The sequence below is a fragment of the Litchfieldia alkalitelluris genome, from assembly GCF_002153425.1.
GTDB lineage: Bacteria > Bacillota > Bacilli > Bacillales > Salisediminibacteriaceae > Evansella > Evansella alkalicola.
In genome coordinates, this window is sequence record NZ_KZ119600.1 from 905,714 (window position 1) to 1,021,056 (window position 115,343).

The 115,343-nt window shown below is 38.9% G+C and carries 103 protein-coding genes and 3 pseudogenes (1 of these 106 cut by a window edge); 71 read left to right on the plus strand and 35 right to left on the minus strand.

The genetic code is table 11. The features are described 5' to 3' along the window. On the minus strand, positions 1 to 1,461 hold a 1,461-nt coding region (locus BW724_RS04230; RefSeq protein WP_205160360.1), incomplete at its 3' end, for an IS1182 family transposase. Positions 1,462 to 1,850: 389 nt separating this feature from the next. Here BW724_RS04230 and BW724_RS04235 point away from each other — a divergent pair. From BW724_RS04235 to BW724_RS04250, 4 genes are all read left to right on the plus strand, one after another. Then, positions 1,851 to 2,585: a restriction endonuclease gene (locus BW724_RS04235; RefSeq protein ID WP_235848892.1), complete on the plus strand. Its 735-nt coding sequence runs from the start codon at positions 1,851 to 1,853 to the stop codon at positions 2,583 to 2,585. Between the two features lie 155 nt (positions 2,586 to 2,740). Continuing rightward, complete coding sequence (locus tag BW724_RS04240; RefSeq protein ID WP_088073871.1) at positions 2,741 to 5,275, plus strand: NB-ARC domain-containing protein; 2,535 nt, start codon at positions 2,741 to 2,743, stop codon at positions 5,273 to 5,275. A gap of 558 nt (positions 5,276 to 5,833) precedes the next feature. Beyond that, positions 5,834 to 6,799, plus strand: coding sequence for a conserved phage C-terminal domain-containing protein (locus tag BW724_RS04245; RefSeq protein ID WP_088073873.1), 966 nt, complete (start codon positions 5,834 to 5,836; stop codon positions 6,797 to 6,799). A gap of 215 nt (positions 6,800 to 7,014) precedes the next feature. Then, a complete protein-coding gene (locus BW724_RS04250) occupies positions 7,015 to 8,016 on the plus strand; it encodes a phosphotransferase (protein WP_088073875.1) in 1,002 nt (333 codons plus the stop codon). A 255-nt stretch (positions 8,017 to 8,271) separates the two neighbouring features. Here BW724_RS04250 and BW724_RS04255 read toward each other — a convergent pair whose 3' ends face one another. Together BW724_RS04255 and BW724_RS04260 are read right to left on the minus strand one after the other, a co-directional pair. Next, the gene (locus tag BW724_RS04255) at positions 8,272 to 9,474 is read right to left on the minus strand and encodes a hypothetical protein (protein ID WP_088073877.1); all 1,203 of its coding nucleotides are present in this window, start codon (positions 9,472 to 9,474) and stop codon (positions 8,272 to 8,274) included. Further along, complete coding sequence (locus BW724_RS04260; protein WP_088073879.1) at positions 9,455 to 9,970, minus strand: RNA polymerase sigma factor; 516 nt, start codon at positions 9,968 to 9,970, stop codon at positions 9,455 to 9,457. The genes BW724_RS04255 and BW724_RS04260 overlap by 20 nt, the downstream gene beginning before the upstream one ends. 750 nt (positions 9,971 to 10,720) lie before the next feature. Between BW724_RS04260 and BW724_RS04270 the strand changes: the two genes are divergently transcribed. The 9 genes and pseudogenes from BW724_RS04270 (at position 10,721) to BW724_RS04310 (ending at position 18,968) form a co-directional block, all read left to right on the plus strand. Next, positions 10,721 to 10,951, plus strand: coding sequence for a superinfection immunity protein (locus BW724_RS04270; RefSeq protein ID WP_088073882.1), 231 nt, complete (start codon positions 10,721 to 10,723; stop codon positions 10,949 to 10,951). 15 nt (positions 10,952 to 10,966) lie between these two features. After that, positions 10,967 to 12,829 (plus strand): T7SS effector LXG polymorphic toxin, encoded by a 1,863-nt coding sequence (locus tag BW724_RS04275; protein WP_088073884.1) that lies wholly within the window; start codon positions 10,967 to 10,969, stop codon positions 12,827 to 12,829. 5 nt (positions 12,830 to 12,834) lie between these two features. Continuing rightward, positions 12,835 to 13,251: a hypothetical protein gene (locus BW724_RS04280; protein ID WP_088073886.1), complete on the plus strand. Its 417-nt coding sequence runs from the start codon at positions 12,835 to 12,837 to the stop codon at positions 13,249 to 13,251. A gap of 472 nt (positions 13,252 to 13,723) precedes the next feature. Further along, positions 13,724 to 15,184: pseudogene (locus BW724_RS04285) on the plus strand (IS1182 family transposase); the annotation flags it as partial. Between the two features lie 270 nt (positions 15,185 to 15,454). After that, positions 15,455 to 15,982, plus strand: a pseudogene (locus tag BW724_RS04290) (N-acyl homoserine lactonase family protein); the annotation flags it as partial. A gap of 16 nt (positions 15,983 to 15,998) precedes the next feature. Then, entirely contained in the window at positions 15,999 to 17,198 is a 1,200-nt protein-coding gene (locus BW724_RS04295) for an iron-containing alcohol dehydrogenase (RefSeq protein ID WP_088073890.1), read from the plus strand. Between the two features lie 517 nt (positions 17,199 to 17,715). After that, the gene (locus tag BW724_RS04300; RefSeq protein ID WP_088073892.1) at positions 17,716 to 18,162 is read left to right on the plus strand and encodes a hypothetical protein; all 447 of its coding nucleotides are present in this window, start codon (positions 17,716 to 17,718) and stop codon (positions 18,160 to 18,162) included. Between the two features lie 87 nt (positions 18,163 to 18,249). Next, a complete protein-coding gene (locus BW724_RS04305) occupies positions 18,250 to 18,636 on the plus strand; it encodes a hypothetical protein (RefSeq protein WP_088073894.1) in 387 nt (128 codons plus the stop codon). After that, a complete protein-coding gene (locus BW724_RS04310) occupies positions 18,633 to 18,968 on the plus strand; it encodes a hypothetical protein (RefSeq protein WP_088073895.1) in 336 nt (111 codons plus the stop codon). Before BW724_RS04305 ends, BW724_RS04310 begins: the two co-directional genes overlap by 4 nt. 156 nt (positions 18,969 to 19,124) lie before the next feature. Here BW724_RS04310 and BW724_RS04315 read toward each other — a convergent pair whose 3' ends face one another. Continuing rightward, the gene (locus BW724_RS04315; RefSeq protein ID WP_088073896.1) at positions 19,125 to 20,336 is read right to left on the minus strand and encodes a DUF5050 domain-containing protein; all 1,212 of its coding nucleotides are present in this window, start codon (positions 20,334 to 20,336) and stop codon (positions 19,125 to 19,127) included. 211 nt (positions 20,337 to 20,547) lie between these two features. Here BW724_RS04315 and BW724_RS04320 point away from each other — a divergent pair, with 211 nt between their 5' ends. Continuing rightward, entirely contained in the window at positions 20,548 to 20,829 is a 282-nt protein-coding gene (locus BW724_RS04320) for a TIGR04104 family putative zinc finger protein (RefSeq protein WP_088073897.1), read from the plus strand. A gap of 108 nt (positions 20,830 to 20,937) precedes the next feature. Beyond that, entirely contained in the window at positions 20,938 to 21,189 is a 252-nt protein-coding gene (locus BW724_RS04325; RefSeq protein ID WP_088073899.1) for a hypothetical protein, read from the plus strand. A 242-nt stretch (positions 21,190 to 21,431) separates the two neighbouring features. On the opposite strand, the gene BW724_RS04330 is transcribed toward BW724_RS04325, so the two are convergent. Beyond that, positions 21,432 to 21,722 carry an HPr family phosphocarrier protein gene (locus tag BW724_RS04330; RefSeq protein ID WP_176371289.1) on the minus strand — a complete coding sequence of 97 codons (291 nt, stop codon included), beginning with the start codon at positions 21,720 to 21,722 and terminating at the stop codon, positions 21,432 to 21,434. Positions 21,723 to 22,317: 595 nt separating this feature from the next. Here BW724_RS04330 and BW724_RS04335 point away from each other — a divergent pair. The 7 genes from BW724_RS04335 to BW724_RS04365 all read left to right on the plus strand — a co-directional run bounded on the left by BW724_RS04335 (position 22,318) and on the right by BW724_RS04365 (position 29,131). Next, the gene (locus BW724_RS04335; RefSeq protein ID WP_088073902.1) at positions 22,318 to 24,075 is read left to right on the plus strand and encodes a DEAD/DEAH box helicase; all 1,758 of its coding nucleotides are present in this window, start codon (positions 22,318 to 22,320) and stop codon (positions 24,073 to 24,075) included. A 438-nt stretch (positions 24,076 to 24,513) separates the two neighbouring features. Then, positions 24,514 to 25,224 (plus strand): hypothetical protein, encoded by a 711-nt coding sequence (locus tag BW724_RS04340; RefSeq protein WP_088073904.1) that lies wholly within the window; start codon positions 24,514 to 24,516, stop codon positions 25,222 to 25,224. Next, a complete protein-coding gene (locus BW724_RS04345) occupies positions 25,217 to 25,600 on the plus strand; it encodes a hypothetical protein (RefSeq protein WP_088073906.1) in 384 nt (127 codons plus the stop codon). Before BW724_RS04340 ends, BW724_RS04345 begins: the two co-directional genes overlap by 8 nt. A gap of 32 nt (positions 25,601 to 25,632) precedes the next feature. Next, complete coding sequence (locus BW724_RS04350) at positions 25,633 to 26,628, plus strand: helix-turn-helix transcriptional regulator (protein WP_088073908.1); 996 nt, start codon at positions 25,633 to 25,635, stop codon at positions 26,626 to 26,628. Between the two features lie 137 nt (positions 26,629 to 26,765). Then, complete coding sequence (locus BW724_RS04355; protein WP_088073909.1) at positions 26,766 to 28,010, plus strand: vWA domain-containing protein; 1,245 nt, start codon at positions 26,766 to 26,768, stop codon at positions 28,008 to 28,010. A 35-nt stretch (positions 28,011 to 28,045) separates the two neighbouring features. Further along, positions 28,046 to 28,543, plus strand: coding sequence for a hypothetical protein (locus BW724_RS04360; protein WP_088073911.1), 498 nt, complete (start codon positions 28,046 to 28,048; stop codon positions 28,541 to 28,543). Positions 28,544 to 28,621: 78 nt separating this feature from the next. Beyond that, a complete protein-coding gene (locus BW724_RS04365; RefSeq protein WP_176371290.1) occupies positions 28,622 to 29,131 on the plus strand; it encodes a DUF1643 domain-containing protein in 510 nt (169 codons plus the stop codon). 235 nt (positions 29,132 to 29,366) lie between these two features. Here BW724_RS04365 and BW724_RS04370 read toward each other — a convergent pair whose 3' ends face one another. Continuing rightward, entirely contained in the window at positions 29,367 to 29,690 is a 324-nt protein-coding gene (locus BW724_RS04370) for a hypothetical protein (RefSeq protein ID WP_088073915.1), read from the minus strand. A 338-nt stretch (positions 29,691 to 30,028) separates the two neighbouring features. Between BW724_RS04370 and BW724_RS04375 the strand changes: the two genes are divergently transcribed. The 3 genes from BW724_RS04375 (at position 30,029) to BW724_RS04385 (ending at position 32,004) form a co-directional block, all read left to right on the plus strand. Beyond that, positions 30,029 to 30,403: a HEAT repeat domain-containing protein gene (locus BW724_RS04375; RefSeq protein ID WP_235849065.1), complete on the plus strand. Its 375-nt coding sequence runs from the start codon at positions 30,029 to 30,031 to the stop codon at positions 30,401 to 30,403. A gap of 351 nt (positions 30,404 to 30,754) precedes the next feature. Then, entirely contained in the window at positions 30,755 to 31,105 is a 351-nt protein-coding gene (locus tag BW724_RS04380; RefSeq protein WP_088073919.1) for a DUF2200 domain-containing protein, read from the plus strand. 92 nt (positions 31,106 to 31,197) lie between these two features. After that, positions 31,198 to 32,004 carry a histidinol-phosphatase gene (locus BW724_RS04385; RefSeq protein ID WP_088073921.1) on the plus strand — a complete coding sequence of 269 codons (807 nt, stop codon included), beginning with the start codon at positions 31,198 to 31,200 and terminating at the stop codon, positions 32,002 to 32,004. A gap of 324 nt (positions 32,005 to 32,328) precedes the next feature. Here BW724_RS04385 and BW724_RS04390 read toward each other — a convergent pair whose 3' ends face one another. Next, entirely contained in the window at positions 32,329 to 33,219 is an 891-nt protein-coding gene (locus tag BW724_RS04390; RefSeq protein ID WP_088073923.1) for an AraC family transcriptional regulator, read from the minus strand. Between the two features lie 109 nt (positions 33,220 to 33,328). Between BW724_RS04390 and BW724_RS04395 the strand changes: the two genes are divergently transcribed. The 10 genes from BW724_RS04395 to BW724_RS04435 all read left to right on the plus strand — a co-directional run bounded on the left by BW724_RS04395 (position 33,329) and on the right by BW724_RS04435 (position 45,689). Continuing rightward, the gene (locus BW724_RS04395) at positions 33,329 to 34,630 is read left to right on the plus strand and encodes an alpha-glucosidase/alpha-galactosidase (RefSeq protein WP_088073924.1); all 1,302 of its coding nucleotides are present in this window, start codon (positions 33,329 to 33,331) and stop codon (positions 34,628 to 34,630) included. 418 nt (positions 34,631 to 35,048) lie between these two features. Then, the gene (locus BW724_RS04400) at positions 35,049 to 36,476 is read left to right on the plus strand and encodes a family 43 glycosylhydrolase (protein ID WP_088073926.1); all 1,428 of its coding nucleotides are present in this window, start codon (positions 35,049 to 35,051) and stop codon (positions 36,474 to 36,476) included. A gap of 268 nt (positions 36,477 to 36,744) precedes the next feature. Continuing rightward, complete coding sequence (locus tag BW724_RS04405) at positions 36,745 to 39,060, plus strand: glycoside hydrolase family 95 protein (RefSeq protein WP_088073928.1); 2,316 nt, start codon at positions 36,745 to 36,747, stop codon at positions 39,058 to 39,060. A 76-nt stretch (positions 39,061 to 39,136) separates the two neighbouring features. Next, complete coding sequence (locus tag BW724_RS04410) at positions 39,137 to 40,306, plus strand: serine hydrolase domain-containing protein (protein ID WP_088073930.1); 1,170 nt, start codon at positions 39,137 to 39,139, stop codon at positions 40,304 to 40,306. 1,726 nt (positions 40,307 to 42,032) lie between these two features. Further along, entirely contained in the window at positions 42,033 to 42,245 is a 213-nt protein-coding gene (locus BW724_RS04415) for a hypothetical protein (RefSeq protein ID WP_088073932.1), read from the plus strand. A gap of 82 nt (positions 42,246 to 42,327) precedes the next feature. Further along, positions 42,328 to 42,765 carry a DUF1801 domain-containing protein gene (locus tag BW724_RS04420; protein WP_088073933.1) on the plus strand — a complete coding sequence of 146 codons (438 nt, stop codon included), beginning with the start codon at positions 42,328 to 42,330 and terminating at the stop codon, positions 42,763 to 42,765. Positions 42,766 to 42,990: 225 nt separating this feature from the next. After that, a complete protein-coding gene (locus tag BW724_RS04425; RefSeq protein WP_088073935.1) occupies positions 42,991 to 43,308 on the plus strand; it encodes an ArsR/SmtB family transcription factor in 318 nt (105 codons plus the stop codon). Between the two features lie 93 nt (positions 43,309 to 43,401). Further along, entirely contained in the window at positions 43,402 to 44,265 is an 864-nt protein-coding gene (locus tag BW724_RS04430) for a permease (protein WP_088073936.1), read from the plus strand. Positions 44,266 to 44,752: 487 nt separating this feature from the next. After that, positions 44,753 to 44,929, plus strand: a complete 177-nt coding sequence (locus BW724_RS23480) for a hypothetical protein (protein WP_176371233.1) — start codon at positions 44,753 to 44,755, stop codon at positions 44,927 to 44,929. A gap of 172 nt (positions 44,930 to 45,101) precedes the next feature. Further along, the gene (locus BW724_RS04435; RefSeq protein WP_235848894.1) at positions 45,102 to 45,689 is read left to right on the plus strand and encodes a GNAT family N-acetyltransferase; all 588 of its coding nucleotides are present in this window, start codon (positions 45,102 to 45,104) and stop codon (positions 45,687 to 45,689) included. Between the two features lie 158 nt (positions 45,690 to 45,847). Here the strand turns inward: BW724_RS04435 and BW724_RS04440 are convergent, their stop codons facing one another. Further along, positions 45,848 to 46,336, minus strand: coding sequence for a hypothetical protein (locus tag BW724_RS04440; protein ID WP_088073938.1), 489 nt, complete (start codon positions 46,334 to 46,336; stop codon positions 45,848 to 45,850). Continuing rightward, positions 46,333 to 47,919: a GGDEF domain-containing protein gene (locus BW724_RS04445; RefSeq protein WP_176371291.1), complete on the minus strand. Its 1,587-nt coding sequence runs from the start codon at positions 47,917 to 47,919 to the stop codon at positions 46,333 to 46,335. The genes BW724_RS04440 and BW724_RS04445 overlap by 4 nt, the downstream gene beginning before the upstream one ends. Positions 47,920 to 48,168: 249 nt before the next feature. On the opposite strand from BW724_RS04445, the gene BW724_RS04450 reads away from it, so the two are divergent. Both BW724_RS04450 and BW724_RS04455 read left to right on the plus strand, forming a co-directional pair. Continuing rightward, positions 48,169 to 49,053, plus strand: coding sequence for an Rpn family recombination-promoting nuclease/putative transposase (locus BW724_RS04450; protein WP_088073942.1), 885 nt, complete (start codon positions 48,169 to 48,171; stop codon positions 49,051 to 49,053). Positions 49,054 to 49,189: 136 nt separating this feature from the next. Next, on the plus strand, positions 49,190 to 49,756 hold the full coding sequence (locus BW724_RS04455; protein ID WP_088077686.1) for a Uma2 family endonuclease: 567 nt from the start codon (positions 49,190 to 49,192) through the stop codon (positions 49,754 to 49,756). Between the two features lie 64 nt (positions 49,757 to 49,820). On the opposite strand, the gene BW724_RS04460 is transcribed toward BW724_RS04455, so the two are convergent. After that, entirely contained in the window at positions 49,821 to 50,330 is a 510-nt protein-coding gene (locus BW724_RS04460; RefSeq protein WP_088073944.1) for an NUDIX hydrolase, read from the minus strand. Positions 50,331 to 50,510: 180 nt separating this feature from the next. Between BW724_RS04460 and BW724_RS04465 the strand changes: the two genes are divergently transcribed. Beyond that, positions 50,511 to 51,218: a response regulator transcription factor gene (locus tag BW724_RS04465; protein ID WP_176371292.1), complete on the plus strand. Its 708-nt coding sequence runs from the start codon at positions 50,511 to 50,513 to the stop codon at positions 51,216 to 51,218. Further along, complete coding sequence (locus BW724_RS04470) at positions 51,211 to 52,638, plus strand: HAMP domain-containing sensor histidine kinase (RefSeq protein ID WP_088073945.1); 1,428 nt, start codon at positions 51,211 to 51,213, stop codon at positions 52,636 to 52,638. Before BW724_RS04465 ends, BW724_RS04470 begins: the two co-directional genes overlap by 8 nt. 2,024 nt (positions 52,639 to 54,662) lie before the next feature. Here the strand turns inward: BW724_RS04470 and BW724_RS04475 are convergent. Then, a complete protein-coding gene (locus BW724_RS04475; protein ID WP_088073947.1) occupies positions 54,663 to 55,088 on the minus strand; it encodes an RDD family protein in 426 nt (141 codons plus the stop codon). Between the two features lie 81 nt (positions 55,089 to 55,169). Beyond that, positions 55,170 to 56,903, minus strand: a complete 1,734-nt coding sequence (locus BW724_RS04480; RefSeq protein ID WP_088073948.1) for a DUF2207 domain-containing protein — start codon at positions 56,901 to 56,903, stop codon at positions 55,170 to 55,172. A gap of 175 nt (positions 56,904 to 57,078) precedes the next feature. On the opposite strand from BW724_RS04480, the gene BW724_RS04485 reads away from it, so the two are divergent. From BW724_RS04485 to BW724_RS04505, 5 genes are all read left to right on the plus strand, one after another. Further along, complete coding sequence (locus BW724_RS04485; protein WP_088073950.1) at positions 57,079 to 59,337, plus strand: MMPL family transporter; 2,259 nt, start codon at positions 57,079 to 57,081, stop codon at positions 59,335 to 59,337. A 23-nt stretch (positions 59,338 to 59,360) separates the two neighbouring features. Further along, positions 59,361 to 59,819, plus strand: a complete 459-nt coding sequence (locus BW724_RS04490; RefSeq protein WP_088073951.1) for a hypothetical protein — start codon at positions 59,361 to 59,363, stop codon at positions 59,817 to 59,819. A 95-nt stretch (positions 59,820 to 59,914) separates the two neighbouring features. Beyond that, positions 59,915 to 60,829: a D-alanyl-D-alanine dipeptidase gene (gene ddpX / locus BW724_RS04495; RefSeq protein WP_176371293.1), complete on the plus strand. Its 915-nt coding sequence runs from the start codon at positions 59,915 to 59,917 to the stop codon at positions 60,827 to 60,829. A gap of 167 nt (positions 60,830 to 60,996) precedes the next feature. Then, on the plus strand, positions 60,997 to 61,917 hold the full coding sequence (locus BW724_RS04500; RefSeq protein ID WP_088073955.1) for an Rpn family recombination-promoting nuclease/putative transposase: 921 nt from the start codon (positions 60,997 to 60,999) through the stop codon (positions 61,915 to 61,917). Positions 61,918 to 62,042: 125 nt separating this feature from the next. Continuing rightward, positions 62,043 to 62,273 carry an RpnC/YadD family protein gene (locus tag BW724_RS04505; protein WP_235848895.1) on the plus strand — a complete coding sequence of 77 codons (231 nt, stop codon included), beginning with the start codon at positions 62,043 to 62,045 and terminating at the stop codon, positions 62,271 to 62,273. Positions 62,274 to 62,292: 19 nt separating this feature from the next. On the opposite strand, the gene BW724_RS04510 is transcribed toward BW724_RS04505, so the two are convergent. Both BW724_RS04510 and BW724_RS04515 read right to left on the minus strand, forming a co-directional pair. Beyond that, positions 62,293 to 63,057: a hypothetical protein gene (locus BW724_RS04510; RefSeq protein ID WP_088073958.1), complete on the minus strand. Its 765-nt coding sequence runs from the start codon at positions 63,055 to 63,057 to the stop codon at positions 62,293 to 62,295. Between the two features lie 325 nt (positions 63,058 to 63,382). Then, positions 63,383 to 64,285 (minus strand): oxidoreductase, encoded by a 903-nt coding sequence (locus BW724_RS04515; RefSeq protein ID WP_176371294.1) that lies wholly within the window; start codon positions 64,283 to 64,285, stop codon positions 63,383 to 63,385. Positions 64,286 to 64,558: 273 nt separating this feature from the next. Between BW724_RS04515 and BW724_RS04520 the strand changes: the two genes are divergently transcribed. Continuing rightward, positions 64,559 to 64,927 carry a hypothetical protein gene (locus BW724_RS04520; protein WP_088073962.1) on the plus strand — a complete coding sequence of 123 codons (369 nt, stop codon included), beginning with the start codon at positions 64,559 to 64,561 and terminating at the stop codon, positions 64,925 to 64,927. Positions 64,928 to 65,035: 108 nt separating this feature from the next. Beyond that, entirely contained in the window at positions 65,036 to 66,598 is a 1,563-nt protein-coding gene (locus BW724_RS04525) for a plasmid pRiA4b ORF-3 family protein (protein WP_088073964.1), read from the plus strand. A 108-nt stretch (positions 66,599 to 66,706) separates the two neighbouring features. Here the strand turns inward: BW724_RS04525 and BW724_RS04530 are convergent, their stop codons facing one another. Then, the gene (locus BW724_RS04530; RefSeq protein WP_088073966.1) at positions 66,707 to 67,588 is read right to left on the minus strand and encodes a LysR family transcriptional regulator; all 882 of its coding nucleotides are present in this window, start codon (positions 67,586 to 67,588) and stop codon (positions 66,707 to 66,709) included. Between the two features lie 109 nt (positions 67,589 to 67,697). Between BW724_RS04530 and BW724_RS04535 the strand changes: the two genes are divergently transcribed. Then, positions 67,698 to 68,270 (plus strand): class I SAM-dependent methyltransferase, encoded by a 573-nt coding sequence (locus BW724_RS04535; RefSeq protein WP_088073967.1) that lies wholly within the window; start codon positions 67,698 to 67,700, stop codon positions 68,268 to 68,270. 67 nt (positions 68,271 to 68,337) lie between these two features. Here BW724_RS04535 and BW724_RS04540 read toward each other — a convergent pair whose 3' ends face one another. Next, complete coding sequence (locus tag BW724_RS04540; protein ID WP_088073969.1) at positions 68,338 to 69,714, minus strand: amidase; 1,377 nt, start codon at positions 69,712 to 69,714, stop codon at positions 68,338 to 68,340. Then, on the minus strand, positions 69,707 to 69,895 hold the full coding sequence (locus BW724_RS04545; protein WP_088073971.1) for a hypothetical protein: 189 nt from the start codon (positions 69,893 to 69,895) through the stop codon (positions 69,707 to 69,709). The genes BW724_RS04540 and BW724_RS04545 overlap by 8 nt, the downstream gene beginning before the upstream one ends. 325 nt (positions 69,896 to 70,220) lie before the next feature. Here BW724_RS04545 and BW724_RS04550 point away from each other — a divergent pair, with 325 nt between their 5' ends. From BW724_RS04550 to BW724_RS04565, 4 genes are all read left to right on the plus strand, one after another. Continuing rightward, positions 70,221 to 70,799, plus strand: coding sequence for a TetR/AcrR family transcriptional regulator (locus tag BW724_RS04550; RefSeq protein WP_088073973.1), 579 nt, complete (start codon positions 70,221 to 70,223; stop codon positions 70,797 to 70,799). Positions 70,800 to 70,817: 18 nt separating this feature from the next. Then, the gene (locus BW724_RS04555) at positions 70,818 to 71,702 is read left to right on the plus strand and encodes an aminoglycoside phosphotransferase family protein (protein WP_088073975.1); all 885 of its coding nucleotides are present in this window, start codon (positions 70,818 to 70,820) and stop codon (positions 71,700 to 71,702) included. Between the two features lie 195 nt (positions 71,703 to 71,897). Then, positions 71,898 to 72,587, plus strand: coding sequence for a hypothetical protein (locus tag BW724_RS04560; protein ID WP_088073977.1), 690 nt, complete (start codon positions 71,898 to 71,900; stop codon positions 72,585 to 72,587). A gap of 116 nt (positions 72,588 to 72,703) precedes the next feature. After that, positions 72,704 to 73,699 (plus strand): effector binding domain-containing protein, encoded by a 996-nt coding sequence (locus BW724_RS04565; RefSeq protein WP_088073979.1) that lies wholly within the window; start codon positions 72,704 to 72,706, stop codon positions 73,697 to 73,699. A 100-nt stretch (positions 73,700 to 73,799) separates the two neighbouring features. Here BW724_RS04565 and BW724_RS04570 read toward each other — a convergent pair whose 3' ends face one another. Beyond that, complete coding sequence (locus BW724_RS04570) at positions 73,800 to 75,368, minus strand: glycoside hydrolase family 43 protein (RefSeq protein WP_088073982.1); 1,569 nt, start codon at positions 75,366 to 75,368, stop codon at positions 73,800 to 73,802. A gap of 171 nt (positions 75,369 to 75,539) precedes the next feature. Between BW724_RS04570 and BW724_RS04575 the strand changes: the two genes are divergently transcribed. From BW724_RS04575 to BW724_RS23940, 3 genes are read left to right on the plus strand one after another with little or no spacing between them, the layout of a single operon-like run. Further along, positions 75,540 to 75,794, plus strand: a complete 255-nt coding sequence (locus BW724_RS04575) for a hypothetical protein (RefSeq protein ID WP_088073984.1) — start codon at positions 75,540 to 75,542, stop codon at positions 75,792 to 75,794. Position 75,795: 1 nt separating this feature from the next. Further along, on the plus strand, positions 75,796 to 75,918 hold the full coding sequence (locus tag BW724_RS24245) for a hypothetical protein (RefSeq protein WP_268876141.1): 123 nt from the start codon (positions 75,796 to 75,798) through the stop codon (positions 75,916 to 75,918). 30 nt (positions 75,919 to 75,948) lie between these two features. Beyond that, positions 75,949 to 76,092, plus strand: a complete 144-nt coding sequence (locus BW724_RS23940) for a hypothetical protein (RefSeq protein WP_205160361.1) — start codon at positions 75,949 to 75,951, stop codon at positions 76,090 to 76,092. Between the two features lie 140 nt (positions 76,093 to 76,232). Here the strand turns inward: BW724_RS23940 and BW724_RS23485 are convergent, their stop codons facing one another. The 3 genes from BW724_RS23485 to BW724_RS04585 all read right to left on the minus strand — a co-directional run bounded on the left by BW724_RS23485 (position 76,233) and on the right by BW724_RS04585 (position 78,136). Next, positions 76,233 to 76,388, minus strand: coding sequence for a hypothetical protein (locus tag BW724_RS23485; protein WP_176371295.1), 156 nt, complete (start codon positions 76,386 to 76,388; stop codon positions 76,233 to 76,235). 17 nt (positions 76,389 to 76,405) lie between these two features. Beyond that, positions 76,406 to 77,788, minus strand: coding sequence for a YeiH family protein (locus BW724_RS04580; RefSeq protein ID WP_088073986.1), 1,383 nt, complete (start codon positions 77,786 to 77,788; stop codon positions 76,406 to 76,408). Between the two features lie 189 nt (positions 77,789 to 77,977). After that, a complete protein-coding gene (locus tag BW724_RS04585) occupies positions 77,978 to 78,136 on the minus strand; it encodes a YezD family protein (RefSeq protein WP_088073988.1) in 159 nt (52 codons plus the stop codon). Between the two features lie 438 nt (positions 78,137 to 78,574). Between BW724_RS04585 and BW724_RS04590 the strand changes: the two genes are divergently transcribed. Together BW724_RS04590 and BW724_RS04595 are read left to right on the plus strand one after the other, a co-directional pair. Further along, the gene (locus BW724_RS04590; RefSeq protein ID WP_088073990.1) at positions 78,575 to 79,399 is read left to right on the plus strand and encodes a hypothetical protein; all 825 of its coding nucleotides are present in this window, start codon (positions 78,575 to 78,577) and stop codon (positions 79,397 to 79,399) included. Positions 79,400 to 79,553: 154 nt separating this feature from the next. Continuing rightward, entirely contained in the window at positions 79,554 to 80,843 is a 1,290-nt protein-coding gene (locus BW724_RS04595; RefSeq protein WP_088073992.1) for an endo-1,4-beta-xylanase, read from the plus strand. Positions 80,844 to 81,049: 206 nt separating this feature from the next. Here BW724_RS04595 and BW724_RS04600 read toward each other — a convergent pair whose 3' ends face one another. Then, positions 81,050 to 81,664 carry a hypothetical protein gene (locus BW724_RS04600; RefSeq protein WP_088073993.1) on the minus strand — a complete coding sequence of 205 codons (615 nt, stop codon included), beginning with the start codon at positions 81,662 to 81,664 and terminating at the stop codon, positions 81,050 to 81,052. 349 nt (positions 81,665 to 82,013) lie between these two features. Between BW724_RS04600 and BW724_RS04605 the strand changes: the two genes are divergently transcribed. Further along, complete coding sequence (locus tag BW724_RS04605) at positions 82,014 to 83,339, plus strand: glycoside-pentoside-hexuronide (GPH):cation symporter (RefSeq protein ID WP_088077690.1); 1,326 nt, start codon at positions 82,014 to 82,016, stop codon at positions 83,337 to 83,339. A gap of 550 nt (positions 83,340 to 83,889) precedes the next feature. Here BW724_RS04605 and BW724_RS04610 read toward each other — a convergent pair. After that, positions 83,890 to 84,252: a hypothetical protein gene (locus BW724_RS04610; protein WP_088073995.1), complete on the minus strand. Its 363-nt coding sequence runs from the start codon at positions 84,250 to 84,252 to the stop codon at positions 83,890 to 83,892. Positions 84,253 to 84,446: 194 nt separating this feature from the next. Between BW724_RS04610 and BW724_RS04615 the strand changes: the two genes are divergently transcribed. The 3 genes from BW724_RS04615 to BW724_RS04625 are packed head-to-tail and all read left to right on the plus strand — an operon-like array spanning position 84,447 to position 86,801. Further along, complete coding sequence (locus BW724_RS04615; RefSeq protein WP_088073997.1) at positions 84,447 to 84,974, plus strand: RNA polymerase sigma factor; 528 nt, start codon at positions 84,447 to 84,449, stop codon at positions 84,972 to 84,974. Next, positions 84,958 to 86,301 (plus strand): hypothetical protein, encoded by a 1,344-nt coding sequence (locus BW724_RS04620; protein WP_088073999.1) that lies wholly within the window; start codon positions 84,958 to 84,960, stop codon positions 86,299 to 86,301. The genes BW724_RS04615 and BW724_RS04620 overlap by 17 nt, the downstream gene beginning before the upstream one ends. A 53-nt stretch (positions 86,302 to 86,354) precedes the next feature. Beyond that, positions 86,355 to 86,801 carry a hypothetical protein gene (locus BW724_RS04625; protein ID WP_088074001.1) on the plus strand — a complete coding sequence of 149 codons (447 nt, stop codon included), beginning with the start codon at positions 86,355 to 86,357 and terminating at the stop codon, positions 86,799 to 86,801. On the opposite strand, the gene cysK is transcribed toward BW724_RS04625, so the two are convergent. The 7 genes and pseudogenes from cysK to BW724_RS04660 all read right to left on the minus strand — a co-directional run bounded on the left by cysK (position 86,782) and on the right by BW724_RS04660 (position 93,585). Further along, entirely contained in the window at positions 86,782 to 87,735 is a 954-nt protein-coding gene (cysK, locus tag BW724_RS04630) for a cysteine synthase A (protein ID WP_088074003.1), read from the minus strand. The genes BW724_RS04625 and cysK overlap by 20 nt on opposite strands. A 21-nt stretch (positions 87,736 to 87,756) precedes the next feature. After that, entirely contained in the window at positions 87,757 to 88,419 is a 663-nt protein-coding gene (locus BW724_RS04635; protein ID WP_176371296.1) for a precorrin-2 dehydrogenase/sirohydrochlorin ferrochelatase family protein, read from the minus strand. Further along, positions 88,410 to 89,210 (minus strand): sirohydrochlorin chelatase, encoded by an 801-nt coding sequence (locus BW724_RS04640; RefSeq protein WP_088074007.1) that lies wholly within the window; start codon positions 89,208 to 89,210, stop codon positions 88,410 to 88,412. Before BW724_RS04640 ends, BW724_RS04635 begins: the two co-directional genes overlap by 10 nt. A gap of 15 nt (positions 89,211 to 89,225) precedes the next feature. Further along, positions 89,226 to 90,020 carry a uroporphyrinogen-III C-methyltransferase gene (gene cobA / locus BW724_RS04645; RefSeq protein ID WP_088074009.1) on the minus strand — a complete coding sequence of 265 codons (795 nt, stop codon included), beginning with the start codon at positions 90,018 to 90,020 and terminating at the stop codon, positions 89,226 to 89,228. Positions 90,021 to 90,048: 28 nt separating this feature from the next. After that, on the minus strand, positions 90,049 to 90,264 hold the full coding sequence (locus BW724_RS04650; RefSeq protein ID WP_088074011.1) for a DUF3906 family protein: 216 nt from the start codon (positions 90,262 to 90,264) through the stop codon (positions 90,049 to 90,051). A gap of 50 nt (positions 90,265 to 90,314) precedes the next feature. Continuing rightward, positions 90,315 to 91,939: pseudogene (locus tag BW724_RS04655) on the minus strand (nitrite/sulfite reductase). Positions 91,940 to 92,394: 455 nt separating this feature from the next. Further along, positions 92,395 to 93,585 (minus strand): SH3 domain-containing protein, encoded by a 1,191-nt coding sequence (locus BW724_RS04660; RefSeq protein WP_176371297.1) that lies wholly within the window; start codon positions 93,583 to 93,585, stop codon positions 92,395 to 92,397. A 550-nt stretch (positions 93,586 to 94,135) separates the two neighbouring features. Here BW724_RS04660 and BW724_RS04665 point away from each other — a divergent pair. The 4 genes from BW724_RS04665 to uxaC all read left to right on the plus strand — a co-directional run bounded on the left by BW724_RS04665 (position 94,136) and on the right by uxaC (position 100,029). Next, complete coding sequence (locus BW724_RS04665; protein WP_088074015.1) at positions 94,136 to 95,026, plus strand: glycoside hydrolase family 43 protein; 891 nt, start codon at positions 94,136 to 94,138, stop codon at positions 95,024 to 95,026. A 6-nt stretch (positions 95,027 to 95,032) separates the two neighbouring features. Next, positions 95,033 to 97,123: a glycoside hydrolase family 65 gene (locus BW724_RS04670; RefSeq protein ID WP_235848896.1), complete on the plus strand. Its 2,091-nt coding sequence runs from the start codon at positions 95,033 to 95,035 to the stop codon at positions 97,121 to 97,123. Positions 97,124 to 97,160: 37 nt separating this feature from the next. Continuing rightward, positions 97,161 to 98,447: a Gfo/Idh/MocA family protein gene (locus BW724_RS04675; RefSeq protein WP_088074017.1), complete on the plus strand. Its 1,287-nt coding sequence runs from the start codon at positions 97,161 to 97,163 to the stop codon at positions 98,445 to 98,447. 181 nt (positions 98,448 to 98,628) lie between these two features. After that, entirely contained in the window at positions 98,629 to 100,029 is a 1,401-nt protein-coding gene (gene uxaC / locus BW724_RS04680) for a glucuronate isomerase (RefSeq protein ID WP_088074019.1), read from the plus strand. A 77-nt stretch (positions 100,030 to 100,106) separates the two neighbouring features. Here the strand turns inward: uxaC and BW724_RS04685 are convergent, their stop codons facing one another. Then, positions 100,107 to 101,093: a LacI family DNA-binding transcriptional regulator gene (locus tag BW724_RS04685; protein ID WP_088074021.1), complete on the minus strand. Its 987-nt coding sequence runs from the start codon at positions 101,091 to 101,093 to the stop codon at positions 100,107 to 100,109. 134 nt (positions 101,094 to 101,227) lie between these two features. On the opposite strand from BW724_RS04685, the gene BW724_RS04690 reads away from it, so the two are divergent. The 4 genes from BW724_RS04690 to BW724_RS04705 all read left to right on the plus strand — a co-directional run bounded on the left by BW724_RS04690 (position 101,228) and on the right by BW724_RS04705 (position 105,680). Then, positions 101,228 to 102,736 carry a UxaA family hydrolase gene (locus tag BW724_RS04690; protein ID WP_088074023.1) on the plus strand — a complete coding sequence of 503 codons (1,509 nt, stop codon included), beginning with the start codon at positions 101,228 to 101,230 and terminating at the stop codon, positions 102,734 to 102,736. Positions 102,737 to 102,825: 89 nt separating this feature from the next. Further along, positions 102,826 to 104,352 carry a tagaturonate reductase gene (locus BW724_RS04695; protein WP_088074025.1) on the plus strand — a complete coding sequence of 509 codons (1,527 nt, stop codon included), beginning with the start codon at positions 102,826 to 102,828 and terminating at the stop codon, positions 104,350 to 104,352. A gap of 45 nt (positions 104,353 to 104,397) precedes the next feature. After that, positions 104,398 to 105,336 carry a bile acid:sodium symporter family protein gene (locus BW724_RS04700; protein WP_088074027.1) on the plus strand — a complete coding sequence of 313 codons (939 nt, stop codon included), beginning with the start codon at positions 104,398 to 104,400 and terminating at the stop codon, positions 105,334 to 105,336. A 146-nt stretch (positions 105,337 to 105,482) separates the two neighbouring features. Continuing rightward, on the plus strand, positions 105,483 to 105,680 hold the full coding sequence (locus tag BW724_RS04705) for a hypothetical protein (protein ID WP_088074029.1): 198 nt from the start codon (positions 105,483 to 105,485) through the stop codon (positions 105,678 to 105,680). Between the two features lie 1,202 nt (positions 105,681 to 106,882). Here BW724_RS04705 and BW724_RS04710 read toward each other — a convergent pair. The 4 genes from BW724_RS04710 to BW724_RS04725 are packed head-to-tail and all read right to left on the minus strand — an operon-like array spanning position 106,883 to position 110,806. Continuing rightward, positions 106,883 to 107,920 carry an ABC transporter ATP-binding protein gene (locus tag BW724_RS04710; protein WP_088074030.1) on the minus strand — a complete coding sequence of 346 codons (1,038 nt, stop codon included), beginning with the start codon at positions 107,918 to 107,920 and terminating at the stop codon, positions 106,883 to 106,885. Next, positions 107,904 to 108,926, minus strand: coding sequence for an ABC transporter ATP-binding protein (locus BW724_RS04715; RefSeq protein WP_088074032.1), 1,023 nt, complete (start codon positions 108,924 to 108,926; stop codon positions 107,904 to 107,906). Before BW724_RS04715 ends, BW724_RS04710 begins: the two co-directional genes overlap by 17 nt. 20 nt (positions 108,927 to 108,946) lie before the next feature. Further along, positions 108,947 to 109,867, minus strand: coding sequence for an ABC transporter permease (locus BW724_RS04720; protein WP_088074034.1), 921 nt, complete (start codon positions 109,865 to 109,867; stop codon positions 108,947 to 108,949). A gap of 18 nt (positions 109,868 to 109,885) precedes the next feature. After that, positions 109,886 to 110,806 (minus strand): ABC transporter permease, encoded by a 921-nt coding sequence (locus tag BW724_RS04725; RefSeq protein WP_088074036.1) that lies wholly within the window; start codon positions 110,804 to 110,806, stop codon positions 109,886 to 109,888. Positions 110,807 to 111,417: 611 nt separating this feature from the next. On the opposite strand from BW724_RS04725, the gene BW724_RS04730 reads away from it, so the two are divergent. The 3 genes from BW724_RS04730 to BW724_RS04740 form a co-directional block, all read left to right on the plus strand. Beyond that, complete coding sequence (locus tag BW724_RS04730) at positions 111,418 to 113,160, plus strand: glutathione ABC transporter substrate-binding protein (protein ID WP_088074038.1); 1,743 nt, start codon at positions 111,418 to 111,420, stop codon at positions 113,158 to 113,160. Between the two features lie 183 nt (positions 113,161 to 113,343). Beyond that, positions 113,344 to 115,251 (plus strand): MotA/TolQ/ExbB proton channel family protein, encoded by a 1,908-nt coding sequence (locus BW724_RS04735; RefSeq protein WP_088074040.1) that lies wholly within the window; start codon positions 113,344 to 113,346, stop codon positions 115,249 to 115,251. Next, positions 115,244 to 115,343, plus strand: partial view of an OmpA family protein gene (locus tag BW724_RS04740; RefSeq protein ID WP_088074042.1) — the beginning only. The gene runs 593 nt beyond the window's last position; only the first 100 of its 693 coding nucleotides appear in the window; it begins with the start codon at positions 115,244 to 115,246; its stop codon lies beyond the right edge, outside the window. Before BW724_RS04735 ends, BW724_RS04740 begins: the two co-directional genes overlap by 8 nt.

Below are 115,343 nucleotides of genomic sequence, written 5' to 3' on the forward strand. Positions count from 1 at the left end.
TACTAGTGCTGCTATTCGCTTTATATTAGCTGCTATTGCAGTTAATTTTGATTGTTTGGACACACTTAATCGCCCATATCCTCTAGCTCGGTATAGGCCATTGAATCTCTTTACTTCTCCAATCTTCCCTTCAATTGAAGCTCTCTCTTTATATTTCTCTATGAATTCTTCCGTCTTTTGATACTGAGAAATATCGTAAAACTCAGCTGTATTTTTACCGAGTTTCAGAATTTTTCTTGCTGCTTTCCCAGCACACTCATCATGTAAAGGACAAGTCTTGCATTGATTGATTTCAAAATAATATTTGTATCCTTCAAATGTCCCATTCTTATTGCTAGTCTTGAAATATTTCTTTTTTTCAGTTGCATTTCCATAAGAACATTGCCACTCATCTGCATCTTTATTATAGGTATACTTGCTTTCATCAATTCTGTAAATAAGAGGGCTGACAGGTATGTATGGTGTTATTTTTAGTTCTTCCAGTTCATCTAAGAGAGGTTTTCTAAAATAAGCTTTATCTGCGAATACTTCTTTTATGTTAATACCTGACTTCTTTGTTGCTTTTAGCATACTGCTTAAATGATTACCATCCATATAAGAACCACTTTCTGTTCGAACGGAAGTAATGATTCTTTCTTTAGTTGTCATTGTAAACTCTGTTTTAAACCCATAAAAACTCTGTGTTCTACTTTTACGACCAACTCTCGCATCTTCATCAATTAGGGAACGAAGACCTTTTTGGTTTAAAAACTTTGGATCATCTAAAATCTCCTTTGCTTTTTTTATTGAGTCTGATGTTTTACTAATTTGAGTTTGAGCTGAGTCCTCAACCATGTCTATCACTGATACTAAGTAGTCTTTCATCACCATTTTTGCTTCATTGTGGTCTTCTATTTCTTTATAATCTGGCACCTCAGGTGCCCCTTCTAACACTTCCCCTGCTTCTTCCTCGTAATTTTTTATAATTTTTCTTGCTAAATGTTTCATAATTCGTTCAGGTGTTTTCTTAATCGTGTTTGCCTCAATATGAGTTACATCTACACTTACTCCATCACTTTCAATTAGACCGTGTTCTACACACTGTCTAACAGTCTCTTCTAATATTTCGTCCAAAGTTTCTTCGCCAACACGACGAGTCCGAAACTTTGAATACAGACTTTTATCTGGTAATTTATCTTCTGGATTTAATCCTAGAAAATATAAAAATACTAGATTATGATTCCCCTCTGTCTCCATTCTTTCATCAGAAAGGTTATAAAGATGTTGTAGAAAAAGGATTTTACACATCATTTCTGGTTCTTTAGCGGGACGGCCAAAGTTCTTACAATACGAATCAGCTAGTAAATCATTGATAAAACTAAAATCGACTACTTTCGAAGCCTTTTTTAACATATGATTTTCAGGTATTTTATTGTATAATTCAGAGTGAAAGCTTAATTGTTTTGGCTCATGTCGAAGCATAGTAAAAACCCCCTTTGGTTTGTGTTTGGTCACACTTATTATACCATTTAGGGGGTTTTTATTGTTCATAATTCCTATTATTTCGATCGTTTTAGTAAGAATATTTCGTTTTGTATATATTTAGGTCAAAAACTTCTTGTTTCTCCATTATTACTAGACTTTTTCACTGGTTCCGGACGGTTCCTATTGACCCTGTATTGTACTTAGGCATGGTTTTTCGTAACAGTGTGCATTGACTCTAAGTCATAAACACACTCTTTTTTGTGTGTTTTTTACTAGAACAGGCTTTTGAATAATTGCATTTTTGATTCCAAAATATTGAAGGATTGGATCATATTGTGTCGAATTTATAGTATAAATCTATAATTTAGAAAGAGAGGTGCAAATTTGTGGCTAAAAGAAAAAGTGCAGCTAAGAGAGAAGAAGAGTTTGTCGATGCTGTTGTGAAGGTCTCTAGTGTTGGCTTATTTATCGTTGCATATTTGATTACAAGTGACGTTAAACTATCATTAATTATTGGTGGAGTTGGTTTTGTTAGTGCATTTATATTTTTATTTTATAGAAAAGCAAAATATAAACAGAGCGTAAAACGATCAAAAATAGAAGAAATAGACCAAATGACTGGTATTCAATTTGAGTATTATTTAAAACTATTTTTCCAGCAACAAGGATATAGAGTAGATGAAACTAAGACCACAGGTGATTTCGGAGCGGATTTAGTCTTATCAAAGAAAGAATCAAGAATTATTGTTCAAGCCAAACGTTATAAAAATAGGGTTGGAATAAAGGCTATACAAGAAGCGGTATCGGCAGTAGCACATTATAGAGCTAAAGAAGCTTGGGTGGTTACTAATAGTGAGTTTACAGCTGCTGCAATGGAACTAGCTCGATCAAACAAAGTAAAACTTATTGAAAGAGAAGAATTAATGAAAATGATACTGGAATTAAACGGTGAGGAACCTACTCATTTGGTTGCATCAACAAAGGAAGCGGAAGACGTTGGTGAAATAAAGCTTATATGTAAACGATGTGGTGATGTATTAATCAAGAGGAAAAGTAGTAGAGGTGAGTTTTATGGTTGTAAGAGTTTTCCTAAATGCAGGTATAAGGAAAATATAAGTTAGGTGTTAGTATGTTTTTTATGAAAAAACCTGAAATGATACTTGTCCCAAATACGAACGGGTTCAGGCACTTGTGGCTGAAGTTAATTAGAGGGATATAATGTTTAGGAGGAAGAAGCAAGGCAGTATTAAAATTAAGAAAAGTAGGGGTGTTGGAAATGATTTTGAATGTTGATGGGTACAAACTCATTTTCTTCTTAGAAAATTTACTGAGGAAATATGTCAATGATTATGGAATGATAGAATCACTCAATAATTCGTTAAGAAATAACTTAGTACAATCTGCAAGTAATAACGATGAAAGTCAAATTGATAACCTTGAAGTTTTACTTAAATACTCTCACTTAGGAGAGTTGATTGATATCATTAAAAGTAAAAACTTTAAAAAGAAGAAGTATAATGAAATTGAAAAGATTAACGTAACCCCTCTTATTAAATATCGTAATAGTATCATGCACTCCAGAACTATTAATACAATTGATGTACAAGATATTAAATTAATGTGTGATGAGATTGTATCTTCATTGGATGAAAATTCTTTAACAAATAGTTGGAATAGATTTAAATCTGAAGATATTAATAATTTTACAGTGCCAAGTGTACATATAGAATATCCAATAGGGAAAAATTTTGAAAAGTTAATAGGAAGGAATCCCGAACTTAGAAAGCTTAAAAATGAATTGAAAATTCCAATGCCAGTGTCCATTGTAGGTCATGGTGGTCTTGGAAAAACAGCATTAGTATTACAGTTAATTGAAGATTATGTTTTTTCTCCGGAGCAGCCTTTTGAAAGGATTTATTTTATGAGCTTTAAAAATACTGTTTTTGAACATGGGACAATTAGAAGATTTGAAAAAGTTATAAGTAATCATAATGATTTGATATATAAGTTAGCAAATTGCATGGGGATGGAGATAGAAGATCTTGAATTTAATCAAGTAGAAAAAAAAGTGTGGAACGAAATGTTTTCAAAAAAGTCATTATTAATACTAGATAATTTAGAGACTGAAATAGTAAAAAGTAACTTGTCAGAATTCGCTACAATTTCACAGATTTTTACTAGTAATTTTACCAAACCATCAAGGTTAATAATAACTAGTAGATATGGTCTTGGTGATAGAGAAGTAAAATTTCCACTAAACCAATTTGACTTAGTTAAGACTAAGGCATTGATTAATGAACATATAGGAAGTGAAATAATTAAGGAAAAACAAGTTAAAGACATTGATTGGGAATGGATCCAAAGCTATACCAATGGGAACCCAGGACTAATAATTACTTTCTGTAATACTTTAAAGTCAACGAGGAAAAAAGCAATGGATTTAAGAGTCGAATTTCAAACACAATATACATATGAATCTCAAGCATTGCATAATCAATTAGATGAATTTGTAGAGTTTTGTTTTGAAAATACAATTGAGAGTTTAAGTGCATCGTCTCAAATCTTTCTTTCAATCATATGCTACTTATGTTCAGAAACTAATTTGAGTGAAGTAAATGAAGAATTTTTAACGTATCTAAGGGAAGAATTAGAATTAAACTCTCTAGGAGATGAGAACTTAAGGGCAACTATATTGGTTAATATTGGATTTTTACAATCTATACCTGATACAGATCGTTATTATGCCAATGAATTATTTATTAATTATTTAGATGGGAATTTTTCTGAAGATATTTTCAATGTTTTTAAATTGAAAAAATCCGCATGGAATGAGAGAGTTGTGAAATTAAAAAATCATATAAATGAACTACAGTTTCAAGAAGAGATTTCTTTAGGAAAATTATTATCCCAATTATATATATCTAAATATAAAAATAGCTCTGATAAGAAGTATTTACTTCAAGCTTTTTTCTGCCTCCCTACATTAAGAAATTTAATAAATTATTATAGGAGAGCTTCTGATATTGAAGTGTTAAATAGTTTTTCCTTGTTAGATAAGCTTAGTAATGAATTAAAAGATAATAGGTTTAAAAGTGATCAAAATCAAATAGTTAAAATTATGTTAGATTCATTATTAAAGATTAATAAAAAAATTATTGAAAGAAAAGAAACTAATATTAGGCAAACTGATTTATATAACTTTTTTGAACAATTAGAGATTAGAATTCTTTTATTAAAAAATAACGATGTTAATGTTTCGAATAGAAGACTTGCTATTAGACTACTTACCTATTTACAAAAATTTGAACGTGCGGAAAAACTATTAATAGAGGACGAAGAGCTAATTGTAGAAAAATTTAAACTATACGTAAAGCAATTAGGAGAACTATCTGGAAGATCAAGTATAAAATGTATAACTTATATTAATGAATGTAAAAAAATTGCACAATTATACCCAGCAAAAGTAAATAACTTTTCAAAAGCGCAATTAAAGTTATATACATCAAGATATTTGAAAATAGATAGTCCAGAAGAAGCATTAAAAACCCTAGAGAATTTTGAAGAATATTTTATCAGTACCAATATTAGATTATTTATATTTTATTTAGAATCTCTTTTAATTAGAATGGAATGTCACCTTAAAACTAACGGAGATATAGAGATTATTTTAGCTCTTAAAGAAAGGTTCAAAAAACAAATAATTTCACCTAGTTATTCAAAAGTATTTAGGCAAAAAAGAGAAAGTATTGAACAAAATATGCGTAGAATTGATAGAGATATTTCGCAATATAGACAGATTATAAGAAAGTAGAATAAACTATAAATTCTTTCAAGTTTTCATGACTATTATTATGCTGCTTCCTAGTTCTAAATTACAATTAATAAGACTAAGGTCTAGTTTTTTTACCTAGAATGTGTCATATGTCAGTTTTTTATGGTTTGGTAGAGAAGAGGGAGCTTTGTCTTGTCTATTTTAATGGAGCAGGGCACATTATTTTCTAATTCCAACTGAGGGTCAGATGATTGCTTTTTAGAAGTGCAGATTTCTCATCAAGCACCTTTACTCATTTATTCTAGAATTAATATAATCACCATCTTTTAATATAAGATCAAGTTGTAATCCTCTGCATTATCATATAATGTTGCGAACACTACTAACCAAGTTGTAACAAATAATTTTTTATAAATTTTACCATATGTGTCTATTTGTTCAGTAATTAACCTAACCTACCATCCACCCTTAAACTTAACAAACTGTCAAAAAGTGTTCGATTTTGGGAATGAAATCGAACACTTTTTTTCGTCTAAAGCTATATATTCAAATTAGTAGGGAATACATTAAAAATACACACAAGTGAGGTTGGGTGCGATGCTGAAGCGGGCTGTGGTGAAGGAAGAGTTGGTGGCCTTGACTGGTGATTATCGTTTGGCCTTGCCATTAAATCAAATGATTTATTGGTCAGAGCGAGTGAATGATTATCATACATTCATTAAAGAGGAAAAGGGAAGGTGGCAAGACATCAACTCACCAACGGACCATGGGTGGATCTATAAGAAAGGGGAACAGCTTTCGGAGGAAACCCTCATGAATTGCGACGCTAGAACGATGCGCACTTATTTACGTAAACTAGTAGCTGGAGGTTGGCTGCAAGAGAGAGATAATCCTATCCACAACAGGGATAATACGAAACAATATAGGGTGAATCTCGTGAAAATTCATCATGATCTAGGGAAGCTTGGCTTTGAATTGGCTGGATACAAGGTGAATCTGACTCAATTTTTTTCTAAGCCTGAACCTCATTCTAAGCCATTGATTGATGAAGGGGAGAATGGCATTGTAGGGAAAAATCAGTTTGCTAATGCTGAAACGAAACACACGAGTTTTCCCAAAGAGGTTGGAAAAAATGTAAATTCCACGGACAAATTGGTCGCTCTCACGGATAATATGGTCGGTGTCAGTGACAAAACGGTCGGCACAATACCAGAGAATATAACAAATATTACAACAGAGAAAAAAGAAGATATAGATGAGATCAATGTAATCATCTCTTATTTAAATAAAAGGACATTCAAGAACTTCCTACCAACATCTAAAACAACACAAGACCTTATTCGAAGCAGATGGAAGGAAGGGTATCGTCGTCATGACTTTTTTACGGTTATTGATAGAAAGGCTGCAGATTGGTTATTCGACGATTACATGAATAAATATCTCCGCCCAAGTACTTTATTTGGAGATAACTTTGAAAACTATTTAAATGAATCGAAGCGACCGGCGAAAACATCGTTTGATGCATACATAGCAGGTTTAGGTGATGGCGGGGGACAGGGGTGAGGTGTATAAGGCCATCATTTAGTTATTTAGACAAAGGATAATTCCTTAGCAAGCGTTACTAGCCCCTTACTAAACAACTATCTTTCTCTATCCGAATTAGTTTTCATTCTATCTCTATTTGCCACAAAGTTATTTCAGAGTAGAATGATATAAGATACTCCATACTGATAAGTATTACACATACTTTTTATGATAAAAAAGAAGGGGAAGTTGTCATGAATCGGAATAGGGATAATGAAATTCAAGAACTGCTACATTATTTTTTCGATGATAAGCAGTTTGGCCAGATCTATGAGGGAAAGAGTGGTTACAACAATACAACCTGTTACCTGAAAAGGGAAGAGAAAAAATACATAGTACGTATCTATGAAACACATAGGGACGAAGGAAAAGTAAAATTAGAGCATGATTTTTTACTAAAGTTGCAGGATGTTCCAGACATGCCTTTTAAAGTGCCATTACCTGTTGTTCGAGATGGGGAAACTTTATATCGTTTGTCTTCTGGAAAAATTGGTTGTGTTTATCATCATATTGAAGGAGAGAATCCTGACTTTGAAACATCAGAGGAGCTAGTTTCCTTTGGAGCAAGTACTGGGAATTTAATGCATGCCCTTAGTAAAATTGAAGTGGATCAGCCATTTATTTATCAACCCTATTATGAGATCGAGCATGCCCATCCTAATTGTCCTCTAACTGAGGTTGTGAGTTGGTGCAACAACCCACCAGAAGCATTTGCGGAGTGGAAAAAGGAGCTTCATTGGATTGCAGAACAAGTAATGAGTTTTCATAAATACGTTCCCCATCTTAAGGCATTGCTACATCAAATAATACATGGAGATTTAAATGCCTCCAATGTACTAGTTGGACATGATAAGAGGATCACTGCCATCCTTGATTTTGAATTTACGACTTGGGATTTGCGGGTGATGGAAGTGGCTGTATGTGTGTCTGACATTTTATTTAATGGAGATAAAAGAGAATTTAATTTGGAGAAAGTCCAACATTTTTTCAAGGGCTTATCCTCAACCATAAAATTAACGGATGCTGAATTAAAGTCTTTACCCATCCTTGTTCAATTAAGAAGATTGGATGTGTTTCTCCACTTTTTAGGAAGATATCTTGATGGTATTGATGATGCTGCAGTGTTGAAAGAGCAAATTGAAAAAGCGGCTGGTACGGAAGAAGTGTTACATCAATTGACAGACTTCCTTCAGTAAACTCGGGGACGGTTCTTTTGTTTCCAAAAACACAAGAACCGTGAGTTCGGAAATTACAAAATTGAAGTATTGATAGGCATAATGATGGGGAATAAACTATTAAATTATCGATCTGATTGAGTACCCCGATTCCTGCAATCAAGTGGTTAACTAGATTGCAGGAAATGAGGGGTTCTATTTTTATTTGGTGACAAAACTGGCGACCTTCTATTGTATTATCACTCTATTTTTAACCAAAAGGAAATTCTCACACTATCACCAATTCAGTAAATCAGGCAGAACATCATTCTCCAATATATGGATTAATTCTTCTATGCTGTGCTGTTCCTTCCAATCCGTCACTGCAACTTTATATTCCACACCATCTTCAAGTTCTCCCCTCACAATGATTTCATAACCTTTTTCTGCATGAGAGTCCTTCGCTGAAGTGATTGTGTAATCATTAGTCGTTTTAATGACTTCAATAAACTTACCCCGTCCAATTGACCTGTCAGTTACGCCAATATCAATACTTAATCCCAGTAGCGCGGCATACCCATCTCTTACCATTTCAAAATAAGAAATATCCATTTCATCTTTTGGATTACGGTAAAGGGAAACGGTAGAATCCTCGAAAATTGGCTGGATACATGGGAATGGAAGGGTGGTATCTTTCCGATCCATCGTAATCAAATATTCTCTATTAGGATGATCCCAAACACAAGCTTCTATTAAAATCTGATCAGCCATCATTTTCTGTTCACGTTCCTGTTCTAGAACCATGCCAGCTGTCCGGAAAATTTCCTCTGCATCGTGAGCTTTCACTTTATAAATATCCGTATTATGATCATAGCTGTCCTCTATGATTATTTCCTGCTCACCCACTAAGAAGAATACAGTTGAAAATACCCTTTCTTCACCAACGAAACGGTCAAAATAAAGATAATAGTTTTCTTGATTTTGATTGAATTCATTACGGAAATACTCCATTTCCAACTTTAATATTAAATCAACCTCTTCTTTTTCAGCCAGTTCAATCTGTTGAATCAATTGATCTACCTGCTCGTCATTCCTATCGAGATCAGCCCCTTGTATATATATATTTCCCGGTTCGTTGTACCATTGCATCCCAATATATTCATCATCGTTAGTTGCTACTAATTCATCTTGGTTAATCTCGGCATCTACACCTTCGCCACTGTCATCAATTAATTCTTCAGTTTCAGACATTCCCGTGGCATTTGTGTTTTGATTTCCGTCCCCACCAATGATCCCCCACTGCGGAATGAATAATAAGAATAGAATCGCTGCAACCGCCGCTGTTGCAATATAATATGGATATGTGATCACTTTATTTTCCTTCTCTGTTACCTTTAATTTTTCCAGCGTTCGCCGTTTTTGTTCTGGGGATCGGCTTGTTTCTTTTAGTCCAGAAAAATCAATACTACTAAACGAATGATTACGAGAATTTTTCTTCACTATTCATCACCCTCTCCGTTTCTAAAACTCCCTTTAAAGCTTTCATGGCTCGAAATGTCGTAGACTTCACTTTACTTTCAGAACAGTTCAGCACCTCTGCCGTCTCCTTAACGGAAAGCTCCTGAATCATCCTTAATACCAACACCTCTTGATAGCTTACCTTCAATTTTTTTATCCCATCATATAACTCTTTGACGCTCTCGCCCCGTTGGTAGATCTCTTCAGGTGTGTCCATGTCGTGTAATGATGGTGATTCTGTGATTGGCAAAAAGCGAATTTTTTGTTTCCGACGCCAGTAATCGTATAAGACATTCCTAGCAATGGAGATCACCCATGTATAATAGGAGGCATCTCCGCGAAAACCTTTCAGTGATTGCTTCACCCTAAGAAACGTATCATGCGTTAAATCTTCCGCTACCTCCACATTTCCGACCATCAATAAAAGATAATGATAAACTCCGTCACTGTACTTTAAATATAATTCCTCCCACGTCATTCCCTCACCTCTCTCTCTTGTCACTAAAATAGTCGAACGACCTGAAAAACGGTTGCATTATATGTATTAAAAATTTTTGAAGGGCAGGGGGCTTGTTAAGGGAGTCGGTCAATGGGGACGGTTCTGATTTGCATAACGGCGACGGGCGAAAATATCATTTGATGCATATATAGAAGGTTTGGAGTGATGGCGGGGGAGAGAAAGGCAAAACGTTCCTCTTCCAGGTACCCATCTTCTCTTTGTACGAGAAGTTTGTTGTGTTGCAATCTCTTTTTTAGGGTTTCGATTGTTTGCATATAAACCATTCCTTTACCTTCATATTGCTAGATTGTATTGTTAATCGTTCTTGTAGGCCCTGACCTTCGAAATAGATTCTTCTGTTTCTCTCGATTATAAATGACAAAGCATATTTATGACGAGGTTTAACTCGTCCTTAGACAGTAATTACCTTAGAAGGGAGTTACGCAGAAATAGAATGGAAGAAGGAGTAATGGAAGCAGGTTCTGGCTTGCTGAACATACGGATACTGTGGTGAATGATGGGGTGGTTCTTGCGATGTTGTAAATGCAAGAACCACCCCTGTGTTTACTAGAAAAATAGTCAAAAACTACTAGTGGTAATTAGTACCAAATTACGCTGTTTTTTCCTCGTAGAAATCTTATTATTAATGAAATGGAAATAATTGATAGTTTTCTGGTGTTTCAGTGCCATTCATAGGTCAATTTAATTATATATTGAGGAGATGAGTAGGTGGATAACTATAGTTTTTACGAGATTCTGTTTGGGTTGGCGTTATTTACTATTGGAGTAATTGCTTATTGGTTACCTACAATAATCGCATTTAGGAATCAAAAGTCCAGTCGCGTAATCATTGCTATATTAAACTTTCTATTTGCTGGGACTGGTATTGGGTGGGTGATCTTGTTGTTCTGGGCATTAAGAAAAGATCATGGCATTAATCAATTGAAAGCTTTGCGATAGGAGGGAGGGCACGGTTTGGGTAATAGGGTGGACATTTCTGAGGTGAAGTCATTTTATGACATGCAGAAGCGTGAAACGGATCAAATCATAGAGGGAATCCATGCGATAAGGAAAAACATTAGTCAAATTAGTAAGATGAAGGACTTTCAAGGGAAAACGGCGGAAGCTGCTAAACTTTATTTTTCCCAATATCATGGGGTGATCTTGGATGAGTTTGAAACACTCTTCCGAACCCTAGAACAAAATCTCCAGCAACACCTAAACGCTTTTTCTGAAAGTGTAGATGCTAGTTCATCGGCGAGGCTTGAAAGCAATTATTTGATGGACCAGGAGCTAGAGTTGGAGAAGCGGTATGAACAATTAGAGGGACAGGCAGATGAGATCAACCGAATCATTCGTAGTATTTCGGACATCAGTTCCGTCAGCGCGCCAAGTCTTACGCCTGTGCCAGAACGTGCGAATGACGCTCAAGGGGGCGTTGTCAAAACGAGGAAGAGGCTAGATTCGTTTACGAGTGTCGGGAAGAGGGATATTTCAAGTGCGCAATCGTCTATTGCAAAAATTGAGTCGCTGTTGAAAAAGAGTGGCGGCCGAAGTAAAGTTAGAAGTAGCGACTGGTTTGAAAAGCAGCTCATGGTTTTAATGAAAGAGTTGATGAAGGGGAAAAATCTCTCCTCTAGCAAAATTGATTTAGCGAGATTTAGAGAATTATCGAGATGGCTAATCGACGATAAATTTTCGATCTTGCCGATTCAGATCATGAACGGGCAAAAAATAGGAAGTGTGGCAAATGTCCTAAGTACTGGGGTATTGATGAGGGTATTTCTCTACATAAAGGGGTTAGTGATTAAGGCTCCAATTCCGTGGATGCTAAAGGGATTAGCTTTAGCAGATGCATCGAAACCTGCGAAACTGCCTTTTAACAGCTTGGATGGTGCGTATTTAGAGGGGAAATACTATTCCACTGAAGAGTCATTAGTCTCGTTAAATCAAAATGGATTTGGAAATGCATACCACGTTTTAAACACAGATATTTTAAACTTAGTATTTAAGCAGGCGTTGGATCAGACGATAATGAAACCGGTTCACTGGTTTCAGGAGAAACAACAGGAAAATCGAGTACGCAAACAACAAGAAGCTAAACAATTGCTTTTTAATTTTCTAAGTGATGAATATCTACTTGGGCAGGCGAAGACAGTCATTGAAACTATGAAAGATCCCGATTTAAAATGGTACGAGAAATCTTGGCGATATGTGAAGATTTTCGGGCCTGTGGCCGCTACTCAAGCGAAGTCAGAGGTCCTGAGTAAATACGACTTTTTGGAGAATCCAAGACAAGTTCTCTCAACTGCAATGGATTTTGTGCCATTAATTGGTAATTTTAAGGGCGGGGCTGAAGCTATCACTGGTAAGGACTACATTACTGGTTATGAGCTTGAAAACTGGGAAAGGGGTGTAGCTGGACTAGCGATAATTGGTGGTGGATTAGTCAAAGCTGGATCAAAAGGATATAAATTAGCGAGAAATTCCCTATTTGGTTCGAAATCTCATACTGCTACGAGAGACTTGACGAAGGTTGATAGTCCTACGGGGAGGACGACTAAGGGTAAAACTGTAGATGATATATTAAAGGAGGCTACTCCAGGTAGAGCAACTAAAGGAAGAGCAACACAATATGATAAATCAGGTGGGTATAATCAAGCAATGGATGATTTTAATAATATGGGTGTTACTAATATTAGAGAGATACCTAATGGTAGGGTTGGCACATTACCAGATGGAAGAACAGTTAATGTGAGAAATAAGAGTTCAGATGGTAGACCAACACTAGAGATATTCGATGGTAAAAATTCAATTAAAATACGTTACGGGGAGTGAATAAATTGAATGAAAGATGGGAGAGATATGAACCTACTAAGGGTTTATCTAGAAAATATTATATTAACTCTATCACAGATAGTATTAATTGTTTTCAAATTATTCTTTCTGATGATAATGATGAGAATAATAAGGTTGAAGTGTTATTTAAAGACTCAGTACATGCATATAGAAGTACTGATGAGAGCTTTAATCTAAAGATGATGAATAGTATAGATGAGAGTTATGGCACAGAATTTTATTCAAACTGGACATTTTTTAAAGTGAAAAATTCTGAATATATTCAATGGATTTCTGAACAGTCGTATGGTATATCAGACTCGCAACAGTTATTGCATTTTTGCTTTATTGCAAGTGACTCAATATTAGATGTAATTGCTGCTTACGAACCAAGAGTACAAAAAATTACAGAAAATAGATAACTAAAAAAAAGCTGACTTTGAAGGAAACCTTGATGCGCACGCTCTAAGGTTTCTTTTCTAAACGCAGGTAAACGCAGGGACGGTTCTTGTGTTTACAAAGGACCGAAGGTCCGTTCAAGTGTTAACCAAATAAGCTATCTAAACCATCAAGTTTTATCCTATATTTTGTAAACGTATGGGCGATTCTTACGTTCACAAAGAAGTTATAAACGCAGGGACGGTTCTTGCGTTTACAAAGGACTGAATATTCAAATTAGGTTTGAACGGTAGAAAGAGTTTCAGTCAAAAGGGACAGTCCGGAACCAGTGAAAAAGTCTAGTAATAATGGAGAAATAAGAAGTTTTTGACCTAAATATATACAAAACGAAAAATTCTTACTAAAACGATATAAATAATAGGAATTATGAACAATAAAAACCCCCTAAATGGTATAATAAGTGTGACCAAACACAAACCAAAGGGGGTTTTTACTATGCTTCGACATGAGCCAAAACAATTAAGCTTTCACTCTGAATTATACAATAAAATACCTGAAAATCATATGTTAAAAAAGGCATCAAAAGTAGTCGATTTTAGTTTTATCAATGATTTACTAGCTGATTCGTATTGTAAGAACTTTGGCCGTCCCGCTAAAGAACCAGAAATGATGTGTAAAATCCTTTTTCTACAACATCTTTATAACCTTTCTGATGAAAGAATGGAGACAGAGGGGAATCTTAATCTAGTATTTTTATATTTTCTAGGATTAAATCCAGAAGATAAATTACCAGATAAAAGTCTGTATTCAAAGTTTCGGACTCGTCGTGTTGGCGAAGAAACTTTGGACGAAATATTAGAAGAGACTGTTAGACAGTGTGTAGAACACGGTCTAATTGAAAGTGATGGAGTAAGTGTAGATGTAACTCATATTGAGGCAAACACGATTAAGAAAACACCTGAACGGATTATGAAACATTTAGCAAGAAAAATTATGAAAAATTACGAGGAAGAAGCAGGAGAAGTGTTAGAAGGGGCACCTGAGGTGCCAGATTATAAAGAAATAGAAGACCACAATGAAGCAAAAATGGTGATGAAAGACTACTTATTATCAGTGATAGACAAGGTTGAGGACTCAGCACAAACTCAAATTAGTAAAACATCAGACTCAATAAAAAAAGCAAAGGAGATTTTAGATGATCCAAAGTTTTTAAACCAAAAAGGTCTTCGTTCCCTAATTGATGAAGATGCGAGAGTTGGTCGTAAAAGTAGAACACAGAGTTTTTATGGGTATAAAACAGAGTTTACAATGACAACTAAAGAAAGAATCATCACTTCCGTTCGAACAGAAAGTGGTTCTTATATGGATGGTAATCATTTAAGCAGTATGCTAAAAGCAACAAAGAAGTCAGGTATTAACATAAAAGAAGTATTCGCAGATAAAGCTTATTTTAGAAAACCTCTCTTAGATGAACTGGAAGAACTAAAAATAACACCATACATACCTGTCAGCCCTCTTATTTACAGAATTGATGAAAGCAAGTATACCTATAATAAAGATGCAGATGAGTGGCAATGTTCTTATGGAAATGCAACTGAAAAAAAGAAATATTTCAAGACTAGCAATAAGAATGGGACATTTGAAGGATACAAATATTATTTTGAAATCAATCAATGCAAGACTTGTCCTTTACATGATGAGTGTGCTGGGAAAGCAGCAAGAAAAATTCTGAAACTCGGTAAAAATACAGCTGAGTTTTACGATATTTCTCAGTATCAAAAGACGGAAGAATTCATAGAGAAATATAAAGAGAGAGCTTCAATTGAAGGGAAGATTGGAGAAGTAAAGAGATTCAATGGCCTATACCGAGCTAGAGGATATGGGCGATTAAGTGTGTCCAAACAATCAAAATTAACTGCAATAGCAGCTAATATAAAGCGAATAGCAGCACTAGTACCCTAATAAAAGAGAGGAATACTAGTGCAAATACCCTCTGCACTACCATATATATGGTAAATTGAAGAGGAATTCTCTTTCTGGCTCTAAAAAAAGAGAAAAAAGCTTAAATTGGTGAAAAATATAGTGACTTTATCACTGGTTCCGACAGTCCCTGTTTGCCCTATTATAGCTCAGAATGAAATAGCATTTCGACAAATACAGAATGTTCTGAGTACAGATGCGTTGAATAAGGCGTGCCACAGAAGTAAAATAGAGGTAACAGAGGAAAAGGATATTAAGTTTGTCGTGGCTTCCCATCTTCATCTTGATCATGCGGGTTGTTTGGAGATGTTTACGAACGCGACGATTATTGTTCATGAGGATGAGTTAAATGGTACCCTTCAGTCCTATGCAAGAAACCAAAAAGAAGGAGCTTATGTGTGGGCGGATATCGATGCGTGGATAAAAAATAATTTACAGTGGCAAACAGTCAAGCGGAGTGAAGATAAATTAGAGCTTGCTGAAGGAATTTCCGTATTAAATTTTGGGAGTGGTCATGCATGGGGAATGCTAGGTCTCCATGTCCAGATGCCTGAAACAGGTGGAATTATCTTAGCTTCTGATGCCATCTATACTGCAGAGAGTTTTGGACCGCCAATTAAACCTCCTGGAATTATCTATGATTCTATTGGATATTCCAACACTGTTGAGAGAATACGTAAATTAGCAAAAGAGACGAACTCTCAGGTGTGGTTTGGACATGATTCTGAACAATTTAAGAATTTCCGAAAATCAACGGAGGGATATTACGAATAATCAGGAGGGTCTATATATGGCGTTTTCGAAACTTGTTTTTACTCCATTAAGTTATGTTGGCTGGGGGGCTTTAAATCAGTTATTACCTGAAGTAGAGAAGCATCAACCGGAGAAGATCCTTGTGGTTACTGATCCCGTTCTAGCAGAGTTAGGGATAGTTAAGAACATTATATCTCCGTTAGAGGAAGCGGGCTTTTCCGTATCTATCTATGATGATATCGAACCTGAACCACCTCTTGCAGTCGGGGAAAAACTTGTTGCTTATACAAGGATAAATAAGTTTGACCTGATTATTGGGATTGGAGGGGGAAGCGCATTAGATTTAGCCAAACTTACAGCGGTTCTTTCTGTTCATGATGGGAGTGTTTCAACATATCTTAATCTCACGGGAACAGAACCTCTCCTGCATAAAGGTCTTCCGAAAATCCTGATTCCAACGACAGCGGGTACAGGTTCAGAAGTAACGAATATATCAGTCTTATCATTAGAAAGCACAAAGGATGTTGTCACACATGATTTCCTTCTAGCTGATACGGCCATTGTTGACCCTGAGCTTACGGTTACTGTTCCGGCGAAGGTTACAGCTGCAACAGGTGTCGATGCCTTAACTCATGCTGTTGAGGCATATGTTTCCGTCAATGCTAGTCCAACCTCGGACGCGTTGGCGCTGCAAGCAATCCGTTTAATAGGGAAGTCGTTAAGACGTGCAGTCGAAAATGGCAGTGATAAGCAGGCACGTATTGAGATGATGGAAGGGAGTTATATCGCAGGTTTAGCTTTCTTTAATGCAGGGGTTGCAGGTGTCCATGCCTTAGCATATCCACTTGGAGGACAATTTCATGTCTCTCATGGAGAATCGAATGCCGTTCTTCTACCTTATGTCATGGGATATATTCGCAGGAGCTGTGAAAAACGAATGGCTGATATTTTAGAGGCATTGGGTGGAAATAAGGCCTTCTTATCTGATGAAGATGCTTCCTATAAATGTGTGGAAGAGCTTCAGCGGTTAGTGAAAGATGTAGGAATTCCTAATACACTCCAAGGCTTTGATATTCCTGAGAGGGCGATCGATCGTCTAACAGAGGATGGAGTTAAGCAAAAAAGGCTCTTAGCTCGAAGTCCGATGCCCTTAGAAAAGGATGATATCTATCGCATATATGAAGCAGCGTTTACAGGAGAAGTAGTAGAAAAACACAAGAAGATAGTAAAGAGTTAATATAAATGGAGGTAGATTTTAGATTACTGAATAAACGGAATATACGGAGACTGTGGTGAATAATGGGGCGGTTCTTGCGATGGTGTAAACGCAAGAACCGTCCCTGCGTTTACCTGTGTTTATTCTTTTAAAACAACTTGACTGGAAGTGTAGTGAAGAATATAATTCAGGTAGTTAGTATCTGACAAACTTCTACGTTATCATCATTTTTTTCACCTCTCTCTATAACATCTATTTCCTAATTAATACCCATACTTCCTTTCCATTTATTGAATTTAAAGAGATTACATTTTATACATCATCCATCCATATATCACTCCGTTTTTGTTCTTGTTGATTTTCCCACTTAAGTATCCTATCGTCCATGACAAATCAACTGATAATCATCAATGTTCCGTAACATAGCATATGTAAAAATACAATTGTACTGTGAGGTGATTGTTATATGAAAGAAATTGTATGTCTACTTTTCTAATAACATCTTAACTTAAATGATCTTAATAAGGAGGATTGGAGAATGGTTATTAATTTCACCAAAAAGCAATATAAACATTTACTAGATCTGGTTTTTTTAGGAGAATGGACAGCAAATGCAATAGCAACAGGTATTAATGTGAACAAAGAGTATAAAGCAATGCTTGAATATATTAGTTTACGCGCTGAGGAGTTTGGTCATGGAGAATTATTTGATAACGAGTTTCATCCAGGTGAAGCCTCTCCTACGTTCGAATATGAACAAGAAATGTTTGCAATAATTGATCGATATGAAAATGAAGTTTTTTGGGATGAGTTGGCTGATAGATTAGCGAAAAGGGATTTAATTAACCACGATGAGTACGATAATCATGAAGAATATCTTCGTGAGATGTCTGATATATCAGCAAAATATTATGAGGAATTTGATAAGAATGGAATCAATAATTTAATTTTAAAAAAGGGATATTATTTAAAGTTGATTAAGTAAAAGTAAATTATCTTTGAAACTACTTTAAAACTATTTAATGTTTATTCAAATACTGAGTCGCAAATGAATACTTAGGATGGGATGTCAATGGATCCTTCTTTAAAAAGTATTATTCAAATTATTTTATACGAATATAATCAAACAGGTGTAGTGTGGAAGAAGAATTATTTTCGCCATTGGGGGGAAAGTCATTTAAGCAAGAGGAAAAGTAGAAAAGAGATTCCAAGTGATTGGACCATATATGATTATAATAAACTAATAATGAATATAATGTTTAATATCAATAATGATGTACATTTATATGTCTTAAGTAATTATAGAAAAAGATATTTTACATTTGATGATGGGAAATGGATTGTTATTGTTAGTGAAGATGGTATTATGGAGACAGCAATGGTAGGAAATCCACAGAATTATTTTAAAAATAATCCAGGTTATACTTATCTTGGTAAAGTGAAGGATGTGTTGACGTGAGTGAATTTAAACAAGACATTCTTAATTATGGTAATGACGTTATTGACGTGGATTCCAGTCCCTTTGAAAGCCTCCGTATGCTTCATGATAGGAGTAGGATTCATACTATACAAGATCAATTAGATTTTAATGAAAAGGTTTTGCTTGGTGAGTATGACTTAAAATTAATTTCAAATGCAAAAGATATTGTTGAACACATGAGTGAAGTATATGACTTTAGTTTATCTGATAAAAATGGTATTCCACATGAGCAATGGTGGTGGCACCTTGATAAGATTGCAAAAGGTAATATGAATTTTGGAGTTTCATCGGAAAAAGGGAATGTAATGTAGCAGAAGCGGACAGTGCCTTGTACTGTTCGCTTCTTCATTTTCCAAGGGTACTATTTTGGCAAGCCTGCCCCTACGCCAGGCCTTGCCCTAGATCGGTAAATGAAAAAGGCAGGGGCGGTTCTTGCGATGGTGTAAACGCAAGAACCGTCCCTGTGTTTACTGTGTCACTTCGATTTCGGTTATTTCGCCTGTTCTCTTGTTAGTGAAATAAAGGGAATAGTAGCCTTGCCTCATGAATTCTCCCATAATGTAGTTATCAAATATATTAATGGAATTGGTCACGTAGCTCATTTTGACGTTATTATTTCCATTGCGATCAGTTCGGCGGTTTTCCCTTGTCGCTTCCGATTCGGCAGTGGAGTAATAGACATAACTCGTATCCACATTAAAGTAATCAATGAAATCGTCTATGATGATAAAGGGCTCGCCCCCATCCACATTCAGTTTAAATAATCCTTCCTCTCCATTTCCGCGTGTAAAAAATAGAGCATTCCCTACTAATGTATAGTAACCGTTCCCTTCCGGGTGAATCATTTCACCTGGTGTCCCGTGAATATCTCCCAAGAAGTATCCTTCTAAATCATTGACGTCATCATATCCGTAATACACAATTCTTTCCTCTGAAATGCTCATATCAGATGCTAAATAAGGTAAAGTTGTCATCTCACCATCTTGGGTCATACGGGTTATTTGATTATTGTAAACAAAGTAGATGTCATCACTAGAGCTATGCACCTGTGTAACCGCATTGGCTTCTGGTATGATAGTCTCTATGCTGCTGCCATCCTTTGTAATTTTATTAAAGGATTTAATGTCTATATGGTCTGTTGCATTACTTAGCTCTAAATAATAAATCCAATCTCCTAAAACATTGATGTTACGGACTGCATGATCCGTTAACTGCGTCAACCCACTGCCATCCATTTTAATTTTATACAAATAATTGTTATGTTCGCGGTTCGCAAAATAAACCCAGTTATCTACGAGGTCGTGCAAACCTCCCTGAGTACTTATATTCCCGCTTTTTCCCCTGTCATCAACAAACGAAAAATTACCTGCTTCATTTGATGGGTCGTACCCAGCTTCTCCTTCTTGTTCCGTATCTTCCTCACCATTTTCCTCTACATTGACTTCTTCACTTTCTAGTTCTGAAGCTTCCTCCTCTTCTGCTTCCACGTCCATTTCAACTTCTGTTTCAGTTTCCGGTTCTGGAGAAGCAACGTTTGAGGTTTCATTTTCCTGTTCGTCCTCCTCAGCTAACTGTTCGAGATCACCAAGTAATCCACGCAGCTCCTTAATGGCATCTGCACACCCTGCGACGAATAACATGCTACCTATCATTATGGATATTAATACAATCCTTTTCACATTTTCACCCCAAAAAATGTATTTAGTTTTTACACTCTGAGTTTAATTTTATGTTATTTTTTGCAGTCCACCTATTATCCAAAAGGATTATATTTGCTTTGAGGCAAGGAGTTAAGGGTGGGAAATACTGTGATATAATTTAACTGGTGTAAAATTCAGATTTTACAAGTGTAATATTGTTGTGTTTTGCAAAAGAAATAAGGGGGATTATATGAAGCAATGCAAGAATTGTAGTACGGGATTTAACTATATTGATATGTTAAAAAGCGTTTGGTTCAAAAATAAAAATGCCCAATGTAGTAATTGTGCGTATAGTTACACTATTACAGTTGATTCAAAGTTTATAACAACTGCTTTAATTATTGTTCCTGCAGCTTTATTCATGGCAATTTCCACTATGGGTTCATTTCTTCTTAAAGCATCATTTGGATTAATCATCGCTATAATTGCTTCGCTATTCGCACCTATTTTATCTAATTTTGAGGAAGAATAAAACAGAGGTTTAACATAAATGGATAAGCTTTATGGAACAAGCAATTGCGATTGTCTTCGCAGCATTGTCGGACGTATTAGTTATAGTTTGGAGTGAGGAGATGTGAAAATGAGAAAATACTTTGGGATTTTGTCCATTATTATTCTGATCCTGACAATTTTAATTATGCAATTCTTCGTGGCAGGAAAAGTATCGGGACCAACAGACATGCTAATTTTAATGATCGGTGTAGGGCTTGCGATTTTAACAGCTTTACTCAGTGAGAAAGGGCGACTGAAAACAATCGTTTTAAGTCTGTATGCAGTATTAGCTGTCGTCTTCATCAGTGTATCTATCATCTTTGCAGTTGCACATATGTGATGTGTCATCTCTGAAGGAGTGGGTTTTCAAGTTCGGGAAATTCTGTAATTATTGCAGTCTATTTGAGCAATGAAGGTGAATCATTAAACAAAAAACAAATTATTTAAATAAAAATTACTAGTCCAATTAGCCAGGAATTTGGACTAGTAATTTTGCGTCTGTTTTTCCTCACGAACGGAATTTCTCAGATCCTTTCAGTGGTCACTGATCATGGGTAAAACGCTGATTTGTATATGTTTCCTTTAACCCATAAACAGGGTTGAGGTTACGCTCATATGTTTTTCAAAGAATTTCGTGATTTGCTTCTCGGCATATTCCGCATCTTCTCCATTGAGAATCATCGTAAACTCTTCGCCAGATCTTAAATAAATGAACAGATTCATGGTTCCTAAGATGCTCTTGGCGTTTATGAGTTTATCTAATTTTTTTACATAAACTTCGCAATCAAAGGAACTATTTAACTGGATTAATTCTAATATGTTCTGTACATTAAAATTCCCTTCACGGACGCAAAAACTTTTCTGGATTTCCACTTTACATACCTCCTTGTTTTCTAGATGTTCAAATGGAATGGTTCATATGAAGGTCAAGGTTCTTTAATTAATGAATTGCATGACCTTTGTTATCGTTATTCATACACGACAGATTGGTGCGGGTGTATGTATCAATTTTGTTTTTAAATATACCGATATAGCGGTTTAAATAACCAAACTATGTGTTTTTAAAACGCTTTCATAAACTCGTAAAAAATTTTGCCAAGTCTATTTGATCTAGTTTTTGAAGCGCTTTCATTCCCTATCTTCATTTTATCGAACTGAACAATATTATGCCCCATACAAAACTAAAGTTTTTGCTTTAAAAAGTATTGAAAGTGAACGCAGGGACGGTTCTCCCGTTTACGGTAAGGTTGGCAAATAAGCTTCTGTCCACATTTTTGCAATACCAACATCAATTTTTCTATTAAACTACTAAAGTAATTGGGCAGTTTCCAATTTACTAACGCATTTACAATCAGTATTTCCACATGTAAATAATCCCATACTCGTTTTTCCCATACTTACGAATTTGTTTTTACTAGAGTTTCATCTACAATAGATGAGATAGAAAGATTTGCGGGGAGGAAGGGGAATGAATGCATTTCCAACAGAGCATGATATTAAGCTAGCAGTCACGCTGCTAGTGGATCATTACAAGGTTCCAGAGGCTATGATAGAAGGGATCTTTGGGGCATACAATTATGAGAGATTGAATCAATTGCTAGATAACCTTGGGGAAAACCAAGTTGATATACGAGAATTAACGAGAATGCTTGTTGTGGAAAAGGGGGCTCAATTGTTTGCGGGCAGTAGTGTGGAGGTCAGGAAGTTGCGTGAGCATATGCTGCGCCAATTACCGGAGCAGGAACTAATAGATTTATATAATCGAAATCCGGCAACGGGGCGGGTGATCACCACTCCTTCCTATATGTACCGACCTTTGTATGAAAAAATGTGGAGAAGTGGCGGACCATGGCCAAGGGATTTCGTGAGAACGTTGGGGTTCCCCATCGTTTTTTCCGGAATATCGTTACAAAATACTGCCACAACGGAGCCGGTGATAGATATAGAAGCAAGAAAAAGTGTTCCACCACTCGTGGACTTCCAATTACAGCTAAAAGAGAGAATGCTAGAGGTGCTGAATCTAGAAGGGGAAAAAACGAGATGCGTGGTGACTCTCCCAACTGGTGGCGGGAAAACGCGGGTAGCGGTGGAGAGTTTTATTGAGTGGATGCACCAACGGTTTTCAGAAGGAAAATATATGCTATGGATTGCCCAAAGTGAAGAGCTTTGCGAGCAGGCGATCGCCTGTATTACGGACATGTGGCAGGAGAAGGAGTTCCCTGAATCTCTGCGCGTGTACCGTTATTTTGCTGGGAAAACGATCAAAGAGGAGCAATTAATTGGTGGGGCTGTGGTGGCAAGTATTCAGCAAATCTATTCTCGAATAGTTGGGGAGGATCCTGTCCTGGAAGACATTTTGCGGAACTGCGGAGCGATGATCATTGATGAAGCGCATCATGCGGCGGCCGATAGCTATGGGGCTTTGTTGGAAAAAGCAGAGGAACTTTGTGGACCAGATTTATTCCCTATTTGTGGTTTAACTGCTACACCAGGACGAAATAATGGGGAAACGACCTCACTCGTGAAACGATTCCAAGCTTATTTGATTCAGCCAGATTTGCCAAAGGAACGAAAATATGAAGAAAATCCTTTACTTTATTTCAGAGAAAAGGGCTATCTGGCCAAGCCAAAGCACCTTGTTTTTCAATCAGGAAGGGTGTATGAAGTTAATGAGAATGAAGTCGAGAAGGGTGCCGAAGACCTCCTAACGCCTGAGCTATTGGAGGTTCTCGCAAATGATGAGGTTCGAAACTATCGGATTGTGGAGCGATTGCTAGAGATCCCACGGGGAAAACAAACGCTAGTGTACACCTGCACAGTGGAGCATGCGGAATATTTAACCTCCGTTCTCAATGCAATTGGGAGAAAGTCGGCGAGTATCTCCGCCAATACGCCTAAGGTTGCGAGACGAATGTATATTGATGCGTTTAAAAATGGAGAGTTGGAGTTTCTATTTAACTATGGGGTCTTGACGACGGGCTTCGACGCGCCAAATACGGAATATATCGTGATTTGTCGCCCAACAACGAGTGAATTGCTGTATGAGCAAATTGTTGGAAGGGGACTAAGGGGACCGAAGTTTGGCGGTACTTCCGAGTGTACCATCATCGATTTCGCCGATAACCTCCTCAGGCTAGGCAAGCCCCTCGCCTACCAACGATTCCATCAGTTTTGGGAGGCAGGAGGGACATTGGGGACAGGTTCCTTGTCCCAGTCAGAACAGTGATCGTGGTGTGAGGGTTCTGCCGTTTGTGAACATGGCTGTGAACATGGCTGTGAACATGGGGACGGTTCTGTCGTTTACAAAGAGGCTACTTTCTTTGAAAACAGATGGGTAAGTTTGAAGTAAACCTGGATAAAAACTTTAAATATATTAAAGTCTATATAATTCGCATCTCGTTTAGTGTTAATGAAATTTGTTGCAAAAATGACATATTTTGTATCGTGGTATGCCGCTTTTGGTATACCTTATATTAATGATAAATAGTTAAGAGGCCTTCTCAATCAGGGAGCAATTCCTAGGAGAAGGTTTTTTTGTTCTATTCTCCGTTCTAGTTAGTGAACTAAAAAGGTGATTTTATTCTTTATAAAGAATAAAAATAGTTATTAGAGAGTTAAGGGGAGTATTGTATCGTTCAATCTAAAACGGTAAGGGGGACTTTTTGTGGAGTATTTACGTAAGCAGGAGTTAATGGATCTATTTGAGGTCGATGGTAGCTTTTATAAGATTAAGGTTGGAGGTCAAATTTTTACTTGTCGTAGTGTTGCAGAGGTAAAGAGAAAAAATGTATCTATTACTGAGTATGATGCTATTTTTATTTTAACGAACCCTGGTATGTGTGAGCCGTATTTCAAAGATTACAAAATTCCTGTGCTAGACCCAAGATTGGATGCCATTCCAGTTACCAAGGCAAACTCCGATCAGACACAAGAACAATTGATGAGGATTATGCTGTTAGAGGAATGGAACTCTGTTGCGATAATCAATCTTTCAGATATTAAATCAGGTAATATGGACGTTTTTAGAAGAAATTTAAAGATACTTGATAATCTTAGTTATTATTCCCATTCAATTTTTTCTGGAGATAGAGACGAAGAGCTAAGAAACATTCTCGGAAAAAATAAGGGTCCAGTTATTGCAGGTTGGGGGACCAATTCATGCATAAAAAAGCTAGCTATGGAAGCTTTACATCACAAAAATATCAGAAGTTTAATAGGCTTAAAGTATCACAAATCTCCATATTATTATCATCCGAAACCAATGTTGATTGAAGTTCAGAAAAGCTACTTAAGAAAGATTCAACATGAAATAGATGCTTACAATCAAAAAAACTTACAAAAGCAAAATAGCAAGGAAGGTGAGAAAGTTGAATGATGTTAAATCATGGGAAGAAGTCAGGCAAATGATTGAAACCTTCAATAAGCCAAATGAAAGAAAAATAGCTTATGAGATATTCAATTATGCAAATAGTTTAGCCGATGTAACTTATTATATTACTGATGGAATTATGTTTAAGCGAGATAACAGGAAATACAAGTTTTTATCCATCAGCACGAAAGGTAGTAGAGTATTATTTCATGTGCCAGTTACGGAGAGGGATAGTGTATTTGAGGAATTTAGAAATTTCGCGCCTATATACTTAGCAGTAGATAAAAGAGATAAAAATCAAATTGATATCTTATTAAGGGATATAAATTCCTTCAATGATATAAAGCCATTAATAGATTACGCATATTCCCACAGAGAATAAGAATCTATGTCATATTAATTGGAGCGATTATAATGACAAAATTAACTAATAGGGACAGGATGTTAAAAGTAATTGAAATCTTATATCGAGAAACAGATGTAAATCATCAGCTAAAACTCCATGAACTAAAGGAAGCCATTGAGCTTGAAACAAACCTTGATGTAGGAGGGGATAAAGGGTTAAGGAGTGACCTTGACACTTTAGTTCAATCAAAGACTTTTAGTGTAGTTATGAATCATGACGGAGAAGGATTACCTATGTTTTATAGCTATCAGGAAAGACTGTTCGAAGTAAATGAGCTTCGTCTCCTCTTAGATGCTGTTACCTCTGCGAGATTTATCAGTAATACTGATACGTATAGATTGATAGATAAAATAAAGAAGCTTGCAAGTAAACATGCAGCTAAGGACCTTGAAAACAAGGTACTTATTGATAAAACTGTTAAAAGCAAAAATAAATATATGAAGTTTTATATCAATAATATTCATCTCGCAATTACAGAACGTAAATTGATTCAGTTTAAATATGGGAAATATAATACAGATAAAGAATTTGTTCTTAGTCGTAAGGGGATTTATTATCTTGTGCAGCCCTATGCTTTGTATTGGAATAATGACTTTTATTATTTGATTGGCAAGTATGGGGAGGAAGAACAAATTCGCCATTATAGGATAGATAGAATGGTAGACGTACAAAAAACAGATGTTCATTTTACTTTTGATGAATCTTTTAATATGACGGAGTATGTAAATCAGCTTTTTCATATGTATGCAGGAGAAGAGAAGTATATCGAAATTGTATTTGATAATCATTTGATTAATGTCATTATTGACCGTTTTGGATTAAAGGCTGATATAAAAAAATATGATGAGCATTCGTTTAAGTTAAAAACAAAAGCTGTGATAAGTGAAGGATTAATCCGCTGGTTGTTAACCTGGGGCAGTGACGCAAAAGTGTTAAATCCCAAAACTCTTGTAGACAAAATGGCAGAAGAAGCAGAAAAAATGTATAGGCTTTATTTAAATTAGTTGTCAGAAATGACAGCTTTTTATTTTTGTTTTAAATAAATGCAACCCCTTCTTTTTTGGCAACGCTTAATTGGCTCTTTTGATCTATATTGGATTTATAAAGTAAATGTAATGAAGTCTTAAAGGAGGAACTTGAAATGAGTCAAAACCTTAAGCTGTCTTACGCACATCGGAAAAAGTACATGTCAACAGAGGGGGAGGAAAAGTCTTATGTATTAATAGAATTGACTGGTGCTCCATTAATCGATGTTCTTCGATCGCCTATTAATCTATCTCTTGTCCTTGACAGGAGCGGTAGTATGTCTGGGAAACCATTAGATTATTGTAAAGAGGCCTGCGAGTTTGTTGTCGATCAGCTGACTAACAAAGACATATTGAGTGTTGTGACATTTGATGGTGATGTCGAGACTGTTGTCTCTCCTCAGAAGGTAACTCATAAGGATCTGTTAAAAAAACATATCCAGCGTATCCATACCAGGGGGATAACTAATTTAAGTGGTGGCCTTATTGAAGGGTGTCAACACGTACTAAAGCAAGAAATGGATCAGTATGTCAATAGGGTAATCTTACTTTCAGACGGTATAGCAAATGCAGGAATAAGAGATCCACAATTACTATTAAAACTCGCAGAGGATTATGCCTCTGCAGGATTAGTGATCTCCACTCTTGGGGTGAGTGACCGTTTTGAGGAAGAAACACTGGAGGGAATTGCGGATAATGGGAAAGGTAACTTTCATTATATTGACGAGGTTGATAGTATCCCGGACATATTTAGTCAGGAACTAGAAGAGTTGTTATCTAATGTTGCTCAAAATATAAAGCTAAAAATAAACCCAAAAAATGGAGTGACAATTACTAATATTTATGGATACAATTTTCAGTCCAGTGAGAATTCAGTTTTAATACCTTTAGGTGACTCTTATGCTAATGAAGTGAAATCACTATTAGTAGAATATAGTCTACCACCTATGGGGGAGGGAGAACATGATATTTTTGACATGGAATGGTCGTATGTAGACACAGTAAATGGATTTAAGGAGTGCTGTTTCTCTGTAAATGTTCCCGTCAGACGAACCAAAGATTTAAATCAACTTTTACTTGCGCCAGACACCTATACGGAAAGCAAAATACAAACTACGTTGTCAGCTGTGGTACTAGAACAAGCCATACAGTTTTTTGACCAAGGAAATCTTAAAGAAGGTAAAGATATGATTTATCAACATGCCTCACAAATGAAAGAGGTAGCAGCAGATATCAATAGCCCAGAATTGTTAGTAGAATCGGAAGGTCTGATCAATGAGCTAAGTAATTTCACGTATTCAAGCAAGAAACGAAAGGTATTAAATCAAGAAAAGTATCGTAGGAAAAAACGACGTCAATAGGAGTTCAATGTCAGATATTCGAGAGGGGGGATTCTATGTGGATTGTAATCATGACAATTATCACGACTATCATTATTCATTCCATTGAAACACATTATAGGATTCGTCCACCTTCAGATACAGCAGAAGTGGGGGAACAAAAGGTTGAAGGTGGTTACCTCTGGTACAACTTAGGAGATTCTTATGGTAATGAGTATTGGAGTATATTGGACTATGTAGGTCCAACATATTATATTGAGGTTTGCAAAAAAGAAGATGATGATTCTGTACATCTGTTTATTCATGATGAACCTGTTCCTGATAAACCCGTGTATGATTTAACAGACCATGATAGTCTTGATTACTGTGTAGCTTGTGACGGAGAAAAAGATGTGGAAAGAAATATGAAACGTTTAAATAGGATCCATAGTCTTCACAATGAGGTAGTTATTGACGACGGTTATGATGAGCTAATGAAATTGAAAGATAAGAAGGTTAGTGAAATGAAAGCATTAAAGGAAGTTATTGAATCGCAGCAAAAGCATTTTTATTAATTAATTAATGTATTTTAGGACGGAATAATTCGTAGATTTGTAGTTAGATTTTAATAAATAAGAGGAGTTGAATTGATATTGAGTTCTAATCATAGATATTGGTCTAATGATGAGAAAGTGCAAGTTGTGTTCGATGGGGAAGAGAAAAAATACCGCTATTGGTTAGAATGTATATGGAATGATAATTTGGCCAAAGTGACATTAATTATGCAAAATCCAAGCAGAGCTAACGAAAAGATCTGTGATCAAACCATGACACGTTGTATTAATTATGCTGAAAAGTGGGGATATGGGGGGATAATAGTAGTTAATTTATTTGCCCTAATTGCGACAGATCCCAGTGAACTGAAGTACTCAAATGACCCTATCGGAAAAGATAATGACTTTTACATTAAAAAAGCTGCAGATGAATCAGAAAAAGTAATTTTTGCCTGGGGAGAAAAATTTGGGAACTTTAGAGGAAGGAGTGATCAAATTAAGGCAATTTTCTCAGGTGAAGAGGTATATTGTATAAGAAAAACTAAGAAAGGAAACCATCCGCGACATCCGTTGTATTTAAAAAAAGACCTAACTCCGATTGCGTATTAAATTACAGACTAGTAATATATCTTTCTACCAATTGTGCGGAATATGAACTATAAAGATTTTGCTATTCAAAACGGTGAGGATCCTGTCCTGGAAGAGATATTGCCGAATTGCAGAGAAGAGGAACCCTTTACTATATTCGAGAGAAAAGGGCTCTCTGGCCAATCCAATACACATTGTTTTTGAATCAGGAGGGGCAAACTAGATCTGTCTCAGTTTGCCCTTGCTTCTTATATACCTAAGTACTTCTAACCTTCTTCAAATAATTCTGTTTTACAATTGGGTACAGCTTTAGTCTAGCTGCAATAACCAAAGCCATGAATGGAATCGTAAATAAAAGAGCAATTAGGGCGAGCGGTCCTGAAACAAAGGATGATCCAATAATAATTAAGGAAGATAACATTGGTATCACGTACACGATAAGAAAGAGGATGTTCATATATGCCAATGAAATAAAAAGGCTTTTTTCCGTCTTTGTGTTGGCACGCTTGAAGTCTCCCCAGCACTCCTTCACTTCTTCTAACATCACTTGTATGATATCAATAAATATACGTAGTTTCACTTGTCTTCCCCCTATTAACCAAATATCTCATTGTTTTTTTATCTATGTTTTTATCATAAAACTATTATTTTCTATCGACCAACCTTTTTACTATTTTGACTATGAAAACCATAAATGCCATAGACGATATCTTTTTTATTAGTATATATAATCCATAATATAACAAATTTAAGGAGAGTGCCTCTTCTGCTATCCCTTGTTTGTGACAAGAAAGGTATGGGAAATGAGGTATAATGAAACAATAGTTTTAGAAACGATGTTTTTACAGGAAGGATTGGGCGAAGGTGAACAAAGAACTACCTGAAAATTTTAATGAATTAAAGAAGTCAATTAACCGAATGTCGAACTGGCGGGAGCGGCTAGATGCGGTGGACGAACTTGGTCAGTATAAAACAAGAGAGACAATAGAGTTGTTGAGGCATGCAATGGACGGTGATCCTGTTTATAAAGTGCAACAGGCTGCTTACAGGAAGCTCCAGGGGTTAGGGGAGCAGGTGACCATGCCGGAACGTAGAAGCGAGGATCCAATTAAAGGTACAAAAAAAATTCTGGTTCGAATCAAAAAGAGTTTGCCAAAGGATCATTCGTATGAAGATTTCAAAGAGAAAGTGAAGAAGATGAGAATGGATTTATATGATACATATGAAGGGGACAAGGGTCCTGATTTTGACAAGTGGCTAGAGGAGCTGTGGTCTGAATTACGAACAAGGTAGAGGAGAATGAAGGACATCACTTCGCGGTTGATTACCATGTCCCGTTCTGGAATGAGTTTTGGAAACTGGGACTTGTGAGTATCTGTAGGGCAGTTATAAGGCCACACAATATAAAATGATGCAGTTATAGGACCACACAAATGAGAGTAGTCAGGGGGATTCGAATCTTGGCTACTCTTTTTGATTTAGGAGTAGAGTAGTGAAACTAACTTCCATCCAGTACTCTATTTTTATTTGGGACAGAGTTGATGTAAACTGTACCTCCTTCGTCCCTATGTCCCTCCCTTGTTTGCTCCTCTCCTCTTTTCGTTCTATAATGAAGGAAAACAAGTGGGAAAGGAATTCAATTATATGACAAAACACCGTATTTATACGATGAGCTTTGCATCTGTCTATCCACTATACGTGGCGAAGGCTGAGCGAAAAGGACGTACGAAAGAGGAAGTCGATGAAATTATCCGTTGGTTGACAGGCTATAGTCAGGAAGAATTAGAATCACAGGTGGAAAAACAGACAGACTTTGAGACTTTCTTAACTGAAGCACCCAAATTAAATCCTTCCCGTTCTTTGATCAAAGGTGTCGTCTGTGGTGTTCGAGTGGAGGACATTGAAGAACCAACGATGCAGGAAATTCGCTATATGGATAAACTGATTGATGAGTTGGCGAAGGGGAAAAAAATGGAGAAAATCTTGCGAAAATAGTAAATATAGTTCAAAAACAGGCATTCTATTTTTATTTGGGACACTGTCCCTCTGTCCCAGGCAACCACACAATGGAGAAGGAGTTGGGAATCATGAAGTTTGATTTACATACGCACCATTATCGCTGCGGGCACGCTAGTGGAGAGATAAGGGAATACATAGAGGCTGGTATTGCACATGGACTCTCGGTGATTGGTATTTCTGATCATTCCCCGTATTTTTGGCATGATGATGATCACCACCAGCCTGGGATAGCCATGGCGAAAAGCGAATTGCCAAACTACATTAATGAAGTCCTTGCTTTGAAAAAGGAATATGAGGGAAAAATTGATGTTCTATTAGGAATCGAATCTGATTTTTTCCCAGACTATAAAGAAGTCTATCAAAATGTGTACAAAGACATTCCCTTTGATTATATTATTGGCTCCGTTCATTTTTCTGGGGGGAGAAGTATTTTCGATAAGACCCTTTTCCATGACGTTGATGAGAAGAAAAAGCGAGAAATGAAGGACCAGTATTATCGTCTTATTATGGAGTCGGCGAAATCAGGAATGTTCCAGATTCTTGGGCACATAGATGCCATGAAGGGCTTTTATCCGGCCTTTTCTGATATTGATTCGCCGCTGGTGGAAGAGACTTTAAAGGTAATTGGCGAGACTGGCGTGGCCATTGAAGTAAATACATCGGCGAAGATGAAGGACGCGGAGGGCTGGTATCCATCGGACGACATGCTTGAGAAGGCCCTTCACTATGGCGTGGAAATTAGCTTCGGCTCCGATTCTCATGTTCCAGAACGGGTAGGAGATGAGTTCGATCTTGTTTGCGAAAAACTGAAGGAAATAGGCTTCAAACATATGGTTTATTATAAGAATAAAGAAAAAAGGATAGTGGAGATATAGCATTTGGTCAAGGGTCAATGGGGACGGTTCTCATTGACCAAATAAGCGGAAAATGTGTGTGAATAGTGGGGCGGTTCTTGCGTTTTTGTGAACGCAAGAACCGTCCCTTCGTTTGTGAATTGTGAAAAGGGCAAAAAACATTGTGAAACGGGTAAAAAGATTGTGAAACGGGCAAAAAACATTGTGAAACGGGTAAAAAACATTGTGAAACGGGCAAAAATGAGTCATATAAAGGGAATTCGACACAAATAAACAAAATTCGCACCCAACCTGCGCAACCTCCGCGCCGCCCTGCACCCAGCAAGTGAACGCGACCCTACCTACCTACTCTATTATGAGTTTATCAAATGGGACGCGGGCTCGGATTTGTCCTGCTGAGAGGCCGACTACTTTCCTAAAGACTTTGTGGAAGTAGTTTGGATCAGGGTAGCCTACTTTTTCAGCGATCTCTTTAATTGGCAATTCCGTGTTGGTGAGGAGATGGAAAGCTTGCTCCATTCGCACCTTTGTCAAATATTGAAGGGGAGGAATCCCCATATGCTCTTTAAACTTTTTAATAAAGTAATATTTGGATAATCCAACATACTCCGCCATATCCTCTACACTAATTTGTTTTTCATAATGGGCTCTTATATAGAAGATTCCTTTGGAAACAGCTTCAGGCACCTCATTTAAAACATGCCCCTTATTTTTTTCAAAACGATAGCATTCCATAATAAATTCGTAGGCTCGTGCTGAAGAACTGTAAATGTCCGTGATTTTTCTGTCCCCGACGTCTTGATAGATTCGCATCACCTGTTGGATGAGCTCTGAATCAGCCTGCACTGGAAAGACAGGACCTAATTTTTCCAACAAGTATTGCCAGCATTTCGCTGCTTCCTCCCCGTGTAACGTCACATACACAAACTCCCATTTCTCACTATCATCAGGAAGGTAGTAGGTGTGAGAGCTAGGGATTTTAACGATAAATGCATCGCCAGATTGGAGGCGGTACGTGTCGTTTTCATATTCGAGTACACCACTTCCAGAGATCGTATATTGAAAAACATACGTATCTGTATCTTTTCTTTGTAAGCCGTCCCAATAGTAATCTACGGACTCTTGTTTTTCCCAGCCGACAACATAGATGCTTGCAATAGTAGGGTGTTCATCTTCTTGGAATGGAAAGCTAAGGCGATATGCATTAAAAGGTGTTATAATAGGTTGTACGGACAATTTTTTACCCTCCCATCACATTAACTTACCATTGAGGTAACTGTTCATTTTTGTTTATCATTATTTTAACAAACAATTTCTTTAATAGTAACTACTGGAGGGAAATGGGATGTCGAAAATCACATTTATGGGTGCAGGAAGTACGGTTTTTGCAAAAAATGTGTTGGGGGACTGCATGCTAGTTCCAGCTTTAGAAGGCTTTGAGTTTGCTCTCTATGATATTGATGAGGAACGATTAAGAGATTCTGAAAATATGTTATTGAATTTAGCAGAGAGCATGGAAAAAAAGGTGACGATTAAGGCTTATATGAATAGGAAAGATGCCTTGCGTGGTGCAAAATATGTCTTTAACGCCATTCAAGTAGGTGGCTACAAGCCTAGTACGGTCATAGATTTTGAGATTCCGAAGAAGTATGGGCTTCGTCAAACGATTGCCGATACGATTGGGATAGGTGGGATATTTCGAAACCTTCGTACCATTCCTGTCATGCAGGAATTTGCAAAGGACATGGAAGAGGTTTGTCCAGATGCCTTGTTTCTAAACTACACGAATCCTATGGCTGTTTTAACAGGAATAATGAATCGCTTTACTTCCATCAAGACGGTCGGCTTATGCCACAGTGTCCAAATATGTACCGAGCATTTATTTGAAGCATTGGACATGGATCGAACGGGTGTGAAGGAAAAAATTGCAGGTATTAACCATATGGCTTGGCTACTTGAAGTATCAAAGGACGGCAAGGACCTTTATCCAGAGATTAAGCGCCGGGCGAAGGAAAAGCAGAAGGGGAAGCACTATGACATGGTGCGGTATGAGTTAATGGATAAGTTCGGCTATTATGTGACGGAATCGTCGGAGCATAATGCGGAATACCACCCTTATTTTATAAAAAAGAATTATCCTGAGCTCATTGAAAGGTTTAATATTCCTCTAGATGAGTACCCACGCCGATGTGAAGCACAGATTGAGGGCTGGGAAAACATGCGGAATGACCTTGTAAATAACAAGTCGCTGACTCATGTACGATCAAATGAATACGGTTCCAAAATCATTGAAGCTATTGAAACAAACAATCCATTTAAGTTTGGTGGGAATGTCTTAAACACAGGTAGACTAATCAGTAACTTGCCGGAAAAAGCTTGTGTGGAGGTTCCGTGTGTCGCAGATCGCAGTGGAATTTCTCCGACTTATATTGGAGACTTGCCAGAGCAGCTTGCGGCGTTAAATCGTACCAACATTAACACGCAACTATTAACGATTGAAGCTGCGATGACTAAAAAGAAAGAGCATATTTATCAAGCAGCGCTTCTTGATCCTCATACGGCGGCGGAATTGTCGATCGACGATATTATTGCCCTTTGCGATGATCTGATTGAAGCACATGGAGACTGGCTGCCGAGCTTTATCTAGTAGTAACTACAGGTGCATAATGACGCTATTGTAAAATGAAAATTTTGTTTTATCTATCCGTTCAAGAACAAACCATAATTAAGGTGAGTTGATGAGAACGGAGCAAGCGAAGCAACTGTCTCTTCCTCTACGAGCATATGCTCCGTAGCGTATCCGTCGAGACAACTCGAAGCATTAGCGATGAAGTAACGCTCGTTCCGGTGGGATTATAGGCAGGGGTGAGACCCCGCAGATGCAAAGCATCGAGGAGGCTCACCAGCCGCCCACGGCAAAGAAGACACTGCGAAGAATGAGCAGATGTCGCACTTGTACCTTGCGTGAAAGCGAGTTTGCGCAGATCTCATCACCTCTATATTAGGACATTCATAATTTTTAATATTCTAGAAAACAACCAATAAATAAAAAGGATGTGCGCAATATGGTAAATTTAGAAAACGTACAAAAACAAGGAGTTAACCCTTACCTTCCTTCATGGGAATATATTCCCGATGCAGAGCCTTACGTATTCAATGACAGAGTTTATATTTATGGGTCCCATGATCGTTTTAGCGGGCATGTTTTTTGCCTAAATGATTATGTGTGTTGGTCAGCTCCAGTGGATAATCTAGGAGATTGGCGTTATGAGGGTGTTATTTACAAAAAGACTGATGACCCTTTGAATCACGCTGGAAACATGTGTTTATATGCACCAGATGTGACCGTTGGACCAGATGGTAGATATTATCTGTACTATGTTTTAGATAAGGTGCCTGTTGTATCTGTAGCAGTTTGTGATACGCCAGCTGGAAAATACGAGTTTTACGGATATGTGCATTATCAAGATGGCACTCGCCTAGGGGAAAGGGAAGGGGATCAGCCGCAATTTGATCCAGGACTCTTAACGGAAGGGGATAAGACTTACCTCTACACAGGCTTCTGCTCGAAGGGTGATAAATCTAGAAAAGGAGCGATGGCTACGGTGCTTGGACCGGACATGCTTACTATTCTAGAGGAACCAGTATTTATCGCACCAAGTGAGCCTTATAGTGCTGGTAGTGGCTTTGAAGGGCATGAGTTTTTTGAAGCACCTTCCATGAGAAAAATTGGAGATACTTATTACTTAGTTTATTCCTCCATTGTGATGCATGAACTTTGCTATGCAACAAGCACGCATCCAACGAAAGGTTTTGAATATCAGGGTGTCATTGTAAGTAATAATGATATGCACATTGATACGTATAAGCCTGCTGATAAGCCAATTTATTATGGCGGTAACAATCATGGTAGTATCGTTGAGATTAAGGGAAAATGGCATATTTTTTACCATAGACATACAAACGGATCGAGTTTTAGCCGACAAGGGTGTATTGAGCCAATTGAAATCTTAGAAGATGGCTCCATTCCGCAAGTGGAAATTACTACCTCTGGGCCGAATGGTGGGCCACTTCTTGGACGTGGAGAGTACCCGACTTATATTGCATGTCATCTGTTTTGTAAAGATGACGCCATGTATTCCGGTGGTTTGTGGATGGACAGTCAGTTCCCTAAGATCACGCAAGACGGAAAAGACGGGGACGAGGAAGTAGGCTATATTTCGAATATGCAAGACTCTGCTACTGCAGGATTTAAGTACTTCGACTGTAAAGGTGTTAAGAAAGTGAAAATTAAGGCTCGTGGATATGCGAAGGGTGTTTTTGAGGTGAAAACTGCTTGGGATGGAGAAGCACTTGGTGAAATTCCAGTAGACTTCACGAATGTTTGGACAGAATACGAGTCTGACATTGCAATTCCTGATGGCATCCAGTCCTTGTATTTCACATATAAAGGACAAGGCGGAGCAGGCTTCGCGTCCTTTACGTTAGAATAAAGGGCTGTTCAAAAAAGTGCAGTACTCATAAAAAGCCGAACTAGAAAGTTATTTGCGTGGGGTAATCGCTCCACAAGTATACTTCGCTTTCCGCGGGCGGCTGGTGAGCCTCCTCGACGCTTTGCGTCTGCGGGGTCTCCCCCCTGCCTTTTATCCCGCAGGAGTCTTCGTATATTTGCTTCGCTCTAGCTAACTGTTCGGCTTTTTTTACATAATAATTTATACTGCACAGCCCCTTATAATCCCTAATTTAAGAAAGGGTGGTTACATGGAAAGCACGAGCACGAATAAGGTTTTATGGTACGACCAGCCAGCAGTTGACTGGAATGAAGCTTTGCCGATTGGAAACGGTAGACTTGGTGGCATGATTTTTGGCGACATGGAAGAAGAACGGATTCAGCTAAATGAAGACTCCATTTGGTATGGTGGCCCCCGGGACAGAAATAACCCAGATGCATTACAGCAATTACCTAAAATAAGGGAGTTGCTTTCGGAAGGAAGAATCAAAGATGCGGAGGAGCTTGCTGCCCTAGCGTTAACTGGTGTACCAGAGTCACAGCGCCATTATGAACCCCTTGGAGATTTACGACTCAAGTTTTTTCACAAAGGCGCTATTAAAAAGAACTACACTCGTGTATTGGACTTGGAAAAAGGGCTCGTCAATATTCAATATACATACGGTTCGATTGACTATCAGCGTCAAATATTTGCTAGTAATCCAGATCAAGCCATTGTCGTTCGATTAACTGCTTCGAAAAAGAAGTCCATTTCCTTACAGATGCATTTGGAACGGAGTCATTCGGCCCATTTTGATAAGATGGAGGCGATCAGTTCAGATTGCCTGCTGATGGGAGGGGCAACTGGTGGGGAAAACGGAATCGGGTTTCGCTGTACAGTGAAGGCCATAGCGGATAACGGAGCCGTGTCAACCATCGGTAACAGGCTGATTGTGAAGGACGCAGATGCAGTCACGTTGATCTTGACTGCTGCTACTACTTACCGTTACAGCAATTCTGAAAGCGGTTGCTTGGATTTATTGAAGGCTGCTTCAGGGAAAACATTTGAGGCATTATTGGAGAGACATGTACAAGATTACCAAACCTTGTTCAACCGGGTTGAGTTAGGGCTTGAGAGTGATGGGAAAAAACGAGTTTTGCCAACAAATAAACGGTTAGAGCTTATCAAACAGGGAGAAGAGGATCTTGATTTGATGAGTACTTATTTTCATTTCGGGAGATATTTACTTATTTCATCTAGTCGCCCTCATTCCTTGCCAGCAAATCTTCAAGGGATATGGAACAGTGACATGCTCCCGCCATGGGGCAGTAAGTATACGATCAACATTAATACGGAAATGAATTATTGGCCTGCAGAAGTCTGCAATTTATCAGAATGCCATCTTCCTTTGTTTGATCATATTGAAAAAATGATGGTGCCTGGAAGAAGAACAGCAAGGGTGATGTATGGCTGTCGTGGTTTTACGGCGCATCACAATACGGACATTTGGGGTGATACTGCTCCTCAAGATATCTATATTCCTGCAACGACATGGCCTTTAGGTGCTGCGTGGCTTTGTTTACATTTGTGGGACCATTATGAATATAACCTTGATGCTTCGTTTTTGAGTAAGTCATACGACATCATGAAAGAAGCGGCTCTATTTTTTGTAGATTATCTCGTTCAAACTCCAAGTGGAGAGCTAATTACTCCCGTTTCCGTTTCACCTGAGAACACTTATGTTTTACCGAATGGGGAAAAAGGCTGTTTGTGTGAAGGGCCATCGATGGATAGTCAAATTATCTATGCGCTTTTTTCCAACTGCATTGCAGCAAGCGAAATACTAGAAACCGATGATAGTTTTCGTAAAAAATTGGTGGCATTAAGGGAGAAGTTGCCTAAGCCGAAGATCGGGAAGCATGGACAAATTCAAGAGTGGTATGAGGATTATGAAGAAGGTGAGCCGGGGCATCGCCATATTTCTCATTTATTTGCCCTTCATCCAGGGAAGCAGATCGCCATGAGGCAAACGCCTGAACTGGTGAAGGCGGCTAAAACAACCTTGGAAATGCGTTTGAAGCACGGCGGTGGTCATACAGGTTGGAGTCGGGCGTGGATCATCAATATGTGGGCGAGGCTAGAGGAAGGGGAATTGGCTTATCAAAATGTGGTAGAGCTGTTGAAATCCTCTACGTTGCCTAATTTATTTGATAATCACCCGCCGTTTCAAATTGATGGTAATTTCGGAGGAACAGCTGGAATCGCAGAGATGCTTATGCAAAGTCACACGGGAGAGGTTCATTTACTTCCTGCCTTGCCTCTTGCCTGGAAAGACGGACATGTATCAGGCTTACGAGCAAGAGGCGGATTCGAGCTAGATATGACTTGGAAAGATGGTCAACTGTCTCAGTTTACTGTGAGTTCCCATCATGGTGGTGTCTGCAAGCTGAGGTTAAATCAAGATACTGACACCTTGTTGAAAAAATACAGTGATCAGCTTCGTCAAGAAGAAGGAGATGTATTGGTTTTTCAAACGAAACAAGGAGAGACCTATACTTTTGAATTTGATGAGGAAGTTCTTCCGTAGTTTGTTCCTACAAAACCAATATTCAAGATAACCTTAGGAAAAAAGTGAAGGTTACGAGATGAGAGGAGAGATTGAAATGAAAGAGTTGTCCAAACAGTTATCACCACTACTTAAGAGCTTTGTAGAGAAGGGACCAACTGGTTGTGCGTTGTCCGTTTCACATAATGGCAGAAATGTTTTTAAAGAGTATGTTGGGTTTGCAGATGTGGAGAAGGGAAAGGAAATCACTGAAGATACAATCTACCGGATTTTTTCCATGACAAAGGTTGTAACCTGTACAGCCGCCCTCATGCTATATGAGCGGGGATTGTTTCTACTAAATGATCCAATCGAAACTTACTTGCCTGAATTTAGTGAACCAAAGTTTTTTCAGAAAAACGATAGTGGAGAAGCTACCATCGTATCTGCAACGAGGTCCATTCAAGTCAAGGATCTGTTTACAATGACATCAGGATTGACTTACGAAGGCGATGGCGACCCAACTGAACGGGAAGTGAAGAAGGTAAGGGAAGCATTTAAGAAAAAGCAGGAACAAGGGGAGAAAGTAACGGTTCGAGATCTTACAAAAGCCGTTGCTTCGATCCCGTTAGCATTTGATCCTGGGACGCAATGGCGTTATGGACTAAGTCATGATGTGCTAGGGAGCTTGGTTGAAGTTATTTCAGGCAAAACTTTAGGCGAATTCTTTGAGGAAGAAATATTTACTCCTTTAGGAATGAACGACACGTTTTTTCAACTCCCAGAGGACAAAAAACACCGTTTCGCCCAAATGTACCTGAAGAACGATGCTGGCAATTTGGATCCTTGGGGAGTGTTGGACAGTCATTATGCCCCTGATGCAGCATTCGAGAGTGGCGGAGCAGGATTGTTGTCTACCATCAATGACTACAGTCGCTTTGCAGAGCTGCTTGCCAATGGAGGGGAGCTTGATGGGGTAAGACTTCTGGGCAAAAAAACGGTGGAATTAATGACAACTAATCATTTGAGTCCCGATGTGTTAGCTCATTATAACTGGCCTTATCTCGCTGGATACGGCTACGGATTAGGCGTCCGAACTATGATGGATCCAGTAGCAGGTGGAATAAACGGCTCCATTGGAGAATTCGGTTGGTCTGGTCTGGCTGGAACGTGGGTAATGATTGATCCGAAAGAAAAATTGTCGGCAGTCTATATGCAGCAGCTCCTGCCAAACTTGGAGGAGTATCACCAGCCAAGACTCCGAAATGTGATATATGGAGCGATTTAGCGGGACCAGGAAGAGCGGGACGGAGACGGGACGGAGGGACAGGTTCAGTGTCCCATATTTTAGTGAAGTTGGGAACTGCGAGGAGCTTAAGAGCTTCTGAGTTTCTTAGATTCCTAAACTTTTGAGATTTGTAGAAAGTGCTCACAATGTAAATAGAGTAGACAAGAAGATTTGTATTCTTGTATACTCTGCTTTTTTATGGTGTGGTGGGACTAAGTACTCGGCGGCGCTACTGTCCCTTGTTTAATTGCCCGAACGCGTGCTGAGTTGCAGGTAAAGGTATAATAAATCGAGTTTAAATGCCCGAACGCGTGCTGAGTTGCAGGTAAAGGTAAAATAAATCGAGTTTAAATGCCCGAAGAAGAGCTGAGTTGCGGGTAAAGGTAAAATAAACCGAGTTTAATTGCCCGAACGCGTGCCGAGATACAGGTAAAGGTAAAATAAATCGAGTTTAAATGCCCGAAGAAGAGCTGAGTTGCGGGTAAAGGTAAAATAAACCGAGTTTAATTGCCCGAACGCGTGCCGAGTTACAAGTAAAGGTAAAACAAATCGAGTTTAATTGCCCGAAGGAGAGAAGGGGTGATTGTAAAGGTAAAATAAACCGAGTTTAATTGCCCGAACGAGAGCTGAGGTGCTGGTAAAGGTAAAATAAATCGAGTTTAAATGCCCGAAGAAGAGCTGAGTAGCAGGTAAAGGTAAAATAAACCGAGTTTAATTGCCCGAAGGATAGCCGGGATACAGGTAAAGGTAAAATAAATCGAGTTTAAATGCCCGAAGAAGAGCTGAGTTGCGGGTAAAGGTAAAATAAACCGAGTTTAATTGCCCGAACGCGTGCCGAGTTACAAGTAAAGGTAAAACAAATCGAGTTTAATTGCCCGAAGGAGAGAAGGGGTGATTGTAAAGGTAAAATAAACCGAGTTTAATTGCCCGAACGAGAGCTGAGGTGCTGGTAAAGGTAAAATAAATCGAGTTTAAATGCCCGAAGAAGAGCTGAGTAGCAGGTAAAGGTAAAATAAACCGAGTTTAATTGCCCGAAGGATAGCCGGGATACAGGTAAAGGTAAAATAAATCGAGTTTAAATGCCCGAAGAAGAGCTGAGTTGCGGGTAAAGGTAAAATAAACCGAGTTTAATTGCCCGAACGCGTGCCGAGTTACAAGTAAAGGTAAAACAAATCGAGTTTAAATGCCCGAAGAAGAGCTGAGTAGCAGGTAAAGGTAAAATAAACCGGGTTTAATTGCCCGAAGGAGGGCTGAGTTGCGGGTAAAGGTAAAATAAACCGAGTTTAATTGCCCGAAGAAGAGCTGAGTAGCAGGTAAAGGTAAAATAAACCGGGTTTAATTGCCCGAAGGAGGGCTGAGTTGCGGGTAAAGGTAAAATAAACCGAGTTTAATTGCCCGAAGAAGAGCTGAGTAGCAGGTAAAGGTAAAATAAACCGGGTTTAATTGCCCGAAGGAGGGCTGAGTTGCGGGTAAAGGTAAAATAAATCGAGTTTAATTTCCCCAACGAGCGCTGAGTCCATAGTAAAGGTAAAATAAACTTTTCCCGAACCCATGATGTTATACTTCTTCAACAAGCACCCAACAGTCAAGAGAGTGATATTTTAAGTTTCGAAGAAGAAGCTCTATTTGCCACCTACAACTTGGAAAATGATGTTAAAATAAGGGTGTGTTTTCTAGAAAAGTTTTAGCTTATGAAACTATTGGTATTAGTGGAGGCGATAGTTATATGAAATTTATATATTTTAATGATACAGGACGAAAAGTGAACGTACATCCAGCTACTTTTTCCCATGGTTGCAAGGGCTTGAGTGATCCTATCAAACCACTAGAACAAAGAGTCTTTGAATTACCTGAAGGTACATTTCCATGGGTGAAGATGTGGGATTATGGTGAAATCGGTTTAAGTATATTAGTGTCGCCTATGGTAGAAGCTGAATAAAGCGTGTACGCCTTTTGGCACAAACGGATACCGCCGATAATGATCAATGTGATAGAAACCATATGAAGAGGAGTGAAAATAGATGTCTGATATAGAACGATACATCAATAATTTGGATAATAAATGGAAAGACTCATTCATTCAACTTAAACAGGTAATTGATGAAAATATTCCAAAAGGTTTTGAGGCTGAAATGCAATATGGAATGCCATCTTATGTGGTTCCATTGTCGACTTATCCAGATGGCTATCATTGTAAAAAGGATACACCTTTACCGTTTATAAGTATTGCGGCACAGAAAAAACATATAGCTGTTTATCATATGGGTGTTTATGCCGATCAAGAATTATATCAATGGTTTACAGAAGAATACCCGAATCATGTGGATACTAAATTAAATATGGGAAAAAGCTGTATTCGATTTACAAACCCGAAGAAAATTCCCTATCAACTTATAGGAGAACTTGTTTCTAAAATGACAGTAAAAGACTGGATAGGAAAATATGAAAAAGTGAAATAAATAAAAAACTGTTGGTGAAAGACTCGAGTTGCTATGATGTTGCAGCTCTTTTCTATATTTATAAATGGGCGTAAAGTTGAAAAGAGCAATTCCACTAACATAAACTATATAATTTCATTAAATTATACATCAACTTTTTTTGATTTAATGCTTGCTTTTTGAAATGAATGTGATTACAATGACGATAGATCAAATATTTTTGATGTTGTGGAGAGGTGAGAAAAAATGAAACTAAACATCCCCCTTAATGAAAAAGGACACGATTTTTCATATTATGAGAAGCTATTTAAAGCTTTGGCTGATAAGAAGAGATTACAACTCATATCTATTTTATGTGAAAAGGGATCTACATGCGTTTGTGACCTTACTGAGCTTCTTGATCTTCCGCAATCGAAATTATCTTATCATTTAAAGATCTTGTTGGATACAAATATAATTACCCGTGAGAAAAAAGGAACGTGGAATTATTATAGCGTTAATTCTGATGTGATGAATCATCTACTATCAGAAGAGCTTTGCTGCGTTTTTCGCCCGGCTAAGTAATACGAAAAGCTGGGAATTCTTTTTATTACATATATCAAATTTTCTTGATTTAATAAAAATTCGCAAATGATAATGACAAGGGGGAGAGTATGTATGTTAGAAACCATTAATAGTTTTGTCTCTATTGCTTTAAAACTAACTGTTCTATTTGTTGGCGTGTCATTTTTTCTTAATTTGTTTCAAAGTTATATTCCATATGAAAAGGTGGAGAAAAAACTTAAAAATTCACATGTAATACTTGCAGGCTTAGTTGCCTTATTCTTTGCTTTTATCACACCATTCTGTTCGTGTTCAACAATACCCATCATTGTGAATTTGTTGAAAAATCAAGTGAGGTTTGGGGTAGTAATGGTTTTCTTATTTGCATCACCTGTACTTGATCCAACGATACTTACAATCATGACAGTGATTATGGGCTGGAAAGTGACAATCATATATATATTAATCACGGCAAGCATCTCATTAACGATAGGGTTATTACTAGATAAATTTGGTTTTGAAAAGGCTGTAAAACAAGTGGTTATGAGTGGATATAAACCATCTGAAAAGAGGTTTTCATGGAAGTATGCATGGCAGGATACGTGGAATCTAATGAAGAGCGTATATCCTTATCTATTATTAGGAGCAGCCATAGGTGCGATTATACATGGTATTGTTCCCGCAGAAATGATTAGTACTTACTTTGGTGGAGACGATTGGTGGCTTATTCCAATTGCAGCTATTGTCGGAATTCCACTATATATACGATTGGCAAGTATGATTCCTATTTCACAAATTCTAATTGTCAATGGAATGGCATTAGGCCCAGTAATGGCAATGATGATTAGTTCAGCTGGAGCGAGTTTACCTGAATTAGTTTTATTAAAATCAATTTTTAGAAAAGAGTTAATCGTCACTTTTGTATTTTCAGTTATTTCAATGTCTACGATTTCAGGATTTGTTTTTTACTTCATATGATGTTCACTCATTATATGGAAGTGAACGGAGTATATTAAGTAACTTCTTTATAAAGGAGGGATTATAATGAAAAAGCTAATAAAAAAATTGAATCAAAACTTTAAAGCGAAGAAAATAGCAACATGTTGTAATATTGAAATTAAAGAACTTAAACCTGAGTCTAATTCGTCAAAAAAATAGATGATAGATTAATTATGATTACTATGTTTGAGTAAAACTTATAGATACTTTTAAGAGTTGGTTCTTATTTTACTCGAGCAAAGGAAAACCGAGAGTTGCAGTAGTTGCAGCTCTTTTTTTATATCTACAACTTGGAAAATTATGCTTAAATAATTGTGAGTAAATTTGCTGTTTTTTACCCAGACCACCAAAATCATAGCATTCATTTATTATAGCTGGGAACTATCAAGGCCTAAGAGTCGTATAGAATAATAACCTAGGGAAATCAACTCCTACAGTAACTTGTCTCATATTGGAGGTGGCAGTAGTGAATAGCAATCAATTAGGAATGGTCTTGTTTACAGGCATGTTTGTTGGAATTGCAGTTTTCTTATCTGAGTATTTTATACACACAACAAGCTTAATAGCCAAAGTTATTATCGCTGGTTTGTCCGCTTTAGTTGGTAGTTTGATAGGAAGTAAGCTTTTTCCTAATAAATTGTAAAGTAGTGTATTTTCAATGAGTGACTAGCTGGCTTTAGTTATTGTTCAAAGCGGTCCTATTCGCTGGGGAGTTAGTGGGAGCCACTCTGATTACGATAGGCGCATTGCCAGAATAGCACAACCCGCAATACAGCGCTTTTACAGTACTATCGAAAAATAGGGAGGGGAACGTGTTGGACAAGGGTAAAATTATCATTAGACCAGAACAAGCCCAAGACTATGAAGTGATTGAGATGATGGTGAAGGAGTCCTTTCAGAAGGGAACGGAGTATTCGGACGGCGTCGGTGAGGTAGCTCTGATCAATGAAATCAGGCAGGGGAAATACTACATACCAGAATTGTCTTTTGTAGCGGAAAAAGATGGTGAAATGGTTGGCCACTTTTTGTTTTCCCATTTCCCTCTGGGGAAAACCTTTGAGGCGGGAAATTATGATAAGGATATTGTTAAAACAGAGGTAGTTATGCTTGCCCCTGTAGCTGTGAAGCCAACCTATCTTCGCCAAGGTATTGGGAAAGAGATGCTGTTACTAGGGTTAGAAGAAGTAAGAAAGCGTGGCTACAAGGCAGTGACAGTAGAAGGAAATCCTGCTTTTTATAACAAGGTTGGTTTTGTCACATCTAGTCAATATCATATATTTCCATCGGAAAACTGTGAGTTTCCACAAGAACATCCAGAGTGCATGATGGTCCAAGAAATGTATGAAGGGTCGTTGGAGGGAATAACAGGCTATATTGATTATTCCATGTATGAGAATGCTTAATGACGAGTGACCCTTGAGGTTTTCCCGTCCGGAGTGGTGTGGGAACAGTATTTTTAGAGTTAATAACTGATGTCGCTTTTAATTCGCAAGCTAAAGCGATTAGAATAGCCAAGATGATTTGCATTCTTGGCTATTCTAGATTGGGGAGGAGGGCCAATTCACCTGTCCCCCTGTCCCTTTACCCTACTGTAAACCTCTTCTAGAAACGCTTTTTGCGTACTTGGTTCTAGGAGGATATATTCGTTCATTTCATGATATTGTTGGTCGTTGATTTTATTTTTAAATACCAAAGTATCAAAGTAAGGAGAGCGGAAATGCTTCACGTAAATATACGCGATGAGCAATTCCTCATTATTTTTCCGAACATAGAATTTCAGGCCTTTAAGCTTTGGGAACAGGAACGATACAAAGTCCGGTTCACAAACGATATCCTCGAAACGCGCCGATGCTAGCAGTGGCATTCGATTAGGTAATGAAACAAAGTATGCCAGCTCTTCAAAGGAAAAATGAAGATCGTCTAGGCTTGTTTGAAACTTCCTTAATCTCCTTTCCGTTTTCCAGCGTAGGACCCAATACATAAATGGACGGCTTGATAACAGAATGATGACAGCTAAGATGAAAAATAGGATGGTAGGAAGGAGGTTCATTTTTTATCCCCCCTTACTCTAGCAGGATAGACTTGATCTTTCCCAAGCTCCTTCGCTCGATATACTGCTTTATCGGCGTTTTCTAGTAATGCATTGATGGAGCCAACGCCATCGAAATCTTCCTCGGAAAGTCCACAACCACTGCCAGCTCCATCGCCAGGTTGCCAGACGGCGGCACCGATACTTACTGTTAGCTTGCCATTGGGTTGACTTTCTCTTCCAGGAAACGGATGCGTTCTAACAGCTTCCACTATTTTTTCCCCGACAAGTATTGCTTCATTCAGATCTTGCTTCGGTAGTAGAACAACAAATTCTTCGCCACCAAAGCGGCATACGATATCTTCCTTCTGTACGATAGAACTCACGACTTCACTAAATTGAATCAAGACTTCATTACCTAATAAGTGTCCATGCGTATCGTTGAATCGTTTGAAAAAATCCAAATCTAGAATCAGTGCAGATAATGGTTCGTTCGTAGACATTGCTGATTCTTGCAAGTGTGGGAGCATACGATCCATGAAACGCTTGTTATACAATCCTGTCAAGCCGTCCTTAATGGCCATTTTATTTGTTTGCTCATATAAGGCCGCGTTTTCAATCGCCATTGCCGTTTGCGTTGCTAACGGAACGATGTTATCGACGTCTTCATATTTAATAGGATTTCGATTGACGATATTATCGATGAGCAGGATACCGATAGTTTTCCCCCGACTAACGAGGGGAATGACGGCCAGCTGCTCCATAGAGAATGTCTCTCGAATGGATTGAATCGTCTGATCATCAGTACCGTTGTTTGCTTCAATAATAAATGGTTCTTTCATAGAAACAATCCTACTCATGAGAGAAGTTTCCGAATCTGTATGGAAGGAGAAGTCACGAACAATCTGATTTAATTCATGGTCATCATTGACAGCTTTTTCTTGCATTTGAATCAGATCCTTCAGGCGCCACTTATTTTCTGTGACGCTCTCCCAAATGGTTAGACCTTGCTCTACTGTCAGAGGCCCAATCCCAAGTTTTCCTGTGAAGGTAGCGCTTTCTTCTTTTTGCAAAAATAAAATGGCTCTATTAAAACCGAGTCCATATCCAGCTGTGATGGAGGTAAGAAAAATATGTAAGAGCTTTTCAATATTAAGTGTACTCTGAAGGGCAAGGGATACTTCCCTCAGGACATGTAGATTTTTTGACTGTAAATAAAATCGTTTTTGCCAATCGTCAATACGTAGATTGCTCTTAAGCATAAATGATGAAATGGCGTTAGTTATCACAACGAATCCCGCATAACCCAATAGGATCAAAATCGCCCACTCGCTGGGAATTAATCCACTGAAGTACATCGGTACATAAAGGATGATCGTTGCAACAATCCCCCCCACTACCATATACGAGACGGTTGTAACAAGGAGAATGAAGAGTACCATCCACAAATAGTGGTGTATGCCAAATAAAATGCCGTTAATTGTTGTGAACAAAAGGGAGCTAGAGATAAGAATGCCTTTATTGACATTCTTGGAAAAAGCAAATCTAGCAGTATTTAATAGGATAAGAACAATTAAATTTATGATTCCGATTAATATATGCATCAACATCACCTATTTTCACAGTATGTAAGTTTAGATTCTATTTTTATGGTTGATATTGTGGTCGTATTGTCCTAGTTCTATTTTATCATAAAGGAGAGTGGTGATTGTGTAAAATCTAATGGAGTATTTTCTAAAAGTATATCATGAAGCGTCTTTCTTCGAATAAAACTTGACGGGAATATTTGTTCGGTGTATGGTTAAAGTGATTAGTAGATTCATATGGACTTTAATAGGGGAGGATTGGTTAAGGTGGGAGAATCTCGCACTGATCATGATCGGCTGTTCAAGGAGTTAATTTCTAATTTTTTTGAAGAGTTTATGCTGTTGTTTTTCCCTGAAGCGTGTGAACAAATAGATTTTAGAAACGTCCGCTTTTTACCACAAGAACTGTTTACTGATGTGACGGGTGGAGACAAGCATGAAGTTGATTTACTTGTCGAAACACAATTAAAAGGTGAAGAAAGTCTCATTATTATTCATATTGAAGCTCAATCTACGTATCAACACCATTTCAATGAACGAATGTTTGTCTACTTTAGTCGCATTTTCCAAAAACACCGTCGAAAAATACTTCCAATTGCTATCTTTAGTTATGAAACTCCACGTGCTGAACCCAATTCTTATACATTAACATTTCCTTTCGCAGATATACTTCAATTTAATTATCTTTCTGTAGAGCTGAAAAAGAAAAACTGGCGAGAATATATTAGACAAGAAAATCCTGTTGCAGCGGCACTTTTGAGCAAAATGGGGTATACTAATGATGAGAAAGTAGAGATTAAGAAAGAGTTTTTTAGAATCTTGATTCGATTAGAGTTAGACCCTGCTAAACAGACACTTTTAACTGGTTTTTTTGAAACCTATTTGACTTTAAATGAAGAGGAAGAGCATAAATTTAAAGAAGAGGTGAAAGCAATGGAGCCGAAGGAGGGTGAAAAAATCATGGAGGTCATCACTTCTTATGAACGGAAAGGTATTGAACTAGGAAGGAAAGAAGGGATAGAACAAGGGATAGCACTTGTTGCACAACGTATGTTGGAACAAGGAAAAGATGTGGAAGAGATAGTCACGTATACGGGGTTATCAACTGAAAAGATAGAACGACTGAAGGAAGAGATAAGGAACGAGAATTAATATAGTCACTTTGATCATATGCAAGCCAGTTGTCTAAAGTGTAATGGATAACTGGCTTTTTAATCAAGGTGTCTAGTTTATATTGTTTATTTTTAGTATCAAAGTTACATATAATGTAATTAAGGGTGGTGATAATATGAGTTTATTAGAAGAGAACCAATATTCCTATGATGATTATCTACAGAAGAGAAAGGAAACAGATCAGATTTTGGAATATATAAATGGTGTAGTTTGTAAGTCTCCTTCTCCGAGTATTAAACATCAAGCTATCTCATCATATTTGCATGGCGAGTTGTACATACATTTAAAAGGGGGAAGTTGCCAAGTTTTTGCTGCTCCCACGGATGTTATCTTAAAAGAAAAAGAAAATAAAAATGATGAAATAAAACATGTTGTCCCAGACCTATTTGTTACATGTAATGTAGACGTGTTTACTGAAAATGAATATGTGGGAGTCCCGGAGTTTATTATTGAAATTCTAAGTCCTTCTAATCAGTCTCATGATTTAGTTACTAAACTTAATCTATATATGAAGTACGGTGTAAAAGAATATTGGATTATCAATCCAATGCAGAATTTTATTATGGTATATACATTAGATGATGATGGGAAATATCAGCTTACGTTAATTTCCGAAGGTGAAATAGTAGAGTCACTAGTAATAAAAAAGTTTAAAGTGAATACAAAGGATATGTTTAATTGAAGAAGGGGCACAGTCAGGCTTCTTCTTATTTTTGATAGTGACAAGATATTCCCCCTCCATTTATTCATTTGAAATATTCCCTCAAATTTTTCAAAACAAAGGTTTCTCGTCTCACCCATCCATTGCAATTTAGTTGTCTACTGGCCTCATCGTTTTGTTTGATGGCATCATCGAAGGAAATCCACACAGGAGTAAATCCTTGTTCTGCTTCGTAACCATCTAAATCTTGATTACCTCGATCCCCTGAGCATTCACATATGTAATAATGGGAATCCATTTCAAAGATGGTGTCCTGATCATATACATCGATCTTTCTTTCTAAAACAGCACCTATTTTTCCCTTCACTACACAATTTATATAGCCTGTTTCTTCTGCAATTTCCCGTTGTAGGGCTGCAGAATGGCTTTCTCCCATTTCAATCCCTCCACCAGGAAATTTAAAATCCCCTCTATTAGAACGAACTAATAGAATTTTTCCCCGCATTACAATCACTGCCCGAACGGCTTGTCTCGTCTTTACTTTCATTTGGTTATGATTGGTCTGTGTATCATCAAAAACTTGATGGAAAAGCATGATTTCACCGCCTAAAAAGTAGATGTTCTTTCATTATAGAAGAATTAATGCGATCTTTATATAGGTGTTTTCTCTGTTAACACTCTATTAACATTGATATGGAAAAATTGGGTGACAACTACATTTGTAAATGGTTTTCCTTTATACTATGGAGGAAAAAGTACGAGGGGACGGGGCGTTATGAAAGCAAAAGCAATTAAGATTTTAATTATAGAGGACGATCCGAATATTGCAGAGCTCATTTCCATGTATATGGAGAAGTTGGGTTATGAGAGCATTATTGCAGCCGATGGCGAAGAAGGCCTTACTTTGTTTTTTGATCGCACACCTGACTGTATCATTCTTGACTTAATGCTTCCTAAGATGGACGGCTGGGATGTGTGCAAAACCATTCGCCTTGAGGATAGTAAGGTGCCTATTCTGATGCTAACAGGGAAAGGGCAAAGTCATGATATTGTAAACGGGCTGGGATTAGGAGCAGATGATTACATCGTGAAACCTTTTGATCCTAATGAATTGAGTGCAAGGGTCAAAGCTGCACTTAGGCGAACCGTTTTGTCAGAGGAGTATAACGGGAAAATTATTTTAGATAACGTAACTATAAATATGGCGGAGTTTCGTGTTTATGTGAACGAGGAGGAAGTCGTGCTTGCACCAAGGGAGATGGAGATCCTTCACTACTTTGCGTGTCACCCGAATCAAGTTTTATCAAGGCAGCAGTTGTTGGACAAGGTATGGGGCTATGACTTTGAAGGGGATCCACGAACACTCGATGTCCACATCAAACGAATTAGGGACAAGCTCGGGCAGCACGGGGCAAAGTGGTCTGTAACAACGATAAGGGGTGTTGGATACCGATTTGAGGGGAAAGTGAAGGATCGTGTTTAAAATTAAAAGTATTTTTACAAAACTATTCATGACATATTTGATGATTATTCTGTTTTCCTTCCTCCTGTTCGGTTTCATTTTCCTTTACTTATTTCATTTAAAGTTATACGACGATTATGAAGAAACTTTTACTCACCATTATGAGTTGGTTCAGGATCAGCTTGTTGGGATCGAAAAGTTTCAGTGGACCGAGGAGGAAGTGGCGCTCTCTCTAAAGCCAAGCTTAAGTCAGAAGGAGTTCAGTATCTTTCTTTTTAGCGAGGCTGGTGAGCTTGTTTATGGGCCAACCCATAGCCCTTCTGATGTTAGCCTTGTTAGTCTTGAGTTTCTTGAAAAGGCTTTGCACCAGGAAATATTTACGGAAGGAGGCTGGATCGATGGTGTATTAAGCTATCATATCGGTTCCCCAATCCAATTTCCAGGCTCAGATCAGGGGGGACATACGACTCATAACGAGGGAGTGATGGTCATGATGTTTCATGATCTAGACCATCAATATCAGCAAGTCGTCTATCATATTCTAACAACATTTTTGATCACCATTGCATTTGCTGGGGTAATTCTCTGGTTTATTTCTAGGAAGATCACGTCGCCACTTCAGGAGATGAATCACACTGTTTTGAGATATGCGAAGGGGGATTTTTCCCAGACTGTTAAGGTGAAAACAAATGATGAACTGGGACAACTTGGGAGTAGCGTCAATTATATGGCCGAAGAGCTAAGTACCCTAGAGGAAACGAGGAATAAGTTAATTGCAGACGTTTCCCATGATCTTCGTTCACCATTAACGTCTATTAAAGGCTTTCTAGTTGCCTTAATCGATGGCACGGTTCCTTCTCATAGGCGGGAAAAGGTGTATTTATTAATGAAAGAGGAAACGGAGCGGGTGATTAAGCTTGTGAATGACACCCTTGATATGTCGCAGCTTGAAGCAGGACAGGTAAAAATAAAACCAGAAAAATATAATTTAACAAAACAGCTTCAGATGACAGTGGCAAAACTTGAGCCACAGCTGGAGAGTAAAGATGTTACAATCAGGATTGTTCCTGATGATGAGCCCATTCATGTTTTTGCAGACAGGGATCGAATGGAACAGGCTTTGATTAATTTATTACAAAACGGGATTCAGTTTTCACCAAGGACTTCAGAGATAAAAATTATGCTGGATAAAAATAAGGAGCATCACTTTGTCGAGGTTCGTGTGCAGGATCAAGGACCTGGTATTAATGAAGACATGATAGCTCACATTTGGAAGAGGTTTTATAAAACGGACGAGGCGCGAACGAACAAAGCTGGTGCTGGTATCGGCTTGTCGATCGTGAAGTCAATTATGGATCTGCATCATGTAGATGTTCACGTGGAAAGTAAAGAAGGGGAAGGGACGACATTTTACTTCCGGCTGCCATTGAGTCGGACGTGAGGGGCATGTGGCGTTTGGGTTAGATCTCGTACCTAATCGAGGATCTCATACCAGATCAAGGTCCGATCAGGTATGAGAAACGGAAAATAGCGGATCTCATACCAGATCAAGGGCCGATTAGGTATGAGAAACGGAAAAAGTCGGATCTCATACGAGATCAAGGCCCGATCAGGTATGAGAAACGGAAAATAGCGGATCTCATACCAGAGCAAGGGCCGATTAGGTATGAGAAACGGAAAAAGTCGGATCTCATACGAGATCAAGGCCCGATCAGGTATGAGAAACGGAAAATAGCGGATCTCATACCAGAGCAAGGGCCGATTAGGTATGAGAAACGGAAAAAGTCGGATCTCATACGAGATCAAGGCCCGATCAGGTATGAGAAACGGAAAATAGCGGATCTCATACCAGAGCAAGGGCCGATTAGGTATGAGAAACGGAAAAAGTCGGATCTCATACGAGATCAAGGCCCGATCAGGTATGAGAAACGGAAAATAGCGGATCTCATACCAGAGCAAGGGCCGATTAGGTATGAGAAACGGAAAAAGTCGGATCTCATACGAGATCAAGGCCCGATCAGGTATGAGAAACGGAAAATAGCGGATCTCATACCAGAGCAAGGGCCGATTAGGTATGAGAAACGGAAAAAGTCGGATCTCATACGAGATCAAGGCCCGATCAGGTATGAGAAACGGAAAATAGCGGATCTCATACCAGAGCAAGGGCCGATTAGGTATGAGAAACGGAAAAAGTCGGATCTCATACGAGATCAAGGCCCGATCAGGTATGAGAAACGGAAAATAGCGGATCTCATACCAGAGCAAGGGCCGATTAGGTATGAGAAACGGAAAAAGTCGGATCTCATACGAGATCAAGGCCCGATCAGGTATGAGAAACGGAAAATAGCGGATCTCATACCAGAGCAAGGGCCGATTAGGTATGAGAAACGGAAAAAGTCGGATCTCATACGAGATCAAGGCCCGATCAGGTATGAGAAACGGAAAATAGCGGATCTCATACCAGAGCAAGGGCCGATTAGGTATGAGAAACGGAAAAAGTCGGATCTCATACGAGATCAAGGCCCGATCAGGTATGAGAAACGGAAAATAGCGGATCTCATACCAGAGCAAGGGCCGATTAGGTATGAGAAACGGAAAAAGTCGGATCTCATACGAGATCAAGGCCCGATCAGGTATGAGAAACGGAAAATAGCGGATCTCATACCAGATCAAGGCCCGATCAGGTATGAGAAACGGAAAACCGAGGATCTCATACCAGATTAAGGGTCGATTAGGTATGAGAAACGGGAAACGGCGGATCTCATACCAGATCAAGGGCCGATCCGGTATGAGAATTGGGAAACGGCGAATCTCATACCTGATCAAGGTCCGATCAGGTATGAGAAACGGAAAACTGAGAATTTCATACCAGATCAAGGCCCGATCAGGTATGAGAAACGGAAAACGGCGGATCTCATACCTGATCAAGGGCTGATCAGGTATGAGAAATGGAAAACGCCGGATCTCATACCAGATCCAGGTCCGATCAGGTATGAGAAACGAAAATTTCAAGATCTCATACCAGATCAAGGCCCGATCAGGTATGAAAAACGGAAAATGCCGGATCTCATACCAGATCAAGGGTCGATCAGGTATGAGAAACGGAAAACCGAGGATCTCATACCAGATCGCCCTTCCCCCCACATATAGAAAGTGAGGACATTTCCAAAGCAAACCAATACCCCACCTCAAACCAAGAAGAAACAAAATGCACAAAAAAGCACCCCATAAGTCAATAGACCAACGGGGTGCACTCCAACTTCTAAATAGCAATCATCAACTTCAACCCTGCAAGCTTAAATTTCCAACTTCTAACTAGCAATCACCAATTTAACACCTACAACCTCTAAATTGCCACCTTCAACTAAGGACTTCAACTTCCGAGCTCAAATATGCAACCTTCAACCTTCAATCTAAACTACCAAATCTTCAATCGTAAACTTCCATATCCGTCCATACCCTTACTTACTCAACGTCTGGAGGATTATAAGTTACATATGTCCCTGCAATAAAGTCATGAATGGACCTTTTATCCTCCCTTAAGCCAACCATAAATGCACTAACAATCAGTCCGATTCCAAATGTTATGATATAAACTAAGCCGCCAACAATATCCCTTAATAGCATCGTGCCTAAACCAACTTTTTCCCCGTCTACTCTAGCAATTCGAACTCCTACTGCTCGTTTTCCAAGAGTATATCCATACCAAACGACTGGCAAAATAATGTAGTACAACGTGCTTAGTAAATCAGTAAAATGAAAGCCGTCAGTAAAAAAATGACCTGAGACAATTAATGAAATAATACCAAGTGGGAAAAATAGAATTAAGCCGTCTACGATATTTGCACCAAGTCTTACCCAAAAACCGGCTGGGTTATCTACATCATACATCTAAGCAACCCCTTTTTATTAGTATGGTTTAACTATATTATAATTTGACCTGTAGTGAAAAAGAACCAACTTAAATAGCTACTAAAATGCTCCAGATCCTCCACCGCCGCCAGCACCACCTGCACCGCCACCACCGCCGAAACCACCACTTGAGCTACTTGTATCAACGGAGGTGTTACTATTTGCAGTCTTAAAGGAAGAAGAAGCGAGAGCTCCAATCAAGAGCCAACTAGGATCGAAACTGTATACATTTCCCGTTTGGTATCCAAGCCCTCCACTAGCAGGCATTTGAAAAGCGTTGATTAACGATTCATTTTTAGTCTTCAGTTTCTTTTCGTTGATGCCAAGGGAGTAAATGAAGGCTCGCATCTTATCGTCCTCAGACAAGCCTTGCCAATCATTACCTGAAATTGACGTGAATTCTTTTTTGAATTTTTGCCATTCCAATATGATTTCTGAACCTTCCCATGTGTGCGGTCGGTAGCTGATAGCAAGTGTAAATAAACATACTGTTAAGACGAGACTGATGAAAAACATGGCAATTAAATCGTTCATGATACAGAAAACCCCGAAGCCGATTGATACTAGGCTGAACACGCCTATCATGAGTTGTGTCTGCCATTTGTTTTCATAAAGCGCGGCTTTCTTAATTTCGTCTTTTACTGCTTTCTGCCATTGTGCTTGATGCTGATAATATTTGTCGCTGTTTTCTTCTATTTTCGTGTAATCTTCTAAACCTTCGAAGCTGAATAGTTCATTTTCCCCGATTTCATCAAACAGCCACGAGACTAACAACTCCTCATGCTCTAATAAGTTGTGTCGATCAACTAATTCAAACTGATTCTCCTCCAGTTTTTTCACATGACCTTTACGAACCAAATCCAACAGTGCTGCTGCCGCAGTTTCAGGTAGGAATTGCTGATGGTTGGTAAAAACAATGGTAGCTGGCATGGACAGCTTTCCTTGAGGTACGAAACCTTGCCCTCCAATATCCAACTCTCGGTTGATTGCATCGTGCTTTCGTTTTGCAACTAACCAAGCTTTGCTGATGAAAAACAAGAAGATTAGGCCAAGAACAGGCAGTAAATAATTCCCGATCGATTGCACCGTTTCTCGTTGTTCAGCGCGGGCGATGGCGGCGTCGATCATTTCTTGATGTGCTGCTTCTAATTCTGACGCCTTGCTACCTGCAGAAGTGTTTGTCGCCGTAGGGAAAAGGCTGGCATCATAGGCGACCCGTATGTCTCCATTTTCCTTACTAGGGACCTTGCCAAACGCGAATTGAACCTGCCCATTCTGGAGAATATTTTCTGTTTGGAATGCTTCGTCGTATCCAAAGGCAATGACGTCGTCTGTTGAAGGAATTGCTTCTGGTGGAAATACATTTATCGTCAAGTTTTCATAAGTGGAAGGGTTGCTCTTATCGAAAAACGACCAGTAAAAATCTGCGACGTCCTCATAAACAGTTACCCCATCAATGATTTCGTACTGTAGATCAATGGTAATTGTCTCATCATTCCCAGAGCGGTGAATCCGATAATCTGGAAAATCAACTTCAATTTGTAACGGTGTGTCCCCTTCGAAAGCTTCTATTGAACGAATTTCCGCCCCGGTATTAGGGATTAGGGATCGAATAATCCCACCGAACTCTCCGTCAAAGTCGTATGTGTGCTGCTCCTCGACGAAAACAGTCCCGTCCTCTTGTAAATAAGCATTAATCTCAAAATCAGTAATTGTATAGTCAGCAGCGAATGCCTGCATAGGAAATAAAAATATAACTAGCAACAAAAAGAAACTCAATAGTTTTCTATACATTTGTCGTCCCTCCTTTTCTTTTATTACGTATTAGAAAGCAGAATGGTTCCCATTTGCTAACATTGTATCACTTTTGTTTGAGGGACAAACTTCTTATCCTTGTTAACACTGTGTTAACATTGTACAAGTATTCTTTAATACGTGTGATTTAACTAAATATAAAGCGGGGATGACAATGACATTTTTTTCAAAGCTTACATCAAAAAGAAAATACGTGTGGATTACCATCATTCTTTGGGTACTTGCAGCAGGGTTACTAAGTGCTGCACCATCAGCCAATGATTATACGATTAATACAGGAGAAAATGATTTACCAGAAGACGCACAGTCCGTCATTACCTCGGAAAAAGTAAAAGAGTATTTTCCAAATGACGATGGATTACTTGCATTACTCGTGTTTTCCACAGAGGAAGAATGGACGAGTGATAACTGGGATCAGGTAAGTGAAATTAGTGAATGGGCCTTTGATCACGATGAATTGAATCTCGAAGGTATCGTTCCCTTTCATATGTTCCCAGATCAAGTGAAGGAACTCTTCTTATCTGAAAACGGAAAAACACTTGTTTTACCGGCGACGTTAGAAAAAGGGCTAGAAATGGCAGAAATCAATGACACAATCACAGCCATCGATGAATTCGGAAATGACTTGCTAATTGATGGCGACCTTTATGTCACAGGTCCAGCTGGAATTGCATCAGACACGATTGCTATTTTTACAAATGCAGATCTTGTCCTATTGTTTTCCACGATAGCATTAGTGCTGGTCTTATTGATTGTGATCTATCGCTCGCCACTCCTTGCATTCTTGCCACTCCTAGCAATTGCGTTCGTGTATCAAGTTGTGGATCGGGTGCTCGGACTACTCGCATCAGCAGGCGTGTTCACGATAGAATCACAAAGCTTATCCATCGTGATGATCCTACTGTTTGGAGCCACAACGGATTACAGTTTATTTATCTTCTCACGTTTCAGGGAGGAACTGCGCCTCGTGGAAAACAAGTATGAAGCTATGAGTCGGGCAGTGAAGGGAGTCGCTGAGCCATTATTCTTTAGCGGTGGAACAGTTCTTGCAGCAATGCTTGTCCTGTTGCTTGCTTATTATGGGCCGTATCAAAACTTTGCGCCGACCTTTGCTATCACGATTGTTTTCGTCCTTTTAGCAGGACTGACCCTTGTTCCTGCATTATTTACACTGTTCGGGCGAAAGGCATTCTGGCCATTTATACCTTCCGTAGGAGAAGAGACGCTCAAGAAGAATCGCTTCTGGGGTGGCATTGGCTCAATCGTTACAAAGAAGCCATGGCTAACTGGGGGAATCGTTTTACTTTTTCTTATTATCAATGCTTTAAATGTTCCTTCCATTCAATATTCGTTTAATCTTCTTAACTCGTTTCCTGAAGACATGAGCTCAAGAATTGGATTCGAAAAAATGGAGGAGAGCTTTCCACCTGGAGAGTTAGCGCCAGTTACTGTCCTGTTGGAAAACGAAGGTGGCTTTGTTTTAGACGAGGATGGAATGATGGCTCAGCTTGAAGACTTACAAAGTCAATTGCTTGCCGTCCCAGGAGTTTACGATGTTAGTTTGTCTGAAAACAGAGGTGAAAATGGACAAGGTGAAAATCAAGGTGGAAACGGGGAAGAAGGGGACGTCGAGAATGAAGCTAGTGACGTTGCAGGTGAGGTACTCCAAGCCCTCAGACTTGAGCTCATTTTAGAAGACAACCCTTATGACCATGGCGCCTTGGATACGATTGAAGTGCTAATCGACACACAAGGGGCATTACTGGAGGAAAGTGGTTTTGACTCAAGTGAATTCCAACTCTATTTCGCTGGGGAAACGGCAAGTCAAAGTGATGTAAGAGCCCTAAGCAATAGGGACACAATCGTAATTGGTGCTGTCGTTACGCTCGTCATTCTTATCATGCTTGTATGGCATACGCGCTCGATTGTAGCACCTGTATACATGATGGCTACAATTCTCCTTTCCTATTTGTCAGCACTAGGAATTAGTTGGTTCTTATTTGAGAACTTTTTAGGATTTGAAGAGATGAGTTATCGGATTCCATTGTATTCCTTTGTTTTCCTTGTTGCGTTAGGCGTAGATTACAACATTATGCTCATTTCGCGTATTCGCGAAGAAAACAAGAAGTTTCATATTAGGGACGCTGTTCAGCGAGGTGTCGCCTTAACTGGTGGAGTCATATCTTCTGCAGGTGTCATTCTAGCAGCTACCTTTGCTGTTTTAACAACGCAACCAATCATGGAACTCTTCTTGTTTGGGTTTATTGTAAGCTTAGGTATCTTAATGGACGCATTTTTAATTAGAGGAATGCTAGTGCCTGCAATTGTCACAGTTCTAGGGAAATGGAATTGGTGGCCATCGAAGGACGCAAAGCTTGCAGAGACTAGTAAAACTGTTGTGGAAGATGAATAAAATGAAGAAAGGTTGAGTTAGTGATGTACAATACTTACTATATTTTGCACATGATCGGAGTTATTCTTTGGATCGGTTCCTTCGTTGCATTTGGTTATCTTCTTCGTTCTTTAGTGAATTCTGAGAAAGGAATGGAGAACTACACGTTTATCTTGAATCGCATTAGGCTTTGGGTAAATGCAGGAATTCTCCCAAGTGCTGTTATCGTCTTGATTACAGGCACCTTAATGATCCTCCAGTTTAATCGAGATTCGATGCCGTTTTACTTAATGTTCATGGAACAAGCAGGATCTATTATTATCTTATTTACGGTTATTGCAATGTCCATTTACAGTAGGAAGCTCCGGAAAAAAATCAGTGGGATACCAATGAAGAAAGAAAAATCGCTAGAATCACTGAGCCTTCACTATACGAATTATCTTTTTGCCTCTGCTGCATTAGCAATGTTAGTCGTTGTTGTAGTTGGGTTAAGGATTAGTTAAGTGATGATTTAACCTTGCAGAATGTTCTGGCTATGCTAACATTGAAATTAACTAGAAATATGCTAATTATTTCAATGAAAGCTGGGATGGAATCTATGAAAAAACGAAAACAAATATTAAAAATTATTGAGATACCTATACTCGTTTCACTTATCTTAGTCCTAGTGTCAGGCTGTTCTTCCACCAGTTCCACTCAAATGGAGGCAGAACTAGAAAATTTGGAAGCTCAGCTCATGGAGAGAGAGTCAGATTATGCTGAAATAGTAGAAACGAATGGAGAACTTGAAGAGCGGATTTCCCTTTTAGTTGAAGAGAAAACCACTTTGGCAAGTGACAATGATAAGTTTTTACAAGAAAATGAAGATTTGAAAATAGAAGTAGAATCCCTTCTCATGAAGTTGGAAGAAATAGAACGGGAACGGATTGCGCAACTCTCAGAGGAAACAGGTTTAGTAAACATACTAGACATTGATGATACGATTGTTGTCGATATGCCATACGCGACTGACGATAATTTCGTGGAACAGGCGGTCTACCCTGTAGAGGTGGCACTCCTTCAAGTAGAAACAGCGAAGAAACTGAAGCAGGCCAACGAGTTGGCGAAAGAAGATGGTTACCGAATCAAGGTGTGGGACGGATACAGACCACATGATGTACAATTTGTCTTCTGGGAACTCACCCCTGACCGTGACTACGTAGGTGATCCGAATCAAGGATCTAATCATAATCGAGGAGCTGCAGTTGATGTAACCCTTGTGGATGAAGAAGGAAATGAACTAGAAATGCCTACAGGCTTCGATGAGTTTTCCGAAAGAGCCTGGCTTAATTATCAAGGTAATTCCGACGAAGCACAAAAGAACATGGAGTATCTAGTAAATATTATGAGACAAAGTGGTTTTACTACAATAAATATAGAATGGTGGCATTTTAATGATAGTAATGCAAGAAACTATCCAGTTTTAAATGTCCCATTAGAGGATTTCGTCCCAGGTGTAGATATAAGTGAATAGAAAACTATGATGTTGTATGGATAGTGGTATGTTCTCAGCTTGTGTAATTTATGTGGCTCAATGCTGAGAACATTACCCTTTTTTTGCACTTGACAAGAACGTTTGTTTGGTTTATATTAAATCTGTTTAGTAGATTCGTATATACATATAGGGGAGGATTGGTTAAGGTGGGAGAATCTCGCACTGATCACGATCGGCTGTTCAAGGAGTTAATTTCTAATTTTTTTGAAGAGTTTATGCTGTTGTTTTTCCCTGAAGCGTGTGAACAAATAAATTTTAAAAACGTCCGCTTTTTACCACAAGAGCTGTTTACTGATGTGACGGGTGGAGACAAGCATGAAGTTGATTTGCTTGTCGAAACACAATTAAAAGGTGAAGACAGTCTTATTATTATTCATATTGAAGCTCAGTCTACGTATCAACACCATTTCAATGAACGAATGTTTGTCTACTTTAGCCGCATTTTCCAAAAACACCGACGAAAAATACTTCCAATTGCTATCTTTAGTTATGAAACTCCACGTGCTGAACCGAATTCTTATACGTTAACATTTCCTTTCGTAGATATACTCCAATTTAATTATCTTTCTGTTGAGCTGAAAAAGAAAAACTGGCGTGAATATATTAGGCAAGAAAACCCTGTTGCAGCGGCACTTTTGAGCAAAATGGGGTATACTAATGATGAGAAAGTAGAGATTAAGAAAGAGTTTTTTAGAATCTTGATTCGATTAGAGTTAGACCCTGCTAAACAGACACTTTTAACTGGTTTTTTTGAAACCTATTTGACTTTAAATGAAGAGGAAGAACATAAATTTAGAGAAGAGGTGAAAGCAATGGAGCCGAAGGAGGGTGAAAAAATCATGGAGGTCATCACTTCTTATGAACGGAAAGGTATTGAACTAGGTAGGAAAGAGGGAATAGAGCAGGGGATAGAGAAAGGAATAGAACAAGGAATAGAACAAGGGGTAGCACTTGTTGCAAAACGTATGTTAGCACAAGGAAAAGAAGTGGAAGAGGTAGTTACGTTTACAGGTTTATCAACTGATAAGATAGTACGAATGAAGAAAGAGATAGGGAAGGCGAATTAATATAGTCACTTTGATCATATGAAAGCCAGTTGTCTGTTATTGCTTAAATAGATAGCTGGTTTTTTGAAACCTATTTGACTTTAAATGAAGAGGAAGAGCATAAATTTAAAGAAGAGGTGAAAGCAATGGAGCCGAAGGAGGGTGAAAAAATCATGGAGGTCATCACTTCTTATGAACGGAAAGGTATTGAACTAGGTAGGAAAGAGGGAATAGAGCAGGGGATAGAGCAAGGGATAGCACTTGTTGCAAAACGTATGTTGGAACAAGGAAAAGAAGTGGAAGAGGTAGTTATATTTACGGGGTTATCGACTGATAAAATAGAACGACTAAAAGAGGTTGAAATCGCTAGGGGGTGAGGAGACAATTGCAGTCTTCTTATTTCGTCTCATTTTGATCTGAGATAAGCATACCTTCTGACAAGATGACAATTTCTCCGTCCGATTCTGTTTTGTAAAAAAAGTGAAATGGTTTGTTGTTATATGTAAATGTAACTTCAGTCATGGCAGGACTTATGACTTTTTCATTGATAATTTTTGTACCCTCGTACTGATTCTCTAAGATTTTTATACAATCTTCCTTTGAAAAACGCATGGCAAGTGTACTTAGCTGCGATACTACATATTTTGATACCTCCTTTAAAGACAAGTGGCTGACATTCTTTCCATTTAATATATCAGTTAGAACAGGGCAGAAGTAAATATTATTATTCAACGTATAAAGAGTGTGGAAAAATCGTCGTTTATCATCTATTGTTGGTATAAAGTAGGGCTTTATTGACATTAACTCTCTGTTATTTTTATCAGAAAGCTTATAGGTAATAGTTGAGCGATTATTTCCATTTGATCGTTGTGAAAACGAGGCTTCTGCGATTTCTTGTATTTGTACCTTTTTTTTTCTGAAAAGAGTTTGTAATTCTATTTCATATTGAGATATCTTAACTCGAGCTATAACAGAATTAAAAAACAGTAATAAAACAATTCCTGTAATCATAGCTCCAGCAATCACTGGTACTAGATTATCGGCGTTTAAAGAAATGCCTTGACCGACACTTATGACAAATATGGTTAAGAAAAAACTAGCTAGTATGGCTAGCATGAAAGTACGGCGAAACGGGCTTTTTAAAACTAGTGTATCGTTCAAGAGTATTTCCTCCTATTAATTGAGCTAAAGTCTAGAATCTGGTGGTAATACATTAATTGTGTCTGCAAAACTTTATCATACTTTCTATGGGATAACTGTTATTCCTTTTAAAAGTAATGAATTCAGGGCTTTAGAACTATCTAAGGAGGAAACATATAAATCTATGTGCCTAGTTTACGCCCCGCAATGGACATAGACTTGGACAAGCAATTCGTCATAAAAAATAGGCTAGGGCCTCTTAGCCACTAACCTAAAACAACCTACCTAATTAATTTCGATAAATGAGAAGTTCTTCAATGTGGAGCGTTCCCGCACCCACAATTAATCATCCTGTCACTTGAGTATTCCCTTGAAAATCAAAGCTAATGGAGGTCAGTTCTTCCGACACGTTCCATAACTTTTCCATCGTTTCCTTATTGTAAACTTTTTTGTGAGGAACTTCGATCGTTGGATTCCCTTTTCGATTGCCAACGCCGTCAGGCCCGATATATTCTCCACCAACTAAAGTTTTATCCGTAGCGGCCATGATCGTTGGCAGTGCACCTTTCTCAGCTGATTGAGCAAATAGATTCATCAGCGGTTTAATATACCAAGGTGTCTTGTCTTTCCCAACCCTAAATAGATTCGTGGAGGAGATGCCTGGGTGGGCAGAGAGACTGATCGTTTTACAGCCATGCTGTTTCAAGAGTTCATCAAGCCCCTTCGCAAACAATATATTTGCAAGCTTACTTTGGCTATAAAACTTCATCGGTTTATATCCCTTCGAGCCGTCTAGGTTATCAAAGTCAATCACGCCGTTACGATGGGCGATGGAACTAAGGGTGACAACGCGGGAATGCTCCCCTTTCTCCAATAAAGGAAGGAGAAGTCCTGTAAGTGCAAAATGCCCTAAGTGATTGGCGCCAAATTGAAGCTCAAATCCCTCGGCCGTTTTAGTATAGGGAGGTATCATAACGCCAGCGTTATTAATCAATAAATCTACTGCTTTGTATTTCTTAGCAAATGCAGCAGCAAACTCACGGACAGTTGTCAGCTTTGCAAGGTCCAGATAAAGCACATCTATTTTTCCATCAGGATATAACTGGAGTAGCTCCTCTTTGGCTGCCTCGCCTTTCGTAATATCTCTAACTGCCATGACTACCAAATCATTTTTGCTTAAAAAATGCTTTGCTGTTTCTAAGCCTAAGCCACTATTTGCTCCCGTAATAACAACAACCTTCTTTGACATGTTCAACCACCCTAACTCTTTAATGTAAACTTAGTATTTATTCTTCTTGAGAAAACTCGACACTCTTCATTATAAGAGATTAATATGAACGAAACATGAACTTGTATGAACACTTGTTGAGATATAAGCCTATACAAACTCTATATGTGTACTTAAAACTTTGGTAGAATGTATGTGTACAAAGTTAGGTTACGTAGGTAATGAAGATTGTGTATATCGATTATTTAAGATTTACACAATCGAAAATGTTATTTGTAAAGTGAGTGTTAAAGAATGTCTAGAATAAAATTAGAAGCGAAATTGAAAGAAGCAGTGGATCAGTTAGTCGAAGAAAAGGGATATGTAAGCATCATTGATATTCTGATTAAATTAGATAAGTTATCACAAAAAGATTATGAAAGTTGGAGAAGGGGAAAGGTTGGATATATAGAAAGAGTTGTTAACTGGAATCTAGGACAACTTAATTTTTTACTAAAGGAATTTCGTTCGTATTGTCTTAAGAAAGGCCTATCTCCATCTTGGACTGGATATCATTCTTGGGGAAAAGGAAAGAAGCGGCTACTTCAATTTAGTAAATCTGGAAATAAGGATTTGGAAGATGCCTATGCAACCCACTATGTGAGGAAAAATAAAGTACAATAAAAATGGAATATTTACGGGGTGACCGCCTCAGGTGAGTGCGAGGTCAATTCCAGTTATACTACTTTCAGGATACCCCTGCAATAGACTTAATCCAAAGGTGATGATGAAATGAGCATGGTATATGAATTGAAAGTGACACTGAAGGATGTAGGAGTTCCAGTATGGCGAAAAATACAAGTTGATAGTCATACAAGCTTCTACGACTTGCATTTAATTTTACAAACGTGTTTTGATTGGCTAGACTCTCATCTGCACCACTTTGATGTGCGGAAAACAAATGGAAAAAAGGTGGAAAATGTTTTAATTGAGCCGCCAGATGATGGGGAAGATGATTTTGGTTTTTTTGGCAGCGTAGAGTCCTTTGATGAACAGGAAGAAACTGTTGAGAAATGGCTAAAGCAAGTAAATGATAAAGTCATTTATACATATGATTTCGGAGATAACTGGGAGCATGAAATTGTACTACTTAAAAAGGTCTCAAAGGAAGTACAAGTAGAGTACCCCCGTTGTATAGGAGCAAAAAATCTTGCTCCTGAAGAGGATAGCAGGGGAGAGGTCATCATGGGGCAAGTGGATCTTGAATATCCAAATGCAAAAGCCCTAATTAAGGAAATAAACTTAGACTTAAAGGAAATTGATTTTGATCAGGACTCTGCACAAACAAGTGAACCTGATTATTGGAAAGAGCTACTATTAAAATCGAAGGAGTTCCACAAGCTGAGTCCTTGGCGTATCATGACCGATGATATGATATTTGCTATTGAAGACCCTGTTTCAGAGGAGCTGTTATTTTGCTCTGTTATGGGACAAGCAGGGGAAATGTTCGGTTTAGCTGTTTATATAGGAGAAGAAGGTTATCGCTCCCTTCTTCGAACAACGCAAGGGGAAAATACCATGAGCTTAATCGTTCAAATGCGAAGCATCACGCTTAATTTTGAGGATCGTGAGGAACTTGAAAAAGAGGAATATACTTTGATTAAAACGTATGATGTCCCATTCCGTGGCCGGAAAAGTTGGCCTAGTTACCGAAGTTATCAGCCTGGTTTTTACCCTTGGCTAATGGATAATGAAGAAGCGCGACTCATGTTGCTGGCTGTAGAGCAGGCAATAGAAGTGTTTAAGGAGATTGAAGCTGGTATGAGGCTACCAGATTTTCTGGATGAGGATGTTGTGTGTGCGAAAGTCCCATATGAGAAAAATGGGGGAATTGCTTTTGACAATGAATTCATCTTATTGGAAAACTATGGTAACGAAGCGAGTCACTCAGTTGAACTTGCTGTATCTGAGTTAGAAGTAAAGAGAGCAGCAAAACTGAAGAAGGTCGAAGCTTCCATTGAATTTGTTGTAGAATACATTGATATGCCACTTCAAGAAGAAGAAGGACAGCGCCCGATTTTTCCACTATTGGCTTTAGCAGTGGATCATCAGGCAGGCTTGATCATTCATCAAAGCGTTATACCAGAAAAACGTACGCCAGAGGTTGTTCAGGGAGAACTGTTAAAATTTTTTCAGTCTATCGGAGGAATTCCAGGAAACCTCATGATAGATGAGCAAACGGTTCAGTTGTTAGGAGCATTAAAACAAAAGTTAAATTTAAGTATTCAAACAGATAACTATTATTCGATGGCAAAAGAGGCAATTGAGGAAATGCAGAGCATGTCTCCTTTTTAAATGGAAGTAATGGTTGAATGGTTGAGCGATATTTCGTTTCCCGTTTCCTACACAGGTTTCTGATGGCTAGTGTGGGGAACGGGGTTTTTGTTACAGCCACTAAACAAATCACTTCATTTTTTCCTTTAGGAACGTTTTAAACGCATTAACCGCCTGTGACGGATAAGTATCTTTATGGTTTACTAAATAAAACATTCTAGTGGTTGTTAAATTTTCCCCATGAATAACCTCTATTACACCTGAATTAACTTCAATTTCAACTGTTCTTCGAGATAAAAAGCTAATTCCACCACCAGCGATAATAGCTTGTTTGATGGATTCTGTTGAACCTAACTCTATCATTGGAATAGATACATCAAACTTTTCCAAATGCTTCTCAATGGATTTTCTAGTATTTGATCCAGCGCTACGAACGATTAGCTTCTCATCTTGTAGATCTTGTATTTGAACATTCTCCTGTTTACTTATACGATGGTCCTTCGGTGCAACCAAAACAATTTCATCTTCTAAGAAGGCCTCTTTATTTAAAGAAGATCCTGGTATTTCCTCTGGAATCACGGCTATATCGTACAGATTCCGCTTAACTCTTTCCTTTATTTCATCTGTTGATTTAATGTCCAGTTTAATGTCGATTCCAGGGTACTCCTTCATAAATGTAATGATCATTGGAGTAAGAAAGTAATTTCCTATTGTCGTGCTAGCACCAATCGTAATAGATCCACTATGTAAGCTTTTCAAACCTTCCATAACAGATTTGGCTTTGTTTACTTGTGAAACGATTTCTTCACTAAGGCTTAGTAAAGTCCGGCCTGCATCGGTTAACTCAATGTTTCGACCCACACGATGAAATAAAGTGAGTCCAATGGTTTGTTCTAATGCTTCAATTTGCCTTGAAACTGCTGGTTGACTAATGGAAAGATCTTTAGCGACGCGGCTAAAATTCTTTTTCTTTGCCACTTCATTAAAGGTTATTAACTGATAAAATTCCATTTCCGACTCCCCTTCTTCATCTATGATTTTTTCGCATAGTTACAATGCTAAATATTCATTTCACTTATAGTATATCATGCAATATCATAAGATTCAGAGGTGAATGTACGTGAAATATAGAGATTCAGGAATGCCGGAAGAAGAAGTGTGGGAGAGTTTCTTTAATCCAGAAGTGACGTTAAAGTTATTAGAAGTAAATAAGGATATTGGGGATTTGCTTGATATTGGCACTGGTTATGGTACGTTTCTAATTCCAGCAGCGAACTTGATTTCAGGGACGGCTATCGGGATAGATATTGATGAGAAGTATCTGTCTATTTGTAAAAATGTAGTGGCTCAGCATCAAATAAAAAATGTGCAAATAATTAATGGGGATATATCGAAGGAAGTAACGCTTCATGAAGTGGCAAAGTTAACTAAACAAGTAGATTACATCAGTCTTTTTAACATTCTTCATTGTGAAAAACCAGTTGAGTTAATGAAGCAGGCGGCTAGTTTGTTAGGGACTGGCGGGAAAGTAGGAGTTATTCATTGGATTCAAGATGAAACACCGAGAGGGCCACCATCACATATCCGCCCGAAACCAGAAGATATAATTAGGTGGGGAGAGGAGGCAGGTTTAAATTTGAAAAAACAAGTGGACCTACCTCCATATCATTTCGGTTTGTTACTTGAAAAATAAAGTGGGGTGCGGACGGTTCGAGGCTTGCTGATTGTTGCATGTGTGAACGAGAGAACCGTCCCTAGGTTTAGCCAAGTGGGTTAGTACTTTCCCATGCTTTGCCTACTTGTAATAGTAGTTTTTCTGCAAGGTGGTTTCCGATTAGTTGCATGCCTGCTGGAAGTCTATTAGAGTCTAGACCCATAGGGACAGAAAGACTAGGTGTTCCAGTTAATGTAGCGGGAGCGGTGAATGGCATGCAACGTTTTGTGATTTCTAAGTTTTGTTCCACCCAATTTTCCTGAAAAGGTGGAGTAGTAATTGGAACAGTTGGTCCTACTAATACATCCACATCTTCAATTGCTTTTTTGAAGGCAGTAGTTAGTTTTCGCCTCGCTTGTTGTGCCCTGACGTATTGAGGCGTATTTAATACGAGACCGCTTTGGAAATAGATGCGTACGTCCTCTGCATAGTCTTGTAGCCTCGATTGTAACCATTCGTAATGAAAAGTTGATGCTTCCCCCGTTGTAATAACATGCCCTGCGAATTCCGCCATAGACAGTTCACTTATAGTTATTTCTTTGACTTCAGCACCAAGCTCTTCTAGTTTTTTCAAAGCATTAGTAAAAAGAAGTTCGATATCATGATCGAGTCCTTCCATAAAGAAACGAGGTACTCCAATTTTTACCCCTTTCATACCTTTCGTAAGGTTTTCCGTATAATCCGGGATTGGTGCTTTTATACTTGCAGGATCTTCAGGATCATAGCCTGCCATTTCTTGAAGCATCAAGGCCAAGTCTGAAACAGAACGTGCCATTGGTCCAGCATGATCCAATGACCAAGCTAAGGGCGCAACTCCTTTACTGCTGACTAATCCGTACGTAGGTTTTAGGCCATAGACACCACACATGGCGGCTGGGGTGCGAATGGAACCGAAAGTGTCTGTTCCCGTTGTTAGGGTGGCGAGACCTGCTGCTAGAGCCACAGCGCTTCCTCCACTTGAACCACCGGGGATATACTTCGTGTTCCATGGATTATTGGTGCGTCCATGGAATGGGTTTGTATTCGTTAATCCTCCTCCAAATTCATGCATGTTTAGTTTTCCTAACGTGATTCCACCAGCACACTCTAATTTTTTCACCGAGGTTGCAGTTGTGTCGGGTATGAAATCGCTTAGAATCTTTGAGCCGGCAGTCGTTCTCACGCCTGCTGTATAATAATTATCTTTGATTCCAATAGGGATTCCTTGGAGGGGACTTTTATATATCCCACGCATCATATCGTCTTCTACGAATTGCGCTTTTTTCAAGGCTGCATCAGGTGTAGTAGTAATATAAGCGTTCACTCGCTGATCAGCTATTCCGATTCTTTGAAAAATTGATTTCGTTACTTCGACAGGAGAAACTTGTTTTGATCTGTAGAGAGAAGCAAGTTCCGTTGCTGTCAAGGTGTAGAGCTCAGTCATGAGTAATCACCTCTGGGTCCACGATCGTGATTGGGGGTTCTTCCCTTTCCTCCAAGTCAAATTGAAGCGTTGTCTGAGCTTGATGATAAGTTTTAACTATTTCATGTATGAATGGAATATCAGATTCAATCACAGGAACGCCGTGTAAGTATAGGGTTTGCTTCAAGTGTTTGTCGTCCACAGTAATCCTCCTTATGCCTAGTAGGTTATTATCACAATATGAATCTGCTGGGGGAGTGTGCAATGGTTTAGGGTTTTAGGGTAGGAGGCAGGGTGTGGGATTTGGGAGCTTCACCTCCTACTCTTTTTTGTGAAGTGTTGAGAGAAGAGTGGAATAGGCAAGTTATGGCACTTTAATTTTGGGGACTTAGATACAGCTGTAAACGGGAGAACCGTCCCTACGTTCACGGATGAAATTTCTGAAAATTACTTGATTATTTGTTGAGGTAGGTATAACATATGTTATATAACAAATGTTATTTTGGGGCGGGGAAGGAGTTGATCATGTGCCACCTAAAGCAGAAATTACTCGGGAAAAGATTATTGATGCGGGATTTAGAGTAGTCCGGGAAGATGGGTTAGGGGAGTTGTCTGCAAGAAACATTGCGAAGAAACTAAACTGCTCAACGCAGCCAATCTACAGTTTATTTAAGAACATGGGCGAAATGAAAGATGCAGTGTATGAAAGGGTGATTGCGTTTCAGCGACAGGAGCTAGCAAACTTTAAGAGTGATCATCAATCGAAGGCATTGAATCTTGCTGTTGGAATACTTCAATTCGCCAAAAATGAGAAGCAGTTATTTCGAACGATATATCTTTCTGGGCATAAAACATACAATCTTCATGAAGAAGAGTTTATTGGGGAAGCTCTGACGTTGGATTATTTACGGGAAAGTAGCCGTGTAAAGTTTATTGACGAGCAGAAGCAACGTCAAATTTTCCTAAGTCTAACTATATATTTGATTGGTATTGGAACGATGATCAATACGGAAACGCTGGATATTGGGATTGAGGAAGGCACAGAGATGATCAGGGAAATGTATGAAGCATTGCTGTTAAGGGAAATGACACAATCAAATAATTAAGCAGAGGAGTGAGAGGACGTGAAGCTGGGGCAGAAGATTGGTGAAGGTGGCGGTTCGGACGTTTTTGAGTGGGGGAATAATCAGGTTATTAAACTAGCAAAGTCGAACTTTAGTGTTTATGGTATGGAGCTGGAGTTCAGGAATTGTCGTATTGCCTGGGAGGCTGGTCTGCATGTACCTGAAACCTTTGATTTTGTTACATGGAACAATCGGCCAGGGATTATTTATGAAAAAATTGAAGGGGTATCCTTGTATGATGTTTTTATTAAAAATTTGTCCGAAGCTGGAAAGGCGGCTAAGGATGGCGATCGTTTTTTAAAGGAGAGGGAAGGAAAGGCAGATAGCATTGGTATTACGGCCAGTGTTTTGGCAGAAATTCATCAAACGCCAATCCCAACAGGAAAATTGAAGTTACGCCCACAAAGGGAAGGATTGGAATATGCCATTAGAAATGGCAGTGATTATTTATCTCCTAGTGAGAAAGAGGTTGTCATAGAACTGTTAGATCAGATGCCAAAGAAGGAGCAGTTTTGTCACGGAGACCCGAACCCAGGAAATATCATCATCCGTGATGGGAAGCCAGTCATCATTGATTGGATGGACGCTTCTGTTGGAAGTCCAGAAGCAGATATTGCCGAATATGTCGTGATGATCAGGTATGCTGTCTTACCACCAACAATTCCAGCACAGGCTGTGGCGTTATTTGACGCCATCAGAGAGGATTTAATTAGTAGATTTATAGAAGAGTATCGTCAGTTAGCTGATCTTTCCATGGAGGATCTAGACAAGTGGATTATCATCATTGCTGCTAGAAAGCTGTTTCCTAGTGCGATTAGAGAAGAAGAAAAGGAATTACTGGCAAAGTTAGTGAGGAAAGAATCCAGTGAAATAGTCGAGAAATAGTCGGGGACCTGGTCCCCGACTATTTTGTGAACATTGCCGTTTTTAGAATCTCCTACCTCGATGATTCGTCTGATCAAAAATACCCCTGTAAAATAATTCCTCCCCAATATATAATAAACATATAATGTAACTCGTAAACGGGAGAACCGTCCCCGCGTTTACAAATGCCCGCGTTTAAGAATGGGAGGCTTAGTGATGGATGAGAAGAAGTTGATCGAGAATAAAAGGAAGTTTTGGATAGGGGTTAGTATATTAGCTGCTATTACTATTATTGTCCTTCCTTATCCACACGATCTTGCACTTGGGGAGACTGTGTTAATAGCCCTTGGTATTCCGCCATTTTCTAATATGGAAACATACACTGGCTTACACTTTGTTGGGATAAGTATGTTTATCTTGTTGATCACAGGACTAACTTTTATTGTTCAATCAATTAATAAATGGAAAGGTAGAATAGTTATTTTAACCCTCATCTTCTTACCATCAATACCTACATTCATTGTTGAAACGATACAGACTACTGTGGCTTCGGGTGTGTATGCTGTATCTTATGATAAGGATCAAAGCCATTGTTCCTTTAACACGATGGAGGAATTTAGTTTTGTTGAAATTGAATGCACCATTCCTTTGAGAAACTACCAATCAGAGGAAGTTCAATTGGAACTAGTTTTTCTAGAATCTAGAACTAGTGATATCCCAACGTATTCCCTACTAAACACAAACGGTCCATATGAAATGACATTGGGTCCTAAGACGTCCCAAACTCTAACCATTAAAGAAAGAATTAATTTGTCTGATATAGAAGGAGATTATTCTGTCTCAGGTTCTAGTTCAGTAGTAAATATCAGATTAATAGATGATGAAGGTCGGGAGCGGAGGTTGTAACCTTCGCTTTTTTACCGTTATTTCATAATTTTGAGCGCTATCAAATTGTTTATGCTTTCCTTATTGACTTTGACGTCGCGTCGTCCTTTACGCTTAAGGAGGAAAGGGGGAGACCAATGTCTTTTACAACCATTAGCCAAGTATCTAAAGACTTCAATATATCAACCCGAACGCTTCGATACTATGATCAAATTGGAGTTTTGCCCAGTTCGAAAATGGAGGATTATGCTTATCGGGTCTATGACGAAAATGCTGTAAGGCGCCTACAGCAAATTCTATTCCTCAGAAAACTACGAATTCCCTTAAAGCAAATTGAGAAGCTATTAAATAGCCAAGAAGTTTCGGACTTGGTGGATGTGTTTCGTGACAAAGTGTTGGAGCTTGATGATGAGATCACTGCACTAGAAACGATTCGTGCTATTCTTCAACAGTTAATAGAGCGATCAAAGTCACTTCCAGAAGAAACCTTGAAGTTTGATCTATTAACTGACGAAGCGATGAGAAGCGTTGCACAATCCTTGCCCCTTTCTAAAACAAAGGTGAGGGAGGAAATGAAAGTGGAAGATTTGAGCAAAGCAACCGATACAGTCAATCAGCTAAGGGACAAAGATATAAGACTTATTCATTTGCCACCAGTAACAGTTGCCGCAAGTCATTATATTGGAGAAGAGCCTGAACATCATGCAGGGGAACAGCTTGTGAAGTTTATAAAGGAGAGTGGATTACTTCAGTTAAAACCTGATGCAAGGGTATTTGGCTTTAATCATCCAAATCCTACGAAGGGAAACGAGACGTATGGATATGAAACATGGGTGACAATCCCAGACGACCTGGAAGTGAGTGCACCTCTTGTGAAAAAACAGTTTCAAGGTGGTTTGTATGCGGCACATATGATTACCTTAGGGAACTTCCATGAATGGGAATGGCTTCACAACTGGGTTTTAAACAATCAGAAGTACAAGCCGAATACCCTTGATGATAACGGGGAATACATGGGTGGAGCCCTAGAAGAACACATCAACTTCCTATATTACTTAAGTTTAGACTGGCCAGAGCATGATGATCATCAGCTAGATCTGTTATACCCTGTGAAACTAAGAAACATGAAGTAAAGCTGATAAGAACCGAAAAAGCCCCAAGAAGGAGTGTGTTCACTGCCCCTTCTTGGGGCTATTCACATCATTTTTTCACACAATTATTTGCATCAACTACTCATTCAGAAACACTCACCCTAAAATAATCAAAATCAACATACCCGCCTGTTGTTTTCGTAGCATAGTTGAATAAGGCAAAGCGATAGCCCATAAAATGATCTAATTTATAACTCATTTGAAGCGTGTTTCCAATCTCACGCCAGTCCTCATCATCGACACTATAGAAAAAAGTTGCCTTGTCTGTTTGATTTGTAAAGTCAAAATCAACCTTAAAATAAATCCTGTCCACTGTTGCAGGAAAACTTTCAACCGTTTTTTCTGAGCCGCCCATTGCGTTGACCATGACGATGTTTTTCAGGTCACCTTCCATTTTTACCCCAACAAATCCGTAGTCCTTCTGGAAAGCAGCGAGTCCCGCCACATCTCCATTCTTCATCTGCCCAATTTCCAGCGCGATGTGACCGGAGCACTTTGGCCCATAAGTTCGCTGTGTGAGCGTATTTCTAGCTTCTTCAATGGTTGCACAAGTATGGCCAGTAGTGAGTCTGAGAAAACCTGGTCGTTCTGTCAGTGACCAGTTCTCATTGTCCGGATTGTGGTTCCACTGCCACACGTTGGCTAGCTGCTCAGGTTCGTGGCTTGTTGTGCCTTGTGCTTGTGAAAACTCATCAGATGCCACAATAAGGTGATTAGTCGGAGCACCTACCGGCTGTATCGGAATAGGTATTTCTTTTGGCATATAGCCATTGTCACCAAAAACAGGCCAGTCATCTTCCCACGTAACAGGGATCACCCATGGACAACGGCCGACAGAGCCTGAATCTTGAAACAGCATGGCATACCAGCGGCCATCCACAGTGTCTACAATTCCACCTTGCGCAGTCCCTGTGTCATCTTGATCGTTGATGCAAATTCTACCTTCGTACACGCCGTCGATTTGCGAAGCACGGTGCACAACTTGCGTCCTATTCCCATTTTTTGGCCAGGCAATGGTAAAAATATAGTACATTCCATTAACTTTGTGTATGTGTGCTCCTTCAGCCTTCAGGAGGATGTTGTCTTCCGTCTGACAAGCAACAAGACTTGCGTCAGGAATGATGACCTTCTGAAGTCCCCCTTCTTTGATGGCCGTGGCATCACTTGTAAGCTCCACCACTTTAATGTCGCCCCCATCATAAACCATATAAACACGCCCGTCATCATCAAATAGTAAGGACATGTCATGGTAATAGCCATCGATTGTATAGCGGCTCCAAGTACCAGTTTCAATATTTTCTGTTTGAAAAATGTATGTTTCCTGTGTCGACAAGGAGCCTACTGCTAAATAAAATGTGCCATCGTGGTATCGGAGGCTACTCGCCCATGACCCTTTCCCATACTCGTTTTTCCCATTACAAAGAGTCTGTTCTTCTCGGTTTGCGAGAATATCATAGACATAATTGACGATTTCCCAATTGACTAGGTCGTGGGACTTCATGATAGGAACGCCAGGATTCATGTGCATGGTGGTGCTGCTCATATAGAACACATCGCCGACCCTAATGACATCAGGGTCTGGAACATCAGCCCAAATGACTGGGTTTGTAAAAAATGTATGAGACTGTTTTGAACTATGTATTTTACTCATTTAGTTATTCCCTTTCTCCATGGTTTTTCTAGCTAGTTTAATTAGGTGATTGGGTATATATTCGGGAGAAGGGCCCGGGTCTCCTTCATCTAAATTGGTTTCTGTTATTGGAATTGGTGAACTTGTCCTTGAGATTGAGGAATGGAGACAGAGTTAGAGGGAAACTAGGATTTGAGTCTTCATTATTGGAAAATGAAGACTGAAGTGGAGGGAAAACGTGAATTGAGTTTCCATTATTGGAAAATGAAGACTGAAGTGGAGGGGAAACGTGAATTGAGTCTTCATTATTGGAGAATGAAGACTGAACTGATGGAAAAACGTGATTTGAGTCTTCATTATTGGAAAATGAAGACTGAACTGATGGGAAACGTGGATTTGAGTCTTCATTATTGGAAAATGAAGACTGAAGTGGAGGGAAAAACGTGATTTGAGTCTCCATTATTGGAAAATGAAGACTGAAGTGATGGAAAAACGTGAATTGAGTCTTCATTATTGGAAAATGAAGACTGAAATGGAGGGAAAACGTGAATTGAGTCTTCATTATTGGTAAATGAAGACTGAGTTAGAGGGAAACGTGGATTTGAGTCTTCATTATAGGAAAATGAAGACTGAAGTGGAGGGAAAACGTGAATTGAGTCTTCATTATTGGAAAATAGAGATAGACAGCGTTGAATTAGCAAATAATTATTTACAAAAATGCGGCCAAGAATCCGCCAAGCAGTGAAATCCTGTCCGCATTTTTTAGAACTTCCATAGTAAGACAAACTAATATCAGAACCTGTAATCCTCTCAATATAGAAAACAACTAATATCCAATCTAGTGTCTGCCCGCAAAATTATCTCGCTCTCCCAAACCCCAAACCTCTATTCCCTAAACTTATCATAAGATTCGTCTATTTCGGGTACATTCATCCACCATATATCACCAGCGCCAGGTTTGTCTTGATCCATCGTGGGAAGGAAAGGAACCAATAAGATGAAAGACAAAGTTAGAATAATAAATATGATTTTTTTCCTCAACTACAACAAGCTCCCTCCTAGAACGGTAATGTGAAGAAAGTGCCACTAAAGAAAATCCACGCTGCAAGTAAAGTAAGGATGATATTTAGTAACTGGCCAACGATATATAAGATGATTGGCTTACCGCCGCGAACCCCTTTGGCTAAAACTTTAAAGTTAGATTCTAAACCAATGCTGACGAATGCCAGAGTGAAGAAAAGGTTGCGATAACTATCTACGGCAGGTAGTGCTGCTTCCACTGTTTGTTCAGGTAACAGGAAGGAAAACACGAGTGATGCACCGATGAAACCGATAATAAATTTAGGCATACGAACCCAGATTTCTTTAGCGGACACATTCTTTTTCCCCTGACCAACAGCTTGATCTTGCCCTTGAGACCGTGATACGAAGAAGAGAGCAATGGCAACTGCGACAAAACCGATTAGGATGTTTTGCACCATTTTTATAACGGAAGCAACTTCCATCGCACTTTCTCCGAGCATTGAACCTGCTGCAACAACAGCTCCTGTTGCATCGATGGTTCCTCCTAACCAAGCCCCACCAACGATTGGATCCATGCCAAGTAGTGAGACCAATGCAGGCATACCAAGCATCATGAGGATGGTGAAAATAAGAGTAATTGATATTGCCAACGTTATTTCTTCTTTTTTCGCCTTAGCTGCTGTACCTGAAGCTATTGCTGCCGAGACACCGCAAACAGCCGTTGCAGACGAAATGGTAACTGCTAACTCCCGTTGGTCGTTCATTTTTAAGACCCGTTGGGAAAACAAGTACATGACAATGATGACAATAGGAGTGACGATCCATGCAACACCGACCCCAAGCATCCCGAGTGCTAGCATTCTATCAAATAAAATGGACGCGCCAAGAAGCACCAATCCAGTTTTAATATAAAGCTCCGTTTTCAATGCGCTCTTTAAGAATTCAGGTGTTTTAAATACATTACTAATGACTAACCCAATGACTAACGCCCAGATCACATCGTTAAAACCATAGTGTCGTAATGGACCGTACTGTCCAATAACATAGGCGCCTATAGTCAAGATAAATAGGGCAGGGAACGCGACGAGGAACTTTTTATGTTCATTTTTTGTCAAAAATCGAGTCGATATCCAGAACACGGCAAGTGCAATCAAACCTGTTAAAAGAATCGCTGGTACTTTGTCTAGGGGGAGGGAGTGGAATATACTCTCATTGCCTTCTGTTCCCCATCTACTAGGAAGTGTTGCACCAGGGAAGGCGGCAACAATGATTAGTGAGATAAGTCCGAATCCTAACCAAACGGCCCACCAATCTTCCGTATTTAATGCATGTTTCTTATTAGGTTTGTTTTCTTGGTCTTGCCCCGAGGGATTCTTCTCATTATTTTGATTTGGAATATTTCTTTCTTCTAATGCCATAACTTATTAGCTCCTCTCAAGCTATTTTTTGTGTAAAAATAGCTATTAGATTTTTTATGAAGAAGCCCTCGGTTGTCCGCTAGACTTAAATTATTTTTTTGTGAAAACTAGAGTGTGTGGGTGGTGATGGTGTGCTTAATTATGAGAATGAAGTTGTGCTAATGTAATGCTGCCGCGAATGATATGAGTTTAATTATTATTTTTTGGCTTATCAAAACGCTTCTTTTCTGTTGCATCTATTTGGGTGATTTCATTGTTATGTATCGTAATGGTGATGGATCCATACTCTATTTTTTCAATTAGCTTTTTCAATTCTTCTATATAGATTGCTTCATTTTTGTTCAACATCATTCCCTCCTAGATTTTAAATGGTTGAAGTCTTCAGCAAAGTGAATGCTGAATCATGATAGTAAATTCGTAATACTTTATAAAACACATTAGTTAACTCGGGTTTATATGTATATGTGTAGTGTGTTGGTTTTAATACGGAAAAAATGGTGTGAAATGTGATATATTAGTAAGTTTGTAAATTTTGTATATGATCTATAATATTCCGATAATTCCTACCTGTCAAGTGGTATTTAGGAGGATTATGTTTATTTGCGTTCACAGAAAGTTCAGGGGCCTGGTCCCCGAACAAAAATTCGGGGACCAGGCCCCTGAACTTTCTGAATTTTCTTCTTATGAATAGTTTCCCTTTGATTTGTGGACAATAACTTATATTTTAGAAAGGAAATATATACTTATTGATTGGCAATAAGTGGTGTAAGGGGGCACAGTCATAGTATGAAATATTTAAAAGGGAGACTCTCTACTAACCCATTCATTTTCCTTTCTATCCTCCACTTTCTAATGTTAATTTATACGTTCCTAAAGAGTCAGGAGAAGAAAAAGCTTTTTATATTATTACTTTCAAATATTGGGAAAGCCTACATTTTTGATTATATTATTGTTGGAAAACTAAAAGCATACAAATATAAGCCTAATGTTCTAAAAAATAAATATTTAGATCATATATTAGGCGTGATGTTTTCACAATCCTTTTTTGTGCCAATAACAGCAGTTTTTATCACTGCCTTCCGATTCGGGTGGAAGGTCAAGTTACTATTCTCCCTCTACTTTTTTGCAATAGAAAAACTGTTCCTAAAACTTAAAATACACCAGGTTTATTGGTGGCGTACGTATTATACTTTTTTCTTTATCAACTTTTATTTTTGGCTAAGTGACAAGTGGTTTGAAAGACTAAAAGAGCACCAACCAGTAGTAACTTTTATATCCTTATACAATGTAGTTGAGGTAACTTGGAAAACAATTTGGCTGCCATTTGCTCTATTGAAGAAAGCTAGATTTGGCACGGGGAAACGGTATACATGGAAGGAGCACTTTAGTATTACCCCACTATATACATATAGTTTATCAATGATGATGACATGGATACTAAAAAGGGGTGGAATGATTTCCTATGGATTTTTCCTATGTGTTGTAATCATTGTAGATAAAGCTCTAAGGCATTTGAAATTACTAAAAGTAACTTCTTATAAATATATACTATTTATTCACTTGTCCACCTTATTACTGGGGAAGATGTATAAGACGTGGATCTATGAGTAATGACAATATCTGTTTTTTGATAAGAGTAGGAGATGGATAGACTACTCCTTATCTGTGAAAACACATTGAATGAATATTATTTTAAAAAAGGAAATAGAGCTCCAGCACCGAAGTATGTAAGATGAAGAATGAGAATTATAAGGAGTTGTCATTAATGCGAAAAAGCATGGGTAAGCCTATTGTTCTTGGTCTTGTATTATCCTTATTCGTACATCCATTTGGTTTTGCAGCTGTGTCTGCAGAAGAAGGTGAACTTCCACATGCATTGGAAGTTCCTGCAATGGATGAAAGGTTTGAAGAATCCTTTTCTATCGGTGCAGCTATTGAACCATTCCAATTAGATGGAGAATCAGGACAAATTCTAGATTATCATTATAATAGTGTTGTAGCTGAGAATGCCATGAAGCCAGAGTCTCTTCAACCATCAGAAGGACAATTTGACTGGGAGGGTGCCGATAGAATTGCGGACTACGCTAGGGAAAACGATATTGAGCTTCGTTTTCACACACTAGTATGGCACAACCAAGTACCAGGCTGGTTCTTTCTAGATGAAGACGGTAATTCAATGGTTGAAGAAGAAGATAATGCAAAACGGGAAGAGAACAAACAGCTATTATTAGAAAGACTGGAAATGCATATTCAAGAAGTTGTGGAACGATACGGCGATGTTGTTACGTCTTGGGATGTAGTCAATGAAGTGATTGATGATGATCAGCCAAATGAGCAAGGTCTACGTGAATCGCCATGGTATCAGATTGCAGGTGACGACTATATCAGAACTGCTTTTGAAGCTACTAGAAGATTTGCTGGCGAAGATGCAATGCTTTATATTAATGACTACAATACGGAAGTGGAACCAAAACGTACTAATTTATATAATTTAGTCGTTGATTTAATCGAAGAGGGTGTTCCGATTGATGGTGTTGGTCACCAGTCTCATATCCAGCTTGGTTGGCCATCTATTGACGATATGAGAGAAACGTATGAAATGTTTGCTGAGTTAGGTTTAGATCAACAAATAACAGAGCTTGATGTTAGTATTTATGGTTGGCCTCCAAGTGGAGAATTCAAATCCGAAGAGGAAATTCCAGATAGCATTCTTGAAGAGCAAGCAGAACGCTATGAAGCTATCTTTAGTTTATATGAAGAGTTTAGAGATGAGATAAGTAATGTAACCTTCTGGGGAATTGGTGACAACCACACATGGTTAGATGACCGTGCACAGGAGCATAGTGACGATGGAGCAGGGAAAGATGCACCATTTGTGTTTGATACTGAATACAATGTGAAGCCTGCTTATTATGCCATAATGGGCTTTGAACAAGGGGAACTGTTCGATGCAGACACATCAACGAATTTTCCTCTCATCATTATTGGTGGTGTAGGTATTTTAATTGTAGTTGGAATTCTCTTATTAAGAAGAAGGCGTCTACCAGGTGAGTAAAGACTAAGGACTAAGGACATAATTTGTTAAGTACTTTTACTTTAGTTAGTTTTTGTGAAAGGATAGGTGTTGATGCGAGCTATAGGCTTGTGGAAGCACCTATCCTTCCTTTTTTGTAGACTGAAACCGAGCTGGAAGCGGGTTTGAGTTTCTGATTTGCGGAAGTGTATATTATGGGGCAGAAATTCCGCCGTTTTTCACGGATACTACGGATTACTTAGCTGAATCACAATATTATCTGCTTCATCAGTCACTATGCCAATATTATAGGTGCCTAGCTCAGCTTGGATCTCAATAAACCCTTCTGCTAAACCCTCAACAAATTTTTCCCATAAAACTTCATTGTTCCTTTCCATATAAAGTGCAACTTCACCTGTACCTACCTCAACAGTATAGGGGATAAGGAGTAATCCTTCACCTTCCACAGTGAAATCAGTGAGATGATAATCTCCCTTTAGTTTTCCAATAGATACTTGTAGGTTTCCGTTATGTACAACTCGTGATTCATTAATGACCATATTGTCAGCAAAAATAAAAACTACTGCAGTAAATCCAATAATAATAAATCCAAATATTCCACCAATAATTAGGAGTCTTTTTGTGTCTATATCCTTGAAAATATAGGCGTTTAACCTATATACAACCCTAAATAGTATTGGAAAAACAATGGCGAAAACTAGAATTGGAACAAGGTCCAATGTTAAGACAGTGACAGAGACAAGAAACACGAAGTAGATGACGATAAAAAACCAGTATGCTGCTAATAAAAACTTGTTATTTCGTTCGGGTTTCCCAAATATAAATTCTATCGCTTTTTTCATCAAATAATTCCCCCTTCACACCAATATATGCAGAACAATAGTAGCACATTTGTTTAAAAGATTTAATAAATTTGATTTGTCGAAAAAGGTCACAATTTCGAGGTAAAACACCACTATCTTTGCCACATGTTCACCATTCATAGTTTCCTAAAAATATTTGTGATAGATTTAAAAAGTATTTTTAAATAAAAAAATGTTTTTGGAATGGAAGAGTTCTTTTTGAAAGCCCTTTATGTAAGCCCTTTATGTAAGCTTTTACAAGGGGAAAAAACCCTCCCATTCAACTTTAATATCAAGGAGATGACGAATTGTGAATAGTGCAACAGGACAACCGAATGCCAAGATCGGCATGCGAGAAAAAATCGGTTATGCATCAGGAGATTTAGCGAGCAATTTAATCTATCAGACAACTTCCATATACCTGCTTTTCTTTTATACGAATATATATGGTATTTCACCAGGGGCAGCAGCAACGATGTTTTTAGTTGTTCGTTTGATTGACGCCATTACGGATCCAATGGTAGGGTCTTTAGTCGACAAGACTAACACGCGATTTGGTAGGTTTAGACCGTATTTGTTAGCGTGGTCCATTCCATTTGCGGGACTAGCCATTCTTTGTTTTACCACACCTGATTTTACAGAAGGTGGAAAACTCATCTATGCGTATGTGACGTATGTTGGTCTTTCCATTGTGTATACATTTGTAAACGTACCATACGCAGCTTTAACACCAGCCATTACTGCGGATAAAAATGAAATCGTTAGCTTAACGTCAGTAAGAATGCTTTTTGCAAATATGGGTGGAATGATCGTTGCTTATTTCATTCCGTTTCTATCAAACTATTTCGGTGAATTTGCTAGTCCGACTAGAAGCTGGCAACTGACGATGGGTGTTATCGGTATTGTAGGTGCATTATTATTACTTTTCTGTTTCTTCAGCACGAAGGAACGTGTGAAGCCAGTTAATAATAAAGAGAAGAATAAGTTCTCAGATATATTCGAGCAGTTTAGAAAAAATCGTCCACTTGTTGTTTTAAGTATTTTCTTTGTTCTAATCTTTGGAGTGAACTCTATCAGTAACTCCATTGGTGTTTACTTTGTCACTTATAATATGGGACGCGCAGACCTTGTTGGATTGTATACGCTATTAGGTTCCTTACCAGCGTTTTTATGTATCCCATTAATTCCTATCCTAAATAAAAAACTTGGGAAGAAAAAGTTACTCAACATATCGCTTGTTCTAAGTATTATGGGGACATTGTCGTTATTATTAATTCCACCGAGTATGGTAGAACTTATTCTTGCAACACGTGTTCTAACAGCAATCGGTACATTAACAGCTGGTGCATTCATGTGGGCATTAATTCCTGAAACAGTGGAATATGGGGAATACGTAACTGGAAAACGCTTAAGCGGTTTAATTTATTCCATGATCGGTTTCTTCTTCAAGCTTGGTATGGCTCTAGGAGGTGCAGTTCCAGGATTTATCCTGGCTCAGTTCGGATTCGTTGCGAACGTAGAACAAACGTCTACTGCTTTACTAGGTATTTTGATTGCAACAGCAGTCGTACCAGCAGCGATATTAATTTTTGCATTGATTGATATTAACTTATACAGCATAGATGATAAGAAGCATGAGCAAATTAAAGCAGCTTTAAGAGAAAGAGTAGCATAGCTTTCAAGAAAAAAGAAGGATTAGGTTGAGACTAACGGGTTTACTTGTTTGTGAGGTGCAAAATGTCAAAACACAGACGAGTTCACACGTTTCAAAAACACAGACGAGTTCACATGTTAAGTCACACATCTTTCGCAACTAAGTTCACAGTATCATTCACATATTACAGTGGCACGAAGAATTTCAATCTTCGTGCCATTGTTTTTATGTTTGCTTATTTCACTAACCGTTTGTTGAAGGAAATCGGGTTTTCTTGGGGGAGCTATTAAATAAAAATGGCGTATCGTCAAGTTCATGTATTCCTATCCTTACCCGTGAAATATAATAAACGGAGAATTTCCGTTTAAAATCAAAATTAGTATAATTTTGTGGTAAATAAGGGGAGTTTTTCCGCCTAAGCAAAGAAAATTCCCCCTTTTTTAATAGATACGAGTCAGTAAGCGGAATTTCTCCGTCTATTTAGACTATTTTCCATGCTTTTTTTAAAATAAAGGGAATTTCTCCGGTAAATTTTTCAATTGATAAATTTCGTTATGACCCTACCTTTTTTTCACTTAATGATAAACTTATCTATCGTTTCTTTGGCATCTCCTATGGAATACGTGGTAAAAGTGACCTCGATGCCTTGCTCCACTTCATTATTATCAACTTGCCTTTTGGCGTCTTCAGATAGACGGTAAATGACGTCATTACCATTTACTGTGATGATAACTTCATCTTCTTCCTCCGCACTTACAAAGGTCCCGTTAACTTCAGGTGCATCTTCTCCAGCTAACATAATTCCACTGATATCCCCTTTATTACCAACTTCAAGCTCTTGTCCAACCTGCTCTTCAGTAGATCCACATGCGCTAACTAATATCACGGAAAAGATAGTGCCCAACACAACTATTACCCACTTTAAACGTATCATGGTAAATCACCCCTTCATTTGTTGTACCTTATAGTCGGAAAAAAGATAAAAAAGTTACATACCAAGTGTGATAAATTTAATACAAGCCATGGAACGTTGGTATAAGAATTAGATAAATTTTTTATAGATGTGTAACTTTCTAACTGACTACTTCGTCTGAATGTCAGCTATTTAAATAAAGGGGAGGTGCCGGTTTGTCTTATGGAAAGAAGCAAGAGATAGAAACATGGTTTGAAGAGTACAGTGATCCCATTTTTAAATATATTTGTATGATGACGCGGGATTACCAACAAGCGGAAGATTTAACGCAAGAAACGTTTATCAAGGCTTATAGAAGCATGGATTCCTTTGAAAGGAACGCATCGGAGAAAACGTGGCTATTCAGAATTGCCCATAATGTAACCATTGATTATTTGCGAAAACAACGGCCACTCCAACTTTTCGAAAGTTTTCTCAGCAACAAGAAAGACGGAAACCCACTCCCTGAAGATGTGATCAATATGAAAGAAAGCTATCGTGAAGTATATCAGGCAATTGGTAGTCTGAAAAATTCATATAAAGAGGTCATTATTTTAAGAAAAATAAAGGGGTTTTCCATAGAAGAAACAAGTCAAATATTAAATTGGAGTGAAACAAAGGTGAAGGTTACGCTACACCGAGCCATGCCGATATTGAGGAAGCAGCTTGAAAAGGAGGGGTTCTTGTATGAAAAAACGACATGAAGATGAGTTGGATAAAGTACTTCATACAATGGATGCAGAGAGTCATTGGAATGAGGACCATCGTCAGCAGTTGAAGAAGAACATACTCAACGATGTCGATAAGAAGCAAAGATCTCCTTTTTTCAAAGGGAAGCTGAATGTATCATACTTGTTGTCTCTGGGAGCGGTTGCTGTAATTACTTGGATATTGTTCGTTCCAATGCTTAGCGATTGGTGGAGGGACTCAGATGGATTAACTTCCCCAATTCCGACAGGGGAGGAAACGGAAACTGGTTTTGCTCCATTCATAACGGAAGAGGGCTTAGAGCTTATTCTCAAACAGGAGAACGTGGATGAAGGGGAGGAACAGCAGTTCACTCTAAAGATAGAAAATAGTGGACCTAATTCCTATGAGTTCAATGAAGTTTTTCTGGAGAAAAAAATAGATTGGGAATCTAATGAAAGTGAAAATGTTGAATTTAGCGATCGATCGATACAATTAGGGGAGTTGGATTTCCTAGATACAGGGGAAACGACAGCTATATCTTTCTCGATCCCAGAAGAATATGAAGTTGGCGAAAACTATGAGCTCATGTTCCATGCAAGAATGAGAGATAACGAAGCCCCACTAGATACTCTGTTTTTTCATTTCGATTTGGACTCTGAGTTAATCACTCTCACCAAAAGCGAACTCGTAATCAATAACCGCTCGATGTCGCCATTAACGTATGGGGGAATAACCTTCATCATTTTATCATTAATAGGCTGTTTTTTTATCAAATCAGCTAAAGGAAGAAGTGTATTCATGATCGCTTTAGGTCTGGCTTTGTTCCTTGGTTATGTTGCCAACCAGCAAATGGGAGACGCTGATGAGATGATTATAGAAGATATGTCCACTTACCCATACCAACAGCCTTTGAGGAATGTTGTTCACATTGAGTATCTAGATAATAGGCATGCTATTGCTTTTTATGAATGGGGAGCTGGTACGTTAAGGTCTTTTGAAAATGTAACTTACAAAAAAGGAGTGTTTGGCTGGAAGGCAAATGGAGGCACAGGTGGGCAAATAGTGGTAGATGATAAATTAGGTTGGTCCTTTAGTAACTTAGAACATCAGAATTTTTCCCAATATACTGATTTAATTAGTGGTGTTATTATGAGTCCTGATATCGTAGAGGTGCGTGTTACTTCTATAAATGAAAATGTATATACGGCGGATATCGTAGAGTTCAACGGCGGTCGATTCTGGTTCCTTGTAACTGATGGCGATGATGTATCATTTGCGACGAAAACTGGGCTGAACGAAGATGGGGAAGTCGTTGAAGAGCATCATTCGAGGGCGAACTAGTGGGGATTAAGGTCATTTGAGTGCTGCGTTTCATGTGAAGGTATCTGTCTTTTGTGGAAAAACTAGTTAGCTGTAGTAATGCGATGCGGCCAGGAAATGGAGTGGTGGTGGAATCTAGTCCGCATTCTGTGAAAATGCGGACTAGAAATGTAGTTTGGTCTGAATTCTGGCCGCATTCTGTGAAAATGCGGACTAGAAATAGAGTTTGGTCTGAATCCTGGCCGCATTCTGTGAAAATGCGGACTAGAAATGTAGTTTGGTCTGAATCTAGTCCGCATTCTGTGAAAATGCGGACTAGAAATGTAGTTTGGTTTGAATCTAGTCCGCATTCTGTGAAAATGCGGGCTAGAAATGTAGTTTGGTCTGAATCTAGTCCGCATTCTGTGAAAATGCGGACTAGAAATGTAGTTTGGTCTGAATTCTGGCCGCATTCTAAGAAAATACGGCCAGGATTAATAAAGGCGAGGATTTTGCTAAGTGTTACTCGTCGTCTTCTTTAAACAATGGCGTAGACAAGTATCTTTCCCCTGTATCTGGAAGGATTGTAACGATTGTTTTTCCTTTATTTTCAGGGCGCTCAGCAATCACCTTAGCTGCATAGATTGCTGCACCAGATGAGATACCCACTAGTAAACCTTCATCTTTTGCGATTTTACGAGCTTCATCAAAAGCAACTTCGTTTTCCACAGTGACTACTTCATCAAAGATTTCTGTGTTCAATACGTCTGGTTCAAAACCAGGTCCAATACCTTGAAGCTTGTGAGGTCCTGGAGCGCCGCCACTTAATACAGCAGAATCACTTGGCTCTACGGCGATAGCTTTGAAATTAGGATTACGTTCTTTCAATACCTCACTTACACCAGTGATCGTACCACCAGTTCCAATACCACTGATTAGAATATCAACCTTCCCCTCCGTATCAGCCCAGATTTCCTCAGCAGTTGTCTTACGGTGTACTTCAGGGTTTGCAGGGTTTGCGAACTGCTGTGGCATGAAGGAGTTAGGAGTTGCTTCAGCTAGTTCAGTAGCTTTTGCAATTGCACCCTTCATTCCTTTAGGCCCTTCTGTTAAAACAAGCTTGGCACCTAGTGCTTTTAATAGATTTCGGCGTTCCACACTCATTGTTTCAGGCATAACAAGGGTCAAATCATAGCCTTTTGCAGCGCTCACAAATGCTAAAGCTATTCCTGTATTACCACTTGTTGGTTCAATGATTACTGTGTCTTCTTTGATTAGTCCTGCCTCTTCAGCTGCTGTGATCATAGCATTACCAATTCGGTCTTTTACACTTCCGAGTGGATTGAAGTACTCAAGTTTTCCAAGGACTTCAGCACCTGTAGTGTCACTGACAGCATTTAGGCGTAAAAGTGGTGTTCTCCCGATTAGCTCTGTTAAATTCTTTGCAATGTTTGGTCTTTGTAATGGATTAGTCATTTATATTCCTCCTAAAATGATTTATTTATGAACGATCCTTAAAGCGTCTTTGATTAATGTTTCTGCTTTAGAAAGATCATTTTTTCGATAGTATTCAAGAATGTCATCGTTTTCTACAACTGCCTTTAGCAGTTGCCTAACTTCCTTTGGGTTACCAGCTTCCTTGTAGGCTTCTTCTCGCAACTGCCCCAACCTTTGTAAAAATAAGGCGTATTCTTCTCCATAAATGGTAGATAGCTGCTCGCAAATTCTTTTTCCTAGCAATGGACTCAAGCCAGAAGTGGTAACACCAATGTGCAATGGGCCTCGCTCTACTACTGCAGGGAAGTGAAAAGAGCTTAACTTCTGGTTGCTTGCAATGTTGATTAAAGGAACAACATCCTTCACTTGCGCATGAACCCTTTCATTAACGGTGGTAGAGTTTGTTGCTGCAAGAACTAAATATGGTCTGTTAGAGCTAACCTCGCCCCTGCCTTTCTGTAAAAACTCAATTGTAAATCGATCTTCAGAGTAGGCAGTGTCAATGTAGTGAAATTGATCAAGGGATTCCGTTAGTGTAGTAGTGAGTGCAGGACTCATGACTGAAACCTTAGCACCACTGCGTAACAATGTTTCTATTCTTCTTTCAGCTACAGTGCCTCCACCAACTACGACGCAATGGCGTCCCGATAAATCTATCCCCAATAACGTAGTAATACCTCTTCACCCCCAATTGTTTGATTTCGTGCTTCCACACCCATGACTGTTTCTTCGATCCACTTTGTAATGGAAGGGTGGGGGAGGTACGTTTTTCCACTCCAACGATAGTCTATTCCCACTAGCTTCTTAGGAATAACATTCCTTGTGAAATACCCTTCGCTTAGAAAGACAGGAATGACGAGAAGGGAGCGGTTGTTTGGAACAGTCTTTGCTTTTTCACGTACCGTATCTGGTCTTAAAGTTCCATAAATTACATTAGAAAACTCAAATGTTTTTTTCAAAACAGAAGTCATTTCCCTTAACATGTCTTCCCATTTCTCCTGGAAGCCTTCATGGGCGCTGCCATGTGCCACAAGCATGACTACTTCGTTGGCAGGGTTCTCTGATAGGTGATTCACTCGTTCACTTAAAATGTCTAAAATAAGTGGGTGGTGATTCATTGGGTCACACCAGATGATGTCCACATTATGTTTCATTCGTGGTAGCTCTGTTTGAATCCTGCTTGTAGGAATGATTCCAAGGGAATATTGTATTTCTTCCAAATGGGTGCTGCCAGAACTGATGAATAATGGGACAGCAATGATTCTTTTAATACCTTGACTCACGAGATGGTCAACAGCTTCTGGGATACTTTTTCCTTCAACAAGTTCTAAGTATCCAATGGTGATGGGATAGCTGATATTTACTTTTTCTATCGTGTCTTCAATAAGGTTCACCCAGGTTATATCCCTTGATCCATGGGCTATTACTAACACTCCAGTTTTCATTGTGGACATAGGCTTCCCATCCTTTTATAGATTGATAGCTTCACGTAAAAGGACATCACGACTGTTTTCCTCTTCAAACCACGCCAGTTTTCCCCGTAGTTTCACCACTTCACCTACGACTATGATGGCAGGAGACTGGAATTGATGCTGTTCCACTAAATCTACAATGTTATGGAGTTCGCCTACTAGCGTTTCTTGTCTTTCATATGTTCCCCAACGAACCAATGCAACAGGGGTAGTAGGGTCTTTCCCGTTTAGTAGTAATTGGCTTTGTATCGTGCCAATGTTTTTCACTCCCATATAAAAGACAAGGGTATCGACAGCTGTTGCTAGTTCCTTCCAGTTAATATTGTCCCCGTCGTGATCCTTTCGCTTTTGCCCAGCAATAATGGCAAAGGATGAACTGTAATCACGGTGGGTGAGGGGAATACCTGCGTAAGCTGGAGCAGCAATGCCTGATGTGATTCCAGGTACGATTTCATAGGGAACTCCATTGTCTAAACAGTGTTCAGCTTCCTCGCCAACTCGGCCAAAAATACCAGGGTCACCGCCTTTAAGCCTTACTACTGTTTTCCCTTCCTTTGCGTGCTCAACTATAATTTCATTGATGCTTTCTTGAGAGATGGAAGGGTAATGAGGGGTTTTCCCACAATAGATTCGGTTTGCATTTTTATCTGCATAGTTTAATAGTTCTTTGTTAATAAGGCGGTCATATACAATAACCTCAGCGGCTGCCAAAGCTTCAGCCCCTTTGACAGTTATAAGCTTTGGATCACCGGGACCAGCTCCTACAAAAAATACTTTTCCTACTCTTTTCATGTGTATCAGCCCCTCTTCCCTAGTGTTTTTACGTAATCACTTCATTTTCAATAACAAATCCTGCACCAGCACTCGTTCTTTTCTTTTCCGTTAAAGTTAGTTCTTCGATAGATGGTTTCTTTAAATAATTTGCTTCAATTTCAACCTCAGCCCGTGCAAAAGCTTTCTCATCATCTTTTGCCACAACGACAACGGATACTTTTTTGTTCTCGTTAATTACTGCTTCAAATTTGTATAATTGCATTTTTCAGCGTCCAATCTTGTTCATATTTTCAGGTAAGACATATAAAACTATCAAACTTTTTGTTGTTGTTTTTCATTTAAAGTTTTATCTAGTGTTTCTTGCAGGCTGTCTCTCCCAACGCGAAGGTAATATTGTTGGAAAGTTTCACCTGGGAGTTTTTCTTCTTGCACTCTCTGTAAGAAATTTACGAGTACATCGCCTAAATCGTCTGCTTCAATTTTACCTTTTAGTTTTTCGTTGAACTTAGCGTCTTCTGTCAATGTACCGCCAACGTAGATCTCGAATGCCTCTACCATTTGCTATCTTTCGTTTTCATTTTGATACCTTGAAGGCCAATATCAGCAATTTGCCTTTGACCGCAGGAGTTCGGGCATCCAACCATATGGATTCGTACTGGAACATCGAACGCTACTTTTTCGTCAAGAAGCTCAGCTATGTTTTTCATACGTGCCTTTGTTTCTACTAAAGCGAGATTACAATATTCTATCCCTGTGCAGGATACAGAATGACCGATGAATTTTCTCGGCTCATGTGTTAAGTCATCTAAGATAGATTCCCCTAAGAATTGTTCTACCTTCTCATTCGGTATATTAGGGATTACGATGTTTTGGGAATTAGATGTTCTAATTTCACCATTTCCATATTCCTTTGACAGGCTTGCAAGCTCAATTAGCTGTTCAGAGCTCAATCGACCAACTGGAATGCTTAGGCCAACGTAAGAAAGTCCTTCTTGTTTTTGAGGGTGGACGCCGTAAAAATAACCAGCGTTCCAATCTTTCAATATTGTTTTACCTTTAGATGGAAGGGATACAAGCTCCAGAAGCTTCTCTGTTACTTTTTCAGTTCCCCAATCTGCAACTAAGAACTTAAGACGGGCGCGGTGTCTTTTTTCTCGATATCCATAGTCACGATATATGGTCGACATGGCAATAGTTGCTTCTTTGACTTGATCAGGAGTAACGAACACGTCTAGCTCTTGAGCGAGATATGGCTTTGAGGAAAGACCTCCACCGGCAAAAATATTAAATCCTTCTATATCCTTCCCATCAACATTTTTCACGGCTGGCACAAAGGATAAGCAATTTATTTCCGCATTCTGTGCGTTGTTGATATTTCCTGATATGGATATTTTGAATTTTCTTGGTAGGTTAGAGAACTCTTCGTTTCTTTGAAAATACCAATAGACATCTTTCACAATCTCTCTCGTATCGAGTAGCTCGTTTGGATCGATTCCAGCTAATGGATTCCCAACGATAGTCCTCATAATGTCCCCGCACGCTCCAACAGTGGACAACCCAACTTTACTTAACCTGTCAAAAATGTCAGGGATGTTTTCAATCGTCAGCCAGTGAAACTGTATGGCTTGACGCGTTGTAATATCAATGACATCTCTTCCATAATCCTTTGCAATGTAAGCTAGCGTTTCAGCCTGATCATAAGTCAAGATCCCAGAAGGTATATTGACTCTCATCATGAAATAGCCATCTTCCTTTGGTTTTTGTAAATAGAGGCCAGCCCATTTGAAATGGTTCCAATCTTCCTTAGGAATGGAGTCGAATCCTTCTTTTGCGTACTTAGGGATGTCGTTTAAAATATCAAGACCGTCTTTCTCCAGCTTTCTCTTTTCTTCCTTACTTAAGTTGTCTCGTTCTGCCCAAACTTTTGTGTAACTCATTGCAGTCCTCCTATTTATGATTAAGGTTTAATAAAATAATGATGAGGTTTTGATGGTCTAGTTATTGCTTATCCATAGTAGATTCCATGTTGCTTTCAAAGATTGGTGTCGTGGAAAAATCGACTGTTTATGTAATGTTGTTGGGATTAAACTTATAAAACTACTAATTCATATTGTTTTACTCGGCATTAAAGTGATAAAAAATTGATGCCCTTGAGAAAGCCCAATCAACTCTTCCATATATGTTTAGTTTTCTGTCTTTTCTAAATGTTAAAATTCACTTTACATCAATAAATTGGAAAAGTCAATACAATTTTTGGTTACTGTGAAAATACTAATCTTGTGATGGTGTTCGATACAGTCCCTTCGCTTTCTGCGGGCAGCTTGTCAGCTTCTCCGCAGAAAGCGAGGACCTATAACATTAAATCAAAATAAATATTAACAGAGCCTAGGTTTTAATAATTTGCTATATTGCTCTCACTGCTTGTAATGATGATTTTTGCTGTATTTTTCAGCTCTTTCATGAGATATAGCATTTGCGATTCTGGTACAGAGACACAACCTAAAGTAGGTGTACCGTTTGATACATGTAGAAAGATGGCACTGCCTTTGCCGGGAACTGGATTGTGCATATTATAATCTAGTGCAATCGCGTATTTATATTGTTGCGTATATTTGCTTAAGTGCTCATCAGCTTTATCAGACGACTCACGCTCTTGCCATGTATTATATTGTGGATCATCTACGTTTGAAATCCAATACGAGTTCTTTGTAATTTGTCTGTATTCCATTTTCGTGCCTGGATTACTTCCTTGACCAAATGCAAATGGCATTCCGAAAACGCCAGTTGGGGCTTTCCTATCACCCTCGACTTTATTGTTGCTGACACCGTTTGAGCCTACGAAACCTGATGTGGACATTTCACGTTTCCATTTGTCACCGCTTTTTTTCCAATACTCGATTTTTGCATTTCCACCACCAGTACTTACTACAGTGAGGATTTGATCAGTTGTTTTCGCTACATTCGTCTTAGCAATTAATGATTCAGGAGAGGACTCTTTCTTTTTATCACTAGAATCAGAGTTGCTAGAGTTGCTTGAGTTACTCGAACTGCTGGAGCTATTAGAGCTATTAGAACTACTTGAGCTGCTAGAGGTTGATGCTGTCTCTGAACTCTCTGTTTCCTCGACAACGACAACTTCGATCTTTTCGTCAGCAAGGAGTGTGCCACTAATGTACCCGTCATTCCCGTTAAAGTCAAACAAGTACCAACCGTTGTCTGTTGTCCCTTTCACTTCTACTTCGTGATTCAAGCGCAGGCTTCCAATTACATCGTAGCTTGTGCCATCGCCAGCGCGGATGTTGGCAGCACCTGTATTGACGTAGTAAGTCCCACTTGCTTCATGAACAGTAATCGTTTTCTCCTCCTCTTCTAGTTCTTCTTCCACCAACTCACTCGCTTCTTCCTCGACCTCTTCTGGCTTCACTATTTCTACGATATCTAATACTTTAATTAATGTGTTTTTTTGTGTGAGAATGTTTAGGGCGGTTAGGTGAGATGATTCAGTTGGGGTTGAGGAATTATTACCACATGCCGTTAGTGTGAAAAACAAAGATAGGGTTACTAGAATAATTAGTTGTTTCAATTTGATTCCCTCAATTCTATGTATGTTTGTAAATCTATGAACATATTAGTTAAATTGTAACGTGATGAAAGTCTTATAGCAATGATAAATCTACAGTTATTAGCGTGTTAAATATATGACATTTCAGCTAATAGTAAGAAGGTGAAGGTGAAAGTTTTAGTCCTAATGGAGTATTTTTCCATCGAAGTGGGGATAGTTTCTGAATAACTAAGAAAATATCTGGATCTTGATACTTGTCCCTATGTAATCCTCTCATTTCCTCCCTTCCCGAAAAGTGCGGAGAGTCCAATGTCGTTACAATAAAAGTAGTGGCATAATGTATTGATTTAAAATATAATAATAATATGATTAACAACGTTGTTATACGAAGTGACTCGAACTAAAAAGTAAGCGCTTTCTAAAGCGGCGGGATGGTAATTCCGCAACATGAGGGAGTGTCTATTTGGCTGTTGATATAGGGGATTTGAGTGAAAGGATAATGTATGGGGAAATTGATTAAACACTTGCTGATATTGGTGTGTGTTCATTTACAAGGAGGACTAACATAAACATGTTAACTAACAAAGAGATTCAAATTCGAGATCCATTTATTTTTCCTGACCATGAAAACGGAAAATATTACATGTTTGGTAGTACTGATAAAAACATTTGGGGCTCAGGGACTGGTTTTGACGTTTACATAGGAGAGGATTTAGCACACTGGGAAGGGCCATTTCCAGTGTTTCGCCCAAAGGACAATTTTTTTTCAAATGAAAATTATTGGGCTCCGGAAGTACATCAATATCAGGGGCTTTTCTATATGTTTGCTACATTCTTTAGTGAAGAGCTGCAGCGACGTGGGACGGCCATTCTTGTCTCAGACAGCTTAACAGGGCCTTTCGAGCCTCATAGTGACGGGATTGTGACTCCAAAGGATTGGGAAAGTTTAGATGGGACGCTGTACATTGATGAGGAAGGGAAGCCGTGGATGGTCTTTTGCCATGAGTGGGTTCAGGTGGAGGACGGGGAAGTGTGCGCGATGCCCTTAAGTGAAGATTTAAAAGAGTGTGCTGGAGAGCCGCAGCTACTTTTTTGCGCATCAGAAGCACCATGGGCCACTTCTTTTAAGCACCGAGCAAGAAAATCAGAGCACAACTATGTAACAGATGGTCCATTTCTCTATCGGGCATCAAATGGGGAATTGCTCCTCTTATGGGCTAGTTTTGTAAATAATGTGTATGCCCAAGGGATTGCGAGATCTACTACTGGAAAAATTACTGGTCCTTGGAAGCATGACGATAAGCCAATATACCAAGATGATGGCGGACATGGCATGTTGTTTAAAACCTTTGATGAAGAGTTAAGGCTGACGTTACATTCACCAAATAAAACTCCTTTAGAGCGACCGATTTTTGTGAAGCTTGAAGAAGAGGACGGTGCCCTTCATGTGGTGAAGGAGTAGCGAAGCTTGGAGAGAAGAAGGAGATGGGGATCGGTGATTGATAGGAAATCTTTAGTAACGAGACATAACCCAAAAATAACGAAAGTGGAGCCATATTCCCCTTTGTCCATAGGTAATGGCGAGTTTGCTTTTTCTGCAGACATTACGGGTTTGCAGTCGTTTCCTGAAAGCTACCATGTTCCATTAGGGACTCAATCCCATTGGGGCTGGCACTCTAGTATCGAGCCTGATCACTATAGCTTCAAGGATATTCGGCATGAAGAGCTTGATACGTATGGCAGAAAGGTTGCTTATCCCCTTTACCCAGAGGATAAGAAAGAAGCATATCACTGGTTAAGACAAAATCCACATAGGCTCCATTTAGGACAGTTATCGTTTATTTTAATAAAGGAAAATGGAGAGCGTGCAGAGGTTACGGACCTCCAACAAACGGAACAGGAACTGAATTTATGGAATGGCTGTCTCTATAGCGAGTTTGAATTGGAGGGAGTTCCAGTTCAAGTGATCACAGCTGTTCATGGGGAAAACGATCAAGTTGGCGTGAAGGTCATTTCTCCATTAACCGAAGATGGACGCTTACAAGTAACCTTAAAGTTCCCTGCTCCAGATATGTTTGCAGAGGAGTGGGACGAATGTGTTCATCTTGACTGGGGTAATCCAGACAGGCATGAGACTAAGGTTGTGGAGCAATCGGAAGGGAAGGTAGTCTTACAACGCACATTGGATAAGGAAGGGTACGAAGTCTCCTGGACATGGAGTCATGGCACGATTTCGAACCCAGCTCCACATGAGTATTTATTAATACCTCCACGAAACTCAGAAATAACGGAATTTACATTTACTGTTGCTTTCGGAAAAAATACAGTGGATTTAACGGATGTAGAGGAGCTTTTTCGCAGTAGCCATAAGTATTGGGAAGGGTTTTGGATATCAGGAGGGGCAATAGATCTTTCGGGAAGTGAGGATCCAAGGGCTGATGAATTGGAACGACGAGTTGTACTGTCTCAGTTTTTGACTGCTATCCACAGTGCAGGTTCACTTCCGCCTCAAGAAACGGGTTTAATGTACAATAGTTGGTTTGGAAAGTTTCACTTGGAGATGCACTGGTGGCATGGGGCGCATTTTCCATTGTGGGGACGTTCCCATTTATTAGAAAAAAGTCTCCATTGGTATAACGAAATTCTGCCGTTGGCAAAGTCGTTGGCGGAATCACAAGGATATGAAGGTGCACGTTGGCCGAAGCAGGTTGGACCAGATGGAAAGCAAAGTCCATCTATGATATCTCCTGTCCTTATATGGCAACAGCCACACCCGATTGCATTGGCTGAATTATGTTACCAAGCGCAGCCTGTTGAACGGACATTGGATAAATGGAAGGACCTTGTTTTTGAAACAGCGCAGTTTATGTCTTCCTTTGCTGTTTGGGACAGTGAAACTCAGCGCTATGTGCTTGGACCACCATTAATACCTGCCCAGGAAAACCACAAGCCAGAGGAAAGTCTTAATCCTACATTTGAACTTGAATATTGGAAGCATGGTTTGGAGCTTGCCATGAAATGGGCAGAGAGAACGGGTGTGGAAGCACCTTCTAAGTGGCGGAAAGTAGCAGAAGGAATGGCAAAACCGACGCATAAGGACGGCGTGTACCTTGCTCATGAGAGTTGTCCAGAAACCTTTACAAAGTATAATCATGATCATCCATCTATGGTTGGTGCATTAGGAATATTACCTGGGGCGTTGATCGATAAGGGGATCATGCTAGAAACCTTAAAACAGGTGAAGGAAGAATGGCAGTGGGATACGGCATGGGGGTGGGACTTTCCAATGTGCGCCATGACAGCTGCTAGATTAGGAGAACCACAATTAGCTGTGGACTTCTTATTAATGGAAGCAAAGAAAAACACATACTTACCAAACGGCCATAATTTTCAACGTGACGGATTAACGGCGTACCTACCAGGAAATGGCGGTCTATTAACTGCTGTAGCCATGATGGCATGTGCTTGGCAGGGTGCAGATATAGAAGACGCTCCTGACGTTCCTGGGTTCCCTAAGGAATGGAATGTCACATATGAAGGGCTTTACCCATTTTTATAGGCGTTGTTTGGCTTTTGAGAGATTACTAGGGGAGAGAATGCAGATGAAAAAATATGTTTTAGTAGGTACAGGTGGTAGAGCTGAATTTTTCTACGGTGCCCTAGCACGAGACTATCGAGATACAAGTAAATTACTAGCATTCTGTGATGTCAATCAAACAAGAATGGATTACGCGAATGAGCTTTTAACAGAAAACTACGATCACCCACCTGTCAATACGTATAAAAGTGATAGATTCGAAGAAATGATCAACACGGAAAAACCTGATTATGTCATTGTAACAACGGTAGATCGCACACATCATAGGTATATTATTAAGTCGATGGAGCTTGGGTGTAATGTCATTACGGAAAAGCCAATGACTGTTGATCAAGAAAAATGTCAGGAAATTATTGATGCTGTGAACAGGACTGGGAAAGAGGTGCGCGTGACTTTTAACTATCGCTATGCACCACATAACACGAAGGTTCGAGAGCTATTGAAAGATGGCGTAATAGGGGATGTCATTTCTGTTAACTTTGAATGGGCACTAGATACTCAGCATGGAGCAGATTATTTCCGTAGATGGCATCGGGATAAACGAAACAGTGGCGGACTGTTAGTACATAAGTCTACCCACCATTTTGATTTAGTCAATTTCTGGCTTGGTACAGAGCCGGAAACAGTGTATGCCAGTGGGGGTTTGCGTTTTTATGGAAAAGAAAATGCCGAAGCAAGAGGTGTAACGAAGTTTTACCAAAGGGCCCACGGTAGTGAAAATGCAAAGGGTGATCCATTTGCCCTGCACCTAGAAGAGAACGAACATTTAAAGGCAATGTATTTAGACGCGGAAAAAGAGGATGGATATCAGAGGGATCAAAGTGTGTTTGGAGATGGGATTAGTATTGAAGACACGCTTGGCGTCATTGTAACTTATAAAAACAAAACATTATTAACATACTCCTTGAATGCCTACTTGCCTTGGGAGGGATTTATAATTTCCTTCAATGGAACGAAGGGAAGAATGGACGTGAAGGTAATTGAACGTTCCTACATCAATTCAGGGGGAGAAAAATCAGAGGAAGGGGCGTTAGAAAATAAATCAATTTGGATTCAACCGATGTTCGGACGTCCTTACGAAGTGGAAATTGAAGAAGGGGAAGGGGGCCATGGCGGCGGTGACCCTGTCTTACTTCAAGATATTTTCGGAACGCCGGAAGATGATGAATATAACCGCGCCGCAACCCATGTAGACGGAGCCATGTCCATCTTAACAGGCATTGCAGGTAACATATCATTGAAAACGGGTCAGGCAGTGAAGGTAGATGAACTGATTAAAATATAATGAAATTATATGTATAAAAAGCTAGCTGAGCCCTGCGCAAACTCGCTTTCACGCAAAGTACAAGTGCGACAACTGCTCATTCTTCGCAGTGTCTTTTTTGCCGCGGGCGGTTGGTGAGCCTCTGATGTCACAGGACGCTCTCATCAATAAACTGTATTTTTTAGAGGAGGATGTAAATATAATGACTTCTTTTATTCACGAAGACTTTATTTTAAAGACCGAATCGGCTAAGGTTTTATACCACGATTACGCGAAGGATATGCCGATCTATGATTATCATTGCCACCTAAGTCCTAAGGAGATTGCTGAAAACCATCGTTTTAACAATCTAACGGAAATTTGGCTTCATGGAGACCATTATAAATGGCGTGCCATGAGAACGTTGGGGATCGATGAGAAATTTATTACTGGAGATGCGAGTGATGAGGAGAAATTTAAGACCTGGGTAAAGGCTGTCCCTTATACGGTTGGAAATCCACTTTATCATTGGACCCATTTAGAGCTAAAACGATATTTTGATGTAGATGCTTTGTTAAGTGAAAAGACTGCTGATGATATTTGGAAGCAATGTAACGAGAAGCTTCAAACGATGACGACGCAAGATATTATAAAAAAATCAGGAGTGAAGGTGATTTGTACGACAGATGATCCTGTAGATAATCTGGAACACCATCATGCAATAAAGGATAATCCAGCCATTGAAGCGCAGGTTCTTCCTACTTTTCGTCCTGATAAGGCACTAGAGGTGCAGCGAGAGAGCTTTAAAGGGTACGTGGACCAGCTGTTAAAAGTTGCTGGTGAAGAGTCAGTTACTTATGACGCATTATTAAGTGCTTTGGAAAAAAGAATGGTATTTTTCCATGAAGCAGGTTGTAGGCTTTCTGACCATGGGATAGAAACTCTTCCTTATGTGGATTGTTCTTTGGAAGAAGCCTCTTCGATTTTTGAAAAGGCGATGTTGGGACATAACATTAGCTTAGAAGAAGAGGAAAAGTATAAAACATATACACTATTGTTTTTAGGAAGAAAATATCGTGAATTTGGCTGGGTAATGCAGCTGCATATTGGTGCTGTCCGGAATAACAATGAGCGGATGTTTGATAAGCTAGGCCCAGATACAGGCTTTGATTCTATCCATGATTTTGATTTAGCGAAGCCACTAAATAGATTGATGAATGAGTTGGAAAAAAGCGATGTTTTACCAAAAACAATCATCTATACCTTAAATCCAAATCATAACTATACCATTGCTTCGGCCATAGGCAACTTTCAATCGTCTGAAACGAGAGGGAAAATCCAGTTTGGTTCGGGATGGTGGTTTAATGATCAGAAAGACGGTATGATCCGCCAAATGACTGATTTAGCAAGTGTTGGTCTATTAAGTACCTTTGTTGGGATGCTTACTGACTCCCGCAGCTTTTTATCTTACACTCGTCATGAGTACTTTAGAAGAATTCTATGTAACATTGTAGGTGGTTGGATGGAGAATGGGGAAGTACCGAAGGATTATGAGATGTTGGGTAAAATCGTTCAGGATATTTCGTACAATAATGCGGTGAAATACTTTGATATAGAAGTTTAAGCATGTTTGATTAAAGGCTTTGGAAAAAGTATAAAAAGGAGGGAGTCACCACTGTAATGTTGGGACCCCCTCACCTATTATTCTTTAATAGTGCGGCAGGAATTAGTAATTTTTAACTCAGGTTCAAGAGTAATAGTATTACTAATTTCCTCTTTATTTATGACATCTATCAAAGTTTTTGCGACGTGCTCTGAAATCGTATCTAAAGGAACACCTACAGTTGATAAAGGAATGATTAAGTCTTCTCTTTGTGGAATGTTATCGTAACTGATGATGGAAATATCTTCAGGTATGGATACATTCAGTTCTTGAGTAGCACGGATAATCCCTCTGGCCAAGTCTTGACTCCCACATATGATTGCAGTAGGGATATGTTCTGAATGGAGAATGTTCTTGGCAGCTAAATAACCATCGTATTGATCTAAACTATCTACTGATATGACTGCATTTGCAAAAGTATCTATCCCAAGGTCTGATACTGACTTTTGGAAGCTGTCTACTTTTTCCTCCTGAAGTCGATCTATCCCCTTGACGTTACCGATATATGATATTTTGCGATGGCCTTGCTGATAAAGGTATTCTACAGCCAAGTGAATGGCCTGTTTCCTGTTCACGTCGATAATAGGGTACGGACTGTTCGGATCTGATAAACCATATGAGACAACAGGAACGCTTGAAGAAGAAGTATATTCACTTTTATTGTTATCGTCAAAAACAAGAATCGCATCAACTTGGAACTGGTTAAATATTGTTACAGCCGTTTCGACAGGATTGATAGAAAGCAGCGTTGTATAAGAAGCAGCTTCTAACTGTTCGTTAATCTTTGTAATTAATGCGGAAAGGGTAACTCTTTCGATCGTTGGCCAAACAACACCAATCGTATTGGACTTTTTGGAAGCAAGTCTTCTCGCAGCTGCATTAGGCTGATAATTTAACTCCTTTGCAATGGCTATTATTTTTTTCTTCGTAGGTTCTTTGACAAGAGGGCTGTTCAGGAGTGCTTTTGACACGGTTGAATAGCTAACTCCAGCTGCTTTTGCAATATCTTTAATAGTAACTCCCATTTCTTTCCTCCAGAATATGTATTCTAATACGAAATCTATTATTTATAACCAAATCTTCTATTCGAAAATAACTACGTTGTCAATTTTACTATACCATATAAGGAAGTATCAACACCTTTTAAAGGGAGGATGTTATGGAAACGACCCATGTTATTACAGAGAAGGATAATGTTTTAGTCACTCTACAGGCATTAAGGGAAGGGGAACAAATCACAGTAGGGAGCCGCAAACTTACGCTGAATGGAGATGTGCCAGTCGGCCATAAAATTGCTCTCCAAACCATACCGGATAATGGGGACATTATAAAATATGGCTATCCGATTGGTAAAGCAACAAAGGAGATAATACCTGGTGACTGGGTTCACACTCACAATATGAAGACAAAGCTGAGCGGGACACAAGAGTACGAATACAAGCCAACCCAGACTCAAATTAGGGGCAACGCCAACGCGTCTACTTCCATTGAAGAAAGAACTTTTCAAGGTTATGTTCGGAAAAATGGAGAAGTGGGAATTCGAAATGAAATCTGGATCATCAACACCGTTGGTTGCATTAATAAAGCATGTGAGATGATTGCCAAGAGGGCAAATGAGCAGTATAAGAGTGAAAACATAGATGGTGTATTCCATTATCCTCATTTATTTGGATGTTCTCAACTAGGTGATGATCTTCATAATACGCAAAAAATATTAAGTAATCTCGTTCATCATCCCAATGCGGCAGGGATATTAGTAATGGGCCTTGGATGCGAGAACAATTATATTGAGGAGTTTAAGAAGGTAATTGGTGAGTACGATGGGGAACGAGTAAGATTTATTGAGGCACAAAGGGTAGATGACGAGTTTGAAGTGGCAATGGAATTATTGGACGACTTAGTTAATTATGCTAAAACTTTTGAACGTCAACCTGTCCCTATATCGAAGCTAAAAGTAGGCTTAAAGTGTGGTGGATCTGATAGTTTTTCAGGGATAACAGGGAATCCATTACTTGGCGCTTTCTCAGATAGACTTATATCATACGGCGGATCTACAGTATTGACCGAAACACCAGAATTATTTGGTGCAGAGCAGATCCTAATGGCGCGGGCAAAAAATGAAGTCGTATTTACTAAAATAGTAGACTTAGTTAATGATTTTAAGGAGTATTTCTTAAGGCACGATCAACCGGTCTATGAAAATCCTTCTCCTGGTAACAAAAAAGGTGGGATAACTACGCTAGAGGAGAAGTCTTTAGGGAATGTTCAAAAGGGAGGTTTCGCTGAAGTGGTAGATGTGATTCCATACGGAGATAGGGTGAGTGAGAATGGCTTAACCTTACTACAAGGACCAGGTAATGATCTCGTTTCAGTAACCGCCCTAGCTGCATCTGGTGCCCATATCGTTCTTTTTACAACAGGTAGGGGGACGCCATTTGGCGGACCAGTTCCTACAGTTAAAATATCAACCAATACAGCTCTGTACAAGAAGAAACAGAATTGGATTGATTATAATGCGGGTATTTTGTTAGAAGGTAAATCGAAAGATGAAGTATCAAAGGAGTTCTTTGATTCTATCATTCAGCTTGCTTCAGGAGAAACGCAGGCTAAAAACGAGAAGTTTGGATTTAAAGAGATTTCAATATTTAAAGATGGCGTTATACTTTAATAGAGTTGCGGAAAAAAGATGATGAAGCTGTTGGGAAAGGGGTGGGCTCACCTACTCTTCCCAAAACTTTATAAGAGGAGTATTTGATAATGACTAAACTAAATGCAGCATTACTAGAAAAGGGAGATTTTCCTGATAAAGACAGCGTGACATGGAATCGACAACTACCTGAAAAAGCCATTCAATTTGGCCAAGGGAACTTCATGCGTGGATATTTAGATTGGATGCTTCATCAAATGAATAAAAAAGGTCTGTTCAATGGTAATGTCGTAGTCGTACAGCCAGCTTCTACGGGGACAGTTATTCCTAAGTTAAATGAACAGGACGGATTGTATACTGTTATTCTTAGGGGAATGGAGAATGGTGCTGTCGTTGATAAAAGCGAAGTGATTACATCAATCTCTCGAGGCCTTAATGCGAGACAGGAGTGGCATAAAGTTCTCGAAGTTGCTGAATCTACTGATTTAGAATTTGTCTTCTCAAATACGACAGAAGCTGGTATAACGTATGTGTGTGAGGACTATCACGAAGGAGAAGTTCCAGAATCATTTCCAGGAAAGCTCACTGTATTTTTGTATCACAGGTATAACGCTTTGGGCGGCGATAAAAAAACTGGTTTAACGATAGTACCTTGTGAATTGGTTGACGAGAATGGTAAAAAATTAAAGGAGCTAGTTTTAAAGAAGGCAGAGGATTGGAAGTTTCCCGGGAAATTTGCCGAATGGATCGAAAGGGACAATCAATTTTGTGATACGTTGGTGGATCGAATTGTTACAGGTTTTCCAAAGGAGGCTGTGGAAGAGTTTAATAAGAGACTAGGCTATGAAGATGAGTTTATCACTCTAGGAGAGCCTTATCATATGCTGGCCATTGAAGCACCTAGATCTGTTAAGGAGAAACTCCCATTTCATGAAGCAGGATTAAATGTCTTCTGGGAAGATATCAAGCCACATCGGGAATTGAAGGTTCGACTATTAAATGGACCTCATACAATGATGTTTTCCGTTGCATTTTTATATGGTGTTGATACGGTACTGGAAGTAATGGAAAACGACGTCTTAAGCAAATTCGTCGAGCTAGCATTCTCTGAAATTTCTCCAACTGTGCTTGCAGACGAGAAAGTGAAGGAGCAATTTATTGAAGCGGTTAAGGAAAGGTTTTTAAATCCATATAATAAACATTATCTTACGGATATTGGCTTAAATGCAGTTTTTAAATATAGAGCTAGATTATTGCCAACATTAAAGCGGTATGTAGACCTGAAGGGGGAGTTACCGCAAGCTATTGTATTCTCCTTAGCAGCTATGCTGTCATACATCCGTCCAGACCATGAAGTTGGTGGAGAGCTAGTTGGAATTCGAAATGGTGTGGAATATGCAATCCGTGATAACGGGGTTGTATTGGAGAAGGTGACGGAAGGTTGGAACTGTGTCGAGAGAGATGAAGCACGAGTAAAGGACTTTGTTACATCTTTCTTATCTGAGAAGGAAATCTGGGGAGAAGATTTGACGGAGATCCCTGGTCTATCAGAGACAGTGACGGAAAATGTAACAATGATTTTAAAGAATGGCATGGAGAGTTGTGTTAAAAAACTTGTAGGGCGCCCCTTAATATGAATGCATGGTAAAATAGATTGAGACTACACATCGGGAGATTTTATCATGTTGATTAACAAATTCATTGAAAAAAGAATGGCAGTGCTTACGCCAATCGTGATGGCAATAGGCATTCTTGGTTCTACATATATAGAATCTATTGCATTTTTAATCCCATACTTGTTTGCATTTATGACCTTCGCAAGCAGTATAGGAATTCATGGGAAAAATATTGTGGAAGTGGCCCGTTCGCCACTTCCTGTTATTATTTGTTTACTTATTCTTCAAGTGATCATGCCTGGGGTTGCCTATGGTGTCGGCAATCTTCTTTTTGCTGGTGAGCCAGACACAATTACAGGTTTAGTTCTAGCCTTTACTATCCCAACTGCGATTGCAAGCTTAATTTGGGTATCGTTGAATAACGGGAATTCATCATTAACTCTTTCAATCGTATTTATTAATTCTTTACTAGCACCACTGTTCATTCCATTTACCATCTATACTCTATTTAGAGCCACAGTTATGGTTGATGTGGGACAATTAATGTTGGGTCTATTATGGATGATAGTCCTGCCAACTTTAGCAGGAATAACATTAAATACATGGAGTGGCGGTACGCTAAAAACAAAGTGGGGATTACTAACCCCCATTGCAAGAATCACCTTACTTGTGGTCATTTTAATTAATGGCTCTGTAGTAGCACCTTATTTTAAAGAAGAGTTAAGCATGAAAGTAATCTTTGTCACAATAACAGTTCTTAGTCTAGCAATTCTAGCTTATTTCATTGGCTATTTCATCTCCAAATTAATGAAGTTCCCTAAAAAAACAGTTATTAGCGTTGTCATCACAAGTGGCATGAGAAACATTGGAATGGGTTCTGCCATTGCTATTTTATATTTTACACCAGCAGTAGCATTGCCTGTTATTGTAGGAACACTGTTTCAGCAAATCCTAGCATCGATTTTCAGTAAAGTATTGTTTAAAAGAGGTATTGATAAATATTGAGTGGATATCTGCTTAGGGGAGGGGGGACGGAAAAGAGAGTATACCGAAGTTTGTTTCCATCAAAAGCTTATTTAAGGATAGGTTACTCGAATGAAAATGTATGTGTGTGCTGAAAATGGGAAATTTAAGTGTGAGGTGAAGTTTCCATGAGTAAAAAAGATGGAAGACAAGAATTTTTGCAAGCCGCCATCGATCAAGAAGAGGAAATGATGCGTACATATTTAATTGAAGCGGAAAGGGTTCATGATGACGATGAACTAAAGTTGAGGCTCAGGGAATTTGCAGAAGGAAATGCAAAACGCTCTCGACAACTAATTGATGAATTAGATGATTTATCAAATTAAATTATGGTAAAAAGATAGAAGTCCTTGCCAATAGGTTTGGACTTTTTAGTTGATGGAAAATTCAAAAAAAAATGAGGGGGCTTTTGAATAGTTAGTTGTGTTTGTTTGGGAGTTTCTTAGAAGAACAAGGAATAGTGCTCGAAAGCCTTGTTTGGCGGGTGCTTCGGGCACTAACATCACGGAATAGTTCCCGAAGGCCTTGTCTGGCGGGTGCTTCGGGCACTAACATCACGGAATAGTGCCCGAAGCCCTTGTTTGATGGGTGCTTCGGGCACTATCGACACGAAATAGTGCTCGAAAGCCTTGGTTGGCGGGTGCTTCGGGCACTAACATCACGGAATAGTTCCCGAAGGCCTTGTCTGGCGGGTGCTTCGGGCACTAACATCACGGAATAGTGCCCGAAGCCCTTGTTTGATGGGTGCTTCGGGCACTATCGACACGAAATAGTGCTCGAAAGCCCTCGTGTCGAAGCATCTTCGGGCACTATGACCAAGAAATAGTTCCCGAAGGCCTTGTCTGGCGGGTGCTTCGAGCACTAACATCACGGAATGGTGCCCGAAGCCCTCGTGTCGAAGCATCTTCGGGCACTATCGACACGAAATAGTGCTCGAAAGCCTTGGTTCGAAGCATCTCCGGGCACTAACATCACGGAATAGTGCTCGAAATCCTTGTTTGGCGGGTGCTTCGGGCACTAACATCACGGAATAGTTCCCGAAGGCCTTGTCTGGCGGGTGCTTCGGGCACTAACATCACGGAATAGTGCTCGAAGCCCTCGTGTCGAAGCATCTTCGGGCACTATCGACACGAAATAGTGCTCGAAAGCCTTGGTTCGAAGCATCTTCGGGCACTAACATCACGGAATAGTGCCCGAAGCCCTCGCCAGGTCGTTGCTCTGGGCACTATGAACCGGAAATAGTGCCCGAAGCGCTCGTCTCACAGTTGCTCTGGGCATTATGAACAAGGAATGGTGCCCGAAGCCCTCGCCAGGTCGTTGCTCCGGGCACTATGAACCGGAAATAGTGCCCGAAAAGCTAGGTTCGTAGTTGCTCCGGGCACTATCGACACACAAAAAAAGCTCCCCAAGCACCAGACTCGCAGCCACTCCAGCCACTAAAGCCAAGTTTCACTTCCATTTTAGAAGCAGTATCTATCATTGCAAATCAAAAAAACCAGGCAGACTGCCCGGTTTTTCTACTTCTTCATTATCGAACTTTCGTAATATCTTTCGTTGGCTTGTGTTCACCAGTTTCAATTTCTTTAGCATAGTGACAAGCTGCTTCATGTCCTTCAGTCATATGAGACAATGACTCAAGTACAGGAAGTTCTTCTTTACATTTATCTGTTGCAAATGGACATCTTGTATGGAAACGACATCCAGTTGGTGGATCAATTGGAGAAGGAATATCTCCTTGTAATAGGATTCTTTCCTTTTTGATCTCAGGATCTGGAACTGGTATAGCTGATAACAAAGCTTTTGTATAAGGGTGTTGCGGGTTTTCAAAGATTGATTCTTTGTCGCCAATTTCAACAATTTTCCCTAAATACATTACGATAATCCGATCAGAAATATGACGAACTACACCTAAATCATGGGAGATGAACAAGTAAGTTAAATTCATTTCCCTTTGGAACCTCTGTAATAAGTTCAATACTTGGGCTTGGATGGAAACGTCTAAGGCAGAAACTGCTTCATCACAGATAATAAGCTTTGGATCGACAGATAATGCTCGGGCAATACCAATTCTTTGTCGTTGACCACCAGAGAATTCATGTGGGAAACGATCTGCTTGGAATGGTTGTAAACCGACAGTTTTCATTAATTCAGCAATACGGTCATCACGATCTGATTTTGGTACAACGTTCTGAATCTCCATTGCTTCATTTAAAATTTGTCTAACAGTCTGTCTAGGGTTTAAGGAAGCATATGGATCCTGGAAAATGATCTGCATATCTTTACGCATTTTACGCATTTGTTTTTTGTTTAAAGAAACTAAGTCAACACCGTCAAACTCAACTTTTCCGGAAGTCGGTGTATCTAATCGTAAAATCGCACGTCCAGTTGTTGATTTACCACAACCAGATTCCCCTACGATACTTACTGTTTCACCTTCATAAACAGTAAATGAAACGTCATCAACCGCCTTTACATTGTTTACCGTACGACCAAAGATACCACCTTTAATTGGGAAGTATTGCTTTAAGTTTTCAACGCTTAATAGTTCTTTATTTTTGCGGTTCATAAACCTTCACCTCCGGATCTCCATCCCACTCATCGGTGTAAATCCAGCAACGAATTTGTTCTGCATCACCAATGTCATCGAGGTTAGGGAGTTTTTCACGGCATAAGTCAGTTGCAAACGGGCACCTTGGTGCGAAACGACATCCTTCAGGCATATCATCAGGACTTGGTACAGTACCTTTGATAGGAATTAACTCCTCCTGATCCATATCACTACGTGGTAAAGAGTTTAATAGACCAACAGTGTATGGGTGTCTTGGGTTTTTAAATAGTGTTTTTACGTCTGCATATTCAACCACTTTACCACAATACATAACGGCTACATAATCACATGTTTCTGCTACAACGCCTAGATCATGTGTAATGAAGATAACGGACATGCCTAACTCATCTTGAAGCTCTCGAATTAATTCGAGAATTTGTGCTTGAATCGTTACGTCTAGTGCTGTTGTAGGTTCATCTGCAATTAAAAGCTCTGGTCGACAAGCAAGTGCCATGGCGATCATAACTCGTTGACGCATACCACCTGATAATTCGAAAGGATATTGATTAATACGTTTTTCAGGAGATGGTATACCTACAAGCTTTAGCATCTCGATTACTTTTTTCTTACTTTCTTTTTTACTTAAACCTTGATGGATGCTATAGGATTCACTAATTTGCTGTCCTACAGTATACACAGGATTAAGTGATGTCATAGGTTCTTGGAATATCATTGAGATGCGATTTCCGCGAATTTTTCGCATCTCTTTTTCAGAACTTTCTACTAGGTTTTGATCGTTAAACAGGATCTCTCCACCTTTAATTTTTCCAGGGTGGCCGATCAGTTTTAAGATGGACATGGCAGTAATACTCTTACCAGATCCAGACTCACCAACGATACCTAATGTTTTTCCTTTTGGAACATCAAAGGTTACACCATCTACAGCCTTTACTTCATTATCTCCTTCTAGGAAAAACGAAGTTTGTAAGTTATTTATCTTTAAAATGCTATTTTCTTTACTCATGAACCACACCTCACTTTCTACTAATCTAAGTCGATTCGCTTGTTAAGGTATCGATAAGATATATCTACGATTAAGTTTACAAAAACGAATAAGACGGAAATAATGATAATCGTTGCCTGTACTGCTGGGAAGTCACGAGCAATGATTGAATCAATGACATAACGTCCCATACCGTTAATTGCAAATACAGTTTCAGTTAATACCGTACCACTTAGTAACGCTCCAAATTGTAAACCAATTACAGTTACAACAGGAATCAAAGCATTTTTTAGAGCGTGACGATAAATGATGACACGTTCTTTTACACCTTTAGCACGTGCTGTACGAATGTAGTCCTGTGAAATAACTTCTAACATACTAGAACGAGTCATTCTGGCAATAACAGCCGCACCAGCTGTACCTAATGTTATTACTGGTAAGACTACCTGACCTGGTGTACCCCAACCTGTTGGTGGGAACCAGCCCCAATTTATGGCGAACCATTGCATCAACATTAGTCCTAACCAGAAGTTTGGCATGGATAATCCAAACAAGGCGACTAACATGATGATAATGTCTGATTTAGAATGTCTTCTGACTGCTGATACGATACCAGCAATGATTCCAATGAAGATACTCAAGATTGTACTATATATGGCTAACTCAAGTGTGACCCAAAATTTAGGTCTAATCTCATCTATAATAGGTAAGTTACTTCTCATGGATACACCAAAATCCAATTGTGCGATGTTACTTACAAATCTTACATATTGTATATGGTATGGTTGATCCAATCCTAGACGTTGTTCCATTCTTTCAACAACATGTGTTGGTGCCGATTCCCCTGCCATGATTTGCGCTGGTTTACCAGGAGTAAGGTGCATTAAAAGGAATACAAACAACGTCACACCAAACAGAACAGGTATTAATTGGAAAATACGACGTATTATATATGTTGTCATTAAATTTGCACCTCTCTTCTAATTCTTTAATTTTGGATCTAACGCATCTCGCAGACCGTCACCGAAAATATTAAATGCTAAAACGACTGTTAAAATTGCCAAGCCTGGAAATAAAGCAATATGACCAGCATCTCGTAAGAAACTTCGACCGTCATTTAACATTGCTCCCCATTCTGGTAAAGGAGGCTGTGCACCCATACCTAGGAATGAAAGACCAGCGGCTGTTAAAATCGCTGTTGCGATATATAATGTAGCGTTTACGATGATTGGAGAAAGTACATTTGGTAGTATATGTCTGAATATTATTCGGAAATCTGAAGCCCCAAGTGCTCGAATAGCATCAATATATTCTAGCTTCTTCGTTGCAAGTGTAGAACCACGAACAATCCTTGCAAAACCTGGAATTGAGTAAATGGCAACAGCAATCGTTACGTTTACTAAACTACCACCTAGAATACTTACGATAGCTAATGCTAGTAGAATACCAGGGAACGCAAGTAAAACGTCCACAATTCGCATGATGATATTATCTATTCGACCACCATAATAACCTGCAACAATACCTAATGGAACTCCCACAAGTGCACCCATGATTACAGAGGCAAAACCAATACCTAATGTATAGATCATTCCATAAATAATTCTTGCGAATATGTCTCTACCCATGTGATCAGTACCGAACCAGTACTCAGCCGTTGGGCCGGTGAAACGGTCAATTAAATTAATATCATTTGGATGATGCGGTGTAACAATTACTCCAAACATTCTGTCAAGCACCGTTACAATAATAGCGATTAACAATAAAATGACAATAAAGTAAAATCCAACAACAGCTGGTTTGTTTCTTTTAAACTTCTTAACCAGATCTTTCATATTTTTAAGTGCTGGACTTTGAACTTTTTCTTCCGTTACTGCTGTTTGCTCAGCAGGTTGCTTCATAAAAGAGCCCCCCTTTTTCATTAAGTATAGATTTTCGGTTTATAAATAAAAGTCTATAAATTATATAATCTCTTATTTATATTCCAAAATGATAGTTGTTTTTTTACTATAATAAACTTCAGAAAAAAAACAGTCTTAAATCATAATAAACTGATAACTTTCATTTTACAACAATCTTTTAGTAAATGGTTGTATCAATACTTTCCAATAAATTAAGAAATTGTATGATTTCTCAGTTTAAAACGTTTATCTACTAACACTTTAACGTTTTAAATAATAGGAGAATGGTTTAAAATATTTAAATTATCATGTCTATTAAGAATTTAATTAATTGCTGCTATTTTATGCCTAATATGCTATATTTTTCTATATTCTTTTAAGATATATAGCACAATATGACATTATTCTTTAGTGGTAGACAAGAATCATATAATATAAGTAGAATTTTGTAAAATATATGCCTATGATTCTACCATGGTAATTCAAAATTATTGCTTAATTTGAATATTAATATAATTTTTTGTGAAAACTAACTTGCTAAAATTTTTAAAAAATTATATATTATTTGTAACCCATTAAGGGCTATATTAGAAAAACAGGGGGTAATACACATGAAGGCCAAGAATTTAGTTTGGTTTTTTGCGTTAATGCTAGGTTTTGCTCTAGTATTATCAGCATGTGCCGGTGACGGAGAAGTGGAAACTGATTCCGACGATGCCGATACTGGTACTGAGACAGAAGAAACTGACAGCGGTGACGATGGCGATAGCGAAGGTGACGAAGCTGCTGTAGATACGGATGACAATCACTTGATTATCGCAGTATCATCTGATCTAGTATCACTAGATCCACACGGAAACAATGACGTACCATCTAGTAATGTACGTTCAAACATTTATGAAACATTAGTAAAGCAAGATGAGAACATGGAAATTGTCGAAGGACTTGCAGAAGCTTGGGAGCCTGTAGGTGACAACTCTTGGAAGTTCACATTACGTGAAGGAGTACAATTCCATGATGGTTCAGAATTTACTGCTGAAGTAGTAAAAGCTAACTTAGAACGTATCCTTGATCCAGCAATTGGTTCACCACGTTCTTTCTTATATGACATGCTTTCTGAAGTAACTGTAGAAAGTGATTATGAAGTAGTTATTACTACTGAATATCCATTTGCACCATTACTAGCTCACTTAGCTCATGATGCTGGTGGTATGCTAAGTCTTGAAGTAATTGAAGAAGATTATACACAAGCAATTGCAGAAGCTGGTCTTGATCTTTCTTTAGAAGATTACTATGAGTTACGTGCAGCTGGTGGAGACGACTTTGAAGAAGTAGTTTCTGAAATTGCTGAATATGCTGGTTTATATGTTGCTCAAAATCCAGTAGGAACTGGTTACTTCCAATTAGGAAATCGTGTTTCTGGTGAACAAACAGTACTTACTCGTTTTGATGGATATTGGGGTGAGCCAGCGAAAGCTGAAGGTGTAACGTTTAAAGTTGTACCTGAGCCAAGTGCTCGTGTAGCTGAGTTAGAAACTGGTTACTCACACATTGCTGACCCAATTCAGCCTACAGATAAAGACCATGTTGATAACCATGAAGCAACTTTCATGAACGTACAAGAATCTGTAAGTTTATCATATGTAAGTTTTAACACTGAAAAAGCACCATTTGATGACCCACGTGTTCGTCAAGCGGTTTCTCTAGCTATTAACCAAGAAGAAATCATTGAGGGAATCTACCAAGGAAACGGTATCCCTGCAATTGGGCCATTGGCTCCAGACGTATTTGGATATGATCCAAATGTAGAAGGTTTATTATATGACTTAGACCGTGCTCAAGAGTTACTAGAAGAAGCTGGATACGGAGATGGATTCTCTACTACTATCTGGACTAACGATAACGAGCAACGTGAAGAAACAGCTTTATATGTACAACACGCATTACAAGCTTTAAATATCGATGTTGAGATTGAAGTACTTGAGTGGGGGGCTTACCTTGAGCGTACTGCAGCTGGTGAACACGATATGTTCATCCTTGGTTGGTCTACTGTAACTGCAGATGCTGACTATGGTATGTATGCATTATTACACTCTTCTATGCATGGAGACCCAGGTAACCGTGCATTCTTAACAGATGACAGACTAGATGAATTACTAGATCAAGGTCGTCGTGAAACAGATCCAGATGCTCGTCAAGCAATCTATAGTGAAGCACAAGAGCTTCTAGTAGAACTTGCACCAATGATCTACGTTCACCACCAAAACTACTTAACTGGTGTACGTAACGAAGTTGAAGGATTCTGGGTAGACGCATTAGGTATCTACCAATTAAAAGACGTTACTCTTAACTAATAGAGTATTTATAAGGAGAAAGGCTGGCACATCTGGTGTCAGTCTTTTTCTTTGTGTTTATAAACAATTCTTGTGGTTAATACTTCTTCAATTCCCTCAGTTAATTATCATGATTTGTCCAACCCATGAATAGGAATAAAGCAAGAAGGCTAGAAGAAGCTTTCATGGGGAGGGGAGCTCTATATGGTAGAAACGATACTGAAAATCTTTATGAGTGAGCAGCAGGCGCAATCAATTCTTTCAAACTCACTGATTGAGCTCATTTTTATGATTCTATTTATTATATTTGCAGTTACATTTCTCGCACACATGATTCTTTACAGTCGACTGCGAACGATTAGGAATCATTTAAATACCACTAACTCACTAGACATTGAACCATTACGGAAGTTTAAACAAGAGTTTGATGAGAAAAAAGAGCACGAATCATTAAAGGTAGAGACGTTTGTACAAAAGAAATTTTCAGGGTGGCGTGTTTTAAATTTACCGGTCTTGAGCCTAATTAAAATGGTTCAGATGACTGTCTCTGTTTTTATACTAGTAGGTGTATTAGGGACCTTCATCGGCCTTACGATGTCTTTAGGTAGCATCGATGCAACGGGAGACCAACTTGTAGAAAACGTTGCAGCTGTTTTGACAGGGATTGATGTAGCATTTGCAACAAGTATTGCGGGGATGGGTTTATCACTCATTATGACGGTACTTATTCGTGTTTTTAATACAGAATATTTAATGACAGATATTATGCTAAAAATGGAGTCCCATCTCGAGGAAAACGAACAGGATGCGATGGGGAGGTTGATCGAGGTATCGAAGTCAATTAACACCTCTATCGTAGAGCTTAGGGAAACGAATCAAAAGTCCCTTCAGAATATAGAGTCTGCTTTCCATGGTTTTCAAGAATATACGGTTGGTCTTGAGCAGTCTGCTAAAGACCTAGCAAAATTCAATGAAGGTCTGTCAGCAAATTTGAAAGACTTCAACTTGCTTTTTAACAATATGAGTGAGGTCACAAGTAATTTCGATGATGGTGTGAAAAACCTCAATAAGAACTTTGATCATCTATTTACTTATTTCAATAATATGGACAAACGTAATGAGCGGATGGCGAGCGCCTTCCAGGAGACGTACAACAAAATTAGTGAAATGTCCAAGACTCAGATGGAAACTCTAAATCAATTTGATGAGTCGGTTGGTGATTGGAAAAACTATATTGCTTCCATATCAGATAAACAGGATGCCATTCATGGTGCATTTGAAAGGGTAATAGGACAGAGTGACAACCTAGTTAAGTTAATGAAGGAAAATAATAAACAGTTTAAGAGTATTTTTGGTGATGATGTGAGTTCTAAGTTAACTGGTATCAGCACTTACTTGAGAGAATTGAAGGGTGATTTTGATAAGCTTGGAAACTCCATCGTACAACTTCCTGATGCACTAGAAACAATTAACTCTACACAAGCCGAATATAAGCATTTATTGTCAGATAGGTTTGATGATTTAAAGCAGTTTAACCAGGAATTTAACAATCATTTAAAAAATCATTATGCTGATTCAAAGGCATTTGAAAAACAATTAAATGATGCAACTAATTCTTTTGACCAAATGGGAATGAAAAATAGTCAACTCTTAAATGAAATTAATAGGGTAATCACACAAATGACAGATTCCTTTAATCACAGGGAAAGCCAAATCGAGTCCAGTGTGGGCGTTCTTAAGGACATCCTATCCAGATATGTTAACAATTTAGAAGGAAGTCTAGGAGAGAGACTTGATAAAGTAAGTAGGAATATTGGTGATTATGTTGTGGATATTAGTGATTCAATGAAGAAGGAGTTTAAACAGATCGGTGACATAACAGAGGAGAGTCAGCAACGTAATGCTCGATTAACCCAGCAGACGATTAGTGACTTAAGTCAAGAATTCCAGAATTTGAATCGCCAGCTTCAATCTTTTGCCCAAGAAGTGGCAAGGCAAAATAGCCGTCAGGAACCGATAAGACAGAACAATTATCAAGAGCCAGTCCGACAATCTGGTTATCAGGATCCACTAGGTCAAGGAAATCCAGTGAGGATCGGAAGACATGATTAATAAGTACAGAAAGCTTTTTAAAGGAGAACAGGATGAAGGTCATTTTTGGCCTTCATTCACAGACCTGTTAACGGCGATTTTACTCTGCTTTG

What these genes read in the sequence shown, in the direction of transcription:
- BW724_RS04240 (WP_088073871.1), top strand. Translation starts at nt 2,741, where the DNA reads ATGATTTTGAATGTTGATGGGTACAAACTCATTTTCTTCTTAGAAAAT.
- BW724_RS04245 (WP_088073873.1), top strand. Translation starts at nt 5,834, where the DNA reads ATGCTGAAGCGGGCTGTGGTGAAGGAAGAGTTGGTGGCCTTGACTGGT.
- BW724_RS04250 (WP_088073875.1), top strand. Translation starts at nt 7,015, where the DNA reads ATGAATCGGAATAGGGATAATGAAATTCAAGAACTGCTACATTATTTT.
- BW724_RS04260 (WP_088073879.1), bottom strand. Translation starts at nt 9,970, where the DNA reads ATGACGTGGGAGGAATTATATTTAAAGTACAGTGACGGAGTTTATCAT.
- BW724_RS04295 (WP_088073890.1), top strand. Translation starts at nt 15,999, where the DNA reads ATGGCGTTTTCGAAACTTGTTTTTACTCCATTAAGTTATGTTGGCTGG.
- BW724_RS04300 (WP_088073892.1), top strand. Translation starts at nt 17,716, where the DNA reads ATGGTTATTAATTTCACCAAAAAGCAATATAAACATTTACTAGATCTG.
- BW724_RS04305 (WP_088073894.1), top strand. Translation starts at nt 18,250, where the DNA reads ATGGATCCTTCTTTAAAAAGTATTATTCAAATTATTTTATACGAATAT.
- BW724_RS04320 (WP_088073897.1), top strand. Translation starts at nt 20,548, where the DNA reads ATGAAGCAATGCAAGAATTGTAGTACGGGATTTAACTATATTGATATG.
- BW724_RS04325 (WP_088073899.1), top strand. Translation starts at nt 20,938, where the DNA reads ATGAGAAAATACTTTGGGATTTTGTCCATTATTATTCTGATCCTGACA.
- BW724_RS04335 (WP_088073902.1), top strand. Translation starts at nt 22,318, where the DNA reads ATGAATGCATTTCCAACAGAGCATGATATTAAGCTAGCAGTCACGCTG.
- BW724_RS04350 (WP_088073908.1), top strand. Translation starts at nt 25,633, where the DNA reads ATGACAAAATTAACTAATAGGGACAGGATGTTAAAAGTAATTGAAATC.
- BW724_RS04355 (WP_088073909.1), top strand. Translation starts at nt 26,766, where the DNA reads ATGAGTCAAAACCTTAAGCTGTCTTACGCACATCGGAAAAAGTACATG.
- BW724_RS04360 (WP_088073911.1), top strand. Translation starts at nt 28,046, where the DNA reads ATGTGGATTGTAATCATGACAATTATCACGACTATCATTATTCATTCC.
- BW724_RS04375 (WP_235849065.1), top strand. Translation starts at nt 30,029, where the DNA reads ATGTCGAACTGGCGGGAGCGGCTAGATGCGGTGGACGAACTTGGTCAG.
- BW724_RS04380 (WP_088073919.1), top strand. Translation starts at nt 30,755, where the DNA reads ATGACAAAACACCGTATTTATACGATGAGCTTTGCATCTGTCTATCCA.
- BW724_RS04385 (WP_088073921.1), top strand. Translation starts at nt 31,198, where the DNA reads ATGAAGTTTGATTTACATACGCACCATTATCGCTGCGGGCACGCTAGT.
- BW724_RS04395 (WP_088073924.1), top strand. Translation starts at nt 33,329, where the DNA reads ATGTCGAAAATCACATTTATGGGTGCAGGAAGTACGGTTTTTGCAAAA.
- BW724_RS04400 (WP_088073926.1), top strand. Translation starts at nt 35,049, where the DNA reads ATGGTAAATTTAGAAAACGTACAAAAACAAGGAGTTAACCCTTACCTT.
- BW724_RS04405 (WP_088073928.1), top strand. Translation starts at nt 36,745, where the DNA reads ATGGAAAGCACGAGCACGAATAAGGTTTTATGGTACGACCAGCCAGCA.
- BW724_RS04410 (WP_088073930.1), top strand. Translation starts at nt 39,137, where the DNA reads ATGAAAGAGTTGTCCAAACAGTTATCACCACTACTTAAGAGCTTTGTA.
- BW724_RS04415 (WP_088073932.1), top strand. Translation starts at nt 42,033, where the DNA reads ATGAAATTTATATATTTTAATGATACAGGACGAAAAGTGAACGTACAT.
- BW724_RS04420 (WP_088073933.1), top strand. Translation starts at nt 42,328, where the DNA reads ATGTCTGATATAGAACGATACATCAATAATTTGGATAATAAATGGAAA.
- BW724_RS04425 (WP_088073935.1), top strand. Translation starts at nt 42,991, where the DNA reads ATGAAACTAAACATCCCCCTTAATGAAAAAGGACACGATTTTTCATAT.
- BW724_RS04430 (WP_088073936.1), top strand. Translation starts at nt 43,402, where the DNA reads ATGTTAGAAACCATTAATAGTTTTGTCTCTATTGCTTTAAAACTAACT.
- BW724_RS04440 (WP_088073938.1), bottom strand. Translation starts at nt 46,336, where the DNA reads ATGAACCTCCTTCCTACCATCCTATTTTTCATCTTAGCTGTCATCATT.
- BW724_RS04445 (WP_176371291.1), bottom strand. Translation starts at nt 47,919, where the DNA reads ATGCATATATTAATCGGAATCATAAATTTAATTGTTCTTATCCTATTA.
- BW724_RS04455 (WP_088077686.1), top strand. Translation starts at nt 49,190, where the DNA reads ATGAGTTTATTAGAAGAGAACCAATATTCCTATGATGATTATCTACAG.
- BW724_RS04460 (WP_088073944.1), bottom strand. Translation starts at nt 50,330, where the DNA reads ATGCTTTTCCATCAAGTTTTTGATGATACACAGACCAATCATAACCAA.
- BW724_RS04465 (WP_176371292.1), top strand. Translation starts at nt 50,511, where the DNA reads ATGAAAGCAAAAGCAATTAAGATTTTAATTATAGAGGACGATCCGAAT.
- BW724_RS04475 (WP_088073947.1), bottom strand. Translation starts at nt 55,088, where the DNA reads ATGTATGATGTAGATAACCCAGCCGGTTTTTGGGTAAGACTTGGTGCA.
- BW724_RS04480 (WP_088073948.1), bottom strand. Translation starts at nt 56,903, where the DNA reads ATGTATAGAAAACTATTGAGTTTCTTTTTGTTGCTAGTTATATTTTTA.
- BW724_RS04485 (WP_088073950.1), top strand. Translation starts at nt 57,079, where the DNA reads ATGACATTTTTTTCAAAGCTTACATCAAAAAGAAAATACGTGTGGATT.
- BW724_RS04490 (WP_088073951.1), top strand. Translation starts at nt 59,361, where the DNA reads ATGTACAATACTTACTATATTTTGCACATGATCGGAGTTATTCTTTGG.
- ddpX (WP_176371293.1), top strand. Translation starts at nt 59,915, where the DNA reads ATGAAAAAACGAAAACAAATATTAAAAATTATTGAGATACCTATACTC.
- BW724_RS04505 (WP_235848895.1), top strand. Translation starts at nt 62,043, where the DNA reads ATGGAGCCGAAGGAGGGTGAAAAAATCATGGAGGTCATCACTTCTTAT.
- BW724_RS04515 (WP_176371294.1), bottom strand. Translation starts at nt 64,285, where the DNA reads ATGTCAAAGAAGGTTGTTGTTATTACGGGAGCAAATAGTGGCTTAGGC.
- BW724_RS04520 (WP_088073962.1), top strand. Translation starts at nt 64,559, where the DNA reads ATGTCTAGAATAAAATTAGAAGCGAAATTGAAAGAAGCAGTGGATCAG.
- BW724_RS04525 (WP_088073964.1), top strand. Translation starts at nt 65,036, where the DNA reads ATGAGCATGGTATATGAATTGAAAGTGACACTGAAGGATGTAGGAGTT.
- BW724_RS04530 (WP_088073966.1), bottom strand. Translation starts at nt 67,588, where the DNA reads ATGGAATTTTATCAGTTAATAACCTTTAATGAAGTGGCAAAGAAAAAG.
- BW724_RS04540 (WP_088073969.1), bottom strand. Translation starts at nt 69,714, where the DNA reads ATGACTGAGCTCTACACCTTGACAGCAACGGAACTTGCTTCTCTCTAC.
- BW724_RS04560 (WP_088073977.1), top strand. Translation starts at nt 71,898, where the DNA reads ATGGATGAGAAGAAGTTGATCGAGAATAAAAGGAAGTTTTGGATAGGG.
- BW724_RS04565 (WP_088073979.1), top strand. Translation starts at nt 72,704, where the DNA reads ATGTCTTTTACAACCATTAGCCAAGTATCTAAAGACTTCAATATATCA.
- BW724_RS04570 (WP_088073982.1), bottom strand. Translation starts at nt 75,368, where the DNA reads ATGAGTAAAATACATAGTTCAAAACAGTCTCATACATTTTTTACAAAC.
- BW724_RS04580 (WP_088073986.1), bottom strand. Translation starts at nt 77,788, where the DNA reads ATGGCATTAGAAGAAAGAAATATTCCAAATCAAAATAATGAGAAGAAT.
- BW724_RS04585 (WP_088073988.1), bottom strand. Translation starts at nt 78,136, where the DNA reads ATGTTGAACAAAAATGAAGCAATCTATATAGAAGAATTGAAAAAGCTA.
- BW724_RS04590 (WP_088073990.1), top strand. Translation starts at nt 78,575, where the DNA reads ATGAAATATTTAAAAGGGAGACTCTCTACTAACCCATTCATTTTCCTT.
- BW724_RS04595 (WP_088073992.1), top strand. Translation starts at nt 79,554, where the DNA reads ATGCGAAAAAGCATGGGTAAGCCTATTGTTCTTGGTCTTGTATTATCC.
- BW724_RS04600 (WP_088073993.1), bottom strand. Translation starts at nt 81,664, where the DNA reads ATGAAAAAAGCGATAGAATTTATATTTGGGAAACCCGAACGAAATAAC.
- BW724_RS04605 (WP_088077690.1), top strand. Translation starts at nt 82,014, where the DNA reads ATGCGAGAAAAAATCGGTTATGCATCAGGAGATTTAGCGAGCAATTTA.
- BW724_RS04610 (WP_088073995.1), bottom strand. Translation starts at nt 84,252, where the DNA reads ATGATACGTTTAAAGTGGGTAATAGTTGTGTTGGGCACTATCTTTTCC.
- BW724_RS04620 (WP_088073999.1), top strand. Translation starts at nt 84,958, where the DNA reads ATGAAAAAACGACATGAAGATGAGTTGGATAAAGTACTTCATACAATG.
- cysK (WP_088074003.1), bottom strand. Translation starts at nt 87,735, where the DNA reads ATGACTAATCCATTACAAAGACCAAACATTGCAAAGAATTTAACAGAG.
- BW724_RS04640 (WP_088074007.1), bottom strand. Translation starts at nt 89,210, where the DNA reads ATGTCCACAATGAAAACTGGAGTGTTAGTAATAGCCCATGGATCAAGG.
- cobA (WP_088074009.1), bottom strand. Translation starts at nt 90,020, where the DNA reads ATGAAAAGAGTAGGAAAAGTATTTTTTGTAGGAGCTGGTCCCGGTGAT.
- BW724_RS04650 (WP_088074011.1), bottom strand. Translation starts at nt 90,264, where the DNA reads ATGCAATTATACAAATTTGAAGCAGTAATTAACGAGAACAAAAAAGTA.
- BW724_RS04665 (WP_088074015.1), top strand. Translation starts at nt 94,136, where the DNA reads ATGTTAACTAACAAAGAGATTCAAATTCGAGATCCATTTATTTTTCCT.
- BW724_RS04675 (WP_088074017.1), top strand. Translation starts at nt 97,161, where the DNA reads ATGCAGATGAAAAAATATGTTTTAGTAGGTACAGGTGGTAGAGCTGAA.
- uxaC (WP_088074019.1), top strand. Translation starts at nt 98,629, where the DNA reads ATGACTTCTTTTATTCACGAAGACTTTATTTTAAAGACCGAATCGGCT.
- BW724_RS04685 (WP_088074021.1), bottom strand. Translation starts at nt 101,093, where the DNA reads ATGGGAGTTACTATTAAAGATATTGCAAAAGCAGCTGGAGTTAGCTAT.
- BW724_RS04690 (WP_088074023.1), top strand. Translation starts at nt 101,228, where the DNA reads ATGGAAACGACCCATGTTATTACAGAGAAGGATAATGTTTTAGTCACT.
- BW724_RS04695 (WP_088074025.1), top strand. Translation starts at nt 102,826, where the DNA reads ATGACTAAACTAAATGCAGCATTACTAGAAAAGGGAGATTTTCCTGAT.
- BW724_RS04700 (WP_088074027.1), top strand. Translation starts at nt 104,398, where the DNA reads ATGTTGATTAACAAATTCATTGAAAAAAGAATGGCAGTGCTTACGCCA.
- BW724_RS04705 (WP_088074029.1), top strand. Translation starts at nt 105,483, where the DNA reads ATGAGTAAAAAAGATGGAAGACAAGAATTTTTGCAAGCCGCCATCGAT.
- BW724_RS04710 (WP_088074030.1), bottom strand. Translation starts at nt 107,920, where the DNA reads ATGAACCGCAAAAATAAAGAACTATTAAGCGTTGAAAACTTAAAGCAA.
- BW724_RS04715 (WP_088074032.1), bottom strand. Translation starts at nt 108,926, where the DNA reads ATGAGTAAAGAAAATAGCATTTTAAAGATAAATAACTTACAAACTTCG.
- BW724_RS04720 (WP_088074034.1), bottom strand. Translation starts at nt 109,867, where the DNA reads ATGACAACATATATAATACGTCGTATTTTCCAATTAATACCTGTTCTG.
- BW724_RS04725 (WP_088074036.1), bottom strand. Translation starts at nt 110,806, where the DNA reads ATGAAGCAACCTGCTGAGCAAACAGCAGTAACGGAAGAAAAAGTTCAA.
- BW724_RS04730 (WP_088074038.1), top strand. Translation starts at nt 111,418, where the DNA reads ATGAAGGCCAAGAATTTAGTTTGGTTTTTTGCGTTAATGCTAGGTTTT.
- BW724_RS04735 (WP_088074040.1), top strand. Translation starts at nt 113,344, where the DNA reads ATGGTAGAAACGATACTGAAAATCTTTATGAGTGAGCAGCAGGCGCAA.